Source organism: Ectobacillus ponti, assembly GCF_024294785.1.
GTDB lineage: Bacteria > Bacillota > Bacilli > Bacillales > Bacillaceae_G > Ectobacillus > Ectobacillus ponti.
In genome coordinates this window covers 473,806-561,060 of sequence record NZ_JANCLT010000001.1, presented here as the reverse complement: position 1 = coordinate 561,060, position 87,255 = coordinate 473,806, and the positions used below count along the sequence as shown (strand labels likewise).

The window sequence follows — 87,255 nt, the reverse complement described above, 5'->3', positions numbered from 1 at the left end:
AGCAAGAAGCGGAACCGGAAGAGCTTGCAGAAGCAGAGGAAGAGCTTCAGGTATATGCAGAGCAAGAAGCGGAACCGGAAGAGCTTGCAGAAGCAGAGGAAGAGCTTCAGGTATATGCAGAGCAAGAAGCGGAACCGGAGGAGCTTGCAAAAGCAGAGGAAGAGCTTGCGCCTGCTGAACCGGAAACAGAGGAGCAGCCGTCGGCAATCGGCTTGCCGCGCGAGAAAAAGCGCTTTGTACCGTACAATGTCATCATGCTGAAGCAGGACAGGCTCCGGCTGCAGGCGCAGCCAAAGCCACGGCCTCTTGAAGAGCCGGTCCCATCTGAAGATCCAAGAGAAGCACAAGAGCCTGCTGCAGTTGAGCCGGCTGTATACACCATGCCGTCGGTCGACCTGCTGCAATCTCCGCCGGCTTCAACGGACAATGATGAGGAGTGGCTGGACGGGCAACGGGACTTGCTGGATACGACCTTCCGTAATTTCAATATCGGGGCAAAGGTTGTTCATCTGACGCAAGGCCCATCGGTTACCCGCTTTGAAGTGCAGCCGGAGCCGGGTGTGAAGGTAAATAAAATTACGAATCTGGCAGATGACATTAAGCTGAATCTGGCTGCCCGCGATATTCGGATTGAAGCGCCGATTCCCGGCAAGAATGCGGTTGGCATTGAAGTGCCAAATCGAAAAAGCAAGCCGGTGTTCCTGCGTGATATTTTACAAAGCCCTGCTTTTGCGGAGAGCGGGTCGCCGCTTACGGTTGCGCTCGGACTTGACATCAGCGGCACGCCGATTGTTACGGATATCCGCAAGATGCCGCACGGACTCATTGCCGGTTCGACCGGATCGGGAAAAAGCGTGTGCATCAACGCAATTCTGACCAGCATCTTGTATAAGGCAAAGCCGCATGAGGTGAAGCTTATGCTCATTGACCCGAAAATGGTGGAGTTGGCGCCTTATAATGCCGTACCGCATCTTGTCTCGCCTGTCATCACGGATGCGAAGGCCGCCACAGCAGCCTTGAAATGGGCTGTAGAGGAAATGGAGCGCCGCTATGAGACATTTGCGCATGTTGGCGCCCGCGATTTGGGCCGCTATAACGATATGGTGAAGCTGGGGAATGTACCGGGGGAGCAGCTGCCTTACCTCGTGATTGTCATTGATGAGCTGGCCGATTTGATGATGGTGTCTCCGGCAGACGTCGAGGAAGCCATTTGCCGGATTGCCCAGAAAGCGCGGGCTTGCGGGATTCACCTGCTGGTTGCCACGCAGCGGCCTTCCGTGGATGTGATCACCGGCTTAATTAAGGCGAATATCCCAACCCGGATTGCGTTTACTGTTTCTTCGCAGGTGGATTCAAGGACCATCATTGACATTGCCGGTGCAGAAAAGCTGCTCGGCCGGGGCGACATGCTGTTTTTGGAAAACGGGACAGCCAAGCCGCTTCGTGTCCAGGGTGTGTATGTATCCGACGATGAAATTGAGCATACTGTGGCGCATGTGAAGGAGCAGATGAAGCCGGACTATCTCTTCCGCCAGGATGAGCTGTTGAAGCAGGCCGACCGTCTGGAAACGGAGGACGAACTGTTTTATGAAGCATGCCAGTTTGTGTTGGCGCAGGGCGGAGCCTCCACATCGCTTCTGCAGCGGCAGTTCCGCATCGGCTACAATCGTGCGGCACGCCTCATCGAGGAAATGGAGAATCAGGGCATTATTTCACAAGCAAGGGGCACTAAGCCGCGCGATGTGCTTATGACGGAGGAAGAACTGCAGGCATTGCAGGATATGAATGCTTGAAATATTGTATACTAAGCAGAAATGACGAGGATGAATAGGGAGTCGCTGACATGAAAGAAATAGAATTGAAGCTGCAAGGAAAATTGAAGCGTTTGACCAACCGCACGTTTAAATTTGATGAGCGCGTGGGGGAAGGCTGGTTCTCCGCTGTCTATTTTTTGAAAACACGGGACATTATCAAGGAGTTTCGTCCAAATACAGTCGTAACCATGCAATTTTTCCAAAAGGAGCACGCGGTGCTGTGCGGGACTGACGAAGTCATCGCCCTGCTGCAAACCTTCGCGGCCCATCCGGAGGACCTGGAAATCCATTCTCTGCGTGACGGCGATATGATCAGCCCGTTTGAAACGGTGATGACCATTAAAGGACGATATGAAGACTTCGGCTATTTGGAGGGTGTCATAGACGGCATTTTGGCGCGCCGCACCTCAGTTGCCACAAACGTATATAATGTGGTGCAGGCTGCCCGCAGCGGCCGTGAGGAAAAGCCCGTGATTTTCATGGGAGACCGTGATGATCATTTCACCCAGCAGGCCGGCGATGGCTATGCAGCCTTCATTGGCGGCACCATCGGACAGGCCACCCATGCGATGAACGAATGGTGGGGCAAAAGCGGAATGGGCACGATGCCGCACGCGCTGATTCAAATGTTCGGCGGCGATGTCGTGGAAGCGGCCCGTGCCTACCATCACAAGTTCCCGGAGGATGACCTTCTTGTACTCGTAGACTATAATAATGATGTCATCACAGATGCACTGCGTGTAGCCCGCGAGTTTGGGCCGACGCTGAAGGGCGTCCGGGTAGATACGTCGCGGACCATGATCGACCAGTATTTTATCCGCCACCCGGAAGTACTGGGCACGTTCGATCCGCGGGGCGCCAATGCGCCGCTCATTTTTGCCCTGCGCGAAGCGCTTGATGCAGAAGGCTTCGAGCATGTGAAGATTGTCGTGAGCGGCGGCTTTGATGAAAAGCGCATCCGCTCTTTTGAAGCGCAAAATGTCCCTGTGGACATGTACGGCGTGGGAGGCAGCCTGCTGAGAATTACAATTGGCTTTACGGGAGATAATGTAGAGCTGAATGGCAAGCCTGAAGCGAAAGCAGGCCGCAAATACCGGCCCAATCCGCGTCTTGAGCGGGTGGAACTCACGGCGCAAGAGGTTGTGGAGCTCAAAAACTGACGGATTTCCCGTCAGTTTTTTTGTATGCACAGGTGGTGCAACCATGGACTGGCGGGAGCGGCAGCCCCGCAAAAAAACAGTTTTTGTATAAAACAAAAGGTTTTTCCGCTCATGGTATAACCTAGCCGTTTTTGTTATAATAGCTATGTTGTGCATAGAAACTAATTCACGTGGTTTATGAAGAAAACGCAAGAATATTCCCAAAATGGATGAAAGCATCATATACTGTCTTAGATAGGCCGTTGTATGAGTTAGAGATGTTGGAGGTTCTTTAAAATGACAGTTTATCACTTTGTAGGGATTAAAGGTACGGGCATGAGCGCTCTGGCACAAATCCTGCATGATATGAAGTTCGCTGTACAGGGGTCGGACGTGGAAAAATACTTCTTCACACAGGCGGAGCTTGAGAAGCGCAGCATTCCCATTCTGCCGTTTGATGAACGGAATATCGAAGAGGGGCAAGTCATCATTGCCGGCAATGCCTTCCCGGATACACATGAGGAAATTCAGAGAGCGCTGCAGCTTGGGCTGCCGGTATACCGCTATCATCACTTCCTTGGAAACTTTATGAGCCAGTACACGACAATTGCTGTGTCGGGCGCCCATGGAAAAACGTCCACGACAGGCCTTATGTCGCATGTCATCCAAGGAGCGCATCCGACGTCTTTTCTGATTGGCGACGGAACAGGAAAAGGTGTAGAAGACAGCAAATATTTTGTGTTTGAAGCATGTGAGTATCGCCGGCACTTCTTGTCATATCGTCCGGATTACGCAATTATGACGAATATTGATTTTGACCATCCGGATTACTTTAAAGATATTTATGATGTATTCAGCGCGTTTCAAGAAATGGCAATGCAGGTTGGAAAAGGCATCATTGCCTGCGGCGACGATGAACAGCTGCAGCAAATTCAAGCAAAAGTACCTGTCATCTTCTACGGCTTTGGGGAAGATAATGATTTCCAGGCCCGCAACGTCCAAAAGGGGACAGATGGAACAAGATTTGACGTATTTGTCCGCAATGCGTATTACGGTACCTTCCAAATTACAGGCTACGGCAATCACAGCGTGCTGAACGCATTGGCAGTCATCGCGCTTTGTCACTATGAAAATATCGATGTGGAAATTGTACAGCAGCAGCTGTTGACCTTTGGCGGAGTGAAGCGCCGTTTCAGCGAAAAGAAGGTGGGGACACAGGTAATCATTGATGATTATGCCCACCATCCGACGGAGATCACCGCAACCATTGAAGCGGCAAGACAAAAGTACCCTGAACGCGATATCGTGGCAATCTTCCAGCCTCATACCTTCTCGCGCACGAAGAAGTTTCTCGATGAGTTTGCGGAAGCCTTGTCCAAGGCAGACCAGGTGTACCTGTGCGATATCTTTGGCTCAGCCCGCGAAAATCAGGGGGAGCTCTCCATCCGTGATCTGCAGCAGCGCATTGACGGTGCAGAGCTGATCAGCGTGATGACTACGGAGGTTCTGAAAAAATATACGAATGGCGTTCTCATCTTTATGGGAGCCGGCGATATTCAGAAATTTGAAGCAGCCTATGAAAAAGAAGTGAAGGTGCAATAAAGGAAGGGGGCCCGGTGCGGCGCCCTTTTCTTATGCGGAGAAAAGGGGATTCCACACGCCGCGGCGAATAGTTTCTACATCTTATAAATAAAGGATGAGAGAGATGCACCCGATTCCATATGACCATGCGCTGGCACCGCTGTTGATCCGCAATCGTCTGTTTGCCTGTATGCCGGAGCACCTCCAATCTCTGACTGTCCTCTGTATCGGCAGCAACCGGGTGAATGGGGACAGCCTCGGCCCATTTGTCGGCACGCTGCTGCAGGGTCTGTATCCGGAGCGTTTAACGGTTGTCGGCAGTCTGCGCGAGCCGGTGGACGCCTTGAATTTGAAGGAAACGCTGCAGCGCCTGGCCGTTCCGGCTGACGGGCTGCTGCTGGCGGTTGACAGCATTGCCGGGACGGAGCAGTACCTGCACCAAATCATGGTCCGCCCGGGTGCGCTGCAGCCGGGAAGCGGCATCGGCACCGTGCTTCCGGCTGCCGGAGATGTAAGCCTGATGGGAGTGGTGATGGAGGAAAGCGAGAATGTGATGCGGTCGTTGTCCTACACAAGTTTACATGTCATATATGAAATGGCGCGTGCCATCGCTGGGGGCATTTCCCTTGCTGTCCGGCAGCGCTTTGGATATGAGGCGCAGGCGCCTTTGCTGCCGATGAGATGATCCTGGAGCGGCAGCGGCTCTTTTGTACATTTGTGCCGTTTGTAATACTACATCTTTTTATAACGGTTTTTGGCAATATGTGCATGGCTGCAGACTGATGGGAGCAGCAATCCCTTAGAAAACAGCCTACAGAAAAGAGGATGCCGCGGCATCCTCTTTTCTGTTATTTCAGGTTTTCCGGGTTCAGAGATTCCAGCTCCGGGATTACGAAGCGGCCGTCCTTGCGGATGAGAACACCATCAAAGTAGATTTCGCCGCCGCCATACTCTGGACGCTGAATGCACACGAGATCCCAGTGAATGTTGGAGTTGTTGCCGTTGTAGGCTTCGTCATACGCCTGTCCCGGCGTAAAGTGGAAGCTTCCGTCAATTTTCTCGTCAAAGAGAATATCGCCCATTGGATGTAAGATATACGGATTCACCCCGATGGCAAACTCGCCGATAAAGCGCGCGCCTTCATCCGTATCGAAAATTTTGTTGATACGGTCTGTATCATTGGCAGTCGCTTCCACAATTTGTCCATCCTTAAAGGTCAAGCGCACGTTCTCAAAGGTGTAGCCGTTGTAAGGGGATGGTGTGTTATACGTAACAACGCCATTCACAGAATTTCTGACTGGCGCAGTGAAAACTTCGCCGTCTGGAATGTTCATTTCGCCCGCGCACTTAATGGCCGGGATATCCTTGATTGAGAAAGCCAGGTCTGTGCCTTCTCCGGTAATGCGCACCTTGTCTGTGCGGTTCATCAGCTCCACGAGGTGGTCCATCGCCTCGCTCATTTTGCCGTAGTCAAGGTTGCAGACATCAAAGTAGAAGTCTTCAAACTGCTCGGTGCTCATTTTGGCCAGCTGTGCCATGGAAGCTGTCGGATAGCGCAGCACCACCCAGCGTGTTTTCGGCACACGGATTTCGCGGTGCACCTTTTGTCCGACTGTTTGTCCGTGGATTTTCATCTTTTCACTCGGAATATCTGCTTGCTCATTCACGTTATCACCGGCGCGCAGTCCGATGTATGCATCCATGTTCTTCATGACATTCGCTTCAAACTCGGCAATCTGCGCAAAATGCTCTTCAGTTGCGCCCATGAGCAGTGAACGGTCCACCTGATGGTCCTTCAGGGATACGAATGGATGGCCGCCAGCCTTGTAGGCTTCTTTGACGAGCGCTGTCACCAGCTCGCGCTGCAGGCCGAAGTTCTCGATTAAAACCTTCTCGCCGGGCTGCAGCTTGATGGAGTAGGTAATGAGATTTCGCGCTAATGTTTCAATGCGTGGGTCTTTCATATGTACACATCCTTTGTATTGGAATCACTCCTATTGTAACCGATTTTATTCTGTTTGTTTACTATTTCGCTGCGGCAGGCTGTGATAAAAAAGTATTGTACAGCTAGAATCCCGGACAGAATAATGTATAATGAGAACAAATGGAAGCAAGGGAGTGAACTGTAATGGAGATTTTATTGTATATCAGCGCCGCTGTCGCAGCGATTGCGTTTGCGGTTCTGGTCATTTACTTGAACCGGACCTTAAGCGCTCTGCGGGTGACCCTGGAGCATTTGGCACAAACAACAGCCGGGCTGGAAAAACAGCTGAAGGGCGTTACATACGAGACCGAGCAACTGTTACATAAAACAAACGCTTTAGCGGAAGATATGCAGCAGAAGTCGCAATCGCTGAATAAGGTGGTGCGCTCTGTCGAGGGCATCGGCGACACCATTCAGGAGCTGAACGGCAAGCTGCGCGGCATTACAACCTCCGTTGCGCGTGAAGCGGAGCACAACGCCGATAAGGTGGCCCAAGTGGTGCAGTGGGGGACAGCTGCCGTAGAGCTGTACAGCAAGCTCCGCAGAAAGAATAAAGAAGTGATTGAGGAAACAGTAGAGGACAAGAGCAAGAAGCGGCTTCCAACAAGAGCAAGAGGTGAGTAGAGTGAAGGGAACAAAATTGACATCAACCGAACAGCTGCAGCAGGTGCTGGCTGACCATCCAACCTGCATTTTGTTTAAACACAGCCTGACATGCCCGATCAGCCAAGGGGCATTTGAAGAATTTGGCGCCTATGCGGAACAGCAAAGCGGCATTCCAATTTTTTATCTGTATGTGCAGGATGCACGCCCTGTTTCCAATGCAATTGCGGAGCGGTTCGGCATCCGCCATGAGTCGCCGCAGGTGCTGTTTGTCAAGGACGGCAACGTGGCCTGGCATGAGTCTCACTGGCGCATTACAAAAGCTTCCCTGCAAGAGCATATTTCCTAAGCAAAAATCAGACCAGTCCGGTCTGATTTTTGAATTTTTAAAAAATTATTGACGATTGGTCATTTCTGTTATTTAATAAGAAAAATAGATATTTTATACAGCTTGATGTGTAATCCATTCCATACGGAGGCATCGGACATGACAAGGACAACCTGTCCTTGTATAATAAAATATCGCAATTTCGGCAACAACATCTCAATTATACATGAGGGGGTCTTTATCTTGTCATCCAAGGATTTAGAAACATTACGCCAGCAGATTGATGAAACAAACCTGAAAATTTTGGAGCTTCTGAATGAGCGCGGCCGTCTTGTCCAAGAGGTCGGCAAATGTAAGGAAGTACAAGGTGTGAAGCGCTTCGACCCGATTCGCGAGCGTACCATGCTTGATTTGATTGCAGAGCATAATGATGGTCCGTTCGAAACATCCACATTGCAGCATATCTTCAAGCAGATTTTCCAGGCGGGTCTGGAATTGCAGGAGGACGACAACCGCAAGGCGCTGCTTGTATCCCGCAAGAAGAAGCCGGAGGACACAATTGTAGAAGTCAATGGCGAGCGTATCGGTGACGGCAATCCGCACTTCATTATGGGCCCATGTGCCGTGGAGAGCTACGAGCAGGTTCGTCTGGTTGCGGAAGCCATGCAGAAGCAAGGCTTGAAAATGATGCGCGGCGGCGCGTTCAAGCCAAGAACGTCTCCGTACGATTTCCAGGGTCTTGGCGTGGAAGGCTTGAAGATTCTCCGTCAAGTCGGCGACGAGTACGGTTTAGCCATTGTCAGTGAAATTTTGAATCCGAACGATATTGAAATGGCACTGGATTACGTGGATGTCATCCAAATTGGCGCGCGCAACATGCAGAATTTCGATTTGCTGCGGGCGGCCGGCTCCGTTAACAAGCCAATCCTTTTGAAGCGCGGTCTGGCAGCGACGATTGAAGAATTCATCTACGCGGCTGAATACATCATTGCCCAAGGCAACGGGCAAATTATCCTTTGTGAGCGCGGTATCCGCACATACGAGCGTGCAACCCGCAACACATTGGACATTTCCGCTGTGCCGATCCTGAAGAAGGAAACACACTTGCCGGTTGTGGTGGATGTGACGCATTCCACAGGACGCAAGGACTTGCTGCTGCCGGCAGCAAAGGCTGCCATGGCGATCGGTGCCGACGCTGTTATGGCAGAGGTGCACCCGGACCCGGCGGTTGCGCTGTCAGATGCTGCGCAGCAATTGAACATTCCACAGTTCCACGATTTCATGAACGAGCTGAAGTCATTCCGCATTGTGAATGCCTAAATAGACATGGGGGTTCCTGCCATTTGTGCGGGAGCCTCTTTTTTTATCGAATATTTAGTGGTTGCCGCTGTCCAATTAGAATTTTTTCAATGGATTTGTGGGAAAATATTGTTCGAACCGGCTTTTTTATCGTATGATAAAGCAGTACATACTTATGTGAAAAGTGGATTAGTGCAATCAAGAGTGTTTGCTGTATGACATCTGCCTGATTTGATGTCTTTTTTTCATAGACTTTTGCCAACACTAGGAGTACATAGAGGACTTTGAGGAAAAGGAGTATATACAATGAATGTAACGATATATGATGTGGCACGCGAAGCGAATGTGTCCATGGCAACTGTTTCCCGGGTGGTGAACGGCAACCCGAATGTAAAGCCGACAACAAGGAAGAAAGTATTGGAGGCCATTGAACGTCTCGGCTACCGGCCGAATGCAGTTGCGCGCGGCCTGGCAAGCAAGAAAACAACAACAGTGGGTGTTATTATCCCTGATATTTCCAATATTTTTTATGCGGAGCTGGCGCGCGGTATTGAAGACATCGCAACCATGTACAAGTATAATATCATTTTGAGCAACTCTGACCAAAATAAAGAAAAAGAAATGCATCTGTTAAATACGATGCTTGGAAAGCAAGTGGATGGAATTGTGTTCATGGGTGAGCATATCACAGAGGAGCATGTGGATGAGTTTGAACGCTCTCCTGTACCAATCGTGCTGGCGGCCTCCTTTGACGAACAGCTGGCAACACCGTCCGTCAATATCGACTATGAACAGGCTGCTTATGATGCAGTAAAGGCGTTGGCTGACAAGGGCCACACGCGCATCGGCTTCGTAACAGGGCCAAACGCCGCTGCGGCAGTCAACTACAAGAAAATGCAAGGCTATCAGCGTGCGCTGCAGGAAACAGGCTTATCCTTCGATGAGGCAATTGTAGCCGAGGGCGATTACACTTATGATTCCGGAATGGAAGCCTTCGAAAAAATGTGGGAGGGCGCTGACCGCCCATCCGCTGTGTTCGTTGCATCCGATGAAATGGCGCTGGGAGTCATTCATGCGGCGCAGGACCGCGGTTTCCATATTCCAAATGACCTGGAAATCATCGGCTTCGACAACACGCGTCTCGCGCTGATGGTACGCCCGCAGCTGACGACAGTGGTACAGCCGATGTACGATATTGGTGCAGTCGCGATGCGTTTATTGACAAAATATATGAACAAGGAAACAGTGGCGGACCATACTGTTTTGCTGCCGCACCGCATTCAGTTCCGTAATTCTACAAAATAAGAAAAACCCCTCCGGCGAGGGGTTTTTTTGTTTGGGACTGCTTCTGCTTTTCTTGGTGTCCAGCTTGCAGCAGCCAGCCATCTGCCAGGGAGAACCCCCCGGCACAAAAAGGCAAAAAGCGCCTTTTCGACCGGGGAACCTCTCTTCGGATGGCTAAGCGGGCTGCTGCCGCTTTTCTTATAACATAAGATTTTTCATATTATTCCGGATGATTTCCAAAGATTTCGTGAGAGACAGGTAGTTTTTTTCTTCAATTTCCTTCTTGCGCGGAATCGGCTGATACATGTCAGGCGGGTCTTCCCAGGTCAGCGGGAGCGGCACCGGTGCTTGTCCCTTCCATGCCTCAATCCAATCCGGCGGCAGGTAACCGGATACATCACGGTTGCCGGTCATTTCCAGCCAAACGCGCGACCAGGCCCGCGGCACCACGCGCCACATATCATAGCCGCCGCCGCCGACAGCGATCCAGCGGCCATTGCAATACTGATGGGCGATCTCATGGGCGATTTTTGGAATCTCACGGTAGATGTCAATCGTGGAGCAAAGGTGTGTAAGTGGATCGTGGTAGTGGGCATCTGCACCGTTTTGGGTCAGGATGACATCCGGCTTAAAGTAAGCGGCAACCTCTTGCATGAGTGTCCGGTATGCGTAGAGAAAGGACTCATCCTCTGTGAATGCATCCAAGGGAACATTGAACGAGTAGCCAAAGCCTGCACCCTGTCCTCTTTCATTCACGGCTCCTGTACCCGGAAACAGGTAACGGCCGGTTTCATGAATGGAAACGGTACAAACATTCGGGTCATCATAAAACGACCACTGGACGCCATCTCCGTGGTGGGCATCCGTGTCCACGTACATGACGCGCAACCCGTATTTTTTCTGGATGTATTTAATGGCAATGGAGCTGTCATTATAGATACAGAATCCGGAAGCTTTGCGGCTGAAGCCGTGGTGCAGGCCGCCTCCGAGATTTAAAGCGTGCTCGGCTTTTCCCTCAAGCACATAGTCAACTGCGGTGAGTGTGCCTCCGACGAGAAGCGCGCTCGCTTCATGCATGCCTTCAAACATTGGGGTATCGTCCGTGCCAAGGCCGAACTGCATACCCTCCTGCTTGCTAAGTGTTCCTTCTCCCGCCCGCTTTACCGCATCAATATATTCCCAATCATGAATCAGGGCAATCTCTTCATCAGTCGCCATGCGCGGCAGACGAATGTCCTCTTCACGAAGGAACCCCCCTTTTTGCAGCAAATCGAACGAGAGCTTAACCCGCAGATGATTGAACGGATGCTCAGGGCTAAAGCGATAGCCCTGAAAGGCATCGGAGTAAATAAACACGTTTTTCATCAGGAGATCCCCGTCAAATTCGGCCACAGTACGCTGTAGCCCTCGTCCTTTAATTGATCAATGACTTTGAGGGGGTTCATCGTTTGAATCCGGAAGACAAGCACCTTGTGCATCGGGTCTTTGTCAGGATAGACAAGCACGCTGACAATATTGATGTTTAAATTGCTGAAGACAGCAACCACCCTGCCCAGGATGCCTGGTTCATTCAACACTTTAACCTCAATTTGCGAGCTTGGCTGGTGGGCGCCGGTCAGCTCTACCAGCGTGTGCAGCACGGTCGGTTCGTTTAAGATTCCGACAAGCTTGCCTTCACGGGTGACCGGCATACAGCCAATCTTATTTTCATACATCGTGTGAGCAACTTCTTCGACAAAGTCAAGCGGGTGACAAGTGATAACAGGTGCAGTCATGATGCGTTCAACCGGCTGTTCGAGGGCCGCCATGGATACATTCTGATCCAGAATGGACGGACTGGCACTCCGGACATCGCGGTCGGATATGATGCCGACCACTTCATTCTCTCCGTTGACAATTGGGATGTGGCGGATGCCTTTGGACGCTAAGATGCGCAGTGCTGTTGCAATCGTGTCGGAAGGGCGCAGCGTTGCAGCATCTGATTTCATAATTTCTTCAACAATCATGCAAATGCCCCCTTAGTACATAAAGCGATTTTGAAAGCGCAGACGATCGAACCGCTGCACGGATTCTTGGTCTACGCGCTTGCCAATGCGAACCATCAAGCAGTTGGCCGGATGCGAACAAATTTCCGGATCATCAGTCGCCATCCATTCCAGCCCTCCGGCGTTCATCATTTTCTCCATGGCGTTTCGGTACTCCCAGACGTTCAATCCTGTTCTCTTCAAATCCCAGTGCCAGTAGTATTCAGTCGTGATGGTGATATAGTCTTCCATATGATCATCCATCATGGCGACCTGCAGCATGTTCTTTCCGACTGAACAGCTCCGGAATTCCGGAATCACCTCAATTGCGCCAAGCTCAATCAAGTTCTCCATATTTCCCTCTGACCAGCGTTCGAGCGGATCTGGATGAAGGAAGGTTGTATATCCAACAATCATGTGCTCATGGCGCGCGATGATCAGGCGCGCTTCCGGCAATCTGGATATTTCAATGATGGCCTGATGCTGCTGCGGTGCAGGCCGGAACGCTGTAAGGTCATGATGAAAGTCATAATGCTCCAGATTTTGTGTGGATACAGGTCCTTCAACAATGATTGTGCCTTTTGGGGTTTTCAACGTTTTCGCATTGTAAATTTTCGTGTGAATCAATTCGTCTCACCACCTTCGGCAAAAGGCCTTGTGAACCTCTTCGCATACATATCGTATCGTATTTCAAGTGCGGAGTATATCGAATTTTGTCATTAAAAAAAATGTATAAAAATGTTGTGAACATACTGAAAATTTTAACTTGTATGATTTATAATAAAGAGTGTATATTCCATAAAGGAGGGAGATTGTTACAATGAAAGTGGAAGCGCTTCCTGTAATTAAAACAAGCAGCAATCTGGTAAGCTACGAGGAGACTTACAGCAGCTTTGACTGGGCAGAGACAGAAAAGAATTTCTCCTGGTACGAAACAGGCCGAGTGAACATGGCATATGAAGCAATTGATCGTCATGCCAAATCCCACCTGAAAAACAAAGTGGCACTCTACTACCAAGATGCGACACGCAAAGAGAAGTATACGTTTAAGGAAATGATGGACTTGTCGAATCAAGCCGGCAACGTGCTGAAGTCTTACGGCGATGTCGAAAAAGGCGACCGGGTATTCATCTTTATGCCGCGCTCCCCTGAGCTGTACTTTGCACTTCTCGGTGCGCTGAAGCTTGGCGCCATCGTGGGTCCTTTGTTTGAAGCCTTCATGGAAGCGGCAGTCCGCGACCGTCTGGAAGACAGCGATGCAAAGGTATTGATTACAACGCCTGAACTCTTGTCCCGTGTGCCGTTCAATGATCTTCCTTCTCTGAAAACGGTATTCCTCGTTGGTGATCAGGTGGAAGAGGGCGGCAAGGTTGTTGCGTTCAATCCATTGTTTGAGCAGGCATCCAATAAACTTGAGGTAGAATGGCTCGGCCGTGAAGACGGTTTGATCCTTCATTATACATCCGGCTCCACAGGCAAGCCAAAGGGCGTTTTGCATGTACAGAATGCGATGATTCAACACTATCAAACTGCGAAGTGGGTGTTGGACCTGAAAGAGGAGGATACATACTGGTGTACAGCTGACCCGGGCTGGGTAACAGGTACATCCTATGGCATCTTCGCGCCATGGCTGACAGGCTCATCCAATGTCATCCTCGGCGGCCGTTTCAGCCCTGATTCCTGGTACCAAACGCTGCAGGAATACGGTGTGACAGTATGGTACAGCGCGCCGACTGCATTCCGGATGCTGATGGGTGCGGGCGACTCCGCGCTGCAGAAGTATGACCTGTCTGCACTGCGCCACATTTTGAGCGTAGGCGAGCCATTGAACCCTGAGGTTGTCCGCTGGGGCATGAAGGTATTCGGCCTTCGCATTCATGATACTTGGTGGATGACAGAAACGGGCTCTCAGCTCATCTGTAACTACCCTTGCATGGAAATTCGTCCGGGCTCCATGGGCAAGCCGATTCCAGGTGTACAAGCCGCAATTGTGGATAACGAAGGCAACGAGCTGCCGCCGTACACAATGGGCAACCTGGCCATTAAAAAGGGCTGGCCTTCCATGATGCGCGCGGTTTGGAACAATCCTGCAAAGTATGAGTCTTACTTCATGCCTGGCGACTGGTATGTATCCGGTGACTCCGCCTATATGGACGAGGACGGCTACTTCTGGTTCCAAGGCCGTATCGACGATGTCATCATGACAGCGGGCGAGCGCGTAGGTCCATTTGAAGTAGAAAGCAAGCTGGTTGAGCACCCGGCAGTTGCGGAAGCGGGCGTCATCGGGATTCCTGACCCTGTCCGCGGTGAAATCATTAAAGCGTTCATCGCGCTTCGTGACGGCTATGAGCCATCCGAAGAGCTGATTGAAGATATCCGTTTGTTTGTGAAGAAAGGCTTGGCAGCGCATGCCGCGCCGCGCCAAATCGAGTTCCGCGACAAGCTGCCGAAGACACGCAGCGGTAAGATCATGCGCCGTGTCCTGAAGGCTTGGGAATTGAACCTTCCAACAGGCGACCTGTCCACGCTGGAAGACTAAGACCGTAATGGTCTGACCAAAAAGGCCTGAGCATACAGCTCAGGCTTTTTACCTGTAAGCCTGCAACTGCTGTTATTTTCAAAACATGTTTGACATTTCTTTGTGAGTAATGATATATAATACATATATCCAATATTTGAGCGTTGAAAGGATTCAGTAGTGAGCATTTCCCTGCCCCAGAGAGCTGATGGTTGGTGCGAATCAGTGCAAAGATGGTCATGAATTACACCCTGGAGCATCCTTCCTCGATGAAAAGAGGGGAAGGACGGTGATGAGCCGTTATGAAAAATGAAGTGGTGGCCGCAATGGCCGCAACTAGGGTGGTACCGCGATTCCAATCGTCCCTTCTGCTACAGAAGGGACGTTTTTTATTTTGCAGAAGGAGTGAAACAGATGGATATTTTACAGGATCTGGAGTTTAGAGGGCTTATTAATCAGCAAACGGATGCAGAAGGCTTACAGGAGCTTTTAAAGAAAGAGGTTGTGAAGCTGTACTGCGGCTTTGATCCGACTGCGGACAGTCTGCATATCGGACACCTGCTGCCAATTTTGATTTTGCGCCGCTTCCAGCAGGCGGGGCATCAGCCCATTGCTCTTGTCGGCGGAGCAACCGGCCTCATCGGAGACCCGAGCGGCAAGAAAGCGGAGCGCCAGCTGAATGCAGCAGAAACAGTGGCGATGTTCAGCCAGCGCATTAAGGAGCAGTTGTCCCGCTTCCTGGACTTTGACCGTACAGAAAACCCTGCCATTGTTGCCAACAACTATGATTGGACCGGCCAGCTCGATCTGATCACGTTCCTGCGCGATATCGGCAAAAACTTTGGCCTGAACTATATGCTGGCAAAGGAATCTGTGTCTGCGCGCCTTGAAACCGGCATTTCCTTTACGGAGTTCAGCTACATGATTTTGCAATCCTACGACTTCCTGAAGCTGTACCAGACATACGGCTGCAAGCTGCAGGTGGGCGGCAGCGACCAGTGGGGCAACATTACAGCGGGCATGGAGCTGATCCGGAAAACAGAAGAGGATGCTAAGGCGTTCGGCTTGACTGTTCCGCTTGTGACAAAGTCTGACGGCACAAAGTTCGGCAAGACAGAAGGTGGCGCAGTATGGCTGGATGCTGACAAGACGACGCCTTATGAGTTCTACCAATTCTGGATCAACACAGATGACCGTGACGTGGTCAAGTACCTGAAATACTTCACGTTCCTGTCCCATGAGGAAATCAACGAGCTGGAGAAGCAAACACAGGAAGCACCGGAGCAGCGTGCGGCACAAAAGGCGCTGGCAGCCGAAATGGTGCAGCTGGTGCACGGCGAAGAAGCGCTGCAGCAGGCCATTAAGATTTCGGCAGCCCTGTTCAGCGGCTCTGTGGCCGACTTGTCTGCGGCTGAGATTCAGCAAGGCTTCAAGGATGTTCCGTCCTACACACATACAGGCGAGGACATTTCCCTGGTGGATCTGCTGGTCAACAGCAAAATTGTTTCCTCCAAGCGTCAGGCGCGTGAAGATGTGACGAATGGCGCGGTTTCCATCAATGGCGAGCGCATCCAGGACGTCAACTATGTGCTGACAACGGCAGACCGCATGGAAGGACAGTTCACCATCATCCGCCGCGGCAAAAAGAAATATTTCCTAATTAAATACTAAATACTAAAAGCGCAAGGCTTGCCTGCGCTTTTTTCTTTATAAGGGGGAGAGGAAATGGATTTGCAAAGCTGGTTCAGTCAGCACGTGTTCAGTCAAGCCAAGCTGGCAACGCTTGGCGGGGTGATCTTGAAAATCATTTTTATCTTTTTAATTGCACGCATGTTCCTGTACTTTGCCAAGCTGGCGATTGAAAAAACGTTTATCATCCGGTCCAAAACACCGATGCGCTACAGCGAGCGCCGGGAAGCGACACTGGCCAAGCTGTGCCAAAATATCCTTACATACACGGTGTACTTCGTGGCAATGGCAATGGCGCTGGAAGCAATGGGAATTCACATCGCGGCGCTGCTTGCCGGGGTCAGCATTGCGGGACTTGCGGTCGGCTTCGGGGCCCAGAATCTGGTGAAGGATGTTGTGACGGGTTTCTTCATTATATTTGAGGACCAGTTTTCCGTGGGGGACCAGGTAAAGATTAATGATATAGCAGGAACTGTAGAAGAGGTTGGGCTGCGCACAACCCGGATCAAGGCAGTGGATGGGGAAATCTATTTCTTTCCAAACAGCATGATTACCAAGGTGGCGAATTATACGCTGGGCGGGCGTGAACTGCCGCCGAAGGAAGAGAGTGCTGGTACAGCTGCACCGGCAGTTACACCGGCAGCTGTGCCTGCTGCCATTCCAGTGAAGCCTGCTGAGGACAAGCCGGCAGAAGCGGACGGGGAAAAGAGCGCCAAGGAAAGTGAAGAGCCGGCACGCGGATAAGAAGAAAGGTCCCTTGTGTAAGGGACCTTTTACTTTGAAAGAGTCAGCCAACGAGTTCAAATAGGGGCTGTACCTCCGGCAGAGCTGCTATGTCTTCCGGATACCAGAATCCATCCTTGTTCAATGGGATTTCAATACCGCCTGCCGCAAAGCACTCCGCAACATATTCTGAGCAAATATACTCCTGATTCTGCGAGGAGCGTCCAACCTTCATGGCAATGCGGGAGGCGATGGCAGCCAGCTGGTCCTTGTCATATTTACAATTTACGAGATCAATTGCCTGCTGAATGAGCTTCTCCACCTGCCGTGGCGGTAGAACGGCAAAGCCGGTGTGCCGGGCGATGTAGAGTCCGCCGTCATACTTTTGGCCGCTGTTCTCGTAATTATAAATATAGTGGTCGAGCGGAACAATCCGGACTCCATCACTTTCCACACTTTCAAAGAGCATGGGCCGTCCATGCCAGCAGGCAAGGAAGCCGACATGGCTGAACATGGAGCCTGAGAACAGCTTAATAATTTGGCTGATTGGATAATTTCCAGAGCAAAACAACAGGTCTCCTGTTTGCAGCTGGTTCACCATATCTGCATAACGCTCCTTCAAGCAGCTTGTGAATTTCTTGGCGCCGGCTGTATTCATAGCGGGCGGCAATGAAGAAAAGCTCATACAAACGCCTCCTTGTTGGATTGCATTCTTGTATGAACATATATGCGGCAAACAGAAAAAAAGACTGCCGGAAGGGTACAAGTGTACCAATCCAACAGTCTTTTTTGCCCATTAACGGGAATAGAATTCTACGATCAGAGCTTCGTTGATTTCAGCTGGCAATTCAGAACGCTCAGGCAGGCGAGTGAATGTAGCTTCCAGCTTGTCAGCATCGAAAGTCAGGTACTCAGGAACGAAGTTGTTCACTTCCAAAGCTTCCTTCACAACAGTCAGGTTGCGGGACTTGTCACGCAGGCTGATTGTTTGGCCTGGCTTTACGCGGAAGGACGGGATGTCCACGCGTACGCCGTCAACTGTAACGTGACCATGGTTCACCAGCTGGCGAGCTGCACGGCGAGTGCGGGCAAGACCCATGCGGTATACCAGGTTGTCAAGGCGGGATTCAAGCAGGATCATGAAGTTTTCACCATGCTTACCAACCATTTTGCCTGCAAGGTCAAACGTGCGGCGGAATTGACGCTCATTCACACCGAACATATGACGAAGCTTTTGCTTCTCTTGCAGCTGCAAACCGTATTCGGACAGCTTCTTACGCTGGCCTGGGCCGTGCTGGCCTGGTGCGTAAGGACGCTTTTCTAATTCTTTACCTGTGCCGCTCAGAGAGATTCCAAGACGACGGGACAGTTTCCAAGATGGACCTGTATAACGAGCCATGAATGACTCCTCCTCTATGTTTTTATTTTTTGTAAAATAAAAACCGACTGAGATTACGTCTTACGGGCATTTTGTTTTCATGCATCCTCGCTCCAGCAGCTTGGGTTACACGATGCACCTCCCAGAGAGGAACAAAATACGGTCATAAGCTTGTCTCATAGGCTGCATATTTTACACAAGGGCTATTATATCCCGGATAAAGCACGAAAGTCAAGGGTGTTTCCTTGACCATTTATGCAGGGAATACTTGGATGGCGGCAGGAGTTTTGGTTTTTATATGGAATAGAAGGAGTGCACCAGAAAGAAAGCGTTTACATAAACTGGAGGATGGAAAGATGGAGAGGAGTGTGGGGCAGATGGAGAAAAAAGAGATGGAAACCATGCTGATTCATGAAGGCTATAATTCCCATGAACACCGCGGCAGCCTGGCGCCGCCTTTGTTTCAAACGTCCACGTATACGTTCGGCACGGCAGAGCAGGGAGAACGCAGCTTTGCCGGCAGCGGGGAAGCATACATTTATTCCCGGTTGGGCAACCCAACGGTGGAGCTGTTTGAAAAGCGGACGGCAGCGCTCGAGGGGGGAGCTGCGGCATTGGCATTCGGCTCCGGCATGGCGGCAGTGTCGGCCGCTTTGCTGGCATTTTTGCAAGCCGGCGATCATGTTGTGTGCTCGAAAGGACTATATGGCTGCACATACGGCTTCCTGCAGCTGCTGGAGGAGAAATTCGGCATTGCCCATACGCTGTGCAACATGGAGACGGAAGCCGGCATTGAGGCTGCCTTGCGTCCGGAGACAAAAGTTATCTTTGTCGAAACGCCGATCAATCCGACAATGAAGCTGATTGATCTTGCTTTGGTGGCGCACACGGCCGGGAAGCATGGCATCAAGACGATTGTGGACAATACGTTCTGCTCCCCGTATCTGCAGCAGCCGCTGCTGCTTGGGTGCGATGTCGTGCTGCACAGCGCCACGAAATATATTGGCGGGCATGGGGATGTCATCGCTGGTGTGGTGGTGTGCCGGGAAGCAGAAACAGCAGCACTGCTGCAGCCGGTGCGAAAGGATGTTGGAGGCATTATGTCCCCGTTTGACGCTTGGCTTCTGCTGCGCGGGTTGAAGACACTGGCTGTACGAATGGACCGTCATTGCCAGAACGCAGAGAAGGTTGCAGCCTTTTTGCGGCAGCATCCGTTGGTGGAGCAGGTGTGGTATCCGGAGGATGAATTGGCCCATCGGCAAATGCGCAAGGGCGGCGGGGTTCTGGCGTTTACGGTGCGCGGCGGCAAAGAGGAGGCCCAGGCTGTCATGAACCGTCTTCGTCTGATTGCCATTGCTGTCAGTCTTGGCGATACCGAGACGCTCATCCAGCATCCGGCTACGATGACGCACGCGGTCGTTCCGCCGGAGGTGCGGCAGGAAATGGGGATTTACGAGAATATGCTGCGCTTATCCGTTGGGCTGGAAGCGGCAGATGATATCATTGCTGATTTGCGGCAAGCGATGGAGTGAAAAAAAGCCAGGGGCTCCCCTGGCTTTTTACATGGCTTGCAGCAGTATGTCCACGAGCTTCTCCAAATATTGCTGGTCGAGTTCATCAAAGCGATTTTTCAGTGGGCTGTCAATATCCAAAACCCCGATTACCTCGCCATTTTTCACTATCGGCACAACAATTTCGGAGTTGGAAGCCGCATCGCAGGCAATATGGCCCGGAAACAGATGCACATCCGGGACAAGCTGTGTTTCCTTCGTCGCTGCGGCTGTTCCGCATACGCCGCGGCCGAACGGGATGCGCACGCATGCCGGCAAGCCCTGGAACGGCCCGAGCACAAGCTGCGTTCCTTCCGTCAAATAAAAACCAACCCAGTTAATATCCTGTAAGAACTGGTTTAAGAGCGCGGAAGCATTGGCCAGGTTTGCAATTTGATTTGGCTCATCGGCAATGAGAGCCTGCAATTGCTTGAGCACCAGCCCGTAGTTTTCCTCGCGTGTACCAGTATAAGTGTCTGCATGAAACACGAAACGTCCCCCTTTATCACGAGATGTGTAAGATTATAGCAGAAAACACGGGATTTCCCGCCACTTTGTCGATAGAAAATTAAAGGAAATTGTCTTAAAAGTCAAGAAAGAAGAAGCAAAGGTCGATGAAAGGGTGGCGAGGCATGAAGGAATCCCGCACAAAGCAGAGCATTATCGACGCGGCAATTACATTGTTCAACACAAAAGGCTACGCCGGCACCTCCGTACGCGATATTGCCGGAAGAGCCAAAGTGAATGCGGCAAATATCTCCTACTATTTCACGAATAAGCAAGGCTTGCTGGAGTATATTGTGACACAGTTTCTGGATGGGTACATTCGTGTGCTGGAGCAGGTGCTGGCGCAGCATCTGACATCGCCGAAGGAGACTATGCTGCTGACAGTGCGCGCCCTGCTCCGCTACCAATCAGAAAACCGGTACCTGACCCGTTTCTTCTACAGGGAGATTTCCCTGGACAGCGTCCTGAACCGGGAATTGGTGCCGCTGTACTTGTCCAGGGAAAGGCAGTATTTTCAGGTATTGCTGCGGACAGGCATGGAAAGCGGCGAATTCCACAAGGTATCCTTCTCCGTATTCATGGTTCAACTCAAGGCCATGCTGCAGGCGCCGTATTTGCATACTCAGTATATCTCAGAAGTGCTGTACACCATTCCTTCGGATCCGCTGTTTCTGGGCGGCTACGCAAAAGAGGTGGAAAAGTGGCTGGAGCACACTCTTTTCCGCACTGCCGGACTCGTGCCATCATAAAACAGGGAGCTGACGCAGCTCCTTTTTTTATTTCTGTCCCGCCGATGCCCCGCTATATTCTCCGCTTGTCTATTTTCTGAAAAAAATATAAAATATGAGGTCAAAAAAAGTCGATTACATGGTATCATGAATACATTAACAATCCATTACAATACATTGAAAGTTGACTATATATGAAGCCTTCCATTTCAATGCGGAACGGGTCAATAAGAGAAAAGAGGAGGCCAACCGATACATGAATTCTTTGCTGACTATTGTCCTCATCGTTGTGGGCACTATTTTATTGCTGCTGATTGCACAGCTCATTATGAGGAGCCGTTTACATAAACAAGTAAAAAATATGCAGCGTTGGAAGCAGGAGATTGCCGGGCAGCCGGTGGCGGATGAGCTGACAAAGGTAAAAGAGCTGCAGATGACAGGACAGACAGAGGAGCTGTTTGAGAAATGGCGCCAGGAATGGGATGAACTGCTGAATACGGTCATGCCGGCCGCGGACGAAAAGCTGCGGTCCGCTGAAGTGTGCGTATCTCAGTTTTCCTTTGGCAAGGGCCGGATGGCCATGGAGGAGGCAGACTATGCGCTCCGGGGTGCGGAAGACAGAATCAACAGCATCTTGGATGAGCTGAAGCAGCTGTTGGAGAGCCGGAAGAAAAACTCTTCGGAAATTGAAGAGCTTCGCACTGCATACCGGGACTTAAAGCGCAACGTATTGGCACACCGCCACACCTTCAGCCTGGCTGAACAAAGGCTGGACCAGCTGTTGGATGAGCAGTCCCGCCGCTTTCAATTGTTTGATGAAGCAACAATGCAGGGAAATTATCTGGAGGCGCGCGAAATTGTGCTTGCGCTGGAGGAAAGCATGTCCTACTTGTATCAAGTCATACAAGAGGTTCCAGATTTGCAGGTGGAGTGCCAGGTGAATCTGCCTTCCCAGCTTGACGAACTGCAGCAGGGGTATGGAGAAATGCAGCAGCAAGGCTATGTGTTGGAGCATTTGGATTTCCAGGAGGATATTCAGCTGCTGCAGGATGAACTGCAGGAATGCCTGGGAGAAATCCGCGAACTCCAGATTGGAGCGGCACATGAGCGGCTGGAGCAGCTGAAGCTGCGTATGGACCGGCTGTACGATCAGCTGGAGCTGGAGGTCAAGTCCAAGCATTATGTGGAGAAGCAGGTGATCGTGCTGCATGACACCCTTGAGGACATCCGGCATGGAGCGGCGGAAACACGCGAGGAGACACAGTTTGTCAAGCAAAGCTATCAGCTCAGCGATAAAGACGTGGAAATGCAAAAGTATATTGAAAAGCAGCTTGGCGTCCTCATTAAGCGGTATGACATCCTGCAATTGCGCATCGCCGAGCAGGATGTGGCCTTCTCCGTCATTCGCGAGGAGATTGATGAAATCAGCCGCCAGATGAACCGTGTCAACGAAGCGCACCAGCAATATAAGGATATGCTGCAGACGCTGCGCCGTGAAGAGCTGCAGGCGCGGGAAGCCCTGCAAAGCATGCGGCAGGCAATCAAGGAGCTGAAGCGTGTGCTGCAGAAGTCAAACATTCCGGGCTTGCCTGCTGCCTTCGTGCAAAATCTGCAGATGGCTCAGGAGGCCATGCAGCGGGTGTACGAGCAGCTGGAGTTTAAGCCGTTGAATATGACTGCGGTCAACACCACGCTTGAGGAGGCGCTTCGCCTTGTCGGAGAAATCCAGAGGGAGACGGATATGCTGGTGGCCCGGGTGGCCCTGGCAGAGAAGTGCATCCAGTATGGAAACCGTTACCGCAGCCAAAATCAACAGGTGGCAGCTTCAATGGAGCGGGCCGAGCAGCTCTTCCGCCAGTATGAGTACCAAGCGGCGCTGGAGCAGGCCGCTGCAACGCTGGAGAGCCTGGAGCCCGGTGTTGTGCGGAAAATTGAGGAGTTTACAAGCATGGATTAAACAGCGGACCCCTTTTCATGAGGGGTTTGTTTTTTTGTGTAGGGCGGGAACCTCCCTTCGGATGGCTAAGCGGGCTGCCTCCGCTTTTCGATCATGTCCAGCTGCGGCAGCCAGCCATCTGCCAGGGAGAACCCCCGGCACAAAAAGGCAAAAAGCGCCTTTTCGGCCGGGGAACCTCCCTTCGGATGGCTAAGCGGGCTGCCTCCGCTTTTCAATGTATGCTTTGGAGGCGACAAATAAACTATATGTGTAGGTGCGGTTCGTGAGAGTTTGACAAGAGGGGGAGAGACTTTGATTTATTTCGATAACAGTGCAACGACCAGACCGTACCCGGAGGTCATAGAAACTTATACAACTGTGGCACAGCGGTATTTCGGCAATCCTTCTTCTTTGCATGGGATTGGGATGGAGGCGGAGCGCCTGCTCCAGCAGTCCCGCAGTCTGGTTGCCAGGCTGCTTGGGGTATTGCCCGGGGAAATTGTGTTTACATCCGGCGGCACAGAGGGCAACAATCTGGCGGTGAAGGGAACCGCTCTGCAATACCGCTCCCGGGGACGCCATATTATCACGACGAAAATCGAGCACGCTTCTGTGGCCCAGGCCTTTGAGCAGCTGGAGCAGTTGGACTTTGAAGTGACATATTTGCCCGTGGACCAGCGCGGCATCGTGTCTGTGGAAGCTGTGCAGCGTGCGATCCGTTCGGACACCATTCTCGTGTCCGTGATCCACGTCAATAGTGAAACAGGGGCTGTCCAGCCGGTGGAGGAGATCGGCAGGCTGCTCCGTGCCCATCCGAAGGTGCTGTTTCATGTGGACCATGTGCAGGGAATCGGCAAAGTGCCGTTGTCGCTTTCCGCCGGAGATATTGATTTATGCACGATGTCCGGGCATAAGTTCCACAGCGTCAAGGGAACCGGCATTTTATTTGTCCGGAGCGGTGTCCAGCTTGGACCGCTGTTGTCCGGCGGCCAGCAAGAGCATGCCTATCGCTCCGGTACCGAAAATTTGGCCGGCATTGTTGCGATGACAAAGGCGCTCCGCATGACATTGGAGAACCAGGATGCTAACATAAAGCACATGCGGCAGCTGCAGACAGAATTGTTTTGCTTCTTGCGGACCATACCAGAGGCTGTTCTCAACACAACACCGGAAGTCAGTGCGCCGCACATTGTGAATGTGTCGTTTCCGGGAGTGAAGCCTGAGGTGCTGGTGCATGCTTTGGAGGAGCATGGGATATACGTATCCACCAAGTCTGCCTGCTCCTCGAAGACGGGCGGCGCCAGCGGAATCCTGCTGGCGATGGGGCTGAATGAGCAGACTGCCGGCAGTGCCATCCGCATCAGCCTGTCAGCAGAAAATACGATGGAAGAAGTGCGGGAGTTTCAGCGTGCCCTCCGGCAGGTGCTCCCGAAATTATATGAAGTCACGAGGTTAAGAAAATGAAATATGATACAATTTTAATCCGCTATGGCGGCGAAATGACAACAAAGGGAAAAAACCGCAACCGGTTCACCGATATTTTGAAGGAAAATATTAAATATAAGCTGAAGAAGTTTCAGGCGCTGGAGTATGAGGTCACGCGGGACCGTATGTACATTAAGCTGAACGGCGAAGACCACGAGGCGGTGTCTGAAAGGTTGCTTGATATTTTTGGCATCCATAATTTCAGCCTGGCCATGAAGGTCGAAACAGACCTGGAAGCGATGAAGCGGGCGGCCTTGTCAGCCTTCCTGCAGGTGAAACGAAGAGTAAAAACCTTCAAGGTTTCCGTTCACCGTCCGTTCAAGCAATTCCCCATGGACACGAACCAGCTGAACCGGGAGATTGGCGCCCATATTTTGCGGAACACAGAGGATATCACCGTAGATGTCAGAACTCCTGATGTAAATGTACGGGTGGAAGTGCGTGAAGGGCATACCTATGTGATGTGCGAGGACCGTCCGGGAGCCGGCGGTTTGCCGGTTGGCATCGGCGGCAAGGTCATGCTGATGCTGTCCGGAGGAATCGACAGCCCGGTTGCCGGATACTTAACGATGAAGCGCGGGGTAACACTGGAGGCTGTTCATTTCCACAGTCCGCCATTTACAAGCGAACGGGCCAAGCAGAAGGTGGTGGATTTGGCGCAGGAGCTGACAAAGTACTGCCGCAAGGTGACATTGCATGTTGTTCCTTTTACGGAGCTTCAAAAGGCAATTCAAAAGCAGGTTCCTGATACGTATACCATGACTGTCATGCGCCGTATGATGCTGCAAATTGCCGAGCGCATCGCCGAGCAGCGCGGGGCCTTGGCAGTTGTCACGGGCGAAAGCCTGGGGCAGGTGGCCAGCCAGACGCTTGATAGCATGCATGCAATCAATGAGGTGACCAACTATCCGGTGCTGCGGCCGCTGATTACAATGGATAAGCTGGAGATTATGAAGATTGCCCATGATATTGGCACGTATACTACTTCCATTCAGCCGTATGAGGATTGCTGCACCATTTTCACGCCGCCAAACCCGACGACAAAGCCGAGCCGGCGCAAGGTCAACCGCTATGAAAGCTTCTTCGACTTTGAGCCATTGCTGGCTGAAGCAGTAGAGCAGACAGAGCGCATCCTGTTGAAGTGGGAAGAGAAGGAAGCACAAGTGGAGGAAGAATTCAAGGACCTGTTCTAATTTGGATTTAATTACCATAAAAGTTTCCGAATGAAGACATGTGGTTTTTCACACTCTATACTCACAAGGAGGTGAAATCACATGGCAAACAACAACACAAACCAACTAGTAGTACCAGGTGCAGAAAATGCACTGAGCCAAATGAAATATGAAATTGCACAAGAGTTTGGCGTACAGCTTGGAGCAGATACAACTGCACGCGCTAACGGTTCTGTAGGCGGCGAGATCACAAAGCGTCTCGTAGCGATGGCTGAACAACAACTGGGCGGCGGATTCAACCGCTAATTATAACTTGGCTGAGAGAGCGGGCCTTCTCCCCCGCTCTCTTTTTATTTGCGGGAAGCATGCTGTTGCTATTATCATATCCAGTTCCTGCTCGTAGGCGCCGTCATGTCCTCATTCGTCATAGAACTGCCACACTTTCCGTCCCCCCGCCACAAAACCTATCCTATTTTTGACTTCTCTGTCGAATTATAAGCGAATTTGTTTAAAGAAAGATTATTTTAAAAATATGAAAATTTCTTGTATGATGGGAGTGAGATGAGAGAGAAGAGGAGGATGGAATATGAAGCGTGAAGAGTTGATTGCACCTGAGCAGTATAACCTTGTGCAGGAGATAGAGAGATATGCGGCAGACCCGACTAAGCTGGCGGTCATCTGGCAAAGCGAGCAGGGGGAGCGAAAGCAGCTTACATATTTGGAGCTCATGAGCGGAGCCAACAGGATCGGCAACGCGTTTTTGAAGGAGGGCCTGCAGCCTGGCGATAAGGTGCTGATTATGGTGCCGCGCCTGGTGGAGGCTTATATGACATATGTGGGAGCCATTAAGGCTGGTCTAGTGGTCATACCAAGCTCGGAAATGCTCCGCAAGAAGGATATAGAATACCGTATCAGCCACGGGGAAGTGAAGGCTGTTGTCAGCTATGCGCCGTACCTCGAGCAGTTTGCCGGCATTGAAGCGATGGACAGGCTGCACCGCTTCGTCATCAGTGAAGAGCCGGTTGCGGGTTGGGTGAACTTATCGGAGAAGCTGCGCACAGAGAGCGACCTGCTGGAGCCTGCGCCTACAAAGCGTGATGATATGGTGTTCCTGTCCTACACTTCCGGTACAACCGGAAACCCAAAAGGTGTTGTCCACACACACGGCTGGGCGTACGCACACCTGCGCACAAGCGCGCCAAACTGGCTGGGCATCCAAGAGGGAGATGTAGTTTGGGCCACTGCGGGGCCTGGCTGGCAAAAGTGGATTTGGAGCCCGTTCCTGGCCACGCTTGGGTCCGGTGCAACGGGGTTTGTGTACCACGGCAAGTTTGAACCAAAGACATATTTGCAGCTGCTGAGTGACAACGGGATTAATGTGCTTTGCTGTACACCGACTGAATACCGGTTGATGGCGAAGGTGGAGCAACTGGAGCAGTACAATCTGTCCGCGCTGCACAGTGCTGTGTCCGCCGGTGAGCCGCTGAACCGGGGTGTCATTGACACATTCCAGAAATACTTCAATGTCACTGTGCGTGACGGCTACGGCCAGACAGAGAATACGCTGCTTGTCGGCGTCATGAAGGGCATGGAGCTCCGTCCGGGATCCATGGGCAAGCCGACTCCGGGAAACCAGGTTGAGATTGTGGATGAATTCGGCAATCCGGCACCAGCAGGAGAGGTGGGCGATATTGCCGTCCATGTCAGCACACCGGCCCTGTTCAAGCACTATTACAAGGATCCGGAGCGGACAGCCATGCAGTTCCGCGGGGACTACTACATCACTGGCGACAAAGCGAAGAAGGATGAAGACGGCTACTTCTGGTTTGAAGGACGCGGGGATGATATTATCATCAGCTCCGGCTATACCATTGGGCCGTTTGAGGTGGAAGATGCGCTTGTCAAGCACCCTTATGTCAAAGAGTGCGCGGTGGTTGGCAGCCCGGATGAGGTGAGAGGCCACATTGTAAAAGCCTTTATCGTGCTGAAGGACGAGGTACAGGCAGATGAGGCTTTAATTCCGGTGCTGCAGGAGCATGTCAAGACGCTGACAGCCCCGTACAAATATCCGCGCAAGATTGAGTTCGTGGGCGAGCTGCCAAAAACGACATCCGGCAAAATTCGCCGCATTGAATTGCGGCAGCGCGAGCAGGAGCTGGCGCGCCCGTAAGCAGGGCAAGCAGACAGGAATCCCTGTCTGCTTTTTCCATTTTCCGGTACAATAAAGAGTGAGGAGGGGATTTGTATGGGGATTTTGTATTATGGCGGCAGGGTCTATACGATGCGGCACGAAGGAGAGACTGCAGAAGCGGTTTTCGTGCAAGATGGCATCATTCAGGCGATTGGGAGCGAGACGGAGCTTCGCGGCCTGTATGAAATTACGGAGGAAGTACATTTGCGGGGCGGCATGATGCTTCCCGGCTTGGTGGACAGCCATATGCATTTGATTGGGCATGGCGAGCGGTTGATGCGCCTGGATTTGTCAGATTGCCGGTCCTATGAGGAAATGCTGGGACTTGTGCGTGAGCGTGCCGCGCAGCTGCAGCCAGGGGAATGGATACTGGGTGATGGATGGAACGAGAATGCCTTTTCTGATCGCAAGGACATTCATCGCCGCGATTTGGATGAGATTACGCAGGAACACCCTGTCCTGCTGAAGCGTGTATGCCGGCATGCTGCATTGGTCAACTCATACGTGCTGGAGAAAGCGGGGCTGCATACAGGTATATCCGACCCGAAAGGCGGCAAAGTTGGCAGAGGTCAGGATGGATTAACCGGCTTGTTATATGAGCAGGCGCAAGAGCTGATTGCCGCCATCGTTCCGGGGCCGGACGATGAGTATTTGCAAAAGGCTTTACATACAGCGATTACGGATTGCTGGAAGCATGGCCTGGTGGGATGCCATACGGAGGATTTGAATTATTATGGCGGCTTTGACCAGGTGCATCGTTCCTTCCGCCATGTCATCGCGGAGAAGCCATTTAAGGCGCACTTGCTGGTTCACCATGAGGTGGCGGAGGAGCGGGCAAATCACGAGGATACACACTATATTGAGTTTGGCGCCATGAAAGCTTTTGCGGACGGCTCCATCGGCGGCCGCACCGCGCTGTTGAGCGAGCCGTACAGCGACCAGCCGGATACGAACGGCGTGGCGGTGTTTGAACGGGACGAGCTGGCAGAAATTGTCGCGAAAGCGCGCCGTTTGGGGATGATGGTGGCCATCCATACCATTGGGGACTTGTCTTTTGAGTATATTCTGGATGCTATTGAACAGCATCCGCCGCAGCCGGGACAGCGCGACCGTATCATTCACTGCCAGATTTTGCGCGGGGATTTGGTGCAGCGGGCAAAGGGGCTTCCGGTGGTACTCGATATTCAGCCGGTATTTGTGACCTCGGATTTCCCGTCCGTGATTGAAAAGATAGGCCGGGAGCGGCTGCCGTATGCTTATGCATGGAAAACACTGTTAGAAGCGGGCTTTCTATGCGCCGGCGGGTCGGATGCGCCGGTTGAGCGGGTGAATCCGTTTCTTGGCATTTACGGTGCGGTAGCACGGAAGAGCTTCTTTGACGGAGAATGCTACGGGCCGGAGCAGCGGCTGACCATGTTTGAAGCAGTCCGGTTGTTTACATACGGCAGTGCCTGCGCCATCAGCCGGGAGCATAAGCGGGGCATGATTGCACCGGGCTATGAAGCAGATTTTACTGTGGTTGACCGTGATATATTCGCGATTGAACCTGAAGCAGTACAAGATACGCAGGTTTTGATGACAGTGATAGACGGTACGGCAGTGTATACATTGTAGCTTCCCGAAAAGAGAGGAGCCAAACGGCTCCTCTCTTCATGTTATAAAAAGGTGCGCTGCACTTTCTCCCAGAAAGAGTTGTGCTTGAGCTTGACGGTTTTGATGCGCCGGTCGCTCAGCTGAATAACAACCTGATGGATATGCTTAATGCTTAAAGCTTCATTATCCATACCCATCACAGGATAATCATTTCCATCCTGTATGACCTGCAGGGTCAGCTTCCGGTTATTGCTCAGGATAAACGGCACGCCCAGTGTGCGATATGTGTTGTTGTTCAGGGATGCTATTTCGCTGACCTGATAGCAGGGCAGGAATGGATCCACAACAGCGCCGCGCAAGGAGCGGTTGTAAGCCGTGCTGCCGGTCGGTGTCGACACCACAAGACCGTCGCCACGGAAGGTTTCGAAATACAAATCATCAATGAGAACATCGACAGCAATCGTTTTGATGATGCTTGAGCGCAATGAAAACTCATTCAAGCAGTAAAAGGCTGTATCCTGATCCACGGCGACATGGATAATCGGATAGCGCCGCACCTCGATTTCAGTGTTCGCAATCTCTGCCATCGCTTTTTCTCCCTCATCGATGTGGAAATCGCAATAAAAGGAGGATTCCTTCGCGGCGGCAACACCTGCGTACAAGCAATCATCGCGGAAGCCTGTTTTGCGGACAGCCTGCAGGAAGGTTGTATCATCTCCCACGCTGACAATGGCATTTGCATGCTTTGGATTGTCCAAAATGGTAAAGCCGCTTTTCTGGAGCGATGCGTAAATCGGCTGCATTTTCTCAAGCAGCGGCGAGTTCTTCTCATCGTAGAAGAAGTATAAATTGCGGCGGTCTGGCATGGTGAATTCCCCCTTATGTATAGGCATCTACTTTGCATACATTTCGACTTCTCCTGTCGAATCCCTGTTTCTATTTTAGAATAAAAAATGAAAGATATGGCAATATGCCCGTTTAATTCCCTTCTAATCCGGCGATAATGTTTACGGAATGAAAGGATGAGCGCGGATGAAAACGGTATGGATACTACTTCTCGTTCTTATTTTGCTTTGCTTACTCATTTTTATCACAAGGCTCTCGATTCGGGTGATGGCGGCTTATGCGCCTGGCGATGTGAGGCTGCATGTGCAAGTCCGCTTCTGGTTCATCCGCTATACGCTTGATGTCCCAGCGTTTTTGAAAAAACGGAAAGCGAAGCAGGCGGAAGGGAAGGCGGCGGAGAAAACGAAGGAGCAGGCAGAGAAAACAGACCGTTCTGTTTCAGAATGGCTTGAAAAATTACCCGAACTGATAAAAACGGCAGGCGACATACATACTATCATTAAGGGATTTCTTCGCAAGATCAAGGTGAAGAAATTCGAATGGATCACGCATTTCGGCACGGGAGATGCGGCGGCAACAGGCATTGCTTCCGGCGGCATCTGGTCTGTGAAAGGTATTGTTGCCGGCTTCTTGGCCAATTACATGCAGGTTGTCCGTGCCCCGGAGCTGCAGGTGCATCCTGTATTTCAGGGAAAAGTGACTGCCACGCAGCTCGACTGCACTGTATCATTTCAAATTGGCCAGGCTATGATTGCCGGATTGAAGCTATTTCGTTATATCCGTCGGCACCGTTCTGTGTTTGTAGCACAAACAGAAGAGGTGCAGCAGCATACATGAGGGAGGGAATAGATGATGAACCATCCAATTCAAGGCTTGATGCATACGGCGATGGAAAACCTGAAGGGCATGATTGATGTTAATACCATCGTTGGCGATCCCATTAAGGCTCCTGACGGCAGCGTCATCTTGACTGTGTCCAAGGTCAGCTTTGGTTTTGCGGCAGGCGGCAGTGAGTTTGGGAAGAATGAAAATGGCGCACGCCCATTCGGCGGCGGCAGCGGCGGCGGCGTTTCCATCATGCCGGTTGCTTTTCTGGTCGTAAACAGCCAAGATGTTAAAGTATTGCATCTTGATGAGAACACGCACCTTGTGGACAAGGTTATGGATATGGCGCCTCAGGTCATTGATAAAATTAAGGGCATGATGAAGAAGGATGACACATCCGACCAACAGCCGCCCGTTATGTAACAGGACAGGCCAGTTCGCTGGCCTGTTTTCTTTTTTGTCACATTACGAGAGATTTTGTTTGCATTCAGGCTGCGTTCCTTCTATGATAACACTGTACATACTTTCCATAGGGAAAAAGGGGAGGAATTACCATGGCAACTGTTACATTTAAGGGGAATCCGATTACGCTTCTCGGCACTGAAGTGAAGGTGGGCGAGCAAGCGCCAAACTTTACTGTATTGGCAAACGATCTGTCTCCGGTTACGCTGGAAACTTATAAGGGTGCAGTCAAGCTGATCAGCGTTGTGCCTTCTGTTGACACAGGAGTATGCGATGCGCAGACACGCCGCTTTAACGAGCAGGCGGCCGGCCTTGAGAACGTGAAGGTGCTGACGGTATCTGTTGACCTGCCATTCGCGCAAAAGCGCTGGTGCGCAACAGCCGGTCTGGAAAACGCAGTGACACTTTCTGACCATCGCGACCTTTCCTTTGGCGAAGCTTACGGTGTGGTCATGAAGGAGCTCCGTTTGCTGGCGCGTGCTGTATTCGTAATCGACAGCAATGACAAGGTTGTATACGCGGAGTACGTAGGGGAAGGCACAAGCCATCCGGATTACGAAGCGGCGATTGAAGCGGTACAAGCAGCTCAATAACACATAGAGGCACCCCAAAGCATTGGGGTGTTTTTTCTGTTCATTTTGTCAATCATGGACAATATGGTATAATCAATGTTTGGTCTATAGCAAGAAGGAGGTACAATATATGTCAAAAGTAGAAGAGCTTTTCTCTATTCTCGATACAACAGCCCTGATCCTGCGCAAGGACATGGATCTTACATACCTAGAAGCACTTGTGGAAACAGGAAGTAACATCTTTGAACAAGATATCCAACAAAAACACCTGATGTCCTCGGCGCAAGAGCGCCTGAAACGGGAATACAGGAAGCTTGAAAACAAACAATATAAGAGTGAGGACATGCGGAAAGCATTCCAGCTTTGTCTCCTCAAGGGCATGAAAAATGGGGTGCAGGCAAACCACGAGATGACGCCTGATGCAGTCGGCATGTTTGTCAGCTATCTCTTCAACCGCTTTTTCGCCGGCCAAAGCGGGCTGCGTGTCCTTGATCCGGCTGTCGGCACCGGAAATCTGCTGACCACACTGTTCAACCACCGTGAAGACGGAACGGCCATGAGCGGGTACGCTGTGGAGGCAGATGAACTGCTGCTGCGGCTTGCTTTTATGAATGCCGACCTTCAGCAGCATGAAATTGAATGTTTTCACGGCGATGCACTTGCACCGCTTTATATTGACCCGGTTGATGCGGTAGTATGCGATCTGCCGGTCGGCTACTATCCGAATGAGGAGCGCGCACAGGAATACCGGCTGCGGGCGGAAAAAGGCATGTCTTATGCGCATCATCTGTTCATCGAGCAGAGCATCCGGCATACAAAGGAAGGGGGATATCTCCTGTTCCTTGTTCCGAACTTTTTGTTTGAAAGCGACCAGGCGGACCAGCTCCGCAGCTTTCTGCGCGATACCTGCCACATTCAGGGACTCCTTCAGCTGCCGGTCAGCCTGTTTAAAAATGAGCAGAATGCAAAAAGTATATTTGTTCTGCAGAAAAAGGGGCCGCAGACAAAAGCGCCAAAGCAGGCGCTGTTGGCGGAATTGCCGAAGTTTTCAAACGCACAGGCTATGCAAAGCATGATGCTGCAAATTCAGGAATGGTTTAAAGTGAACAAGTAAGATGTATAACAGTAATACCTTTTTGTATAATACAGTTTGTTGTTTTAATACAGATCGGATTGTAAAATGAGCAGAAATCTGCTTTTATAATGAATCTGTAATAACAAAAAAAATAAGGTGTTTCACTTTTTTCTTGAAAAGTATGCTCGGCAGTGATTAAATAAATAAAGTGAGAAAACAATTTCGACAGCATGTGCGGCCCGACCGCGTACAGAAGATCGAAAAAGGGGCGAAAGACTAGATGTCAAAAGTAATTGCGATTAATGCCGGCAGCTCTTCCTTGAAGTTTCAGCTGTTTGAAATGCCAAGTGAAGAAGTTCTGACAAAAGGACTTGTAGAGCGCATTGGCTTAAATGATAGTATCTTCATGATTACAGTAGATGGTGAAAAACAAACCGATACATTGGATATTCCAAACCATGCAGTAGCGGTAAAAATGCTGCTGGATAAGCTGACGAGCACAGGCATCATCCAGTCCTTGGATGAAATCGCGGGCATTGGTCACCGTGTTGTGCACGGCGGTGAAAAGTTCAGCGACTCTGTGCTGCTGACAGATGAAATTCTGGGCGAAATTGAAGAGCTGAACGACCTGGCGCCATTGCACAACCCGGCAAACATTGTCGGTATCAAGGCATTTAAAGAAGTGCTGCCAAACGTGCCGGCGGTGGCGGTATTTGATACAGCCTTCCATCAAACCATGCCGGAAGAGTCCTTCCTGTACAGCTTGCCATATGAGTACTATGAGAAGTACGGCATCCGTAAGTACGGCTTCCACGGTACATCCCATAAGTATGTAACACAGCGTGCAGCCGAGCTGTTGGGCCGTCCAATCGAGCAGCTCCGCCTGCTTTCCTGCCACTTGGGCAACGGTGCAAGTATTGCAGCTGTGGAAGGCGGCAAGTCCATTGACACATCCATGGGCTTCACACCGTTGGCCGGTGTTACAATGGGTACACGTTCCGGTAACATTGACCCTGCGCTGATTCCATATATTATGGAGAAAACAGGACAATCTGTTGAACAGGTACTGGACGTATTGAATAAAAAGAGCGGTATGCTTGGCATTTCCGGTTTCTCAAGCGATCTGCGCGATATCGAAAAGGCAGAAGCTGAGGGCGACCACCGCGCCACAGTGGCATTGGATGTATTTGTGGGACGAATCCATAAATATATTGGTTCTTATGCAGCACGCATGAAGGGTGTAGATGCAATCATCTTCACAGCAGGCATCGGCGAGAACAGCACATATATCCGCGAGCGCGTGCTGGAAGGCTTGGAATTCATGGGTGTATACACAGACCTGAAGCGCAACCAGGTGCGCGGCGAGGAAGCGTTCCTGAACTATCCGCATTCTCCTGTTAAGGTACTTGTTATTCCAACAAACGAAGAGGTTATGATTGCACGTGACGCTGTCCGTTTGGCGCACTTGGCATAAGCAGGAGGCGCCCGCATTTGCGGGCGTCTTTTTGATTTGGCGGCAATCCGTACGGTAGCGGGTGTTTTTGCTGCCATGTATTGGTATAATAGAGGGAAAAGAGCGGACAAGGGGTGTTTCGTATGGGACTGACAGAACGGGAGCAGCGTGTATGGGAGGAGCTGAAAAATTGGGAGCGCCGGCTGGAGCAGCAGGAGGGCACAGATTTTCAAATGATCTATGATAAATGGATGAACAGCGCCCTCTCCAAGCTGTCACGCGGCGAGCGGAGCAAATGGTTCGCGAAGGCGGATCAATGGTTGTTCCACCTTCATGCCTTCATTCAAAGCACACAATCACAGCTGGATGCCCGTAACCGGATTCTGGCAACAGCCCGGCTGTTTCATGATCATATTGAGCATGTCGAGGATCTGAAGCACCTCTCGATTGATGAACTCAGCTATATTGCTGAGCATCAGATTGCGCGGCACCGCATGTACTCATTCGTACAGGGAGGAGCAGCCGGAACCGGCGGGCTTTTGCTGTTGGGTGCCGATTTGCCATTGGTGGCGGCGCTGAATTTAAAGGCGGTGCAGCTCATCGCGACAACCTACGGGTATGATGTCAATAAGCCATATGAAATGATGCTGGCGCTGAAGGTGTTCCACGCGGCCATTTTGCCTGCGCGGCTGCAGCACTACGCCTGGCAGGAGCTGCAGCAGGAGCTCGGCGCTGATGAATACGCCATGTTCTTTTACGGGGGAAGCGAAGAGGTGACCGATGAGGATTCCCTGAGCGCCATACTCAAGCAGCTTGTCAAGACGCTGCTGCTGTATTCGCTGCGGCGCAAGGTATTTCAGGGCATTCCGCTGCTTGGCATTGCGGTCGGCTCCACGGTGAATTACCGGCTGACACGCAACGTCACGGAGTTTGCGAACCGTTTCTATCAAATGCGCTACTTGCTGGAGAAGCAGAGCGAGATTGTATCATAAGCGGATAAGAAGACTGAGCAGGGAGATTCCCCGGCTCAGTCTTTTTTCACGTATGCGATTTGTCCGCTGCCAGATCCTGATTCGTGCGGTACCAGAGCCACAAATCATTGATAATGGAAGCCAGTTCGGCAATATCCCGGTTCAGCACACAGGAAATTTCGAAGTTGGACTCATGGCCGAGCCTGTGCTGCTTCTGGTTGATCATGTGCTCCAGCTCTTTGATCCGGTCCGGGATTGCCCCCCGTATTCCTTCCCATTTGAGTAAAATGTGCTGCTGTACCTCTTCTGCAAGGCTCTCCCAAGTTTCTTCCACATGAGGCACTTCAATGCCAAGGCGCTCATCCCATACAAAATATTCCTTCATTTCTCCCCCTCCTCCGTATTTTTATTGTATCTGAAAGCGGGACAAACTTCGAAGAAATTGTCTCCTGCATAGAAAATAATTGTTGCGCATCCCAGAAAAAGTTGATACAGTATCATTATGAATTAACATAAGACTAGATGAATATTTATTCTCTAATACAGGGGGATTTGAAATGGCAAACAAAAAGGTAGTATTGGCATATTCCGGAGGTCTTGACACTTCCGTTGCAATTAAATGGCTGCAAGAACAAAATTATGATGTAGTGGCACTTTGCCTGAACGTCGGCGAAGGCAAGGATTTGGAGTTCGTGAAGCAAAAAGCGCTGACAGTCGGCGCAATCAAGTCCTATATGCTGGATGTAGAAGAAGAGTATGCAACGGAATACGTGCTTCCTGCCCTGCAGGCACATGCGATGTACGAAGGCAAGTATCCGCTTGTATCCGCGCTGTCCCGTCCGCTGATCGCGAAGAAGCTTGTGGAAATCGCTGAGCTGGAAGGCGCGGATGCGGTAGCGCACGGCTGCACAGGCAAAGGAAACGACCAGGTTCGTTTCGAGGTTTCCATTAAGGCGCTGAATCCGAATCTGGAAGTCATCGCACCTGTCCGTGAGTGGAAATGGTCCCGTGAGGAAGAAATCCAATATGCAAAGGACAATGGTGTGCCGATTCCAATCAACCTTGACAGCCCATTCTCCATCGACCAAAACCTGTGGGGACGCAGCTGTGAGTGCGGCGTACTGGAAGATCCATGGGCAGCTCCGCCGGAAGAAGCGTATGATATGACACTGTCGATTGAAGATGCACCAAACAAAGCGGACGTTGTAGAAATCACATTTGTGGAGGGTGTTCCAACTGCGCTGAACGGTGTATCCTATCCGATGAGCGAAATCATCAAGAAGCTGAACACATTGGCAGGCAAGCATGGCGTAGGCCGCATCGACCACGTGGAAAACCGTCTGGTCGGCATCAAGTCCCGTGAGATCTATGAGTGCCCAGGTGCAGTTACCCTGCTGAAGGCGCACAAGGAGCTGGAAGACCTGACACTGGTGAAGGAAGTGGCACACTTCAAGCCGGTGATTGAGAAGCAGCTGACTGAGTTGATCTATAACGGTCTGTGGTTCTCCCCGCTTCGTAATGGTTTGCTTGCATTCATGAAGGAAACACAAAAGAACGTAACAGGCGTTGTGCGCGTGAAGCTGTTCAAGGGCCATGCAATTGTAGAAGGCCGCAAGTCCGAGTACTCCCTGTACGATGAGAAGCTGGCGACATATACAGTGGAAGACCAGTTCGACCACGATGCGGCAGTGGGCTTCATCTCCATCTACGGTTTGCCGACTAAGGTGTACAGCCAGGTGAACCAGAAGAAGGTGGAAGCGTGAAAAAGCTGTGGGGCGGGCGTTTCACGGAATCGCTCGATACATGGGTAGAGGAATTTGGAGCCTCCATCTCCTTTGACCAAAAGCTGGTGCTTGAGGATTTGCAGGGCAGCCTGGCGCATGTGACCATGCTTGGCAAGAGCGGCATCCTGCCGGCTGGGGACGTAGCCAAGATTCAAGAGGGACTTCGGTCTCTCTTGCAGCAGGCGGAGAAGGAGGAGCTTGCATTTTCCATTGAGAATGAAGACATCCACTTGAACCTGGAAAAGATGCTGATTGAGCAAATCGGCGAAGTCGGCGGCAAGCTGCATACAGCGCGCAGCCGGAATGACCAGGTGGCAACTGACATGCATTTGTATCTGCGTAAGGAGGTACAGGATGTCATTGCAAAAGTGAAAGATGTACAGCAAGCGCTCCTCGGGCAGGCAGAGCAGCATGTGGAAACCATCATGCCTGGCTATACGCACCTGCAGCGGGCGCAGCCGGTATCCTTCGCACACCATCTGTTGGCGTACTTCTGGATGCTGCAGCGCGACGCGGAGCGTTATCAGGATTCACTGAAGCGCATCAATATTTCCCCGCTTGGCGCAGGCGCGCTGGCAGGGACGACGTTTCCAATTGACCGCAGCTATTCTGCTGAGCTGCTCGGCTTCGACGGCATCTATGAAAATAGCATGGATGCGGTGAGCGACCGTGACTTCATCCTGGAATTCCTAAGCAACTCTTCCATGCTCATGATGCATCTGTCCCGCTTCTGCGAGGAGCTGATCCTTTGGAGCAGCCAGGAATTCCAGTTTATTGAGATGAGCGACAAGTACTCCACAGGCAGCAGCATCATGCCGCAGAAGAAGAATCCGGATATGGCGGAGCTTATCCGCGGCAAAACGGGCCGCGTGTATGGCAGCCTGATGGGTCTCTTGACGGTCATGAAAGGCTTGCCGCTTGCCTACAACAAGGACTTGCAGGAAGACAAGGAAGGCATGTTCGACACGGTCAAAACAGTGAAGACAAGCCTGTCCGTCATGGCGGGCATGATTGAGACAATGAAGGTGAACGATGGCAAGATGGGGCAGGCAGTGAAGCAGGACTTCTCCAATGCCACAGAAATTGCCGACTATCTGGCGGCAAAAGGTCTGCCGTTCCGCCAGGCGCACGAGGTTGTCGGCCGTTTGGTACTGACTTGCATCGAGCAGGGTATCTATCTATTGGATTTGCCGCTTGGGGCTTATCAAGAGGTGTGCCCACTGTTTGAAGCAAATTTGTATGATGTACTGCAGCCGCGCGCTGCCGTGCAGCGCCGCAACAGCGAAGGCGGCACCGGTTTCGACCAGGTGCGCCAAGCGCTGGAGAAGGCAAAGGGGTATTTATAACATAAAAGCCGGTTCAAGCGTCCTGCAGGGGGAAGATTCTTGGACCGGTTTTTTCTGTATGGAGTCAATGGAAACGAAGAAGGGGCAGCCTGTTGGCAGGACTGTCCCTTTTTCATTTCAGGCTGCTTCCCAAGGAAGTGCGAGGTACAGATTCTTGAAAACAGATTATTAAAATCCGAAGGCCTGCTGTACAAACCATGCCGCACCAAACGGTTGCTTGTAAAAGATGATTGCTCTCGCTAAAGAGAAAGAGAACCTGATCTGCCATCAGGTTCTCTAGTGTAAATGGAATGCCGGCCCTATTTTGTACCAGATATTTCGCAGAGTGGCTTCTTACTTGAACAGACTGCGCACATCCCGATTTGGATTCAACAAATCCTCAAGGGAAGGCAGGCCGGAGATATAGCCTACTCCGCCGGTGCGGTCAATGCCGATTTCCTTTTGGATGGCGCTTAATAGAGCGTTCTTGTCCACCGCTGTAATGGATTTTCCTTCCAACTCATCACCAGGATGCTGGAAGTTGCTCATGATATAGGAGAAACCTTTTCTGTTATCGACCGCACTTAATCCGGTGGATTCGGCTCCTGCAGGAACAGACAGAATTCTGGAAAGCTGTTTTGTATCCACATTGTAAGCCCAAACAAAGTTGTTTGTGTGCATGCCGCTGTCTTCTCCGATAAACAGTGTGCGCAGTGCTTCGGAGTAGCTCAGGTTATCTGTATTCGCGACTGTATTTACGTCAGCTGTGTTTCCGTATGCATCCGCGGATGGCATATCCTTGCCGGCGATCAGTCCGGACATACCGGCTGCCACATACTTACTGTCGATGGCGTTCCCTGCGCTGTCCTTTTGGCCGGCAGCCAGGTCCAATTGATAGGTGACACCGGATTTAATTTTCGGCAGCTTCATATCATCAGCAGGATCTGCAGGGTTTGCAAGCATGCCGTTGCTTTGGTCGGAGATGGCAACATATACCTTGCCGTCTTTCTCATTCAGCGTGACGCCTTCCATCTTATTAAACTCGGATGTTGCGCCAAGCAGCGCCGCATACCGGCGGGATTCCAGGAATGCAGCCGCTTTTTCCATGCCCTGCTTCAGCTTCAGGTATTCCGTTTTGCCATAGGAATACTGTCTGATGGCTTTAAAGCCATCCTTTGGCACACTGGAGGTTTCAAAGATATCGCTGAACTTCACGCCGCTGTCGATGATTTGTTTCACTTCTTTATCAGTTGCATGGCCAAGCTTGATCCATTCCAGATTGCCGGAGCCGCCATTTTCTGTGCCGGTCTGGTGGAATTTCGCTGCGTACAGAGTGCCGGCTGAGAGGTCCTCTTTTTGATCAGCCACATACATGAACATAGTTGTGTAGGAGCCGTCATCGCCAAAGAAGGCTGTCTTCTTATCAGGCATCATCTTCATTAGTTCATGGGAGAAGCGGCCGATGCTGTAATGCTTCACAACGGATGTTTCACCGTTTTTGCCCACGGCAATCTCAGGGATAAATCCGTAGAAATAAGGGTTTGCTTTGGATGCATCGCCAAAATACAAGCGGGCAAAGCTCTCCACGGATGTTCTTGCGGAAGAAGTTGGATTTGTTTCAAAGCTGCGCGCATCCGGCTCATATTCTTCAGAACCAAGATGTGTGTTCCATGGCGAGAGAGACCCGTTGCACGGAATCCAGAGGCCGTTTACTCCGGAAAAGTCGATCTTCTTAACCGACTTTGTTGTCAGTTCACCGGTTTTCTTATTCTGCTCCAGAGTGGACAGGGACATGGAGGCAGGCACGATCCCGTAGGCTGATGTACCGGAAGCATCAATTGTCTGATACTCATAGTGCGTCACCATATACAGCTGTCCGTTAATGGGCTTCAGCAGGCTGTTTGCGTCAGGCGCATCAGACACATAATAGGCGGGTGCGCCAGGCACACTGCGGTCAATGATTGGGTTGCCGTTTACATCAATTGGCGTACCGGCAGGAATCAGTTTGTCCTTATTCAGGGCTACCTGATCCTCGGATTTGAACAGCCGTTTGTAGGAAAGAGGAAACTTTTTTGTGTATCCGTTGCTGTACTTTACTTCCAAAGAAGCATTTGTGTAAGTTTTCACCATTTGATCAATCGTTTTAGGTGCATCCATACCATTAAACTTTACAGACTCAATTGTTGCATGGCTGTTGCTTGCCATAGCCGGTGTCAATGCAGGAACTGTTAAAGCTAAAGTCAAAGCCATTACCGCGCCTGTTTTGCCAAAAACCTGTTTCATATGAATCCTCCCAGTTTTCTGAATTCCTTGCTCTACTATCAATTAAAGCAAGAGAATGTTAAGCGTATGTATGGCTTTTATTAAAGGTTTAATAAGAAATGGTGTAAATGGTATGAAACGTAAATTATATATGTTCCGGACGGGGGATGAGCCATGGTCAGAGACACGGCGGAAGTGGGGGGAAATAAAGAGGCTGGCTCAGGCCAGCCTCTTTGTATATCAACATTCCTTAGATGTCAGCGTCTACGTCTTCCTCACGGCGCACAACCAGCACGTCACATTTCGCGTAGCGGATAATGTGCTCAGAGACACTGCCGATCAGGAAGCGCTCTACTGCATTTAATCCTGTCGCACCGCAAACAATAAGGTCAACATTATACTTTGGCGCAATCTCTTTGGAGATTACGGATTTCGGATTGCCAAACTCCAAAGCAGTTTCCACTGCAGGCACACCTGCTTCAAGCGCTGCTTTCTTATAATCCTCCAGCAGGTCTTCTGCGAATACATTCGCACGTTCTGCAATGGCACGGCTGTAAGCTTCTACAGCAGAATATGCTTTTACGTCGACAACATGAGTGATAACCAGTTTTGCGTTATTGCGTTTTGCGGCATGAATTGCTTTTCTAAATGCAAGCTCCGCTTCTTTAGAGCCGTCTACAGCGACTAATACGTTTTGATAGTTGGCCATGAGGATTCCCTCCCAGTTTCAATAGAAATAACTTTCTACACTGTTATTATAAACGAAAACCAGTTGGAAGAGTTTTCAATTTCTTTACAAATTTTTGAATATAGAGTGATTTTTATGTGAAAGAAACCTGCAGTATTTGCACAAAACATACAGCATGCTTTCAAACGGACATTCCGGCAGACTGACAGTCTAGGATTTTCAGTTTTCTCCTATCATACTGGACATGATGGAAGGAGAGAAAGACAATTTTCACATCCGCCAGATGAGCATATTAGTTGTCAGTGCCTGCAGAAGTTTGCTACATATGTTATACATATCTTATGCGAATCTTATATAAGCTGAGAAAAAGGGAGGGGTTGCTTGTGCGACATGCGCTCATTACGGCAGGGGCCAGGGGATTGGGGCGACGCGTGACAGAAGAGCTGCTGGCCAAGGGGTATTCAGTGACGGTAACGTACCGTGATGAGGCATCGGCCGTGGAACTGAGAGAGCAATACAGCCACTTGGAGGAGCGGCTGCAGCTGCTGCAGGGAGATGTGACGAAGAAAGAAGATATCTCCCGCATCGTCGGGCAAACCGTGGAGCGGTTCGGCCGGATCGATTTTCTGATTAATAATGCCGGCCCGTACGTTTTTGAACGGAAGCGGCTGATGGACTATGATGAGCAGGAGTGGCATGACGTCATCAACGGCAACCTGACAGCCGTCTTTTATCTGCTGAAGCAGGTCATCCCGCTGATGCGCCAGCATGAGTTCGGCCGTGTCATTAACTATGGCTTCCAAGGCGCGGACAGTGCGCCGGGCTGGATTTACCGGTCGGCATTTGCCGCGGCCAAGGTGGGGCTCGTGTCTCTGACGAAAACCATTGCCTATGAGGAAGCGCAATTTGGCATCACCTCCAACATGGTTTGTCCGGGGGATATTGTCGGGCCGATGAAGGAGTCTTCTATTGAACAGGCGAGGATGCACGGAGAGCGGCGGGCGCCAATCGGGCGGCCGGGAACCGGGGAGGACATTGCCCGGGTGATTACATTTCTGTGTGAGGAAAACTCTGATATGCTGACCGGGACTGTCATAGAAGTAACAGGCGGGATGGACGTCATTCACCGGCACCGCTAAGAAAAGCTCCAGCAGCCGGCCGCCAAGAGAAGCGGACTTTGTGTGCAGGGCAACTCCGCTGCTGATTTACTGAAAAGAGGCGCCCTCCTTTACCTGGGGAAATATACTATTGTAATGTGATTCTGCATGAAACGTGCGCGTTTTCGGGCATGCTGTGGAAAACAATGCAATTACAGGTAAAGGAGAGAGCGCCGTGCGTATTGGGGTACCAAAGGAAATTAAAAATAATGAAAACCGCGTTGCCATGACACCGGCCGGGGTGTATCATCTCGTTCGCAATCATCATGAGGTGTATATCGAGGCAGGTGCCGGGCTTGGATCAGGCTTCGCAGATGAAGAGTATGTGCAGGCTGGCGGCAGGATTGTGGATACGGCAGCAGATGCCTGGTCCATGGATATGGTCATGAAGGTCAAGGAGCCGGTTCCCAGTGAATACGGCTACTTCCGGGAAGGGCTGATTTTATTCACGTATTTACACTTGGCGCCGGAGCCGGAGCTGACCAAGGCTCTGATTGACCAGAAGGTGGTGGGCATCGCCTATGAAACGGTGCAGCTGCCAAATGGTTCGCTGCCGCTTTTGACACCGATGAGTGAGGTGGCGGGGCGTATGTCCGCCCAGATTGGCGCGCAGTTTCTGGAAAAGCAGGAGGGTGGCAAAGGCATTTTGCTTGGGGGTGTGCCCGGTGTACGGCGCGGCCGCGTGACGGTCATCGGCGGAGGCGTCGCTGGTACGAATGCGGCCAAGGTGGCTGTCGGCCTTGGCGCAGATGTAACAATCATCGACTTGAATCCGGATCGGCTGCGCCAGTTGGATGACATCTTCGGCCATCAAGTTACGACGCTGATGTCCAATCCATACAACATTGCGCAAGCAGTAAAGGAATCTGATCTGGTCATCGGGGCCGTGCTGATTCCGGGTGCCAAGGCGCCGCGCCTTGTGATGAAGGAGATGATCCAGTCCATGGAGGCGGGATCAGTCGTTGTGGATATTGCCATTGACCAGGGCGGCATTTTTGAAACGACCGACCGCATTACCACACATGACAATCCGACGTATGTAAAAGAGGGGGTCGTGCACTATGCGGTAGCCAACATGCCGGGGGCTGTACCGCGCACCTCTACCATCGCACTGACCAATGTGACTGTGCCATATGCGGTGCAAATCGCGAACAAGGGCTACAAGCAGGCGTGCCTGGATAATCCGGCGCTCCTGCAAGGCATGAATACGCTGCAGGGCTACGTGACATACCAGGCTGTTGCGGAAGCGCACGGCCTGGAATATGCAGATACAGCAACGCTGCTGAATTTGCCATAAAAGGAGGAGGAAGCGAAGTGCTTCCTCCTCCTTTTTATCAGGGTGCTTCTCATTTGATAATCTGCAGCTCTTTCGGATACTTTGTCAGGAGCTCAACGCCTGTTTCGGTGATGTACACATCGTCCTCAATGCGCACGCCGCCGACACCAGGAACGTAGATGCCAGGCTCGATGGTAAATACCATGCCGGCCTGCAGCGGTGTTGTGTTCGCATCCGTTACAGATGGATACTCGTGCACGCTGATGCCAAGGCCGTGGCCAAGGCGGTGCGGGAAGTATTGGCCGAAGCCGTTCTCTTCAATTAAAGAACGCGCCGCGCGGTCGATGGCATCCAGCGGCGTGCCCGGCTTGCATGCCTGAACCGCCTGCAGCTGTCCGGCCAAAACAGTGTTATAGATGCGCTTTTGTTCTTCTGTTACAGCACCGAAGGCAACGGTGCGGGTGATGTCGGAGCAATAGCCGTCAATGATGACACCGAGGTCAAACAAAACGAAGTCACCATGCTTGATGCGGTTCGTGCCCGGTGTGCCGTGCGGCAGTGCGGAATTCGCACCGGTCAGCACCATCGTGTCAAAGGACATTTTCTGAATGCCCTGCTTTTTCAATTCATACTCAATGGAAGCAAGCACATCAAGCTCTGTTTTTCCTTCCGCAATCTGGCTTACGCCAATTTCAATGGCCAGATCCGCCATATAGGCAGCCTGCCGCAGAATAGCCAGCTCTTTTTCATCCTTCAGCATGCGCAGCTCATGCAGCTTCGCTTCGGCAGCTGTGAAGCTTGCCTGCGGAAACAGGGCACGGATATTTTCATAGCGCTCCACATTCAAGTGCTCTTTCTCGATTGCTATGTACTCACCTTGTACGCCGCGCTTTTGCAGAGAAGCGGCAATGAGCGCCCACGGGTTGTCCGTATCGCTGTAGCCGATGATCTCGTAGCCCCAGCCTGCGCTGCGTGCCTGTCCCTCCTCCATTTTCGGGCAGACCAGAATCGGCTCATGCTCCGGAAATGCAAATATTCCAAGAAGACGTTCATGCGGTTCGCAGTGGAAATTACTAATATAGAAGACGTTTGGCGTCGAAGTGACGAAAGCTGCGTCAAGATTCTGATGCTGCAGCCAGCTGCTCAGCTTTTGCAGACGCTGGTTCATGGCAATCCCTCCTCGTTATCAATATCTTAACTTTACTCTCCCGACACAGACATGACAAGGGAGAGGACAGGATTTTTCCAATTTGGCGCAGAATAGGGTAATGTAGTACAGAAGAGAGGAATGCATTTATTTTAAAGGAGGAATTACCTATGAAAGTTTCCTACCATGGCCATTCAGTGGTGAAGATTGAGACAAACGGCAAGACCATCATCATCGATCCGTTTATTACGGGCAATCCAAAGACGGACCTGCAGGCATCAGAGCTGCGCGTGGACGCCATCCTGCTGACGCACGGGCACGGCGACCACGTCGGCGACACGGTGGAGCTGGCGAAGCGCAACGATGCAGTTGTCGTAGCGCCGTTTGAACTGGCCACTGTTCTGGGGTGGCAGGGAGTCAAGACGCACCCCATGCATATCGGCGGGGCGCATGCCTTTGATTTCGGCACGGTAAAATTCACACTGGCCTTCCATGGCTCCAGTTTGGAAGACCATGCCGCCAAGACACTTACATATACAGGCATGCCGTCTGGAATTCTCTTTACCGCTGAAGACAAGACCATCTATCACGCGGGTGATACAGCGCTGTTCATGGATATGCAGCTGATCGGCTCGCGCAACAGCATTGACGTGGCGTTCCTGCCGATTGGCGATAACTTCACCATGGGGCCGGATGATGCGGTGCTGGCGGCAGAGTGGCTGAAGGCGAAGCGGGTTGTGCCAATGCACTATAACACGTTCCCGCTGATTGAGCAGGACGCGCAGGCATTTGCCGGCCGGCTTGCTGAAGGTGTCGGCACTGTGCTGGCTCCGGGAGAAGCAATTGAGCTGTAAGCAGCAGTGAAGCGCCCGAATGCGGGTGCTTCTTTTTGTAGTGAGTGCTGCTTTTCTTGTGCCCAGTTGCGGGCGAAGGCAAAAAGCGCCTTTTAGCGGACGGAACCTCCCTTCGGTGGGCTGAGCGAGCCGGTTTCGCTTTTCTGGTAGTGTTCCAAAGAATTGATACAGTTTTCTGTTTCCCGTGTGTAACAGTTTCAAAAGTATAGTATACTGAGAAAAGCACGATATTTTTCGGGAAGGAAGAATGGTGAAGCTTCTTGGCAACAAAACACAACCAAATTTTAGATCATATTAACAGCCTGCCGGTCGGCCATAAGATTTCTGTCCGCCAAATCGCCAAGGAATTGAACGTGAGCGAGGGAACGGCATACCGTGCCATTAAGGATGCGGAAAACAAGGGCTATGTGAGCACGATTGAGCGTGTGGGAACGATTCGAATTGAGAAGAAGAAGAAAGAGAATATTGAGCGGCTTACATACGCAGAGGTTGTCAATATCGTGGACGGCCAGGTGCTCGGCGGCCGGGAAGGACTGCATAAAACGCTGAGCAAGTTTGTGATCGGGGCCATGAAGCTGGAAGCGATGATGCGCTATACGGATGCAGGCAGCCTGCTGATTGTCGGAAACCGGACGGAAGCGCATCGCCTGGCATTGGAAGCAGGGGCGGCGGTTCTGATTACCGGGGGCTTCGATACAGAGGAGCATGTCAAACGCCTGGCAGATGAATTGAGCATGCCGGTCATCTCCAGCAGCTACGACACGTTCACAGTGGCCACACTGATCAACCGGGCCATCTATGACCAATTGATCAAAAAGGAAATTGTACTTGTGGAAGATATCCTGACGCCGGTGGAGGAAACGATTTGCTTTGGGCCGGAGGACACGGTCCAAAAGTGGCATGACTACAGCCAGCAGACCATGCACGGCCGTTATCCGGTTGTGGATGAGTCCCTGAAGGTGCTCGGCATTGTCACCTCGAAGGACGTAATTGGCGTGCCGCTTGATACACCGGTGGAAAAGGTGATGACGAAAAACCCGATTACCGCAAACGGCAAAGTGTCTGTTGCATCCGCCGCTCGGATGATGGTGTGGGAAGGAATTGAGCTGCTTCCGGTTGTGGATGAAAGCAATCAGTTGCAGGGAATTATCAGCCGGCAGGATGTGCTGCAGGCGCTGCAAATGCTGCAGCGGCAGCCGCAGGTCGGAGAGACGATTGAAGATATTGTCACCAACCAATTCCTGGATACAAAGGAAACGAAAACGGAAAATGTCTACCGCTTTTCGGTAACGCCGCAAATGACCAACTCCATCGGCACGTTGTCCTACGGTGTTTTCACAACAATTGTGACAGAAGCGACCAACCGTGTGCTGCGTACACATAAAAAGGGCGATCTTGTTGTAGAGAATCTGACGATTTACTTCGTCAAGCCGGTGCAAATTGATACCGTGGTGGAGGTTTACCCGAAGGTGCTTGAGGTCGGCAGAAAGTTCGGTAAGGTGGACGTAGAGGTGTACCAAGAGGGTGAGGTTGTCGGAAAGGCGCTGCTCATGGTGCAGCTGATTGACCGATAAAAAGGCTGCATGCAGCAGCCTTTTGCGGGAAGTGTTCTGTTCGGCGGGCTGAACGAGCCGGTTCCGCTTTTCGTGGTGTCCAACTGCACCGGCTAGCTCACTGCCAGGGAGAACCTCCGGCACACAAAGGCAAAAAGCGCCTTTGAGGCCGGAGAACCTCCCTTCGGATGGCTAAGTGGGCTGCTTCCGCTTTTCTTTATAGCTTTTCCGCCTCTTCTATAGCCAGCGGCAGGAAGTACTTGTACTGCCGGATGCCGTTCCAGGCGCTGGCCGCCCCAATTGCAAGGAAGACAATGCCTACAATCATGCTGACGGTGGAGTTCAGCACGAAAAACAGGTTCAGGCCGAAGAACGCCACGAAGGAACCGAGTGCCACGGCGCATTTGCCGGCAAGCCAAGCCTTCTCCGCAGGACGCTGGCAACGGATCTGCTTCGTTTTATAGAATAGGTACAGCATGAGTGAAACGAGAGTCAAGACCGTAAAAATCAACATGTAAGCATCCCCCATTTGCATCATTTCTTCCATTGTACCGGAATTTTCCGGGGACATGAAGCAAATTATCCAAGGGGACAGCATATTTCACAAAGGGGAATGATGATGAAGGAACAAATTTTGGCAGCCATTCAGCAGTTTGAAACGATTATTATTCACCGGCACGTCCGGCCGGATCCGGATGCGTATGGTTCGCAGTGCGGCCTGGGCACAATGCTCCAGCAATCCTTTCCGGAGAAAACCATACATATGGTGGGAGCGGATGAGGAGTCGCTGACATTCCTCCGCTTCATGGATCAGATTGATGACAGCGTATACGATGAGGCATTGGTCATTGTGTGCGATACAGCCAACCAGGCGCGTGTATGCGACCAGCGCTTCAACAAAGGAAAAATGCTGATTAAAATTGACCATCATCCAAATGAAGATCCGTACGGCGACATTGTCTGGGTGGATACAACCGCAAGCTCCTGCAGCGAAATGATTTATGAGTTCTACCAGTACGGCCAGGATAAGGGGCTTGTGCTGACGGAGGATTCCGCACGCTTTATTTTCGCGGGCATTGTGGGCGACACAGGGCGCTTCCTGTTCCCGAGCACTTCGCCCAAAACCTTCCAATATGCGGCGGAACTGGTGAAGCACGGCATTGCCTTCCCGCAGCTGTATGATGAAATGTATAAGACGAGCGTGAAGCTGGCGCGGTTGAATGGCTATATTCTGCAGAACTTCGAATTGACTGAGGAAGGCGCATCCTACATTAAAATCACAAGGGATACGCTGCAGGAGTTCGGCGTAAGAACGAACGAAGCCTCCTCTGTTGTCGGTGCGCTCGGCAATATTGAAGGAATTAAGGCATGGGTGCTGTTCCTGGAAGAGGAAGACTGCATCCGGGTCCGCCTGCGTTCCAAAGGGCCTGTCATCAATCGTCTCGCAATGAAGTATAATGGCGGCGGCCATCCGATGGCTTCCGGCGCAACAATTTACTCCTGGGATGAAGCGGAGCAGGTTATCGCTGACCTGCGTGAGCTTTGCCTGCAGGCATAATGTGAGGGGGCTGACCTTGAAGTCAGTCCCCTTTGTATGACAGAAGGATTTGTCTGGTGAAGTCCAGAATATCGATACTACGGCTTTGTCCGCATTTCATTTGGCGGCAGCGTTTCATTCGCGTTCACCATGCGCAAGGAAATCTCCAGTACAGTGTCAAAATAGATGGTGTCCACTTTAAAGCGGTAGCGCCGTTCATCCCGTTCGTATGTCTTGTTTTCAATCACCTTCTTGAGCAGGCTCTTGTTGTCAGCCACGCTTTGAATGCTTTGGGTCAGAATGGGGCGCAGGTCATCGCGCACTGCGGCTGTCAGCATATGGACCGTCAGGGAGTCAAACTGGTCATGGTTCACAATCTCCACCTGAATGTCTTGAATGGTCAGCTCCTGCTTGGCGTTTTCGTTTAATTTGTTTTTGTCCTCAATTAAGAGATGTTTATCCTGTTCCAGCTCCAGAATTTTCTGCTTTTGCTGGAGAATGAGCTGCGTCTGCTCCTCCTGAAATACGCCGTACATGTAGAGGAAAATGAGCCAGCTGATGACGCCGCCAATCACCGCTCCGACAAAAAACATCTGCCACGTCCGGGTCTTGTAGAGCGGCGGGATTCTCATACGTGATCCTGGGTCAGCCAACGGGTAATGATCAGCCCGGTTTGCATGCCGCCCATCGCAAAAATAATCAACAGCACCTGTTTAATGACTATTTTGGTTTCTCCCTGAAAAATGCCCCGTTCCAGGAAGTAGAAGGTATCAAAGGTGCCGCCGATTGCCGCCACCAAAGCCCAGATCCGAAGGCTGTCCGAAAAGCGCTGAATCATTGTCATTGGCGGCTGTCCGACGAGGAAAGCTCCGAAGCCGCCAATGAGCGAGCCACCGAGCATGACGCCGAACGCGATAAAATAGCTTGTCACCAGCAGCGTAAGAAATGTTTGCTTAACCTCCACAGTCATCACCCTTTCACTTTATATATATGGACAACCAAAAAGGAGTATGTTTTGATTTCCGGACGGAAGCGGTCTTATAATGGAAGCAGTTGATGAGTGCCGAGAGGGGGGACCGGATTGAGCTTTGTCCACTTGCAATGCCAAACGATGTATAGTCTTTTGAAAAGCACCTGCCGCATAGAAGAGCTGGTGAAAGCGGCAAAGGAAATGGGCTTTCAGGCGTTGGCCATTACGGATGAGAATGTGATGTACGGGGCGATTCCGTTTTATCAGGCATGCCTGCGGGAAGGTGTTCAGCCGATTATTGGATTGACAGCGTCCGTGTGGAATGAGACAGACGGAAAAGCGTATCCGCTTGTGCTGTTGGCGGAAAATGAAGCAGGCTACCAAAATCTGCTGAAAATCTCCAGCGCGATTATGACGAAAAGCAAGGAGGGCATTCCGAAGAAGTGGCTGGCCCGTTATGCGGAAGGTCTGATTGCCATTTCGCCGGGGCCGGCTGGCGAAATCGAACAGGCGGTGCTGCGGCGTGATTATGAAGCTGCCAAATCTGCAGTGCGGCAGTATCAGCTGCTGTTTGCAGCCTTTTACCTCAGTATCCAAAACCATGACACGGCGGCGGAGTATTTCCTGTATGAGCAGCTGCGGCCGCTGGCAGCCGAGCTCGATGTGCCGTTTGTTGCTGCGAATGATGTCCGGTATGTAAAACGAGAAGAGGCATTTGTACATGAATGCCTGCTGGCAATTGAGAGCGGAACGAAGATGGTGGAGGAAGGCCGGCCGCGCCTTGAAACAGATGAGTACTATTTGAAAAGCAGTGCGGAAATGAACGGGCTGTTTGCGCATCTGCCGGAAGCGCTCCGCAATACAGAGGAAATTGCCGGGCGCTGCCGGGCGGAAATCACCTTTCATACGAATCGGTTGCCCCGCTTCCCGGTTCCGGCAGGTGAGACGTCGGATTCCTACCTGCGCCGCCTCTGTGAAGACGGGCTGGCGTACCGCTACGAAGAGGTGCAGCCGCTGCACCGGGAGCGGCTGCAGCACGAGCTGGACGTGATATGCCGGATGGGCTTCAGCGATTACTTCCTTATTGTTGCCGACTTTATGAAGTATGCGCACGACAACGGCATCCTGACGGGACCGGGCCGCGGTTCGGCAGCGGGTTCGCTCGTAGCCTATGTTCTGCGGATCACTGATGTCGACCCGATTCAATATCATTTGTTATTTGAACGTTTCTTGAACCCTGAGCGGGTGACGCTGCCGGATATTGATATTGATTTCCCTGATATTCGCAGAGACGAGGTCATTCGGTATACGGCAGAAAAATACGGTACCCTTCATGTTGCGCAAATTATTACCTTTGGGACACTGGCAGCCAAAGCTGCCATGCGGGATACCGCCCGTGCGCTTGGGCTGTCTCAGCGAGAAATGGATTTGGCCTCCAGGCTGATCCCATCCCGGCTGGGCATTACTTTACGGGAAGCATATGAAGAATCGCAGGGATTGCGGGAATGGGTGCAAAGCCAGTCCCGCTACGAAAGGGTGTTTCAGATCGCTTGCCAAGTGGAAGGACTGCCGCGGCATACCTCTATCCACGCTGCCGGTGTAGTGCTGAGCGACACGCCGCTGACAGAACAGGTTGCGGTGCAGGAGGGGCATAATGGGGTATATGTGACGCAGTATGCCGCCGAAGCATTGGAAGCATTGGGGCTGCTGAAAATGGACTTTCTCGGGCTCCGCAACCTGACCATGCTCGAGAGCATCCGCCGTTTGGCGGAGCAAACCTCCGGCGGCAAAATCAGCCTGGCGGAGCTGCCATTGGAGGATGAAGCAACCTTCGCTTTGCTTGGGCGCGGCGAGACAAGCGGCATTTTCCAGCTGGAGTCGGAAGGGATGCGCAAGGTGCTGTCCTCCCTGCAGCCGACCGAGTTCGAGGATATCGTGGCTGTCAACGCCCTGTACCGGCCGGGTCCGATGGAGCAGATTCCAATATTCATTGAGGCGAAGCACGGCAAGCGGGCCATTCAGTATCCGCACCCGGATTTGGAGCCGATTTTGCAGAATACGTACGGCGTCATTGTCTATCAGGAGCAGATTATGCAAATTGCTTCCCGTCTGGCAGGCTTCTCGCTCGGCGAGGCAGACCTGCTGCGGCGCGCCATCAGCAAGAAGAATCGGGATGTGCTGGACAGGGAGCGGCGCCACTTTGTTGAGGGCTGTCTCCGCCGGGGCTACGAGGAAGCAACAGCGAACGCGGTGTATGACCTCATTGTGCAATTCGCGAATTATGGCTTTAACCGGAGCCATGCGGTTGCCTACAGCATGATTGCCTATCAGCTTGCCTATTTTAAGGCAAACTATCCGCAGGCATTCATGACAGCCCTGTTATCCAGCGTGCTGGGCAATGAGGAGCGGACCGTGCAGTATATCCGGGAGAGCCGCCGGTACGGCATTCAGGTGCTGCCGCCGTCCGTCCAAAGAAGCGGCTATACCTTCCGCCTGGAAGGAGACAGCATCCGCTGCAGCCTGACGGCCATCCGCGGCATCGGCACCGCGACAGTGAAGGCTATTGTGGAAGAGCGGCGCAAGCGGCCATTTGCGGACATGTTTGATTTCTGTGTCCGGCTGCCCCAGCGGCTGGTGAATGAAAAGCTGCTGGAGACGCTGATTCTCGCGGGCTGCTTTGATGAAAGCGGACAGGACCGGGCCGTTCTCCTGGCAAGCATGGAGCCGGCTTTATCCTATGCGGCGCTTGTACGGCCGGAGGGGGAGGGGGAGTTGGATATGCTCGACCTCGTTTCCAAGCCGCGCTATGCGGAAGCGGCGCCGTTTCCGTTGCTGGAGAAGCTGCAGCGGGAGAAGGAAGTGCTTGGGCTGTACTTATCGGGCTATCCGACGGCTGCCTATGAAGCCTTGATGCGGGAGCTTTCCATTCCTGCACTCTCGGAAATCCGGCCGGGCCGGCAGACAGTCCGTTCGATTGTTCTTGTATCCCGGGTCAGTGTCATTCGGACGAAGAAGCTGCAGAACATGGCTTTCTTGACCATCAGCGATGGTGAGACAGAAATGGAGGCTGTGCTGTTTCCGGAAGCACATATCCAGTTCGGCGGGCGTGTGCAGGAGAATGCCTTGCTGCTGCTTGAGGGGGCGGTCAGTGTCCGGAACGGCAAGCTGCAGTGGGTGGTGTCCGGCGTGTATCCGCTCGACGAGAGCGCCGCCTATGAGCCGGACCGGTCCGCAGCTTTATATATCAAGCTGCCCTCTCAACATGAAAAGGCCAGTACCGCGAAAATCAGGAGTGTGCTGCTGCAGCATCCCGGATTTGCCGTTGTCCGCTTATATTTTGAGAAAGAAAATAAACTGCTGCAGCTGCCGGCTTCCTTCTCTGTACACCCGGAGAAGGCATGCCTCGAAGCGCTGCAGGAAATTGCCGGGGTGGGAAATGTTGTATGCAAAAAGAGGTAGACTTTCCCGCCCCTCTCGCTTATAGTATTAGTATCCTTTTTTCGTGGTCAGACCACTATATGCTGTACAAGCAGCAAACTGATGAAGGAGCGTGATGATTTTGTCAAAACTTCGTGAAGAAGCACTGCATATGCATCGGGTGAACCAAGGGAAGCTGGAAACTGTATCAAAGGTCAGGGTGGAGAACGCCCAGGATTTGAGCCTTGCCTACTCCCCCGGTGTCGCGGAGCCGTGCAAGGTCATCTATGACGATAAAAACAAAGTATACGAATATACAATGAAGGGCAATATGGTAGCAGTTGTAACGGACGGAACTGCCGTGCTTGGACTCGGCAATATCGGACCCGAGGCCTCCCTGCCGGTGATGGAGGGGAAAGCCGTGCTGTTTAAAAGCTTTGCCGGTGTCGATGCGTTCCCGATTGCCTTGAATACAAATGATGTAAATAAAATTGTGGAGACGGTCAAGCTGCTGGAGCCGACATTCGGCGGAGTGAATCTGGAGGATATTGCGGCGCCCAACTGCTTTGTGATTGAAGAACGTCTCAAGAAGGAAATGAATATACCGGTCTTCCATGATGACCAGCACGGCACTGCCATTGTAACAGTGGCTGGATTGGTGAACGCGCTGAAGCTGGTCGGGAAGAAGATGACGGAAATCAAGGTCGTGGCCAATGGAGCGGGGGCTGCGGGCATTGCCATTATGAAGCTGCTGTACCACTACGGTGTGCGCGACATTATCATGTGCGATACAAAAGGAGCCATTTACGAGGGGCGTCCGGTCGGGATGAATGCGGTGAAGGACGAGATTGCCAAGTATACAAACCGTGACCGCATGCAGGGAGCATTGGCGGAAGTCATTCAAGGCGCAGATGTTTTCATCGGCGTTTCGGTGGAAGGCGCGCTTACGCCTGATATGATTCGTTCCATGAATGGTCAGGCCATTATCTTTGCCATGGCCAATCCTGTGCCGGAGATCATGCCGCAAGAGGCGAAGGCAGCCGGTGCTGCAGTGGTTGGGACCGGGCGTTCCGACTTCCCGAATCAGGTGAACAATGTGCTGGCGTTTCCAGGCATGTTCCGCGGCGCGCTTGATGTGCATGCCACCCAAATCAATGAAGAAATGAAGGTGGCGGCGGTACAGGCCATTGCGGAGCTTGTTTCCGATGAAGAGCTTACAGCCGATTACATTATCCCGGGTCCCTTTGATGCCAGAGTTGCGCCGAAAGTGGCCGCCTATGTGGCAAGAGCCGCCATGGAAACAGGTGTGGCCCGCCGGAAGGTAAATCCGGATGAGGTGGCTGAGAAGACAAGAAGGCTGGCAAGCATAGGAAAATAAGTAAGTGAGGAATGCCAAGTGACATCATCACAAACAAAAGTATATTTGGAAATTGTGCAGAAAATCCGTTCCATTATGGATGATGACGGGCTGAAGGCAGGCGACCGCCTGCCCTCCGAACGGGAGCTGAGCGCCCGTTTGAATGTGGGCCGCTCTTCTGTCCGTGAGGCGCTGCGTGCCTTGGAGCTTGTCGGGTTGATTGAAACACGCCGCGGCGAGGGGACCTTTGTCAAAAACTTTTATGAAAACGGTCTTGTGCCGCTTATTTCTAAGTTTTTACTGCTGGATGAGAAAACCCGCCAGGATCTGCTGGAGGTGAAGAAGCTGCTTGAGAAGGACGCGATCCGCATTCTATGCGCCGGGACTCCGGAACAGACGAAGCCCCTGTCGGGCTTGTTTCTTTCAGGTGAGGCAGATATTCTCCTGTTTCATCAAGCCTTCTTCAAGCAAGCTGTCGAGCAGACAAAGAATTATTTGCTGTACCGCATTTGGCTGATTGTAAGCGAGTATTCCTTTACGCTTTCGGGCGAACGTACTGCAAATGACTTGGATTTATACCGTCAGCTGTATCAAGCGATGGAAGGAAAGGACGAAGCGGAGGCGCTGCGCTTGTATGACGCCCTCTCTGCCAAAATTGTGTTTCATACGTAATGCTTGCCTGGGCGTTGGACAAAGAAACAGAACGGCGCCGAAGGCATGTGTTCTAGTTTGGACGCAATGGCCATGGAGAAGGGCCTCCCGGTTTTCTCTTTTCTTTTGGCGGAAAAGAGAAATTTGTCGACATAACCATGACATGTTCTGACAAACATTCTCGTATATAACAGGTAAAGTGAGTAGAAGGACAAGGCAGCCAGGGAAGGGGATGTTTGCCCCTGGCTTGCGTGATGTCTGATCCATCAGCCCCGTCCTGCTTTTTGGATTACCAGCAAAGGAGAGGTTTACTTGCAAATCAGAGACATATTCTCAAAGAAAAAGAAATACGCAGCGGTTCCTTCTGAACAGATGAGAAGAGAGGTACCGGACGGCGTTATGACAAAATGTCCAGGCTGTAAGAAAATAGTATATACAAAAGAGCTGTTGAAAAATGCCAAGGTGTGCAGCTGCGGCTATCATCATCCCATGAGCGCCCCGGAACGCATTGATGTGATTCTGGATGCGGATTCCTTCGTGGAATATGACCGTGAGCTCCTGTCCGCCAACCCGCTGCATTTCCCGGATTATGAGGATAAGCTGGAAAGCGACCGCAGCAAAACAGGCTTGAATGAGGCAATCGTGACCGGCGCCGGAACAATTGACAGCATGCCGGTGGTTATCGCCATCATGGATTCCCGTTTCCGCATGGGCAGCATGGGATCGGTTGTCGGCGAAAAAATCGCCCGGGCCATCGAGAAGGCGCGCGAGTTGAAGGTGCCATTCATGATTTTCACTGCCTCTGGCGGTGCCCGGATGCAGGAAGGGGTACTGAGCCTGATGCAAATGGCGAAAACAAGTGCCGCCCTGAAGCGTTTCAGTGAGGAAGGCGGGCTTATTATCTCTGTCATGACTCATCCGACAACAGGCGGTGTTTCTGCGAGCTTTGCATCCTTGGGTGACTATAACTTGGCTGAACCGGGCGCCTTGATTGGCTTTGCCGGACGGCGCGTGATTCAACAGACGGTGCGTGAAGAGCTGCCGGATGATTTCCAGACAGCAGAGTTTCTGCTGCAGCACGGCCAGCTTGATGCGGTAGTGAACCGTTTGGAGATGAAGGAGTCATTGAGCCGGATTGTGGAAATTCATCAAGGGGAGCGTGCGGCCGTATGGCAGAGCTAGAATTTGAAAAACCAATTGTCGAGCTGCGTAATAAGATTCGTGAGCTGAAGGAGTATACAGCAAACAGCCAAGTGGATTTCAGCAATGAAATCCGCATTTTGGAGCGCAAGCTGGAGAATTTGGAAAATGAAGTGTACAGCAACATCAAGGTGTGGGACAAGGTGCAAATTGCGCGTCATCCGGAGCGCCCGACCACGCTGGACTATATGAATCTGTTATTCACCGATTTCTTTGAATGCCATGGCGACCGTGCTTATGGTGACGATGCGGCCATTGTCAGCGGGATTGCCAAGTACCATGGCGAGCCGGTCACTGTTATTGGGCATCAGCGCGGCAAGGATACGAAGGAGAATATCCGCCGCAACTTCGGCATGCCGCATCCGGAGGGCTACCGCAAGGCGCTGCGCCTTATGAAGCAGGCAGAGAAATTCCGCCGGCCGATTATTTGTTTTATTGATACAAAGGGAGCTTACCCGGGCAAAGCAGCTGAAGAGCGCGGGCAGAGCGAAGCAATTGCCCGCAATTTGTTTGAAATGAGCGGCCTGACTGTTCCGGTGATTTGTGTGGTTATCGGAGAAGGCGGCAGCGGCGGTGCCCTCGGCCTTGGCGTCGGAAACTTTGTTCATATGCTCGAAAACTCCACGTACTCTGTCATTTCTCCGGAGGGAGCGGCAGCCATTTTGTGGAAGGATGCCAGCCGGTCCAAGGACGCTGCAGAGGCCATGGGCATTACAGCAGCAGATCTCAAGCGTTTGAATATTATTGATGAAATCATCCCTGAGGTAAAAGGCGGTGCACACCGCGATGTGAAGCAGCAGGCAGCCTACATGGATGAAGTGCTGCAGCGTTCCCTGAAGCAGCTGCAAGGCATGACGAAGGAACAGCTCGTAGAGCACCGCTATCAAAAGTTTATGCAAATCGGCCAAGTGTCCGTTTCTGACAGCTCCATGAGTATGAACTGAAAAAAGCGTGCGTTCCTTTGGTGAATGCACGCTTTTCTTTATAGTTTTCCGGAGAAATAGGGAAAGCTATAAGCAGTTTGTGAACAGGAGTCTTTCAGTGAGGCGTAACAGGCGGCTCTTTCGAATGGAAAAGCTGTATTGCTTTTTTCAAAAGGAATGAATAATTCTCCCTTTTTTAGAAAAGACATCGGTTAGCCATTGTCTTATCAGGATTCCCCATGGTATTGTATTAAAGGCAAATAAACTTTTGAGGTGAGTACTCATGAAGCGAATTGGTGTCTTAACAAGCGGCGGCGATTCACCTGGTATGAACGCTGCGGTGCGTGCAGTCGTACGTAAAGCTATTTACCACAACGTTGAAGTGTACGGAATTTACCACGGCTATGCAGGTCTGATCTCCGGCCATATCGAAAAGCTGGAGCTGGGCTCCGTAGGCGACATTATCCACCGCGGCGGAACAAAGCTGTATACGGCGCGTTGTCCGGAATTTAAGACATTGGAAGGGCAAATGAAGGGAATCGAGCAGCTGAAGAAATTCGGTATTGAAGGTATCGTTGTCATTGGCGGCGACGGCTCCTACCAGGGGGCGAAAAAGCTGACAGAGCACGGGTTCCCTTGCGTGGGCGTGCCGGGAACCATCGACAATGATATCCCCGGAACGGACTTTACCATCGGGTTTGATACCGCGCTCAATACTGTAATCGATGCCATCGACAAGATTCGTGACACAGCCACTTCCCATGAGCGTACATATGTAATTGAAGTAATGGGCAGACACGCAGGAGACATCGCACTGTGGACAGGTCTGTCAGGCGGTGCGGAAACAATCCTGATTCCGGAAGCAAATTATGATATGGAAGATGTGGTTGCCCGCCTGAAGCGCGGCCATGAACGAGGCAAGAAGCACAGCATCATCATTGTGGCTGAGGGCGTCGGCAGTGCCAGCGATGTGAGCAAGCAAATTGAAGAAGCGACAAACCTGGAAACACGCGTAACTGTACTCGGCCATGTACAGCGCGGCGGGTCTCCAAGCGCCTTTGACCGGGTGCTGGCAAGCCGTCTTGGCGCCAGAGCAGTGGAGCTGCTGCTGGAAGGAAAAGGCGGACGCTGTGTAGGAATTCAGAGCAATCAAATTGTAGACCATGATATTATCGAAGCGTTGGCACAAAAGCACACAATTGACCTCAGCATGTATCAGCTGTCACAGGAGCTGTCCATCTAAGGCAAGAAGCAGTCATTCAAAAATCGGGAGCATATCTGAAATTTGGGAACGTTTCCATTAATCGGTGGAGGGTATTAGAATGCGTAAAACGAAGATTGTATGTACGATTGGTCCGGCAAGTGAAAGTGTAGATAAACTGGTGCAGCTCATGGAAGCCGGCATGAATGTAGCACGCTTGAACTTCTCGCACGGAAGCCATGAGGAGCACGGTGCACGGATTCAAAACATCCGCGAAGCAGCGAAGCTTGCAGGGAAAACGGTTGCCATCCTGCTGGATACGAAGGGACCGGAAATCCGCACACATGACTTTGAAAATGGACAAGCAGAGCTGAAGACAGGTGCAGAGACAATCATCTCCATGGAGCCGGTGCTCGGAACAGCAGAGAAGTTCTCTGTTTCCTATCAGGGTCTGTATGAGGATGTAGATCCGGGATCCCGCATCCTGATCGATGACGGCCTGATTGAATTGCAGGTTCTCAGCAAAGCAAATGGCGAAATCCGCACCAAAGTATTGAACAGCGGCCTTGTGAAGAACAAGAAAGGTGTAAACGTTCCGAATGTAAGCATCAAGCTGCCGGGCATCACCGAGAAAGACGTGCAGGATATTGTATTCGGCATTGAGCAGGGCGTGGATTTCATTGCGGCATCCTTCGTGCGTAAGGCAACAGACGTATTGGAAATTCGCGAACTGCTGGCGGAGCATGGCGCTCAGCATATTCAAATTATCCCGAAAATCGAGAACCAGGAAGGCATTGATAACATTGATGCCATTTTGGAAGTGTCTGACGGCCTGATGGTTGCCCGCGGCGATATGGGTGTGGAGATTCCGCCTGAGGAAGTGCCGCTTGTGCAAAAGAGCTTGATCCATAAATGCAATGTTGCCGGCAAGCCGGTTATTACAGCAACGCAAATGCTGGATTCCATGCAGCGCAACCCGCGTCCGACACGCGCGGAAGCAAGCGACGTGGCAAATGCCATCTTTGATGGAACAGATGCAATCATGCTGTCCGGTGAAACAGCGGCAGGATCTTATCCGGTCGAGTCTGTAAAAATGATGGCGACTATTGCGACGCGTGTAGAGCGTTCCCTTCAGTACCAGGATCTGTTCCACAGCGGCATTAAGGCGGCGAGAACGACCATCACAGATGCGATTAGTCAATCAGTTGCACACACAGCCATTGCGTTGGATGCGGCAGCCATTCTGACACCGACAGAAAGCGGCTATACAGCGAAAATGATTTCCAAGTACCGTCCGAAGTCCCCGGTTGTAGCGGTGACCTTTGATGAGCGTGTATGCCGCAAGCTGGCTCTTGTATGGGGCGTGCAGGCGTATGTGGCAAAGGAAAAGGTGTACTCCACTGACGAAATGCTGGAGACAGCCATCCGTACCGGTATGGATGCCGGCGCCTTCAACGCTGGTGATACAGTTGTCATCACAGCCGGCGTGCCAGTGGGCGAAACAGGCACCACAAACCTGATGAAGGTGCATGTCGTTGGAGAGCAAATCGTCAAAGGACAAGGCATTGGCCGCAAAAGCGCGAAAGGCAAAACAGTTGTGGCGAAAACAGCTGAGGAAGCAATCGCGAAGATGGAGCAGGGCGCCATTCTCGTGGCGGCTGCTACAGATAAAGACATGATGCCGGCGATTGAGCGCGCTGCCGGTCTTGTTGTGGAGGAAGGCGGCCTGACAAGCCATGCGGCTGTTGTAGGCGTTTCCCTTGGAATTCCGGTTATTGTCGGTGTGCAAAATGCAACATCCGTACTGACAGACGGCCAAGAGGTCACAGTTGATGCAGCCCGCGGCATTGTATACAATGGACATGCGGTCGTGCTATAAGCAATAAGATAAGAGAAGGAGCTGCTCCTTCTCTTTTTCATGCCGGCTTGTTTAAGAAACAATCAAGCTTGACATGCTATAATGCTTGTATCGTTTGGCGGTGCCGGTACATCCTCTCTGCATGTTTCAGAGGAGCCGATTCCGCTTTTCTAAGTAAGGAGAGGATTGTATGCTGAAACTGCTCGTATTGCTGTTCATTCTGATTCCAGCTGTGGAGGTGTCGCTGCTGGTGGCTTCCAGTCATTGGATCGGGGTCCTGCCGACGTTCTTCGTAATCGTGGCGACCGGAGTCATCGGGGCCTATCTTGCCAAGCGGCAAGGCATGGAGGTATTGCGGGAAATCCGTTATCGGCTGAGCCGCGGACAGATGCCGACGGAATCGCTGCTTGACGGCGTATGCATTCTTGTCGGGGCCGTGCTGCTGCTGACGCCTGGCTACACGACAGACATCCTTGGTTTCCTGCTGCTGTTCCCGGTCACCCGCAAGCCTTGTAAGCACCTGCTGTCCAAGCAGATCGAGAAGAAGCTGCGCAATGGCAAAACCATCATTTGGCGATGAAAAAGAGGCTCAACCAAAGTCCTTGATGGCTTTGGTTGAGCCTTTTCCGCTTCTGTCTGCATGTTACGTCCGCGGTCCGCGGACAAAATGCCAAACATCGCGGAATACGTGTGCATCGTATAAGGTTTTCAGAACAACAAGTGCGGTCGGGCCGATAATCAGCCCGAGGAAGCCATACAGCTGAAAGCCGACAAACAAGGCAATCAAGGTCGGCAGCGGGTCCAATCCAATATTGGAGGACAGCACCTTTGGCTCCATCAGCTGCCGCTGCACAATCACGACAATGTACAAAATCAGCAGGCCGATGGCGAATGCAGTATCCCCGGTGAACCAAATGTACAAAATCCAAGGGACGAACACCGCTCCTGTCCCCAGATAGGGCAGCAGGTCGACAATTCCCGTAACAAGCGCAATTGTGATGGCATACGGGACACGCAAGATCAGCAGTCCGATTAAGACGATGACGGTTGTCATGGAGACGAGGGTGAACTGTGCCTTTATGAAGCCGAGCAAGGCTCTGCGCAGGTCGCCAAAAATAGTCTCGCTGTATCCGTGCATCCGCTCCGGCAGCAGCCGCTTCATGCCGCGGCCGATGCGATGCCAATCGTTGCTGATGAAGAAGGTTGCCAGCAGTACGAAAACAAATACTGTTGCCAGTGTCGGCAGTGTGCTGATAAAGTTGGTCAAGCCGCTCAAGATGGAGGTCAGCAGCGACCGTGCATTGCTGGCCAGTTCCGTTCCCAGGTTCTGAATGTTGGTGGTGATGGTATTTTGCTGGGACTCGCCGAGTCTACTAAACTTTGTCGCCAAGTCTTGGTACAGGGGCATGACACTGTTCACAAAGAAATCTTGGATATAATTTACAAGCTTCGGGAACTTTTCCGGCAAAATTTCCAGCAGGAAGTTCAGTGCTGCAATCAACTCTGTAATCAAAAGGGTAATGAGGCCGCCAAGCGCTCCAAACACAAGGACGAGCGAAACAAAGACAGCCAATGCCCGCGGAAATCGAAGCCTCCGGTCCAAAAAGTCAACAAGCGGGTTCATCATATAGGCAATGATAAACGCGATGATGAATGGATACATGAGTCCCGACAGACGGACTATTACATAAATAGAGAGCAGAGTCACAACAATAATAGCGGCAAGCCGAATTGCCATATATAGGGCGTTCCGGTTCAAACGTACCCCTCCTTATCTGCTTAGAGTCAGGCCGTGCTTCTATTGTAGCCCGAATACAATGTAAAATAAAGGACTTATAGGCGGCCTGAAAGGAAAGTAAGCCAAAACGTCCGGCGGACAGTTGTGCATGCCTGAAAAGGAAGACTTCAACTCTTTTTTGCAGGAACCGGCATAATATTTTTTTAGAAAGGATGAGGCCATTATGATTAGCCAGCCAATTTTATTTTTATTCATTCTCCTTCTCATCGGGATTCTTGCGAAAAATCAGTCGCTCATGGTTGCGGTGCTCGCTCTTCTCGCAGTGAAGTGGAGCGGGCTTGGCGGGAAGCTGTTTCCGCTGCTGCAGCAAAAGGGGATTAACTGGGGAGTCACGGTGATTACCATCGCGTTGCTTGTCCCGATTGCGTCCGGAGAAATTGGCTTCAAGCAGCTGATTGGGGCAACAAAATCGTACTACGCCTGGATTGCGCTGGCTTCCGGCATTGCGGTCGCTTTGCTGGCAAAAGGCGGGGTGCAGCTCCTATCGCAGGACCCACACATTACAACTGCCCTCGTGCTGGGCACGATTTTGGCCGTAGCATTGTTCAACGGGGTGGCCGTCGGGCCGCTGATCGGTGCGGGAATTGCGTATGCAATCATGCATGCTATACAGCTGTTTAAATAGAGTAATTATATTGTGATATAAATTAAACGAATTCTTTTCGTTCACAAAAATCAGATAATTGTTTATAATGGGAGTTAGGATAGCGCCCATAGAAAAAATGACGCAGCTTGCGGCCGGGAGAAGTAACAGCAACATGAAGGAATGCAGCGGTATTGCTTCATGTTGTGTTGCTTTTCCTGATACAGGGCTCTGTCCGGGTTGGGGAGAAATTTGAGGAAAAGGAGAGATCATTATGGCGGTTACTCGCGGTCTAGAAGGGGTAGTGGCTACGACTTCGTCTATCAGCTCCATCATTGATGACACATTGACATATGCTGGTTACGAGATTGATGATTTGGCAGAGCATGCTTCGTTTGAAGAGGTCGTGTATTTGCTGTGGCACCGTACATTGCCGAATCAAGCGCAGCTGGAAGAGTTAAAGGGGCAGCTGGCAGCAAATGCGGCGTTACCGGCTCCTGTTCTGGCATACCTGCAGTCTACGGATTTGAGCAAGGCTCATCCAATGACAGTGCTGCGCACAGCGGTTTCCATGCTGGGAGTCTATGATGAAAACGCGGAAGCGCGGGATGCAGAATCTAATTATTTGAAAGCGGTTAAATTGCAGGCGCAGATTTCCACGCTGACAGCAGCTTATGCGAGAATCCGCAAGGGCTTGCAGCCGGTGGCGCCAAATCCGGAGCTTGGCTTTGCCGCCAACTTCTTGTACATGCTGAACGATCGTGTGCCGAATGAAATTGAAATTGAAGCGTTTGACAAAGCGCTTGTGCTGCATGCAGACCACGAGCTGAATGCTTCTACATTTACGGCACGCGTTTGCGTGGCGACACTTTCTGATGTGTATTCCGGCGTGACAGCCGCAATCGGCGCGCTGAAAGGGCCGCTTCATGGCGGAGCGAACGAAAACGTCATGAAGATGCTTTTGGAGATCGGCGAATTGGAGAATGTTGAGCCTTATATCCAAAATGCCTTGAACAACAAGGTGAAGATCATGGGCTTCGGCCATCGTGTGTACCGCGGCGGCGACCCTCGTGCGAAGCACCTGAAGGAAATGTCCCGCCAGCTTTGCATCATGAACGGCGAGCGCAAATGGTATGATATGTCCGTGAAGATTGAAGAGCTCGTAACAGGCTCCAAGAATCTGCCGCCAAATGTGGATTTCTACTCCGCATCCGTCTACCATTGCCTGGGCATTGAGTATGATCTGTTCACGCCAATCTTCGCTGTAAGCCGCATGTCCGGCTGGCTGGCGCACATTCTGGAGCAATATGACAACAACCGTCTGATCCGTCCGCGCGCAGATTACACAGGAGCGACACATCAGAAGTATGTGCCGATCGGGCAGCGCTGAGAGGTCAGATGACTGGATATACACATAACTATTGAAAAGTTGGTAATTCTCGTATATGTTGTACTGAGAGAGAGGTAAATTGCTTCTTTCTCAGTATACATATCGATTCAATATGATATTAAAAGCTGGGGGTAATCTCATTGACTACAGGACAAAAAATCACAGTAATCGATGGCGTCATGAATGTGCCAAACAATCCAATTATTCCTTTCATTGAAGGTGACGGCACAGGCCCGGACATCTGGGCAGCGTCACAGCGCGTATTGGATGCCGCGGTGGACAAAGCATTCAACGGCGAGAAGAAAATTGAGTGGAGAGAAGTACTGGCAGGCGAAAAGGCCTTCAATCAGACAGGCGAATGGCTGCCGCAAGAAACACTGAATGTAATTGATGAGTACTTGCTGGCAATCAAAGGGCCACTGACTACGCCGGTTGGCGGCGGTATCCGCTCCCTGAACGTAGCGCTGCGCCAAGAGCTTGACCTGTACGTATGCCTGCGTCCGGTACGCTACTTTGACGGTGTTCCTTCTCCGGTTAAGCGCCCGGAAGATACAGACATGGTCATCTTCCGTGAAAATACAGAAGATATCTACGCTGGCATCGAGTACGCGATGGGCTCCGAGGAAGCAAAGAAGGTATTGAGCTTCCTGCAAAATGAAATGGGCGTAAAGAAAATCCGTTTCCCTGAAACTTCCGGCATCGGCATCAAGCCAGTGTCTGAAGAAGGCACAAAGCGTCTTGTACGCGCGGCAATCCAATATGCAATCAACGAAGGCCGCAAGTCTGTGACGCTTGTCCACAAGGGCAACATTATGAAATACACGGAAGGCGCGTTCAAGAACTGGGGCTACGAAGTGGCTGAGCAAGAGTTTGGCGACAAGGTATTCACATGGGCACAGTACGACCGCATCGTAGAAGAGCAAGGCAAGCAGGCTGCGAACGAAGCGCAAGCAGCTGCAGAAGCTGCCGGCAAAATCATCGTGAAGGATTCCATTGCGGACATCTTCCTGCAGCAAATCCTGACTCGCCCGCGTGAGTTCGATGTAGTGGCAACCATGAACTTGAACGGTGACTACATTTCTGACGCATTGGCAGCACAGGTAGGCGGCATCGGTATCGCACCTGGCGCGAACATCAACTATGTAACTGGACATGCGATCTTCGAAGCAACACACGGTACAGCTCCGAAGTATGCCGGCCTGGATAAAGTGAATCCTTCCTCCGTCATTCTGTCCGGCGTTCTGATGCTGGAGCACCTTGGCTGGGGTGAGGCAGCGAAGCTGATCGTGGACTCCATGGAGAAGACAATCGCTTCCAAGGTTGTAACATACGACTTTGCCCGCCTGATGGACGGCGCAACAGAAGTGAAGTGCTCTGAGTTTGCGGATGAACTGATCAAGAACATGGGAGCAGTAGAAGTAAACGCGTAACATATAGGGGGAGAAATCAATGGCGATCAAACGTAAAAAGGTTTCTGTTATCGGTGCAGGTTTTACAGGGGCAACTACGGCTTTCTTACTCGCACAAAAGGAACTTGCGGATGTTGTGCTCGTTGATATTCCACAACTAGAAAACCCAACAAAGGGCAAAGCGCTGGACATGCTCGAAGCAAGTCCGGTGCAGGGCTTCGATGCCAATGTCACCGGCACGTCCGATTATGCCGACACGGCTGATTCTGATGTAGTTGTCATTACGGCCGGCATCGCGCGTAAACCGGGCATGAGCCGTGATGACCTGGTGGCGACCAACTCTAAAATCATGAAGGGTGTCACGCAGGAAATCGTGAAGTATTCTCCGAATACAACGATTCTTGTTCTGACAAACCCGGTTGATGCAATGACATATACCGTATTCAAGGAGTCCGGCCTCCCGAAGGAGCGTGTCATCGGACAATCCGGCGTACTGGACACGGCGCGCTTCCGCACGTTCGTGGCACAGGAACTGAATCTGTCCGTGAAGGACGTAACCGGCTTCGTGCTTGGCGGCCACGGTGATGACATGGTTCCGCTCGTACGCTATTCCTATGCGGGTGGCATTCCTTTGGAAGCATTGCTTCCAAAGGAGCGCCTGGAGGCCATTGTGGAGCGTACGCGCAAGGGCGGCGGCGAAATCGTGAACCTTCTTGGCAACGGCAGCGCCTACTATGCGCCGGCTGCATCTCTTGTTGAAATGACAGAAGCCATTCTGAAGGACCAGCGCCGCGTGCTGCCTGCAATTGCTTATCTTGAAGGTGAATACGGCTACAGCGACCTGTATCTTGGCGTTCCGGTGATTCTGGGCGGCAATGGTATTGAGAAGGTCATTGAGCTTGATCTGCTGGATGAGGAAAGAGCTGCGCTTGACCGCTCTGTCGAGTCTGTACGCAATGTCATGAAGGTGTTACTGTAAGTTTTATGAAAGACAAGAAGGAGATTCGGGGGGCTGCCCCGAATCTTTTTCTTATCTTGGGACTTATTTTTTTGTGATAATTTGAAAACGCTATCATTAAGAGAGTGCATAGTTTACAGAGTCGATGACAGGGGGATTGTGCTGTGCTACGAAAAAAGAGCAAGCTTGGCAGGAAAATGGAGGAAATCAGCGTAGGAGAAAAGCTGACGATCACGGAACGCATTCAGGATAAGGATTTACTTCTGTATTTAGGGCTGACGGACGACGCCAATCCGTTATATATTCAGCATGACTATGCATCACAGACACCATACCAGCAGCCGGTTGTGCCGGCGGTGATGCTGACAGGCATTGTTACAACCGCGATTACGAAGTATCTGCCGGGACCGGGAAGCCACATTCTGCGGCAGGAGCTGGAGTTTCCGAAGCCGGTCCATCACTATGCGACACTGCACTTTCATTTTGAAGTCGTTGCGGTGTATCCGGAGGAGCATGCGATTGAGATGCGGGTTCTCGGCTATTGTGAAGAGGAAGAAGTAGTGAAGGGTCTCGTTACAGTGGCGCCGCCCTATCACCTTTCCAATCTGTTTGAGCGTTCCATGGATAACTTTTAAGCAGGCAGAGGGCCGGTCGACGCAGACCGGTCCTCTTTGCGGAGAAATGATAGGTTACATGCAAGAAAGTGCAAGATACTCTGCCGGCTGCCTCAGCCTGTACGCCATGTGTACCTCTCTTTCCCAAACGTTCATTTTCTAGTATGATAAGCTTAACAAAAAAGAGAGAAAATAATGGGATGAAGCACGGTTTTACAACAGAAACGTGGAGGAATACGATGAGCAACCGCATTTTAGTAGTGGATGATGAGGAATCTATTGTCACCCTGATTGAATTTAATCTGCAGCAGGCAGGCTTCGAGGTCATCACGGCAATGGATGGCGAGGCGGGGCTGCGCCGTGCTACTGAGGATAAACCGGATTTGATCATTTTGGACCTCATGCTGCCGAAGATGGACGGTATGGAGGTGTGCAAAGAGCTGCGCCTGCAGCGTATTGCCACCCCGATTCTCATGCTGACAGCCAAAGGAGACGAGTTTGACAAGGTGCTCGGCCTGGAGCTTGGTGCTGATGATTATATGACAAAGCCGTTCAGCCCGCGTGAGGTCGTTGCCAGGGTGAAGGCCATTTTACGGCGGACACGCATGAGTGAAGAGCAGGTGCAGGAGGAGTCGGAAGAAGGAGCCATCCTCGTCGGTGATCTGAAAATTTTGCCGGAGCATTACGAGGCCTTTTACAAGGGGGACAAGCTGGAGCTGACGCCAAAGGAATTTGAACTGCTTGTATATCTTGCTAAGAATAAAGGGCGGGTGCTGACACGCGACCAGCTGTTGAGCGCGGTCTGGAATTATGATTTTGCCGGGGATACGCGCATTGTGGATGTGCACATCAGCCATCTGCGGGATAAAATTGAGCTGAATACGAAAAAGCCGGTATATATTAAAACCATTCGCGGCCTCGGGTACAAGCTTGAGGAGCCGAGAGGGAATGAATAAGTTCCGCACGCGTCTGCTGTTCACCATTATCTCCTTGGTCGTGGTGGTGGTAATTGCTTTAGGAATGCTGATGAACCAGCTGATTAAGGGATTTTATGTGGAAAACTTCAATAAGCGCATACAGAAGGAAGTGCAATATTTGGCGCTGGAAATACAACAGGACGGCATTGCCTATGCCGCTGCGCATCCTGCTGTGCTCAAGCGTGCGGAGGAGCTGCTTAAGGTCCGGATTACCCTTGTGGACAAGCATGGGGACATCATCTATGATTCTGTGAATGATAGGAAGGAGCCGGACCGCAGCCTGATGGACAAGATTGCCGAGCGGCCGGATGCGGTATCTGTCCAGCACGCCGGGAATGATGCTTATTATTATGGAACCATGATTGCGGACGGGCAGCAGGATACGTATTTAATTTTACAGCTTGCGGTGAATTCCATTGCCTCCGTGCAGCAGCAGATTTGGGGGCTTCTGGTCGGCAGCTTTCTGTTCGCCTGTATCATGATTGTGCTGATCGGTCTGCGGGTGACAGCCCGGTACACGAGGCCGATCGAAGCTGCCACCAGGGTGGCAATTGAACTGGCGAAGGGAAATTATAAGGCGCGTGCCTATGAGAACCATGCCGATGAAACAGGTATGCTGAGCCAGGCCATCAATATTCTGGCCCGCAATCTGCAAGAAATGGTTTCGCAGCAGGAAATGCAGCAGGACCGGCTGCACACGCTCATTGAAAATATGGGAAGCGGGATGATCTTGATTGACAGCCGCGGCTATATTAGCCTCGTAAACCGCTCTTATAAAGAAATCTTCCGTGTAACGGATGAGCAGTTTTTGCATCAGCTGTACTACGAGGCATTTCCCCATCAGGAGGTTATTTCTCTTGTAGAGGATATTTTCATGACAGAGGTAAAGGTACGCAAGCAAATGCTGCTGCCGCTGGAGATTGAGCGCCGGCATTTCGAGGTGTACGGCGCGCCGATCATCGGGACAAACCATGAATGGAAGGGCATTGTGCTCGTGTTCCATGACATTACAGAGCTGAAGCGGCTTGAGCAGATGCGCAAGGACTTCCTGGCCAATGTATCGCACGAGCTGCGGACGCCCATTACTTCCATTAAAGGGTTTTCTGAAACGCTGCTTGACGGTGCGATGGAGAATGAGAAGCTGCGTGAGAACTTTCTGTCGATCATCCTCAAGGAAAGCGACCGGATGCAAAATCTGATTGAGGATTTGCTGGATCTGTCCAAAATTGAGCAGCAGGGCTTCCAGCTGAACATGGGACGGGTGGATTTGCGGGTGCTGCTGGAGGAGATTGTCCTGCTGCTGAAGCATAAAGCGGAAGCGAAGCAGATTGATTTGCAGCTGCAGGCGGAGCGAGATGTGTTTGCGGCAGGCGACCCGCACCGGCTGAAGCAGGTGTTCCTGAACTTGATCAGCAACGCCATTTCCTACACCCCGCCTGAAGGCAGCGTAACGGTTGAGCTTGGGCTGCGGGACAGCTGGGCTGTTGTTCGGGTAAGCGATACCGGCATCGGCATCAGCCGGGAGGAAATTCCCCGCATTTTTGAACGGTTCTACCGGGTGGATAAGGCAAGAAGCCGCAACACAGGCGGCACCGGGCTGGGCCTTTCCATCGTCAAACACCTGGTGGAAGCGCACCATGGCAGCATTACGGTAGAGAGCACGGTCGGGGCCGGCACAACCTTCACGGTCATGCTGCAAAAATATTGAGGGTTTACACTTTATTAACATGGCATTCACTTTCTGTTAATAGAGGAATGGTATGTTTATAGGCGAAAACCCCTTCATCCAAGGAGTCATGATTTGGGCAGAGCAGCTGCTTCTTTGTCTCTGCCCCTCTCTTTTTCTGAAGCTTCCAGCCCCCTTCTAATTGCCAAGGGGGCTGTTTCTGCGTTTCTTAGTGTTTAGCCAGCCATCTGCCAGGGAAGAACCTGTCCCGACAAAGGCAAAAAGCGCCTTTGAGGCCGGAGAACCTCCCTTCGGTGGGCTAAACGAGCCGGCTTCGCTTTTCTTGCCACCGTCATTTTCCTTCTTCCGGCGGGTCATGCTATTATGGAGGAGGAAGAGACGGTTTTTTTGATATCTCATTTCGGGGAGGGCTTTCATTTTGAAGCAAAAAGTAGTCTTAATTGACGGCAACAGCATCGTGTACCGCGCTTTTTTTGCGCTGCCGCTGCTGAATAACGATAAGGGTATACATACAAATGCAATCTATGGCTTCACCATGATGCTGATGCGTATTTTGGAGGAGGAGAAGCCGACACATATTCTGGTGGCGTTTGATGCGGGCAAAACGACCTTCCGCCACGAAACCTTCGGTGAGTATAAGGGCGGCCGGCAAAAGACGCCGTCCGAGCTGTCCGAGCAGTTCCCGTTTGTCCGCGAGCTGCTCGACGCCTTCGGGGTGAAGCGCTATGAGCTGCCGAACTATGAGGCGGATGACATCATCGGCACGCTCTCCAAGCAGGCAGATGCACAGGGCTTGGAGGTTAAAATTATCTCCGGCGACAAGGATATGCTGCAGCTGGTGTCCGATCATACAACGGTCAGTGTGACACGCAAAGGCATCACGGAAGTGGAGGAGTACACCCCGGCGGCGCTGATGGAGAAATACTCTCTTCGTCCGGATCAAATCATTGATATGAAGGGCCTTATGGGTGATACAGCCGATAACATCCCGGGGGTGCCGGGTGTTGGCGAAAAAACAGCAATCAAGCTTTTGACAGAGTTTGAAACATTGGAAAATGTCCTGTCCAACTTGGACAAGGTCAGCGGCAAGAAGCTGAAGGAAAAGCTGGAGGAGAACCAGGACCAGGCGCTGATGAGCAAGCAACTGGCCACCATTTACCGGGAGGCCCCGGTGGGAATTCAGCTGGATGATCTTGTGTACAGCGGCTATGATGCACAGCAGGTGCTGCCTGTGTTCCAGGACCTTGGCTTCAACTCGCTCATGGAGAAGCTGGGCGGCGGGTCAGCTGTACAGGAAACAGGCGAGCTCCACGAGGTGTCCTTTGAAATTGTGGAGGCCTTCAACAGCGATGTGCTGCAAAGTGGCGGTGCCTTGATTGTAGAAGTGCAGGAGGATAACTATCACGGTGCGGCTGTGCAAGGCTTCGGGATTACAAACGAAACCGGCAGCTATTTTGTGCCGGCTGAACTGGCGTTTGCCTCTGACGAGTTTAAGAGCTGGCTGGCTGATGAAGAGACGAAGAAAGCCACCTTTGACGCGAAGCGGGCCATCGTGGCGCTGAAGTGGAAGGGTGCCGAGCTGCGCGGCGTGGACTTTGATGTGATGCTGGCGGCCTACGTGCTGGATCCATCCGAAACAGATACAGACTTCCGGACGGTTGCCAAGCAGAAGGATGCGCACGCCGTCAAAACGGATGAAGAGGTGTACGGAAAAGGAGCCAAGCGGGCAGTGCCGCCGCTGGAGGTGCTGGCAGACCATGTGGCCCGAAAATCGGCAGCGCTGTACGCGGTAAAGCCATCCTTCATTGAGGACTTGCAGAAGAATGAGCAATATGAGCTGTTCACGGATTTGGAAATGCCGCTGTGCCATGTGCTGGCGGAGATGGAATACACCGGTGTGAAGGTGGATATTGGCCGTCTGCGCGATATGGGACAAGATCTGGCACAGCAGCTGGAGCAAATGGAAAAGGATATTCATGAGCTGGCAGGCGGTGCATTCAATATTAATTCACCGAAGCAGCTGGGTGTGGTTTTGTTTGAGAAGCTGAATTTGCCGGCGGAGAAAAAGACGAAGACAGGCTATTCCACTTCTGCCGACGTGCTGGAGAAGCTGGCGGGCAAGCATGAAATTGTGCCGAAAATCCTGCACTACCGTCAGCTCGGCAAACTGTACTCGACTTATATCGAGGGGCTGCTGAAGGTGGTGCGTGAGGATACGTCAAAAATTCACACCCGCTTCAATCAGGCGGTCACGCAGACCGGCCGTCTCAGTTCAACAGAGCCGAACCTGCAAAATATTCCAATCCGCTTGGAGGAAGGGCGGAAAATCCGGCAGGCATTTGTGCCATCGGAGGAAGGCTGGGTCATGCTGGCGGCCGACTACTCGCAGATTGAGCTGCGTGTATTGGCGCACATTGCCAAGGACAAGGGGCTGATGGAAGCATTTCAGCGTGATATGGACGTCCATACAAAGACGGCGATGGACGTGTTCGGCGTAGCAAATGAGGAGGTCACCTCCAACATGCGCCGGCAGGCAAAGGCCGTGAACTTCGGAATTGTGTACGGCATCAGCGACTACGGCTTGTCACAAAACCTGGGCATTACAAGAAAAGCGGCAGCCGAGTTCATTGAGAAGTATTTTGCAAGCTTCCCGGGAGTAAAGGAGTATATGGATGCAATCATTCAGGAGGCGAAGCAGAATGGCTATGTGTCCACGCTGCTGAACCGCCGCCGCTATATTCCGGAGATTACGAGCCGCAACTTCAATCTGCGCAGCTTCGCGGAGCGCACCGCGATGAATACGCCCATTCAGGGAAGTGCGGCCGATATCATCAAGAAGGCGATGATTGTCATGTTTGACCGGCTGCACGAGGAAGGCCTCCGGTCCCGCCTGCTGCTGCAGGTGCACGATGAATTGATTTTTGAAGTGCCGCAGGATGAGATTGCCCGGATGGAGCAGCTTGTGCCAGAAGTGATGGAGCATGCGGTAGCATTATCTGTGCCGTTAAAGGTAGACTATTCTTACGGCCCGACATGGTATGATGCAAAATGATGTACGGAGGGCTTCCGGATGGAAGCCCTCTTTTCAGTTGGAAAAGGAGAGATTATGATGCCGGAATTGCCAGAGGTGGAGACCGTCCGCCGGACATTGGAGCTGCTGGTAAAAGGAAAGAAAATTGAGGATGTCATTGTGACAGTGCCGAAAATGGTAAAGCTGCCGGACGATGTGGAGCTTTTCAAGCACCTGCTGCGCGGGCAAACCATTGAGGAGATTGGCCGCCGCGGCAAGTTTTTGCTGCTGCATTTGCCGGACTATACGCTGGTGTCGCATCTGCGTATGGAGGGCAAGTACCGCCTCCACGAAGGCGGCAGCGAGATTGATAAGCATACGCACATCCGGTTTTTGTTCACGGATGGGACAGAGCTTCATTATAATGATGTCCGCAAATTCGGGACGATGCATTTGTATCATAAGGGGGAGGAGCTGACGAAGCCTCCATTGGCCGACTTGGGCCCCGAACCGTTTTCAGATGAGCTGACCGCAGACTATCTGCAGGCGCGTTTGCGGAAAACGAACCGGAAAATCAAACCGGTGCTGCTCGACCAGAACTTGCTTGTCGGCCTGGGCAATATTTATGTGGATGAGGTACTGTTCCGCACCGGCATCCATCCGGAGGAAACGGCATCGAACCTGACGGCCGCAGATATTGTCCTGCTGCGGGATGAGATTGTGGCGGTTCTTTCGGAAGCGGTGGAACGCGGCGGCAGTACCATCCGTTCCTATATCAACTCACAGGGGCAGATCGGGACGTTCCAGCAAAGCCTGCTTGTGTACGGCCGTAAAGGCGAACCGTGCGTCAAGTGCGACACGCCGATCCAGAAAACGGTGGTGGGCGGACGGGGCACGCATTTCTGTCCAAATTGCCAGCGGAAAAGAAAAGAATAACATTGGATGGGCTCCTGTCATATATTACAGCAAAGCTGTTATTGTCATGGAGCCTCTTTTGTATAGAAGAGGCTTGACATATGGAAAGGAGTCTTACGATGCATTCATATATTTCTCTGCTCTTGCTGGCATTCACCTTGAGTCTGGACAGCTGCAGCGTGGGCCTCACCTACGGGCTGAGACAGGTGCGGATTCCGTGGAAATCCATTATCGTCATCGGGCTTTGTTCAGGTGCTGTGATGGCAGTCTCCATGGGCATCGGGCATGCGATTGCCCAGATTTTCTCGCCTGACCTGGCACGTATGATTGGCGGTGTGGTGCTCGTGGGCATCGGCGCCTGGGTCCTGTATCAGTTTTTCCAAAGCGGCAAACGGGAAGAAGAGGAGCTGCCGCAGGAAAAAACAATGTGGAACTTGGAGATTAAGTCGCTGGGCATTGTGATTCAAATTTTACGCAAGCCGACGGTTGCCGACTTTGACCGTTCCGGCACCATTTCCGGTCTGGAAGCATTGATGCTGGGCCTGGCTCTTTCAATTGACTCCTTCGGGGCCGGCATTGGCGCTTCCATGCTTGGGTACTCTCCGCTCCTGATGGCGGGGATGGTCGCGTTGATGAGCACCGTCTTCCTGTCGCTGGGCATGCGCTTGGGCACCTGGTTTTCTGCCATGACCTGGCTGCAGAAGTTCACCTTTTTGCCGGGAGTCTTGCTTATTATCATCGGAATATGGAAAATGTAAGTAGTGGGATAGACGTGGCCAATGGTTCACGTCTTATTTTTTGCAAGAATAAGGGGGAAACAGACATGGCACTTGTAGTGGGACTAACAGGCGGCATTGCCAGCGGAAAAAGCACCGTTTCGGCAATGCTGCGGGAGCAAGGCATTCCAGTCGTGGATGCGGATGTGATTGCGCGTGAAGTGGTGGAGCCGGGGAAGCCGGCTTATCGCGGCATTGCGGCCGCCTTTGGCGAAGACATTCTGCTGCCTGGCGGCGGGATTGACCGGGCCAAGCTAGGCGGCATCATCTTTCATGATGCCGGGAAACGGCAAGAGCTGAACAGCATTGTCCATCCAGCGGTGCGGGCGGAAATGCTGGCGCAGAAGGAAGCATACATACGGGAAGGGCGCGGCATTGTCGTGCTGGACATTCCGCTTCTATTTGAAAGCAAGCTCGAGTACCTGGCAGACCGCATTCTGCTTGTGTACGTGGACGAGGAAACGCAGCTGCAGCGGCTGATGCAACGGAACAGGCTGTCAGAAGAAGAGGCAAAGGCGCGCATTGCATCACAAATGCCGTTGGCGCAAAAAATTGTGATGGCGGACCACGTAATCAATAATAACGGTCCATTGATGGACACAAAAGCCCAATTGTTGCGCATTTTAGAGGACTGGCAGCAAGAAAAAGAATAAATTTTACAAATTGATGAAATTGTTTAGTGATTTTTCTTTCATTTGTGCTATACTGTTATTGGGAAACAGGAGAAATAGTATAACGCAATCAAGGGGGATAACTGCATATGATTCGTGTGGCAATTAACGGCTTCGGCCGCATCGGGAGAATGGTGTTCCGGCAGGCAATTAAGGAGAAGGCATTTCAGGTTGTAGCCATTAACGCAAGCTACCCGGCCGAAACGTTGGCACATTTAATCAAATATGATACAGTACACGGGAAATTTGCCGGCACGGTGGAGGCCTTCGAGGACCATCTGCTTGTGGACGGAAAAATGGTAAACCTGCTGAATCAGCGCAATCCGCTGGAGCTGCCTTGGAAGGAGCTTGGGGTGGACCTTGTTATAGAGGCGACAGGCAAGTTCAATTCCAAAGAAAAGGCAATCGCACATGTGGAGGCGGGGGCGAAGAATGTCATTTTGACAGCGCCCGGCAAAGAAGAAGATATTACGATCGTAGTGGGAGTAAACGATGATCAGCTTGATATTTCAAAGCATATTGTCATTTCCAATGCTTCTTGTACGACAAACTGCCTGGCGCCGATTGTGAAGGTGCTTGATGAGCAGTTCGGCATAGAGAACGGCTTGGTGACAACTGTGCATGCCTATACAAATGACCAGAATAATATTGACAATCCGCACAAGGATCTGCGCCGCGCCCGCGCTTGCGCCCAGTCCATCATTCCGACGACAACAGGCGCTGCGAAAGCGCTGTCAAAGGTGCTGCCGCATTTGAGCGGCAAACTGCACGGCATGGCGCTGCGTGTGCCGACGCCGAATGTGTCGCTTGTTGACCTTGTTGTGGATGTGAAGCGGGATGTAACGGCGGCAGATGTGAATGATGCTTTTCTGTCCGCTTCCAAGGGAGCGATGAAAGGAATCATTTCCTACTGCGAAGAGCCGCTCGTATCGGTTGACTTCAACACAGACCCGCATTCCGCCATCGTGGACAGCCTGTCCACCATGGTGATCGGCAGCCGCAAAATCAAAGTGCTTGCCTGGTACGACAACGAGTGGGGCTACTCCAGCCGTGTTGTGGATCTGGCGCGCATGGTTGCCGAACAATTTGCGGACCAGCAAAATGTACAGCATATCTGATGGAACAGCCCGGATGCATGCATCCGGGCTCTCTTCCTGTCTCGGTATCGGGCTGCGGAACGGGAGCGCCATCTTTCCGGAAATGCCTTTATAAGACAAAGACAATTGAAGGCGCCGGCGGGGCTGTTCTAAAAAGTATAAAAATATATTGCAAAAAACCCTCAAAAAACGTATACTATCTTTCGTGAACTGAAAAGCATAGGTGTAGTAGCTACTTAAAGGGTTAGGACCTCTTTGGACTAACTTTCCCCCGTGGTAGTCAAACGTGCCAATCGTGCGAATTAGTTTTCAACACCGATTAACTATGTAAAAGGGGGAACTATAGCATGCATACTATGGACACAATGGGTCGCCATGTAATTGCAGAACTATGGGGTTGCGATTTTGATAAGCTGAACGATATGCCTTACATTGAACAACTATTCGTGGACGCGGCACTGCGCTCTGGTGCAGAAGTGCGTGAAGTTGCATTCCACAAATTTGCACCACAAGGAGTAAGCGGAGTTGTTATTATCTCCGAGTCTCACTTGACAATCCACAGCTTCCCGGAGCACGGCTATGCGAGCATCGACGTATACACTTGCGGCGACCGCATTGACCCGAATGTAGCAGCTGACTACATCGCAGAAGGCCTGGGCGCCAAAACACGCGAAAGCATTGAACTGCCGCGCGGAACTGGCAGCTTTGAAATTAAGAAGCGCAGCGAGAACGCAAAAGTTCTTTAAAAAACTTTCAAAACGATAATAATTGCTTTAAAATGTAAAGAGGTGTACATACACCTCTTTTTAATTTGCATTTGGACGCAGGGGTGAGCACATGGGGCTGGTACAAAATATAAAGGGATTCTTCTCGACTCACGCTGAAACAACGGACACACACCGCGATGAAGGCTTGAGAAGCCGTTATTATAAAACAAACAAGCAGAATGCCATGAAGGCGGTGGAGGAGCTGCTGCGGGGCATGAAAGGGATGAAAATCACTTCCGTGTCCGAAGAACGCGGAGAAATTAGTGTGCAGACCATAGCTCCGAAGAAGGCGCTGGTCATTGTGACCGTGATTACGATCCGCCCGTTTGAAACAGCGGTGGATTTCTCTGTTTCCTCCGAGACGGCGCTGCCGACCGACTTCGGCTTCAGCAGAAAGCTGGTGCTTGAGCTGTACCGCCAGCTGGACAAGCAGCTTGTGTTTGTCGGAACCGGTCTTGGCCAAAAATTATAATACGCTGCATTGACGGGAGAGTGAAGAAATGCGTTGTCCAACTTGTTTTCATAATGGTACGAGAGTTTTGGATTCCCGTCCGGTGGAGGAGGGCCGCTCAATCCGCCGCCGCCGCGAATGTGAAAGCTGCTCCTATCGCTTCACGACCTTTGAACGTGTGGAGGAACCGCCGCTCGTTGTCGTGAAGAAGGAGGGTACGCGTGAAGAGTTCAGCAAGGATAAAATTCTGCGCGGGCTGATCAAGGCGTGTGAGAAGCGCCCGGTCGCGCTGAAGCAGCTGGAGGACATCGTGCAGCACGTGGAACGCGAGCTGCGCAACAATGGCTCCTCGGAAGTGAAGAGTGAAGCTGTCGGCGAAATGGTGATGGAGGAGCTGCGCGGTCTCGATGACGTTGCGTATGTGCGGTTTGCTTCTGTGTATCGGCAGTTTAAAGATTTGAATGTGTTCATTGATGAATTGAAGGATTTGCTGCAAAAAGAGCGGAAGTAGACAGCAGGGCTGCTTCGCTCTTTTTGTCCATTTATTGAAAGGAGGGCGGCTTATGGAACGGAGGGCTTGGATGGATTTGCTCCCTGTGGACAGCTATCGTGTCCGTACAAGCGGGCTGCTGCATGGCTATGACCGAAAAGTGATGACAATGCTGTATCAGCCTCTGATCGGCAGTGCGGCATTCAGCTTGTATATGACACTATGGAGTGAGCTGGAGCAGGGCGGACAGGATGTAACCCATCATTCCCTGATGCTCAGCATGCATATGAGCTTGCCTGATATCCTGCGGGAGCGCCGCAAGCTCGAAGGAATTGGGCTGTTGAAGGTATATATGAAAAAGGAGCCGGAAAGCCGGCAATTTCTGTATGAACTGCAGCCGCCCCTTACTCCAAGGCAGTTTTTTGATGATATCGTCCTGAATATTTTTTTGTTCAATCGCCTGGGCGGCAAGAAGTATCAGCAGGTAAAGCAATATTTTGCGGCGGATGAACCGGGTTTTGCGGGCTATGAGGATGTAACCAGTTCTTTCAATGATGTGTTTCAGACGTTGACGCCGGGGCAGTTTGCGAGTGCGCAGCAGGAGATTCCGCAGCCGCGCCTGCTTCTGTCAGACCGGGCGGAAGCACAGGCGCCGGAGCTGTTTCATGATTTCTTTGACTTCCCGTTATTTTTGCAGGGGGTTTCCAATCTTCTGCCGGGCCACATGTTTACGGATGAAGTCAAAGCTGTCATTGTGAAGCTGGCATATGTGTACAGCATCAGTACGACAACCATGAAGGATGTTGTGCTTGGCTCGCTCGGAGCATATGGGGACATTGATATTGAACTGCTCCGCAAGAATGCGCGCGACTGGTATCAGGTGAGCCATGGCGGCAAGCTGCCGGCCTTCGTGGATCTGGTGCAGCCTGCAGCGGAGCGCAGTATGGAAGGGAAAACCCCGAATTCACAAGAGGAGGAGCTGATTCAGCATCTGGAGCGGATTTCGCCGCGGCAGCTGCTGGCTGATTTGGCAGGCGGGGCTGAACCGCCGCTTGCGGATCTGCAGGTGATCGAAGAAATTATGATCAGCCAGCAGCTGCCGGCGGGTGTGGTGAACGTGCTGATTCAGTACGTCATGCTGAAAACAGATATGAAGCTGTCCAAAGCCTATATGGAGAAAATTGCCGGGCACTGGGCGAGAAAGAAGGTGCGGACGGTGCGGCAGGCCATGGAGCTGGCCAAGAAGGAGACGCAGCAGTACCAGAAGTGGGCGGAAACGAAGCAAACCAATCCAAAGAGAAGCACGGGCCGGAAGACGAAGCTGCCGAAGGCGATCGCGAAGAAGGAAGCGTCTGCGGAGCCGGAGCTGAATGAGGCGGAATTGGAAGCGGAACGGCGCCGTCTGGAGGAAATGATGAAGGAATATGATATTTAAGGCGGTGAGAGGATATGGAGCATATCGGGCAGGCGCTGGCCCGTCTGGCGCAGAATCAGGGCTTTATGAAGCAGTATGAAGAAATGAAGCGGCAGGTGATGCAGCATCCGTACATTCAGCAATTCGTCCGGGAGAATGAAGAAGTGACAACAAGCATGCTGGAGCGCAATCTCGGCACGTTGTACGAATACATCGGACAAAGCGTGGAGTGTCAGGGCTGCGAGAGCTTGGAGGGCTGCAAGAATATTTTACCGGGCTACCATCCGCACCTGCGTGTCCGCGGGAAGGCCATTGATCTGCAGTACGAACGTTGTCCGCGCAAGGTGATGGATGATGAGAAGAGACAGCAGGAGTCTTTGATTCAAAGCCTGTACATGCCGAAGGAAGTGGCATCCGCCACGATGCAGGAGGTGCTGGGATTTGACCATCGCCGGATTGGGGCAGTGAAGGCGGCTGCTGATTTCCTGAAGGAATATGAGCCGGGAAAACGGCAGAAGTCGTTATATTTGTATGGGAATTTTGGCGTCGGCAAAACATACATTCTTGGCGCGGTTGCCAACGGATTGGCAAAGAAGGGCGTGCCATCCATGCTTGTGTATCTGCCGGACTTCCTGCGGGAAATTAAAGGCTCCATCGGGGATAACACGATGAACAGCAAGATTGAGAAGGTGAAACGGGTGCCTGTGCTCATGCTCGATGATATTGGGGCAGAGGGTATGTCCAGCTTTGTGCGGGATGATGTGCTGGGATCCATTTTGCAGTTTCGTATGCTGGAGAACCTGCCGACCTTTTTTACCTCCAATCTGGACTTTGAGGAGCTGGAGGATCATTTCGCGTTCACGCAGCGCGGTGATGAAGAGCGGGCCAAGGCAAGACGCATTATGGAGCGCATTAAATATTTGGCGGTGCCGGTCGAGGTGCGCGGCATCAATCATCGGGAGGGATAGCGGAGGCTTTCCCTTCCTTTTTTATGCTGCTGCTGGGGTTGGCTTCCTGCCAGAACCTCCCTTCTGGAAGCCGAACAAGCCGGCTGCGCTTTTCTTGGTTTGTCAACCCCTTCTTGTATCATGTTTTGGACATTTTAGTCATATACATGGAACAGGTGACGACCTTAAAGGGGGGACAAAAGTGATCGAAATCCATTTTGAAGAAGAGCACGAGGCGAAAATTGTGTACGAGCACATCATGGCCGGCACGCGCAGGCAAGGGAGCGCGGCCGATGTGCAGATGAGCGCGAAAACCGTGACAGTGCATGTTCCTGCGGCCGAAGAGCGGTACGTAGCTGACATAGTCATTCCAAGCCTGGTTCGGTTCATCCTGGAGGTGAAGGAGAACCAGTGGCTTTTGTCCATACTGCGGGAGGCCTTCTATTTCGAGGATCCTGAGGAGCAGCAGCAAATCATACATATTATTCATTCCATTTTGGATGGGGAGCGGCAGGATATCCCCGGGCTTGCCGGGGAGTCCACGCGGACGGAGCTCTTGCTGCACTCCCTGCAGGACGTGGTGTGCGGCCCTGTGTCTTTTTCCTTCCAGTCCTACACCATGTTCCGGCTGAAGGAGTACACGGCCTATCTGTCGTATCTTGTGGAGGCGGCAATTGACGAGTATAAGCTGGAGCAGGAGTATCAGACCTTTGTGGAAACGCTGCGCCAAATCATCGGCAGACGGAAGGCCCGTTTGTCAGTGCTTCACCTTGTCCACGACGGCAGCTTCCTGTTTTATGATGAGAAGGGCACCCGCCTGACACAGGATCGGCTCCTTCAGTATATTGATGAAAGCATTGTCCATACTAGAGGCATGTACATCGATGCCAATGTGATTGCGCCGCTTTTGGCCATTTCGCCGGGCACCATTCATCTGTATACTGCACATGTAGACCATAACATGGTCATCACCATCCGCAATGTGTTTCAGGAACGGGTAAAGCTGTATCATGTACATGAATTCCCAAAATTTCACGGAATTTGCGAAAAAGGGCGCTTGCTCCCTTGATTTTCGAAAATGTTCCGCATATAATTACCTACATACTACCCATATCCAAATCAGTTATGATAAGGACATGAGCGCTTTTTACGATTCTCAGAGAGGGAGGCCTTCGGCTGCGAGCTTCCCAATACGGAAAAGCTGCTTACCGCCTTTGAACTTCAGCAGTGAAAGAATAGTAATTGCTGACGGCCATCACCGTTATTGACACTTGAGCGCCATTCGTGGCGGAACAAGGGTGGAACCACGAGACCAACACTCGTCCCTTTTTTGGGGGACGGGTGTTTTTTATTTTGTAAAGGAGTTGAAAAGTATGGCAGACATTAAAATCACATTCCCGGATGGAGCTGTAAAGGAGTTCCCGGCCGGCACAACAACTGAAGACATCGCCGCTTCCATCAGCCCGGGGCTGAAGAAAAAAGCTGTGGCAGGGAAGCTGAATGATACACTGGTTGACCTTCGCACACCGATTCATGAGGATGGCCGCATTGCCATCATTACATTGGATTCCCAGGATGGCCTGGAGATTTTGCGGCACTCCTCCGCGCATATTCTGGCGCAGGCGCTGAAGCGCTTGTATAAGAATGTGAAGCTGGGCATTGGCCCGGTGATCGAGAATGGCTTCTATTATGATGTGGATTTGGAGGAGCCGATTACAGCAGAGGACCTGCCGAAGATTGAAAAGGAAATGGAGCGCATCATCAAGGAGAACCTGGATATCGTGCGCCATGAAGTAAGCCGTGACGAGGCGGTCCGCCGTTATGAAGAAATCGGCGACAACCTGAAGCTGGAGCTGATTCAGGATATCCCGGCTGACCAAACGCTGTCCATCTATGAGCAGGGCGAATTCTTCGACCTGTGCCGCGGCGTGCATCTGCCGTCCACTGGCAAGGTAAAGGCCTTCAAGCTGCTGAGTGTCGCGGGTGCCTACTGGCGTGGCGACAGCAAAAACAAAATGCTGCAGCGCATTTATGGTACTGCGTTTGCGAAGAAGGAAGAGCTGGATGAGCATCTGCGCCTTCTTGAGGAAGCGAAGGAACGCGACCACCGCAAGCTGGGCAAAGAGCTGAAGCTGTTCACAAACTCACAAAAGGTGGGACAAGGTCTGCCGCTGTGGCTGCCAAAGGGTGCGACAATCCGCCGTGTCATTGAGCGTTACATCGTCGACAAGGAAGTGGCGCTTGGCTACGACCACGTGTATACACCAGTAATGGGAAGCGTGGATCTGTATAAGACTTCCGGCCACTGGGAGCACTACCAGGACGGCATGTTCCCGCCAATGGAAATGGACAACGAGCAGCTGGTGCTGCGTCCGATGAACTGCCCGCACCACATGATGGTGTATAAGCAGGACATCCACAGCTACCGCGAGCTGCCAATCCGCATTGCCGAACTTGGCACGATGCACCGCTATGAAATGTCCGGCGCCCTGTCCGGTCTGCAGCGTGTGCGCGGCATGACGCTGAACGACGCGCACATCTTCGTCCGTCCGGATCAGATTAAAGAAGAGTTCATCCGCGTTGTCCGCCTGATTTTGGAAGTATACAAGGACTTCGGCATGGAGGACTATTCCTTCCGCCTGTCCTACCGCGACCCTGCGGATACAGAGAAGTACTACAATGATGATGACATGTGGAACAAGGCGCAGGCGATGCTGAAGGAAGCAATGGATGACCTCGGCTTCCCGTACTACGAAGCAGAAGGCGAAGCGGCCTTCTATGGTCCGAAGCTGGACGTACAGGTGCGTACAGCGCTTGGCAAGGATGAGACACTGTCTACAGTACAACTGGACTTCCTGCTGCCTGAGCGCTTTGACCTGACATATGTGGGCGAAGACGGCAAGCCGCACCGCCCGGTTGTGATTCACCGCGGCGTTGTATCCACAATGGAACGCTTTGTAGCCTTCCTGATCGAAGAATACAAAGGTGCGTTCCCGACATGGCTGGCGCCGGTGCAGGCACAGGTGATCCCGGTTTCTCCGCATGTGCATTTGGACTATGCGAAGCGTGTGCAGGATGAACTTCGCCAGGCAGGCGTCCGTGTGGAGCTGGATACTCGCGATGAAAAGATCGGCTATAAAATCCGTGAGGCACAAATGCAAAAGATTCCGTACATGCTCGTTGTCGGCGACAACGAGGTGCAAAGCGAAGGTGTGAACGTGCGCAAATACGGCGAGCAGAAGTCCGAGACAATGCCGCTGGCAGCGTTTGTTGATATGATTGCGAAGGAAGCAAAGCGATAAGGTGAGAGAGGCTGCTGGGTGCAGCCTCTTTTTTAGGTATAAAACAAATACATGGAGGATCGGCACAAAAAGCAGGGAAACGGAACAATTACTTTTCGTGGTTTTGAGGCGGTGGAACAATCTTTTTCAGAAATGCAACAATCCCTAAAGGCCGGTAATTCGGAAGCTGCAGAAATGGAGCAAAAGCGTCGGTTTCACACGAAAAATGGCTGCAGTCCGCAAAAATCCCCATAAAAAGCCAGAGAGTTTTCTTGCAAAAAACTATTGCCACCCCTGTATATCTCTGATACAATACTTTTTGTTGTCATATTTATGAAACGCTAACTTGACAGATCATTATGTATTGTGATATCCTTTCTAAGGAAATTGAATACGAACTTGAGCACAAGAAGAGGCACCCGCTTCTCACCTGAACGACGCCAAGAGCAGTTGACAGGTCAGATGAACAGTAACGCAATCGTTGAACGGTTACAGTGTGGGTGCAGTATGTGCCCGCACTTTTTTATTTGCGGTGCGATGCTCCCGGCGTATTCCCCACAAAACCTTGGAGGTGGCTTACTATTAGCAAGGACATGATGATTAACGAGCAGATTCGTGCTCGTGAGGTGCGATTAGTTGGTGCTAACGGCGATCAATTAGGAATTAAATCCCGTCAAGAAGCAATGGAAATAGCTGCGCAAGTGAACCTGGACCTCGTAATGGTTGCTCCGACTGCGAAACCGCCTGTATGCCGCATTATGGACTACGGCAAGTTCCGCTTCGAGCAGCAGAAGAAGGAAAAGGAAGCGCGCAAGAACCAAAAGATTATTAGCATTAAGGAAGTCCGTCTCAGTCCAACGATTGATGAACATGATTTCGATACAAAGCTGCGCAACGCAATCAAGTTTCTGGAGAAAGGCGATAAGGTAAAAGCGTCCATCCGTTTCAAAGGCCGTGCAATTACGCACAAGGAAATCGGGCAGCGCGTACTGGACCGTTTCTCAGAAGCTTGTAAAGAAGTCAGCACAGTAGAGTCTGCGCCGCGTATGGATGGCCGCAGTATGTTCCTGGTGCTGGCACCGAAAAACGAGAGCAAGTAATCGCTAGAGGAGGAAAACCCACATGCCAAAGCAAAAAACTCACCGTGGCGCTGCAAAGCGTTTCAAGAAGACAGGATCTGGTAAACTGAAGCGTTCCCACGCTTACACAAGCCACTTGTTCGCAAACAAATCTACTAAAGCGAAGCGCCACCTGCGCAAAGCAGCAGTAGTAAGCGCTGGAGACTTCAAGCGCATCCGTCAAATGCTTGACACAATGTAATACACAACGGGCTTAACATAGATTATCTAGGAGGTAAATACAATGCCAAGAGTTAAAGGCGGTACAGTTACTCGCGCACGTCGCAAAAAAGTTCTTAAATTAGCTAAAGGTTTCTACGGTTCCAAACATACACTATTCAAGGTTGCTAACCAGCAGGTTATGAAATCCCTGCTGTACGCATTCCGCGACCGTCGCCAGAAGAAGCGCGACTTCCGCAAGCTTTGGATCACTCGTATCAACGCGGCAGCTCGCATGAACGGCCTGTCCTACAGCCGTCTGATGCACGGCCTGAAGCTGGCTGGCATCGAAGTAAACCGCAAGATGCTTGCTGACCTGGCTGTAACGGACGCAGCTGCATTCGCACAGCTGGCTGATGCTGCAAAGCAAGGCTTGAACAAGTAATAACACAAAAGCTGACCGGCTTCGGTCGGCTTTTTTTATTTCTCTTTACCTGGCCGCCCTGCAGGGCTATACTATGTCTCATAGTAAAACAAAACAATGTCCTGAAAAATATCTTTTCAAGCAAATAAGCAAAATGTTACAGTACACACGAAACCTATAGGGGGAATGAACCATGGATTTATTACATTTATTTAAATTGCAAAAGGAACTGGATGAGCGGATTTTACGGGAGCACGGCCTGGAGCCGAAGAAGCTGCTGAAGGAAAAAATGCTGGCGCTGCTGGTGGAAGTGGGCGAACTGGCGAATGAGACACGCTGCTTCAAGTATTGGAGCAACAAACCGTCGTCTGAACGCAGCGTCGTGCTGGAGGAGTATGTGGACGGGCTGCACTTTATTCTATCAATCGGCATTGATCTGGGCGTAGATAAGAATTTCTTATTTTACAAATGCGCAGAAACAGATACAACAACTGTGCAGGTATTTCTAGATGCCTACAGCAAGATTATCCGATTCCAGGAGCAGCCGTCCATTACAAACTATATTGAACTGTTCACCAGCTATCTCCGTCTCGGCCAAACCTTGGAATTCTCCCAGGACGAAATTGAACAGGCGTATCTCGCAAAGAACGAAGTGAATCATGAACGCCAAACACAAGGCTATTAATCCATAATAGCCTTGTGTATAATGGAAGAGACAGGAAAAGGAGGATAAGCCATGACAAATTGGGATGACACACTATCCATGCTGAAGGACCTTACCGATGCTAAAGGCGTTTCCGGCTTTGAGAGAGAGCCGCGCGACGTGATGAAGCGATACATAACACCTTATGCGGACGAAGTAAGCACAGACAATCTGGGCAGCCTGGTTGCAAAAAAGGTGGGCGATGGCAACGGTCCGAAAATTATGGTGGCCGGCCACTTGGATGAAGTGGGCTTCATGGTGACACAGATTGATGAAAAAGGATTTATCCGCTTCCAGACAGTCGGCGGCTGGTGGTCACAGGTCATGCTGGCCCAGCGCGTGACGATTGTGACAAGGGATGGGGATCTCACGGGGGTCATCGGCTCCAAGCCGCCGCATATCCTGCCGGTGGAAGCGCGCAAGAAGCCGGTTGACATTAAGGACATGTTCATCGATATCGGTGCGGCAAGCAAAGAGGAGGCCATGGAATGGGGCGTGCGTCCGGGTGACCAAGTGGTGCCGTACTTTGAATTCCAGGTCATGAAAAACGAAAAAATGCTGCTTGCCAAGGCTTGGGATAACCGCATTGGCTGCGCAATTGCCATTGATGTACTGAAGCATTTGAAGAATGAACAGCATCCAAACATTGTCTATGGTGTCGGCACAGCCCAAGAGGAAGTCGGCCTGCGCGGCGCAAAGACATCTGCCAACTATATTCAGCCTGAC

79 protein-coding genes, 1 pseudogene and 3 other annotated features (1 of these 83 only partly in view) are annotated in these 87,255 nt (G+C 51.6%); of the genes and pseudogenes, 64 read left to right on the top strand and 16 right to left on the bottom strand.

The features are described from left to right. The 4 genes from NK662_RS02880 to yyaC all read left to right on the top strand — a co-directional run. A partial coding sequence (locus tag NK662_RS02880) for a DNA translocase FtsK (protein ID WP_254757154.1) occupies window positions 1-1,793 on the top strand: 1,793 nt, incomplete at its 5' end. 50 nt (window positions 1,794-1,843) lie between these two features. Further along, on the top strand, window positions 1,844-2,974 hold the full coding sequence (locus tag NK662_RS02875) for a nicotinate phosphoribosyltransferase (protein WP_254757152.1): 1,131 nt from the start codon (window positions 1,844-1,846) through the stop codon (window positions 2,972-2,974). Between the two features lie 276 nt (window positions 2,975-3,250). Then, window positions 3,251-4,555, top strand: a complete 1,305-nt coding sequence (murC, locus tag NK662_RS02870) for a UDP-N-acetylmuramate--L-alanine ligase (protein ID WP_254757150.1) — start codon at window positions 3,251-3,253, stop codon at window positions 4,553-4,555. Window positions 4,556-4,658: 103 nt separating this feature from the next. After that, window positions 4,659-5,219, top strand: a complete 561-nt coding sequence (gene yyaC, locus NK662_RS02865) for a spore protease YyaC (RefSeq protein ID WP_254757148.1) — start codon at window positions 4,659-4,661, stop codon at window positions 5,217-5,219. 163 nt (window positions 5,220-5,382) lie between these two features. On the opposite strand, the gene NK662_RS02860 is transcribed toward yyaC, so the two are convergent. Continuing rightward, a complete protein-coding gene (locus NK662_RS02860; protein ID WP_254757146.1) occupies window positions 5,383-6,498 on the bottom strand; it encodes an aminopeptidase in 1,116 nt (371 codons plus the stop codon). A 164-nt stretch (window positions 6,499-6,662) separates the two neighbouring features. Between NK662_RS02860 and NK662_RS02855 the strand changes: the two genes are divergently transcribed. The 4 genes from NK662_RS02855 (at window position 6,663) to ccpA (ending at window position 10,053) form a co-directional block, all read left to right on the top strand. Continuing rightward, window positions 6,663-7,142: a DUF948 domain-containing protein gene (locus tag NK662_RS02855; RefSeq protein WP_254757144.1), complete on the top strand. Its 480-nt coding sequence runs from the start codon at window positions 6,663-6,665 to the stop codon at window positions 7,140-7,142. 1 nt (window position 7,143) lies between these two features. Next, window positions 7,144-7,470, top strand: a complete 327-nt coding sequence (gene ytxJ / locus NK662_RS02850; protein WP_254757142.1) for a bacillithiol system redox-active protein YtxJ — start codon at window positions 7,144-7,146, stop codon at window positions 7,468-7,470. Window positions 7,471-7,692: 222 nt separating this feature from the next. Further along, entirely contained in the window at window positions 7,693-8,769 is a 1,077-nt protein-coding gene (locus NK662_RS02845) for a bifunctional 3-deoxy-7-phosphoheptulonate synthase/chorismate mutase (protein WP_254757140.1), read from the top strand. Between the two features lie 285 nt (window positions 8,770-9,054). Next, window positions 9,055-10,053 carry a catabolite control protein A gene (gene ccpA / locus NK662_RS02840; RefSeq protein WP_254757138.1) on the top strand — a complete coding sequence of 333 codons (999 nt, stop codon included), beginning with the start codon at window positions 9,055-9,057 and terminating at the stop codon, window positions 10,051-10,053. A gap of 177 nt (window positions 10,054-10,230) precedes the next feature. On the opposite strand, the gene NK662_RS02835 is transcribed toward ccpA, so the two are convergent. The 3 genes from NK662_RS02835 to NK662_RS02825 are packed head-to-tail and all read right to left on the bottom strand — an operon-like array spanning window position 10,231 to window position 12,683. Beyond that, on the bottom strand, window positions 10,231-11,424 hold the full coding sequence (locus NK662_RS02835) for an acetoin utilization protein AcuC (protein ID WP_368736047.1): 1,194 nt from the start codon (window positions 11,422-11,424) through the stop codon (window positions 10,231-10,233). After that, entirely contained in the window at window positions 11,397-12,038 is a 642-nt protein-coding gene (locus NK662_RS02830; RefSeq protein ID WP_254757134.1) for an acetoin utilization AcuB family protein, read from the bottom strand. Before NK662_RS02830 ends, NK662_RS02835 begins: the two co-directional genes overlap by 28 nt. Window positions 12,039-12,050: 12 nt before the next feature. Then, a complete protein-coding gene (locus NK662_RS02825) occupies window positions 12,051-12,683 on the bottom strand; it encodes a GNAT family N-acetyltransferase (RefSeq protein ID WP_254757132.1) in 633 nt (210 codons plus the stop codon). A gap of 193 nt (window positions 12,684-12,876) precedes the next feature. On the opposite strand from NK662_RS02825, the gene acsA reads away from it, so the two are divergent. From acsA to NK662_RS02810, 3 genes are all read left to right on the top strand, one after another. After that, the gene (gene acsA / locus NK662_RS02820) at window positions 12,877-14,595 is read left to right on the top strand and encodes an acetate--CoA ligase (protein ID WP_254757130.1); all 1,719 of its coding nucleotides are present in this window, start codon (window positions 12,877-12,879) and stop codon (window positions 14,593-14,595) included. 134 nt (window positions 14,596-14,729) lie between these two features. Next, window positions 14,730-14,944: a binding site (T-box leader), on the top strand. A gap of 44 nt (window positions 14,945-14,988) precedes the next feature. Further along, window positions 14,989-16,245, top strand: coding sequence for a tyrosine--tRNA ligase (gene tyrS, locus NK662_RS02815; protein WP_254757128.1), 1,257 nt, complete (start codon window positions 14,989-14,991; stop codon window positions 16,243-16,245). A gap of 54 nt (window positions 16,246-16,299) precedes the next feature. Beyond that, on the top strand, window positions 16,300-17,007 hold the full coding sequence (locus NK662_RS02810) for a mechanosensitive ion channel family protein (RefSeq protein WP_254757126.1): 708 nt from the start codon (window positions 16,300-16,302) through the stop codon (window positions 17,005-17,007). A 43-nt stretch (window positions 17,008-17,050) separates the two neighbouring features. Here NK662_RS02810 and NK662_RS02805 read toward each other — a convergent pair whose 3' ends face one another. Beyond that, the gene (locus NK662_RS02805; protein WP_254757124.1) at window positions 17,051-17,671 is read right to left on the bottom strand and encodes a YiiX/YebB-like N1pC/P60 family cysteine hydrolase; all 621 of its coding nucleotides are present in this window, start codon (window positions 17,669-17,671) and stop codon (window positions 17,051-17,053) included. 111 nt (window positions 17,672-17,782) lie between these two features. Continuing rightward, window positions 17,783-18,385 (bottom strand): 30S ribosomal protein S4, encoded by a 603-nt coding sequence (rpsD, locus tag NK662_RS02800; RefSeq protein WP_254757122.1) that lies wholly within the window; start codon window positions 18,383-18,385, stop codon window positions 17,783-17,785. A 356-nt stretch (window positions 18,386-18,741) separates the two neighbouring features. On the opposite strand from rpsD, the gene megL reads away from it, so the two are divergent. Next, the gene (gene megL / locus NK662_RS02795; RefSeq protein ID WP_254757445.1) at window positions 18,742-19,896 is read left to right on the top strand and encodes a methionine gamma-lyase; all 1,155 of its coding nucleotides are present in this window, start codon (window positions 18,742-18,744) and stop codon (window positions 19,894-19,896) included. Between the two features lie 27 nt (window positions 19,897-19,923). Here megL and NK662_RS02790 read toward each other — a convergent pair whose 3' ends face one another. Next, a complete protein-coding gene (locus NK662_RS02790; RefSeq protein ID WP_368736046.1) occupies window positions 19,924-20,403 on the bottom strand; it encodes a GAF domain-containing protein in 480 nt (159 codons plus the stop codon). A gap of 125 nt (window positions 20,404-20,528) precedes the next feature. Between NK662_RS02790 and refZ the strand changes: the two genes are divergently transcribed. From refZ to NK662_RS02755, 7 genes are all read left to right on the top strand, one after another. Then, entirely contained in the window at window positions 20,529-21,170 is a 642-nt protein-coding gene (refZ, locus tag NK662_RS02785; RefSeq protein ID WP_438503584.1) for a forespore capture DNA-binding protein RefZ, read from the top strand. 235 nt (window positions 21,171-21,405) lie between these two features. Continuing rightward, entirely contained in the window at window positions 21,406-23,106 is a 1,701-nt protein-coding gene (ezrA, locus tag NK662_RS02780; protein WP_254757119.1) for a septation ring formation regulator EzrA, read from the top strand. A gap of 291 nt (window positions 23,107-23,397) precedes the next feature. Continuing rightward, window positions 23,398-24,549: a cysteine desulfurase family protein gene (locus NK662_RS02775; RefSeq protein ID WP_254757117.1), complete on the top strand. Its 1,152-nt coding sequence runs from the start codon at window positions 23,398-23,400 to the stop codon at window positions 24,547-24,549. Continuing rightward, window positions 24,546-25,763: a tRNA uracil 4-sulfurtransferase ThiI gene (thiI, locus tag NK662_RS02770; RefSeq protein ID WP_254757115.1), complete on the top strand. Its 1,218-nt coding sequence runs from the start codon at window positions 24,546-24,548 to the stop codon at window positions 25,761-25,763. Before NK662_RS02775 ends, thiI begins: the two co-directional genes overlap by 4 nt. An 81-nt stretch (window positions 25,764-25,844) precedes the next feature. Then, on the top strand, window positions 25,845-26,048 hold the full coding sequence (locus NK662_RS02765) for an alpha/beta-type small acid-soluble spore protein (protein WP_254757113.1): 204 nt from the start codon (window positions 25,845-25,847) through the stop codon (window positions 26,046-26,048). 280 nt (window positions 26,049-26,328) lie between these two features. Then, a complete protein-coding gene (gene mbcS, locus NK662_RS02760) occupies window positions 26,329-27,912 on the top strand; it encodes an acyl-CoA synthetase MbcS (RefSeq protein ID WP_254757111.1) in 1,584 nt (527 codons plus the stop codon). A 75-nt stretch (window positions 27,913-27,987) separates the two neighbouring features. Continuing rightward, window positions 27,988-29,547, top strand: coding sequence for an amidohydrolase (locus NK662_RS02755; protein ID WP_254757109.1), 1,560 nt, complete (start codon window positions 27,988-27,990; stop codon window positions 29,545-29,547). A 41-nt stretch (window positions 29,548-29,588) separates the two neighbouring features. On the opposite strand, the gene NK662_RS02750 is transcribed toward NK662_RS02755, so the two are convergent. Then, window positions 29,589-30,392 (bottom strand): NAD kinase, encoded by an 804-nt coding sequence (locus tag NK662_RS02750; protein WP_254757107.1) that lies wholly within the window; start codon window positions 30,390-30,392, stop codon window positions 29,589-29,591. Window positions 30,393-30,558: 166 nt separating this feature from the next. Between NK662_RS02750 and NK662_RS02745 the strand changes: the two genes are divergently transcribed. From NK662_RS02745 to NK662_RS02720, 6 genes are all read left to right on the top strand, one after another. Then, window positions 30,559-31,209 (top strand): DUF2953 domain-containing protein, encoded by a 651-nt coding sequence (locus tag NK662_RS02745; protein ID WP_254757105.1) that lies wholly within the window; start codon window positions 30,559-30,561, stop codon window positions 31,207-31,209. 15 nt (window positions 31,210-31,224) lie between these two features. Further along, window positions 31,225-31,620, top strand: a complete 396-nt coding sequence (ytfJ, locus tag NK662_RS02740) for a GerW family sporulation protein (RefSeq protein WP_254757441.1) — start codon at window positions 31,225-31,227, stop codon at window positions 31,618-31,620. Window positions 31,621-31,751: 131 nt separating this feature from the next. Beyond that, on the top strand, window positions 31,752-32,252 hold the full coding sequence (gene tpx / locus NK662_RS02735) for a thiol peroxidase (RefSeq protein ID WP_254757103.1): 501 nt from the start codon (window positions 31,752-31,754) through the stop codon (window positions 32,250-32,252). Between the two features lie 109 nt (window positions 32,253-32,361). After that, window positions 32,362-33,345, top strand: a complete 984-nt coding sequence (locus tag NK662_RS02730) for a class I SAM-dependent methyltransferase (RefSeq protein ID WP_254757101.1) — start codon at window positions 32,362-32,364, stop codon at window positions 33,343-33,345. A 241-nt stretch (window positions 33,346-33,586) separates the two neighbouring features. Then, window positions 33,587-34,780, top strand: a complete 1,194-nt coding sequence (locus tag NK662_RS02725) for an acetate kinase (protein WP_254757099.1) — start codon at window positions 33,587-33,589, stop codon at window positions 34,778-34,780. A 122-nt stretch (window positions 34,781-34,902) separates the two neighbouring features. Further along, entirely contained in the window at window positions 34,903-35,751 is an 849-nt protein-coding gene (locus tag NK662_RS02720; protein ID WP_254757098.1) for an EcsC family protein, read from the top strand. Window positions 35,752-35,797: 46 nt separating this feature from the next. Here the strand turns inward: NK662_RS02720 and NK662_RS02715 are convergent, their stop codons facing one another. Then, window positions 35,798-36,115: a radical SAM protein gene (locus tag NK662_RS02715; RefSeq protein WP_254757096.1), complete on the bottom strand. Its 318-nt coding sequence runs from the start codon at window positions 36,113-36,115 to the stop codon at window positions 35,798-35,800. 172 nt (window positions 36,116-36,287) lie between these two features. Here NK662_RS02715 and NK662_RS02710 point away from each other — a divergent pair, with 172 nt between their 5' ends. After that, window positions 36,288-37,493 carry an argininosuccinate synthase gene (locus NK662_RS02710; RefSeq protein WP_254757094.1) on the top strand — a complete coding sequence of 402 codons (1,206 nt, stop codon included), beginning with the start codon at window positions 36,288-36,290 and terminating at the stop codon, window positions 37,491-37,493. Further along, complete coding sequence (gene argH, locus NK662_RS02705; protein ID WP_254757092.1) at window positions 37,490-38,860, top strand: argininosuccinate lyase; 1,371 nt, start codon at window positions 37,490-37,492, stop codon at window positions 38,858-38,860. Before NK662_RS02710 ends, argH begins: the two co-directional genes overlap by 4 nt. A 333-nt stretch (window positions 38,861-39,193) precedes the next feature. Here argH and NK662_RS02700 read toward each other — a convergent pair whose 3' ends face one another. Continuing rightward, a complete protein-coding gene (locus NK662_RS02700; RefSeq protein WP_254757090.1) occupies window positions 39,194-41,122 on the bottom strand; it encodes a PhoX family protein in 1,929 nt (642 codons plus the stop codon). Between the two features lie 229 nt (window positions 41,123-41,351). Further along, window positions 41,352-41,810 (bottom strand): universal stress protein, encoded by a 459-nt coding sequence (locus tag NK662_RS02695; RefSeq protein ID WP_254757088.1) that lies wholly within the window; start codon window positions 41,808-41,810, stop codon window positions 41,352-41,354. Between the two features lie 320 nt (window positions 41,811-42,130). Here NK662_RS02695 and NK662_RS02690 point away from each other — a divergent pair, with 320 nt between their 5' ends. Then, a complete protein-coding gene (locus NK662_RS02690; protein ID WP_254757086.1) occupies window positions 42,131-42,928 on the top strand; it encodes an SDR family oxidoreductase in 798 nt (265 codons plus the stop codon). A 193-nt stretch (window positions 42,929-43,121) separates the two neighbouring features. Further along, entirely contained in the window at window positions 43,122-44,243 is a 1,122-nt protein-coding gene (ald, locus tag NK662_RS02685; protein WP_254757084.1) for an alanine dehydrogenase, read from the top strand. A 49-nt stretch (window positions 44,244-44,292) separates the two neighbouring features. Here ald and NK662_RS02680 read toward each other — a convergent pair whose 3' ends face one another. Continuing rightward, entirely contained in the window at window positions 44,293-45,390 is a 1,098-nt protein-coding gene (locus tag NK662_RS02680) for a M24 family metallopeptidase (protein WP_254757082.1), read from the bottom strand. A gap of 149 nt (window positions 45,391-45,539) precedes the next feature. Between NK662_RS02680 and NK662_RS02675 the strand changes: the two genes are divergently transcribed. Together NK662_RS02675 and NK662_RS02670 are read left to right on the top strand one after the other, a co-directional pair. Continuing rightward, the gene (locus tag NK662_RS02675) at window positions 45,540-46,223 is read left to right on the top strand and encodes a metal-dependent hydrolase (RefSeq protein WP_254757080.1); all 684 of its coding nucleotides are present in this window, start codon (window positions 45,540-45,542) and stop codon (window positions 46,221-46,223) included. 260 nt (window positions 46,224-46,483) lie between these two features. After that, entirely contained in the window at window positions 46,484-47,797 is a 1,314-nt protein-coding gene (locus NK662_RS02670) for a CBS domain-containing protein (protein WP_254757078.1), read from the top strand. Between the two features lie 196 nt (window positions 47,798-47,993). Here the strand turns inward: NK662_RS02670 and NK662_RS02665 are convergent, their stop codons facing one another. Then, window positions 47,994-48,290 carry a YtpI family protein gene (locus tag NK662_RS02665; protein WP_254757076.1) on the bottom strand — a complete coding sequence of 99 codons (297 nt, stop codon included), beginning with the start codon at window positions 48,288-48,290 and terminating at the stop codon, window positions 47,994-47,996. A 105-nt stretch (window positions 48,291-48,395) separates the two neighbouring features. On the opposite strand from NK662_RS02665, the gene NK662_RS02660 reads away from it, so the two are divergent. After that, window positions 48,396-49,334, top strand: coding sequence for a DHH family phosphoesterase (locus NK662_RS02660; RefSeq protein ID WP_254757073.1), 939 nt, complete (start codon window positions 48,396-48,398; stop codon window positions 49,332-49,334). 77 nt (window positions 49,335-49,411) lie between these two features. On the opposite strand, the gene ytrI is transcribed toward NK662_RS02660, so the two are convergent. Further along, window positions 49,412-49,945, bottom strand: a complete 534-nt coding sequence (ytrI, locus tag NK662_RS02655) for a sporulation membrane protein YtrI (RefSeq protein ID WP_254757071.1) — start codon at window positions 49,943-49,945, stop codon at window positions 49,412-49,414. Further along, window positions 49,942-50,333 (bottom strand): annotated as a pseudogene (gene ytrH, locus NK662_RS02650) (sporulation membrane protein YtrH). Before ytrH ends, ytrI begins: the two are co-directional and overlap by 4 nt. Before the next feature lie 61 nt (window positions 50,334-50,394). Between ytrH and dnaE the strand changes: the two are divergent. The 8 genes from dnaE to NK662_RS02610 all read left to right on the top strand — a co-directional run bounded on the left by dnaE (window position 50,395) and on the right by NK662_RS02610 (window position 61,470). Then, on the top strand, window positions 50,395-53,742 hold the full coding sequence (gene dnaE / locus NK662_RS02645) for a DNA polymerase III subunit alpha (RefSeq protein WP_254757067.1): 3,348 nt from the start codon (window positions 50,395-50,397) through the stop codon (window positions 53,740-53,742). 100 nt (window positions 53,743-53,842) lie between these two features. Further along, a complete protein-coding gene (gene ystJ, locus NK662_RS02640; protein ID WP_279663289.1) occupies window positions 53,843-55,078 on the top strand; it encodes an NADP-dependent malic enzyme in 1,236 nt (411 codons plus the stop codon). 18 nt (window positions 55,079-55,096) lie between these two features. Beyond that, window positions 55,097-55,729, top strand: coding sequence for a FadR/GntR family transcriptional regulator (locus NK662_RS02635; protein ID WP_254757063.1), 633 nt, complete (start codon window positions 55,097-55,099; stop codon window positions 55,727-55,729). A 297-nt stretch (window positions 55,730-56,026) separates the two neighbouring features. Continuing rightward, window positions 56,027-56,890, top strand: a complete 864-nt coding sequence (gene accD, locus NK662_RS02630) for an acetyl-CoA carboxylase, carboxyltransferase subunit beta (RefSeq protein WP_368736050.1) — start codon at window positions 56,027-56,029, stop codon at window positions 56,888-56,890. Next, window positions 56,878-57,852 (top strand): acetyl-CoA carboxylase carboxyl transferase subunit alpha, encoded by a 975-nt coding sequence (accA, locus tag NK662_RS02625; RefSeq protein ID WP_254757061.1) that lies wholly within the window; start codon window positions 56,878-56,880, stop codon window positions 57,850-57,852. The genes accD and accA overlap by 13 nt, the downstream gene beginning before the upstream one ends. A gap of 262 nt (window positions 57,853-58,114) precedes the next feature. Continuing rightward, window positions 58,115-59,074 carry a 6-phosphofructokinase gene (gene pfkA, locus NK662_RS02620; protein WP_254757059.1) on the top strand — a complete coding sequence of 320 codons (960 nt, stop codon included), beginning with the start codon at window positions 58,115-58,117 and terminating at the stop codon, window positions 59,072-59,074. A 79-nt stretch (window positions 59,075-59,153) separates the two neighbouring features. Further along, window positions 59,154-60,911 (top strand): pyruvate kinase, encoded by a 1,758-nt coding sequence (gene pyk, locus NK662_RS02615; RefSeq protein WP_254757057.1) that lies wholly within the window; start codon window positions 59,154-59,156, stop codon window positions 60,909-60,911. 172 nt (window positions 60,912-61,083) lie between these two features. Then, window positions 61,084-61,470, top strand: a complete 387-nt coding sequence (locus NK662_RS02610) for an FxsA family protein (protein ID WP_254757437.1) — start codon at window positions 61,084-61,086, stop codon at window positions 61,468-61,470. A 63-nt stretch (window positions 61,471-61,533) separates the two neighbouring features. Here the strand turns inward: NK662_RS02610 and ytvI are convergent, their stop codons facing one another. Continuing rightward, complete coding sequence (gene ytvI, locus NK662_RS02605) at window positions 61,534-62,649, bottom strand: sporulation integral membrane protein YtvI (protein ID WP_254757055.1); 1,116 nt, start codon at window positions 62,647-62,649, stop codon at window positions 61,534-61,536. Window positions 62,650-62,851: 202 nt separating this feature from the next. Between ytvI and NK662_RS02600 the strand changes: the two genes are divergently transcribed. The 24 genes from NK662_RS02600 to NK662_RS02485 form a co-directional block, all read left to right on the top strand. Next, complete coding sequence (locus NK662_RS02600; protein ID WP_254757053.1) at window positions 62,852-63,313, top strand: DUF441 domain-containing protein; 462 nt, start codon at window positions 62,852-62,854, stop codon at window positions 63,311-63,313. A gap of 232 nt (window positions 63,314-63,545) precedes the next feature. After that, window positions 63,546-64,661 carry a citrate synthase gene (gene citZ / locus NK662_RS02595; protein WP_254757051.1) on the top strand — a complete coding sequence of 372 codons (1,116 nt, stop codon included), beginning with the start codon at window positions 63,546-63,548 and terminating at the stop codon, window positions 64,659-64,661. Between the two features lie 140 nt (window positions 64,662-64,801). Continuing rightward, window positions 64,802-66,091 (top strand): NADP-dependent isocitrate dehydrogenase, encoded by a 1,290-nt coding sequence (icd, locus tag NK662_RS02590; RefSeq protein ID WP_254757049.1) that lies wholly within the window; start codon window positions 64,802-64,804, stop codon window positions 66,089-66,091. Between the two features lie 19 nt (window positions 66,092-66,110). Continuing rightward, window positions 66,111-67,049, top strand: a complete 939-nt coding sequence (mdh, locus tag NK662_RS02585) for a malate dehydrogenase (protein WP_254757047.1) — start codon at window positions 66,111-66,113, stop codon at window positions 67,047-67,049. Window positions 67,050-67,192: 143 nt separating this feature from the next. Continuing rightward, window positions 67,193-67,663 (top strand): MaoC family dehydratase, encoded by a 471-nt coding sequence (locus NK662_RS02580; protein WP_254757045.1) that lies wholly within the window; start codon window positions 67,193-67,195, stop codon window positions 67,661-67,663. Between the two features lie 218 nt (window positions 67,664-67,881). Then, window positions 67,882-68,598: a response regulator transcription factor gene (locus NK662_RS02575; protein WP_254757043.1), complete on the top strand. Its 717-nt coding sequence runs from the start codon at window positions 67,882-67,884 to the stop codon at window positions 68,596-68,598. Further along, window positions 68,591-70,327: a two-component system histidine kinase PnpS gene (pnpS, locus tag NK662_RS02570; RefSeq protein ID WP_254757041.1), complete on the top strand. Its 1,737-nt coding sequence runs from the start codon at window positions 68,591-68,593 to the stop codon at window positions 70,325-70,327. The genes NK662_RS02575 and pnpS overlap by 8 nt, the downstream gene beginning before the upstream one ends. Before the next feature lie 397 nt (window positions 70,328-70,724). Next, entirely contained in the window at window positions 70,725-73,358 is a 2,634-nt protein-coding gene (gene polA / locus NK662_RS02565) for a DNA polymerase I (RefSeq protein ID WP_254757039.1), read from the top strand. A 57-nt stretch (window positions 73,359-73,415) separates the two neighbouring features. After that, entirely contained in the window at window positions 73,416-74,252 is an 837-nt protein-coding gene (mutM, locus tag NK662_RS02560; RefSeq protein ID WP_254757036.1) for a DNA-formamidopyrimidine glycosylase, read from the top strand. 98 nt (window positions 74,253-74,350) lie between these two features. Then, window positions 74,351-74,989 (top strand): sporulation membrane protein YtaF, encoded by a 639-nt coding sequence (ytaF, locus tag NK662_RS02555; protein WP_254757034.1) that lies wholly within the window; start codon window positions 74,351-74,353, stop codon window positions 74,987-74,989. A gap of 65 nt (window positions 74,990-75,054) precedes the next feature. Then, the gene (gene coaE, locus NK662_RS02550) at window positions 75,055-75,660 is read left to right on the top strand and encodes a dephospho-CoA kinase (RefSeq protein ID WP_254757032.1); all 606 of its coding nucleotides are present in this window, start codon (window positions 75,055-75,057) and stop codon (window positions 75,658-75,660) included. A gap of 107 nt (window positions 75,661-75,767) precedes the next feature. Further along, window positions 75,768-76,796 (top strand): glyceraldehyde-3-phosphate dehydrogenase, encoded by a 1,029-nt coding sequence (locus NK662_RS02545; RefSeq protein WP_254757029.1) that lies wholly within the window; start codon window positions 75,768-75,770, stop codon window positions 76,794-76,796. A 335-nt stretch (window positions 76,797-77,131) separates the two neighbouring features. Next, the gene (speD, locus tag NK662_RS02540) at window positions 77,132-77,521 is read left to right on the top strand and encodes an adenosylmethionine decarboxylase (protein WP_368736049.1); all 390 of its coding nucleotides are present in this window, start codon (window positions 77,132-77,134) and stop codon (window positions 77,519-77,521) included. Window positions 77,522-77,612: 91 nt separating this feature from the next. After that, window positions 77,613-78,014: a cytosolic protein gene (locus NK662_RS02535; RefSeq protein ID WP_254757025.1), complete on the top strand. Its 402-nt coding sequence runs from the start codon at window positions 77,613-77,615 to the stop codon at window positions 78,012-78,014. Window positions 78,015-78,042: 28 nt separating this feature from the next. Then, entirely contained in the window at window positions 78,043-78,504 is a 462-nt protein-coding gene (gene nrdR, locus NK662_RS02530) for a transcriptional regulator NrdR (protein ID WP_254757023.1), read from the top strand. Between the two features lie 52 nt (window positions 78,505-78,556). After that, complete coding sequence (locus NK662_RS02525) at window positions 78,557-79,918, top strand: replication initiation and membrane attachment family protein (RefSeq protein WP_254757021.1); 1,362 nt, start codon at window positions 78,557-78,559, stop codon at window positions 79,916-79,918. Between the two features lie 14 nt (window positions 79,919-79,932). Then, window positions 79,933-80,865 (top strand): primosomal protein DnaI, encoded by a 933-nt coding sequence (gene dnaI, locus NK662_RS02520; protein WP_254757020.1) that lies wholly within the window; start codon window positions 79,933-79,935, stop codon window positions 80,863-80,865. Window positions 80,866-81,046: 181 nt separating this feature from the next. Further along, window positions 81,047-81,913 (top strand): putative sporulation protein YtxC, encoded by an 867-nt coding sequence (gene ytxC, locus NK662_RS02515; RefSeq protein ID WP_254757018.1) that lies wholly within the window; start codon window positions 81,047-81,049, stop codon window positions 81,911-81,913. Between the two features lie 47 nt (window positions 81,914-81,960). Next, window positions 81,961-82,174: a binding site (T-box leader), on the top strand. Window positions 82,175-82,217: 43 nt separating this feature from the next. Then, window positions 82,218-84,146, top strand: coding sequence for a threonine--tRNA ligase (gene thrS / locus NK662_RS02510; RefSeq protein ID WP_254757016.1), 1,929 nt, complete (start codon window positions 82,218-82,220; stop codon window positions 84,144-84,146). A 380-nt stretch (window positions 84,147-84,526) separates the two neighbouring features. After that, window positions 84,527-84,656 (top strand) — a sequence feature (ribosomal protein L20 leader region). A gap of 62 nt (window positions 84,657-84,718) precedes the next feature. Then, window positions 84,719-85,225 (top strand): translation initiation factor IF-3, encoded by a 507-nt coding sequence (gene infC / locus NK662_RS02505; RefSeq protein WP_254757014.1) that lies wholly within the window; start codon window positions 84,719-84,721, stop codon window positions 85,223-85,225. Window positions 85,226-85,247: 22 nt separating this feature from the next. Continuing rightward, on the top strand, window positions 85,248-85,445 hold the full coding sequence (rpmI, locus tag NK662_RS02500) for a 50S ribosomal protein L35 (protein WP_254757012.1): 198 nt from the start codon (window positions 85,248-85,250) through the stop codon (window positions 85,443-85,445). Between the two features lie 42 nt (window positions 85,446-85,487). After that, window positions 85,488-85,847: a 50S ribosomal protein L20 gene (rplT, locus tag NK662_RS02495; RefSeq protein WP_254757010.1), complete on the top strand. Its 360-nt coding sequence runs from the start codon at window positions 85,488-85,490 to the stop codon at window positions 85,845-85,847. Window positions 85,848-86,019: 172 nt separating this feature from the next. Continuing rightward, window positions 86,020-86,511 (top strand): dUTP diphosphatase, encoded by a 492-nt coding sequence (locus NK662_RS02490; protein WP_254757008.1) that lies wholly within the window; start codon window positions 86,020-86,022, stop codon window positions 86,509-86,511. 51 nt (window positions 86,512-86,562) lie between these two features. Then, window positions 86,563-87,255: the 5' portion of a M42 family metallopeptidase gene (locus tag NK662_RS02485; protein ID WP_254757006.1), read on the top strand. It continues 393 nt past the right edge of the window; 693 of the gene's 1,086 nt are visible here — the first part of the coding sequence; its start codon is at window positions 86,563-86,565; its stop codon lies beyond the right edge, outside the window.

What these genes read in the sequence shown, in the direction of transcription:
- ytfJ (WP_254757441.1), top strand. Translation starts at nt 31,225, where the DNA reads ATGAACCATCCAATTCAAGGCTTGATGCATACGGCGATGGAAAACCTG.
- NK662_RS02860 (WP_254757146.1), bottom strand. Translation starts at nt 6,498, where the DNA reads ATGAAAGACCCACGCATTGAAACATTAGCGCGAAATCTCATTACCTAC.
- NK662_RS02660 (WP_254757073.1), top strand. Translation starts at nt 48,396, where the DNA reads ATGAAGGAACAAATTTTGGCAGCCATTCAGCAGTTTGAAACGATTATT.
- NK662_RS02695 (WP_254757088.1), bottom strand. Translation starts at nt 41,810, where the DNA reads ATGGCCAACTATCAAAACGTATTAGTCGCTGTAGACGGCTCTAAAGAA.
- infC (WP_254757014.1), top strand. Translation starts at nt 84,719, where the DNA reads ATGATGATTAACGAGCAGATTCGTGCTCGTGAGGTGCGATTAGTTGGT.
- NK662_RS02680 (WP_254757082.1), bottom strand. Translation starts at nt 45,390, where the DNA reads ATGAACCAGCGTCTGCAAAAGCTGAGCAGCTGGCTGCAGCATCAGAAT.
- NK662_RS02710 (WP_254757094.1), top strand. Translation starts at nt 36,288, where the DNA reads ATGGCAAACAAAAAGGTAGTATTGGCATATTCCGGAGGTCTTGACACT.
- NK662_RS02830 (WP_254757134.1), bottom strand. Translation starts at nt 12,038, where the DNA reads ATGATTGTTGAAGAAATTATGAAATCAGATGCTGCAACGCTGCGCCCT.
- thrS (WP_254757016.1), top strand. Translation starts at nt 82,218, where the DNA reads ATGGCAGACATTAAAATCACATTCCCGGATGGAGCTGTAAAGGAGTTC.
- NK662_RS02720 (WP_254757098.1), top strand. Translation starts at nt 34,903, where the DNA reads ATGGGACTGACAGAACGGGAGCAGCGTGTATGGGAGGAGCTGAAAAAT.
- NK662_RS02750 (WP_254757107.1), bottom strand. Translation starts at nt 30,392, where the DNA reads ATGCCAGACCGCCGCAATTTATACTTCTTCTACGATGAGAAGAACTCG.
- tpx (WP_254757103.1), top strand. Translation starts at nt 31,752, where the DNA reads ATGGCAACTGTTACATTTAAGGGGAATCCGATTACGCTTCTCGGCACT.
- pyk (WP_254757057.1), top strand. Translation starts at nt 59,154, where the DNA reads ATGCGTAAAACGAAGATTGTATGTACGATTGGTCCGGCAAGTGAAAGT.
- mbcS (WP_254757111.1), top strand. Translation starts at nt 26,329, where the DNA reads ATGAAGCGTGAAGAGTTGATTGCACCTGAGCAGTATAACCTTGTGCAG.
- ccpA (WP_254757138.1), top strand. Translation starts at nt 9,055, where the DNA reads ATGAATGTAACGATATATGATGTGGCACGCGAAGCGAATGTGTCCATG.
- pnpS (WP_254757041.1), top strand. Translation starts at nt 68,591, where the DNA reads ATGAATAAGTTCCGCACGCGTCTGCTGTTCACCATTATCTCCTTGGTC.
- NK662_RS02700 (WP_254757090.1), bottom strand. Translation starts at nt 41,122, where the DNA reads ATGAAACAGGTTTTTGGCAAAACAGGCGCGGTAATGGCTTTGACTTTA.
- NK662_RS02545 (WP_254757029.1), top strand. Translation starts at nt 75,768, where the DNA reads ATGATTCGTGTGGCAATTAACGGCTTCGGCCGCATCGGGAGAATGGTG.
- speD (WP_368736049.1), top strand. Translation starts at nt 77,132, where the DNA reads ATGGACACAATGGGTCGCCATGTAATTGCAGAACTATGGGGTTGCGAT.
- pfkA (WP_254757059.1), top strand. Translation starts at nt 58,115, where the DNA reads ATGAAGCGAATTGGTGTCTTAACAAGCGGCGGCGATTCACCTGGTATG.
- tyrS (WP_254757128.1), top strand. Translation starts at nt 14,989, where the DNA reads ATGGATATTTTACAGGATCTGGAGTTTAGAGGGCTTATTAATCAGCAA.
- NK662_RS02765 (WP_254757113.1), top strand. Translation starts at nt 25,845, where the DNA reads ATGGCAAACAACAACACAAACCAACTAGTAGTACCAGGTGCAGAAAAT.
- acsA (WP_254757130.1), top strand. Translation starts at nt 12,877, where the DNA reads ATGAAAGTGGAAGCGCTTCCTGTAATTAAAACAAGCAGCAATCTGGTA.
- mutM (WP_254757036.1), top strand. Translation starts at nt 73,416, where the DNA reads ATGCCGGAATTGCCAGAGGTGGAGACCGTCCGCCGGACATTGGAGCTG.
- NK662_RS02805 (WP_254757124.1), bottom strand. Translation starts at nt 17,671, where the DNA reads ATGAGCTTTTCTTCATTGCCGCCCGCTATGAATACAGCCGGCGCCAAG.
- NK662_RS02725 (WP_254757099.1), top strand. Translation starts at nt 33,587, where the DNA reads ATGTCAAAAGTAATTGCGATTAATGCCGGCAGCTCTTCCTTGAAGTTT.
- citZ (WP_254757051.1), top strand. Translation starts at nt 63,546, where the DNA reads ATGGCGGTTACTCGCGGTCTAGAAGGGGTAGTGGCTACGACTTCGTCT.
- NK662_RS02715 (WP_254757096.1), bottom strand. Translation starts at nt 36,115, where the DNA reads ATGAAGGAATATTTTGTATGGGATGAGCGCCTTGGCATTGAAGTGCCT.
- rplT (WP_254757010.1), top strand. Translation starts at nt 85,488, where the DNA reads ATGCCAAGAGTTAAAGGCGGTACAGTTACTCGCGCACGTCGCAAAAAA.
- NK662_RS02875 (WP_254757152.1), top strand. Translation starts at nt 1,844, where the DNA reads ATGAAAGAAATAGAATTGAAGCTGCAAGGAAAATTGAAGCGTTTGACC.
- NK662_RS02745 (WP_254757105.1), top strand. Translation starts at nt 30,559, where the DNA reads ATGAAAACGGTATGGATACTACTTCTCGTTCTTATTTTGCTTTGCTTA.
- coaE (WP_254757032.1), top strand. Translation starts at nt 75,055, where the DNA reads ATGGCACTTGTAGTGGGACTAACAGGCGGCATTGCCAGCGGAAAAAGC.
- ezrA (WP_254757119.1), top strand. Translation starts at nt 21,406, where the DNA reads ATGAATTCTTTGCTGACTATTGTCCTCATCGTTGTGGGCACTATTTTA.
- megL (WP_254757445.1), top strand. Translation starts at nt 18,742, where the DNA reads ATGGAGAAAAAAGAGATGGAAACCATGCTGATTCATGAAGGCTATAAT.
- NK662_RS02575 (WP_254757043.1), top strand. Translation starts at nt 67,882, where the DNA reads ATGAGCAACCGCATTTTAGTAGTGGATGATGAGGAATCTATTGTCACC.
- NK662_RS02490 (WP_254757008.1), top strand. Translation starts at nt 86,020, where the DNA reads ATGGATTTATTACATTTATTTAAATTGCAAAAGGAACTGGATGAGCGG.
- accA (WP_254757061.1), top strand. Translation starts at nt 56,878, where the DNA reads ATGGCAGAGCTAGAATTTGAAAAACCAATTGTCGAGCTGCGTAATAAG.
- rpmI (WP_254757012.1), top strand. Translation starts at nt 85,248, where the DNA reads ATGCCAAAGCAAAAAACTCACCGTGGCGCTGCAAAGCGTTTCAAGAAG.
- NK662_RS02675 (WP_254757080.1), top strand. Translation starts at nt 45,540, where the DNA reads ATGAAAGTTTCCTACCATGGCCATTCAGTGGTGAAGATTGAGACAAAC.
- NK662_RS02690 (WP_254757086.1), top strand. Translation starts at nt 42,131, where the DNA reads ATGCGAATCTTATATAAGCTGAGAAAAAGGGAGGGGTTGCTTGTGCGA.
- murC (WP_254757150.1), top strand. Translation starts at nt 3,251, where the DNA reads ATGACAGTTTATCACTTTGTAGGGATTAAAGGTACGGGCATGAGCGCT.
- refZ (WP_438503584.1), top strand. Translation starts at nt 20,529, where the DNA reads ATGAAAGGGTGGCGAGGCATGAAGGAATCCCGCACAAAGCAGAGCATT.
- NK662_RS02855 (WP_254757144.1), top strand. Translation starts at nt 6,663, where the DNA reads ATGGAGATTTTATTGTATATCAGCGCCGCTGTCGCAGCGATTGCGTTT.
- ytrI (WP_254757071.1), bottom strand. Translation starts at nt 49,945, where the DNA reads ATGAGAATCCCGCCGCTCTACAAGACCCGGACGTGGCAGATGTTTTTT.
- NK662_RS02665 (WP_254757076.1), bottom strand. Translation starts at nt 48,290, where the DNA reads ATGTTGATTTTTACGGTCTTGACTCTCGTTTCACTCATGCTGTACCTA.
- nrdR (WP_254757023.1), top strand. Translation starts at nt 78,043, where the DNA reads ATGCGTTGTCCAACTTGTTTTCATAATGGTACGAGAGTTTTGGATTCC.
- NK662_RS02525 (WP_254757021.1), top strand. Translation starts at nt 78,557, where the DNA reads ATGGAACGGAGGGCTTGGATGGATTTGCTCCCTGTGGACAGCTATCGT.
- NK662_RS02755 (WP_254757109.1), top strand. Translation starts at nt 27,988, where the DNA reads ATGGGGATTTTGTATTATGGCGGCAGGGTCTATACGATGCGGCACGAA.
- yyaC (WP_254757148.1), top strand. Translation starts at nt 4,659, where the DNA reads ATGCACCCGATTCCATATGACCATGCGCTGGCACCGCTGTTGATCCGC.
- NK662_RS02535 (WP_254757025.1), top strand. Translation starts at nt 77,613, where the DNA reads ATGGGGCTGGTACAAAATATAAAGGGATTCTTCTCGACTCACGCTGAA.
- NK662_RS02730 (WP_254757101.1), top strand. Translation starts at nt 32,362, where the DNA reads ATGTCAAAAGTAGAAGAGCTTTTCTCTATTCTCGATACAACAGCCCTG.
- rpsD (WP_254757122.1), bottom strand. Translation starts at nt 18,385, where the DNA reads ATGGCTCGTTATACAGGTCCATCTTGGAAACTGTCCCGTCGTCTTGGA.
- NK662_RS02600 (WP_254757053.1), top strand. Translation starts at nt 62,852, where the DNA reads ATGATTAGCCAGCCAATTTTATTTTTATTCATTCTCCTTCTCATCGGG.
- NK662_RS02810 (WP_254757126.1), top strand. Translation starts at nt 16,300, where the DNA reads ATGGATTTGCAAAGCTGGTTCAGTCAGCACGTGTTCAGTCAAGCCAAG.
- ytaF (WP_254757034.1), top strand. Translation starts at nt 74,351, where the DNA reads ATGCATTCATATATTTCTCTGCTCTTGCTGGCATTCACCTTGAGTCTG.
- thiI (WP_254757115.1), top strand. Translation starts at nt 24,546, where the DNA reads ATGAAATATGATACAATTTTAATCCGCTATGGCGGCGAAATGACAACA.
- dnaI (WP_254757020.1), top strand. Translation starts at nt 79,933, where the DNA reads ATGGAGCATATCGGGCAGGCGCTGGCCCGTCTGGCGCAGAATCAGGGC.
- mdh (WP_254757047.1), top strand. Translation starts at nt 66,111, where the DNA reads ATGGCGATCAAACGTAAAAAGGTTTCTGTTATCGGTGCAGGTTTTACA.